Raw genomic sequence first — 109,929 nt, forward strand, 5'->3', positions numbered from 1 at the left:
GACTTCGCGGCGCTCGGGCAGGTCGGCCGGCACTGGCGCGGAATCGGCGTCACCCTCTTCATCAACTGGGCGGTTAAGCCCTTCTCGATGGCGGCGCTGGGCTGGTTCTTCATCGCCTGGCTGTTCCGGCCATGGCTGCCCGTCGACCAGATCGACAGCTACATCGCCGGTCTCATCATCCTGGCCGCAGCGCCCTGCACGGCGATGGTCTTCGTCTGGTCGAACCTGACCAAGGGTGAGCCGCATTTCACGCTCAGCCAGGTCGCGCTCAACGACACGATCATGGTCATCGCCTTCGCGCCGATCGTCGGTCTGCTGCTCGGCCTGTCGGCGATCACCGTGCCATGGGGAACGCTCGTCCTTTCGGTGGTGCTCTACATCGTCATTCCCGTGATCGTTGCGCAGCTCGTCCGCGGGCGCATTCTCGCAAAGGGCGGACCGGCCGCGCTCGATCGACTGCTCGGCCGGCTGGGACCGGTTTCGCTCGTATCCCTGCTCGCCACCCTCGTCCTGCTCTTCGGCTTCCAGGGCGAGCAGATCCTCGCCCAGCCGATGGTGATCGCGCTCTTGGCAGTGCCGATCCTGATCCAGGTCTACCTCAACGCCGGACTGGCCTACCTGCTGAACCGGGTCGCCGGCGAGCAGCATTGCGTCGCGGGGCCGTCCGCCCTGATCGGCGCCTCGAACTTCTTCGAGCTCGCCGTCGCCGCTGCGATCAGCCTGTTCGGTTTCAACTCCGGCGCGGCGCTCGCCACGGTCGTCGGCGTCCTGATTGAGGTGCCGGTCATGCTCACCGTCGTCTGGATCGTGAACCGGTCGAAGGGTTGGTACGAGCGCGGCGGCAAGGCGGCCGCAATTCCGGTCGGAGAATAATTCGATATTCATGGAAATATAGCTTGACGCTGCCTTTGGCCGACCGCATTGTATTTCCATGAACGTCGAAGAAGCAGCGAAGCAGCTTGAGGCTCTCGGGAATCCAACCCGGTTGGAGCTCTACCGGATTCTCGTCCGGGCGGGTCACGGTGGCCTGCCCGTCAATCAGGTGCAGGAGCGCCTTGGGATCCCGGCCTCGACCTTGTCACACCACCTTCAGCGGCTGATCCGTAACGGCCTCGTCTCGCAGGAGCGTCAAGCCACCACGCTGATCTGCCGTGCTGTCTACCCAGCCATGGATGCCCTTCTCGGCTTCCTCGGCGACGAGTGTTGCATCGAGGAGGGCTGCTCTCGAGCGCCGGAAAAGGCCGCCTGAGAAGTTCTTTTTATTTGCCGCATAATTCTATCATTCTAGAAATAGTGGAGGACAGAATGACCGAGCTTCCCGTCGCCGTCATCGGAGCTGGGCCAGTCGGGCTCGCTGCGGCGGCAAACCTCATCGAACGCGGGATAGCGGTGAAGGTCTATGAGGCAGGCCGCGAGGCGGGGAAGAATATCCGCGCCTGGGGTCATGTCAGGCTGTTCTCGCCTTGGGGATTCAATATCGCTCCGGCCGCGCGAGGTCTGTTGGCTGAGGCTGGCTGGGAGGAACCGGACGGGCAGGCTTACCCGACCGGAGCCGAGCTGGTGGATGGCTATCTCGCCCCGCTGGCCGCGACGCCGTCGCTCGCCTCCGTGATCGAATACGGCGCCCGTATCACCGCGGTCGGCCGCCACGGCATCGACAAGGTGGTCAGCCGCGATCGGGAGCAGCGTCCTTTCGTGCTCACCGTCGTCGGGGACGACGGGGTGACGCGACGCGACCAGGCACGCGCCGTGATCGACGCATCGGGGACATGGACATCACCCAACCCCATCGGCGCTGGTGGACTCGCGGCGGATGGCGAGGAGGCGCTCAAGGATCGCATCGCCTACGGGATCCCCGATGTGTCGAGCCGCGATCGATCGACCTATGCCGGCCGGACGACGTTGGTCATCGGTGCGGGCCACTCGGCGGCAAATGTCCTGCTCGATCTCGATGAACTCTCGGCTGCCGAACCCGGCACGAAGGCGATCTGGGCCACGCGCGGACGCGATCTGTCCCGCGTGTTCGGCGGCGGGGGCGATGACCAGCTCGCGGCGCGGGGCGATCTCGGGCAGCGCCTGAGCCGTCTCGTCGCGGAAGGCCGCATCGAACTGGTCTCGGGCTTTGCCGTCACGGGCGTCCGCGAACAAGCCGGAATGCTGGTGGTGGACGGCGACGTCGGTGGCGCTGGTCGCATTATCGGGCCCGTCGATCGCATCGTGGCCTGCACCGGGCAGCGGCCCGATCTGTCTTTGACCCGGGAGCTTCGGATCGAGTTCGACCCCTGGCTCGAAAGTGCCAGGACGCTGGGGCCGATGATCGATCCGAACCTGCATTCCTGCGGCTCGGTTCCCCCGCATGGTCACCGCGAGCTCGCGCATCCGGAGCCGGGATTCTACATCGCGGGCATCAAGAGCTATGGGCGGGCGCCGACCTTCCTGATGCTGACCGGCTATGAGCAGGTTCGGTCGATCGCGGCCGCGCTCGCCGGCGATCTGGTTGCGGCCGATGACGTGAGGCTCGGTCTGCCGGAGACCGGCGTTTGCAAGGCGGCGCCTTCGGGCGATTGCTGTGGCGGGCCTGCTCCTGTCGAGGCCGATGCCTGCTGTGCGGCGGATGCCGAGGCGAAGGCTGAGGGGCAGCTCGGTTGCGGTTGCGGGCCGGCGAGGCAGCCCGAGCCGGCGACGTCCTCCTGCTGCGGCAAGGCAGCGTGACCGAGCGGCCGCTCTACCGGCTTTGGCCGAATGGCCGCCTTGATCGGATCATCGCCAGCGCGGCGAGCCCGAACGGCGTCGCCGTTTCGCGCCAAGGAACCCATGCCTTCCTGGCACTGAGCCGCTTGCCCGCGACCAACATGTTCCGTCGGAAAGCCTACGGAAATATCGCGCCAGGCGCGGACGTTGGCGCATCTCTTCAGGATGCCGCAAGAGAGCTGCGCGTCAGCGCGCGCTCGCTGCAGCGCCATCTCGCCGAAATGGGCACGAGCTGCAGCGAGATGGTCGCGCAGATGCGCCTCGACACGGCCTGTCACCTGTTGATCGAATCCAGCGAACGCATGTCGCAGATCGCTACGCGCCTCAAAAGGTGACCCACGCGCGGGCTTGGCGCGAAATGGCAAGATCCGAGGAGGCGGCGCAGCTAGCCTCGATGAAGTGTGCTCGGTTTCGCGTGCCGGCATGGTTTCCAGTTCGCTGCACATGGGCGATGGGGCGCATGTGACCGGGGCCGAGCCTGCCGCTTTCGCCGGGGACCACCCTGTTCTTCGACCCTCTCCTTTTTGCTGTCCAGGTGATGAATGGCTGCCGGAACATCTGAGAGAAAGACCATGATGCTGTCTGGAATGCTCCGGCCTGCCGCGCTGGCCGTTGCCGGGTTGCTTGCGACGACGCTGGCTGCGGCTGGTGAAGGGAAAACGCCAGGCTACAATCACAAGATCCCCGAAAAGATCATGACGCCGGATGCGGTCGAGACCCGCTTCGGCACCATGAAGTTCTTCGACGGCATGCCGGACAAGGCAACGGTCGAGCGGCTCTATGACAATCTCGACGTCCTGCGTGGCGTCGAGACGTTCCTCAACGGCGTCCCGGCCACATCGATCGAGGGCTTGCGTCTCGGCCATCTCGATCTGGGCGCGGACACGTCGAACAAGGTGATCCTTCTCGACCAGCTGATGGACTCGGCGCCGCTGTTCCTCACCGGCAATACCGATACCGTCTATGGCAGCGCTTTTCTTCACCTGGGAACGGACGGGCCGACGGTCGTCGAGATTCCCGCCAGGACCGGTCCCGGCACGGTCAATGACGCCTATTTCCGCTTCGTGACCGACATGTGCGCTCCGGGGCCCGATCGCGGCCGGGGAGGCAAGTATCTGATCCTCCCGCCCGACTATAAGGGAGATCTCAATCCGCCCGTCGGTGGCATGGAGGCAGAGGTCGACGGTGAAAAGTACTTCGTCTCGAAATCGACCAGCTACGTGAACTGGCTGATCCTGCGCGGCTTCCTGGTCGATGGAAAGCCCGACGCGGCCGTGGCTTCCTTCAAGAACGGGTTGAAAATCTATCCGCTCAGCAAGCGTGCCAATCCGCCGAAAATGGAGTTCATCAGCGGGTCGCGGAAGTCCTGGAACACGATTCACGCCAATAATTTCGAGTTCTACAAGGAACTCCATACCGTCATCGATCGTGAACCGACTTCGATGCTCGATCCCGAGCTGCTGGGACTGTTCGCTTCTATCGGCATCGAAAAGGGCAAACCCTTCGCTCCGGACGCCCGGATGAAGAAGCTGCTGACCGAGGCCGTCGCCGTCGGCAACGCGACCGCCCGCGCGATGATCTTCCGCCCGCGCCTCGAGGGCTTCCATCTCTATCCGAACAGCGCCTGGGGAGCGGCCTTTGTCGGCGGAAGCTATCAGTGGCTTCGCGACGGCGGAAAGGGCGGGCGTTACCTCGATGCGAGGACCCTGTTCTTCTACCAGGCGACGGTCAACACACCCGCCATGGTCGAGCAGATGATCGGGGCCGGTTCCCAGTACGCCTATGCCGCTACGGACCGGAGCGGCGACTATCTGGACGGCGCGAAGACATACAGGCTTCGCATTCCCGCCAATCCGCCGGCGAAGGATTTCTGGTCCGTGGTAGTCTACGATCCGCAGACCCGCTCGGAACTCCAGACCGGACAGACCTTCCCGAGCAAGAACAACAAGCGGGACAAGCTCATCGCGAATGCCGATGGCTCGATCGATCTCTATTTCGGTCCGAAGGCACCGGAAGGCAAGGAAGCCAACTGGATCCAAACCGTCGCCGGCAAGGGATGGTATACGATTCTTCGGCTCTATGGGCCGCTCGAACCTTGGTTCGACAAGAGCTGGCGGCCGGGCGAATTCGAGCCGATCAAGTAGAAGGCACCTCGAGGTTTGTTTGCTAAACCTCGCTTGGTTGACGGATCGAGAGCGCAGCGCTTTGGACCATGTCCGGCGCGCCGCCGGCGGCCAGGGCGCTCGGGCCGTGTTTGAAGTCCGCTCCCGCGACGTGCCGTTCATCATCGAGGACGGTCAGATTGTCGGTCGCCTCGTCTATGAGGCGATGGCGGCACGCCCGGAAGCGCTCTACGGCGCCGATCTCAAGTCGAACTGCCAGGGCCAGGCCCCGAAGCTCTCGAAGCACTTCAAGGGCTGAGCGAGCGCGGCGTTCACCCTCTCGCAATCGCCAGCGATTCCCGGATGACACTCGCGCCCGGACCCGCTATGAACGCGGGCCTGCCGCGCGTTGCTTCGCCAGCGTGAAGGGCATGCGGGCGTAGTTCAGTGGTAGAACGTCAGCTTCCCAAGCTGAATGTCGTCGGTTCGATCCCGATCGCCCGCTCCAAATTCTCTCGAACATTCAGCTTGTTGTCGTGCCGTGGCCTGTCGGTGACGGCGCGGTCGTGGCCGCCATCGCCTGCGCCGCTTTCGCGCCGTCGATCACGATCGGCGTCCAGCCGCGCTCCGGCGATTTCAGCCAGTCGGCGATATGCTCGAAGATGATGCGCTGGAAGGGCTGGATCGGCTGCCCGCTCTGCTCGGAGATGTCGATGATCCGGCCGAGCTCATCGGCGAAGTCGCGCTTGATCTCGCTGCCGAGCCGGTTCTCCAGATGCTTGAACAGGATGCCGAACAGGCTGATCTGGGCGCTGGCCAGCCCGGCGATGCAAGTGCTGAGGTCATCCTGCTTCATGGCATCGGTCTCGTCATGGCTGGGGACATGCCGCCGCTATCGTCGCAATGCGGCATGCCTCAGGTTGAAAGGTTGGGCGGTGTCGGCGGCGGGCGTCAGAATTCCGACCAGTCGCCGTGGCCGCCGTTCATCGCGCGCAGCACCTTGCGTTGCAGCCGGGCGGGAACGGTCGGCGCCGGTTCGGCATCCTCCGGGACTGGCCGCGCGAAGGCGACCGCACCGGCCTTGTCGCTCAGCCGGTCCAGCGGAATCTGGAACGAGGTGACGAGCGTCTGGAGCCGCTTGGCCGAATCCTCCAGCGTGCCGGCGATCCCGTGGCTCTGCTCGACCATCGTCGCGTTCTGCTGCGTCATCTCGTCGAGATGGGCGACGACCTTGGCGACCTCCTCGATCCCGTTGGCCTGCTCCTGCGAGGCGGTCGAGATGTCGGCCAGCGCGTCGGAGACCTGCCGCGACGACTGCACGATCTCGGTCAGCGCGGTGCCGGCTTCCTGGACCAGCTTCACGCCGGCCGAGACCTCCTCGGCCGAGTCCGTGATCAGCTTCTTGATATCGTTGGCCGAATCGCTGGAGCGCTGCGCCAGGGCGCGCACCTCCGAGGCCACGACGGCGAAGCCGCGGCCCGCCTCGCCGGCACGCGCCGCCTCGACGGCTGCGTTGAGCGCTAGCAGATTGGTCTGGAAGGCGATCGTGTCGATGACGTTGATGATCTCGGCGATATTGGCGGAGGCGCGCTCGATGCGCTCCATCGCTGCGATGGCCGCGGTCACGATGTCGCCGCCCTGATTGGCGATGGCATTGGCCTTCTCGCCGAGGGCCGTGGCATCCTGCGCCCGCGCCGCGCTCTGCTTCACGGAAGCCGCGAGTTCCTCGGTCGTCGCGGCCGTCTCTTCCAGGCTGCTCGCCTGTTCCTCGGTCCGCTGCGCGAGGTTGCGGCTGTCCCGGTTGATCGCGGATGAGCCTCTGGCGAGCGTGTCCGAGATGTCGGCTGTCGTCGTGACGACCTCGCACAGCGTCTCGATCAGGGCGTTGACGCCCTCGCAGAGATTGCGCAGGTCGCCGGCCTTGCCGGCCATCTCGATGCGCGGGTTGAGGTTCTTCTGCTTGGCAGCCGCGACGACCTGCTGCGTTTCCGCGACCGCGCGCTGGAGGGCTTCCTGCTCGCCGCGGCGGTCCGTGATGTCGGAGGCGAATTTCACGACCTTGTAGGGTCGTCCCGCTGCGTCGAGGATCGGGTTGTAGGTGGCCTGGATCCAGATTCGGCGCCCGCCCTTGCCGATCCGCAGATACTGGCCTTCATCGTATTCGCCGCGGCCGAGTTTCGCCCAGAAGCGCTTGTAGTCCTCCGAGGCGTGCTGTTCCGGCGCGATGAACAGCCGGTGGTGCTGGCCCTTGATCTCATCGAGCCGGTAGCCGACGGCGGCCAGGAAATTCTCGTTGGCATCGAGGATGGTGCCGTCGAGGCTGAATTCGATGACGGCCTGCGATTTCCGGATCGCGGCGATCTGTGCCTCGGAATTGGCGATCTCTGCCTTCTGTGCCGTGATGTCGGTGGCGAATTTCACGATCTTGACCGGCTTGCCGCCGCGCCCCAGCACCGGCGCGTAGATCGCCTGCAGCCAGAGCGGCGTGCCGTTCTTGCCGATGCGCAGAAACTGGCCTTCCTGCGGCTCCCCCTGGCGCAGCGCGTTCCAGAAGGCCGTGTAGTCAGGCGCTTCGACCATGTTCTGCGGCAGGAATATCGCGTGATGGCGTCCAGTGATCTCCGCCAGCTGGTAGCCGGTTGCCGCAAGGAAATTGGCGTTGGCGAAGAGGATCGTACCCTTGGTATCGAACTCGATTACTGCCTGGGATCGATGGATCGCATCGATCTGTGCTGAAGCATTGTCACTGCTGAAGAGGTTGAAAGCCATGGTCCGTCCCTGACGCGATGCGACGTGAGGCAGAAAAGCTCTGTTAAGTTAAATTACGAGCCGGCGCGCCAAATGAGGCGATCAATGGTTTCTTAACGAAGGTGAACGGCCGGGTTGAAATTAACGAACCATGGAACGAATTCGTGGATTCCAGGCGGTCATCTCAGAGATTTTCGAACGGATGGTGGGAAAGCGCTGCGGTGTCGGATTAACGCGTTAAGATGTGTAAACGCCACGTTAACGAGCTGGAGATAGGTTTGTTGTCGTTTGATAACTATAAGATACTACCGATCGTTCTCATCAGGAGCATCTATTCTGCCGGATAAGGTGAAATGCTGAGCGCAGCGCTCTGGGAAGACGAAGATTTCACGCAACTGAAGGTTGAGATTTCAACTTTGAGCGGCAATGTTCCGGCGCCGGTGCGCGCTATGGTAGCAAGCACAGTCAGGCATTTCGCCGTAGAGTTGGTCGATGAGCTCTGGCTGGATCTCGCCCGCCATGCGCGGGTCCAGGCCCTGTTCGACGACGAGGTCATCGCCGGGCGGTTTCGGGGAGCCCTGTCGCAATGGCTCGTCGACGTCTTTCCGAAGGAAGCGATCGACGCGACGACCTTCCTGATGCGCCAGTCCGAGATCGGGTCGACCCATGCCCGCATCCAGATTCCGACGGCGCTGAGCATGCTCGCGGCGCGGGTGCTCAAGCGCGGCATCTATAACAGCCTCAAGCATACGCGGCTGTCCCGCGACGAGTTCGTCCAGGCAGCACTTTACGTGTCCGGGGTCATCGATGTCGCGGCTGCCGCGATCGCCGCCGCCCATATCAGCGGGCTCGATCGCAACCTGCGGGCGGAGGAGGCGCTGCGCCAGGTCTCGATCGATCATGACTTTCGCGCCGAGCGGGAGAAGCAGAAGGCGTCGCTCGCCGAATGGGCGCAGGCTGTCTTCTTCGGCTCCCATGTCGCTGGCGAAGCCGATGGCTCCTTGCCGTTGAGCCGGTCCGAATTCGGCCTCTGGTTCTCCCACCGGGCCAACCTGCTGTTCGGTCGCTCGGCCGAATATGCGTCGATCGCCCGGCTCGTCGCCGAGGCGGACGAGCATGTCCGGCAATTGCGCGACAGCGGCGAGACGGCCCGCAGCCAGGGCCATCTCCGGGAGATCAGGCAGATCGTCAGCCAGATCAATAATCTCCTGAGCATCCTGTTCAGCCATTCTTTCGACGTCGGCAGCGCCCGGGATCCATTGTCGCGTCTGCTGAACCGGCGCTATCTCCGGGCTGCGATCTCCCGCGAGGTCGCCCTGCGGCGGCGGACGAGCCGGCCCTTCTCGATGATCATGCTCGAGATCTCGCAATTCGACGGCTTGCGAGCGCGCCTCGGCGAGGGTGGTGCCGACACGGTCGTCCAGCAGACGGCGGCCATGCTGCTCAATGCAGTGCGGTCGAGCGATACGGTCTTCAGCATGGGTCGTGAGACCTTCCTGATCATTCGCGTCGGGACCGATGCGAGGGAGGCGGCGGTGTTCGCCCGCGGCATCGTCGAGAGCTACGCGGCGACCCATTTCTCGATCGATGGCCAGACTGTGCTCCAGAACAGCCTGAATATCGGCGTCATCGAGTATGATGGTCATCCGGACCCGCGCCGCCTCGTCGACCAGGTCGCCAACGCCCTGCGCAACGAGAAGGGCGGCAACTGATCGGCCCTACGCCCCGCCTCGCAGGCAGCGGGGACATAGGCATCCTGCAATTCGGCTCACGGCGCGGGATCGAATCCGCGTTTCGCGTGTTGATCCCGCGACGCCGCCGGTTCGGCGCAAGGAGCAGGATATGATCACGATCAGGCAGACAGCCACCACCATCGCCGCCGTACTGATGCTGGCTTCGCCGGCCATGGCGCAGCAGCGCTCGCTCGGCCCCTCGACGGGGACCGTGCGCCTCGAGCAGGTCCAGGCCGGCTTCATCGCGTCCGGCGAGGCTGGTGGTGGGACCTTGCGCTACCAGGGCCGCTCCTACCCGATCACGGTCGGCGGGCTCGGCATCGGCTCGATCGGTGCTTCGCGTTCCGTCGCCTCGGGCACGGTCTATGGGCTGCGCCGCGTCTCCGATTTCGCCGGACCTTATGTCCAGCTCAAGGAAGGCTGGGCCGTGGGTGCCGCCGGCCGCGGCACGACATGGTTGCGCAACGACAAGGGCGTGACGCTCCAGCTGTCCACCCGTCGCCAGGGTCTGCAACTCCAGCTGGGCGCCGATGGCGTGCTGATCGGCTTCCGGCAGTAGTCGCGCGCGCTTGGCGTCAATTGAGCTCGGTTGGCCTCTAGGCTTTTGCATCGCCTCGACTATGGTGCGGGCACTTTGGAAAACGTGCTCAACCCCCTGATGATCTGTGCCGCCGCCGCCGTTCTGGCGGCGGTGCTCTGCGTGGCTCTGCGTCCGCTTCTCCTGCGCTATGCCTTGGCGCGCCCGAATGCCCGGTCCAGCCACAGGATTCCGACACCGCAGGGCGGCGGCATCGCGGTTCTCGCCGGCGCTTTCATCGCGCTGGGCGCGACGCTCTGGCTTGTGCCGGTCGAAGGCGAAGCGGCCCGTGCCGTGCTGGTACTGGCGCTGGCCGTGACGGCGCTCGGCATCGTCGGCGCCTGGGACGACATCCGGCCGCTGCCGGCGAGCGTCAGGTTGGTGCTGCAGGCGGCCTGCGTCGGCTTCGTGCTGTTCCGCGTCGCGCCGGAATTGCGTCTCTTCCCGGAATTCTTGCCCTTGGCTGTGGAGCGCGGGCTCGCGCTTCTGGCGGGCGTGTGGTTTGTCAACCTCGTCAATTTCATGGACGGGCTCGACTGGATCACCGTCGCCGGCATCGTGCCGTTGACGGCTGTGCTGGCGCTCGCCGGCATGTCCGGTGCGATCGATCCGGTGACGGGCTGGCTCGCTGCCGCGCTCTGCGGCGGCCTGCTCGGCTTCGCGCCCTTCAACCGGCCGGTTGCGCGGCTCTTCCTCGGTGACGTCGGCTCGCTGCCGATCGGCCTCCTGACCGCCTATCTGCTCTATCGGCTCGCCGGCACGGGCGCCTTCGCCGCCGCCCTGATCCTGCCGCTCTACCACATCGCCGACGCGACGATCACGCTGCTGCGCCGCCTCGCGCGTGGCGAGAAGGTCTGGGAGGCGCATCGCTCGCATTTCTACCAGCAGGCGACGACGAACGGCTTCAGCGTGATCGCGGTGGTCGGCCGCGTCGCCCTGCTCAATCTTGCGCTGGCCGCGATCGCCGGAGTTTCATTGGCTTGGCCGGCACTCCCGGTCCAGTTCGCTTGCCTGGGAATGGCCGCCCTACTGACCGGCCTGCTGCTGCGCCGCTTTGCGACCGGCCCGCACCATGGCTGAGGAACGCATCCTCGTCACCGGTGCCAGCGGCTTCGTCGGACCGCATGTCGTCGCGGCGCTGATTCGGGCGGGCTATCGTCCGCGCCTCGCCCTGCGCAGTCCTCAACCTGTCCCTGCTGGCGCGGAGGCGGTTGTGACCGGCGATCTGTCGATGCCGGTCGACTGGCGCGCCGCGCTGGAGGGCATCGACCATGTCGTGCACATGGCTGGCCTCGCCCATGCCGGGCCGGGGCTCGACGAGGTGCTCTATCGCCGTATCAACACCGAGGCGACGCTGGAACTCGCCCGTGCCGCCGAAAAGGCCGGGGTGCAGCGGTTCGTCTATCTCTCCTCGATCAAGGCGTTGACCGACGCCTTCGACGGCCCGCCCCTGCGCGAGGATATGGAGCCCGCGCCCGGCGACGCCTATGGCCGCTCGAAGCTGGCGGCGGAACAGGGCCTTGCCGCCCGCGATCTCGACTGGGTCGCGCTCCGCCCGGTCCTGATCTATGGGCCGGGCGTGAAGGCCAATATGGCGGCTTTGCTCAAGCTGGCACGCTTGCCAGTGACGCTGCCTCTGGGTGGGTTGAACGCGCCGCGCTCGCTGCTCGCGATCGAGAATCTCGCCGGCGCCATCCTGTTCGCGCTGACCCCGGCCTGCCCGGGCCGGCAGAGCTACGCATTGTCCGACCCGGAGCCGATCAGCGTCGCCGACATGCTCGCGGCGATGCGCTCGGGGCTGGGTCGCAGTCCCGGCCTGTTGCCCGTCCCCGAGGGCTGGCTGCACCGGCTGGCGCGCCTCGCCGGCCGCGAGGAGACATTCCTCAAGCTGGCAGGAAGCCTCGTCGCCCGGCCGGAGCGCCTGCTCAGTGCTGGCTGGCGGCCGCAGGCTGAGACGAAGACGGCGCTGGCGCAGCTGGCTGCCGCGAGTCGCGCCGGCTGAAATCCGGGATCGCCTCGTCGAGCACGGCATTGGCCGCACCTTGGTCATTGGCCTTCACGGCGGCCTGGAGCTGCGTCAGCCAGATTTCGATCCGATCACGCCCGGCGAAGATCGGCTTGGCCGCCATGACGCCGTCGAGCCCGGTTTCCGCCATTGGCTCGTCGCGCGCGAACAGGATCTCATTCAGCCGCTCGCCCGGCCGGACACCGGAGACGATGATCTCGATATCCTCGCCCGGCTCGAAGCCGGCGAGACGGATCATCCGCTCGGCCAGGTCCATGATCCGCATCGGCTGGCCCATCTTGAGCACATAGACGGCGGCGCGCTCCGCCTCCCCATCGCTCGCGCGAGCATGGGAGGCGGCGGTCAGCACGAGATCGCAGGCCTCGCGGATCGTCATGAAATAGCGGATCATCTCCGGGCTGGTCACCGTGACCGGGCCGCCACGGGCGATCTGCGCCTTGAACTTCGGCACCACCGAGCCGGCCGAGCCCAGCACGTTGCCGAAGCGGACCGCGACGAGGCGGATGCCGGAATCGGCGGCGACGAGCTCGGCATCGCGCGACTGCGCATAGATCTCGGCGAAGCGCTTGGTCGCGCCCAGCATCGAGACGGGCTCGATCGCCTTGTCGGTCGAGATCATCACGAAGGTGTGGGCACCGGCCGCGACGGCGGCGTCGATGACGTTCACCGAGCCGAAGATATTGGTCTTGATGCCCTCGCTCCAGTCGGCTTCGAGATAGGGCACATGTTTCAGCGCCGCCGCATGGACGACGATGTCGGGTTTGAAGCCGGCGAAGAGCGGCATGATCCGCTCGCGGTCGCGCACATCGGCCAGCACGCCGGAGACCGCGGTCTCCGGCGCTTGAACCGAGAGCTGCTCGCTGATCTGGAACAGGGCCGGTTCTGAACTCTCGACGACGAGCAGCTCGGCCGCGCCGAAGGCGGCGCAGCGCAGGCAGATCTCGGAGCCGATCGAGCCGCCGCCGCCGGTGACGATGACGCGCTTGCCCTTCAGGAAGGAGCCGAGCCGCTCGCGATCGATCGCGACGGTCGAGCGCACCAGCAGGTCCTCGATTTCGAGCGGCGCGACTTCCGTGTCGCGCACGCCCTCGCCCAGGCTGTCGATGCGCGAGATCGGCAGGGCGAGCTTGCGCGTGCGGGCCAGCCATTTCTCGGGTTGCGCCTCAGGCAGCAGCGCGGAAGGCGTGGCGACGATGCGGCGGAAGGCTTCGCCGCGCTCGATCGCCTCGCCGGCGATCCGCTCGATATCCCCGAGCAGTCCGAGTACAGGCACGCCGCGGATCGACTGGCCGAGATCGTCAGCGCGCGGCGACAGGATGCCGGCGGGCCGCAGGCGCCGCATCGTGCCGGCTTCCATGGCGCGGATCACCATTTCGATTTCGACGCCGCGCCCGAGCAGCAGCGCCGGCAGGTTCGCTTCGCGGACCGCGCTGGTGCGCGAGCGCGCATATTTGAAGTAGCGATAGGCCAGCCGCGGCCCGCCGAGCAGGGCGATCTGCACCAGCCAGTAGAGCGCGATCGAGATCTTGCCGAAATAGAAGGCGCCGTAGAAATTCGGCGCGACCAGCACGTAATCGACCGCGAGCAGCGACACCGTCAGGACGGACACCGCCTTGACGATATTCGAGAGGTCCGGCAGCGAGGCGAAGCGCCATTTCGAGCGGTAGAGCGAGAACAGCCAGTAAACCAGCCCGGCATAGGCCACGAAGAAGGGCAGGAAGCGTGGCAGGTAGCGCAGGTGCTCGACGAGCTGCGCCCCTTCGAAGCGAACGACGAAGACGAGCCAGATCGCCAGCGCCGTGACCGCGAGGTCATGCAGGACGACGGCGAGCTTCTTGAGATTCTGTTTGGGCAGGAAGGCCATGTCCGGGCGGTATCCCGCTCCCTCGGCGGCTTGTCAACGCGTTGGAGCATCGGCCCGAAAGGTGGAACGCGGTTTTCGGGAAAGCCGATGCCAAATCAAAAATCTGGAGGATCGCTCACTGGGCCTGGGGCCTGGCTTCCAGCGCGCTGAGGACGAAAGCGATCATCTCGTCCGGCGTCGGGCCGGGAATGCACTCGCATTGCGTGATCAGCAGCGGGTGCATGAAGCGGATCATCGCCGTGCGGATGCAGCCGGTGGCATGGGCCGGCTCCATCGCGCGGAACTCGCCACGCGCGATGCCGTCGGCGACGACGCGGCGCAGCACGATGTCGAAGCGCTCGATATGGGCGATGATCGCGTCCCAGCTTTCTTCCATCGCCGCGCAGACCATTTCCTGCATCCGCGCGTGGCCGGCGAACCGGGCGGCGTTCAGGCGATAGCAGGTGGCGAGGATGTCGCGCAGCCGCTCGGCAGCGGGCCGATCCTCGTCGGCGATCACGGCGATCGCCTCTTCCTGCTCGCGCTTGTAGCGCTCGAGCACGGCCTCGTTGATCGACTTCTTCGAATCGAAGAAGCGATAGACGTTGGCGGGGCTCATCCGCAGGGATTTGGCGATGTCCGCCACGGTCGTCTTCTGGTACCCGATGTCGCGGAAGAAGCGCTCGGCGGTGTCGACGATGATCTGCCTGGTATCGCGTTCGGGGTTACTCACGGCGTCGCCGGCTGGGTTGTTTCAAACGAAAGCGGTGAAGAATTGATCGTTATGACGAATTTCGTCATTCGTCAACATAATGGCGAATAAAGACTTTTGCCTTGATGTGCATCAATCTCTGGGTGGGACTCTGCTGAAGGAACAGATCAGGGCGCTCGATGTTCCCGACCGGCTCAGGCCGCGGAATTGCGGTTCTTCGCGAGATTGAACAGGGTTTCCGTATCGAAATGATCATTCAAATGCATGGCGAGCCGATCCAGGGTTGCCTCGACCGCATCGTCATAATGCAGGCCTGACGGCTTTCGGTGCTGGTCACCGATCGCGGCGAGCCAGGACCCGCGCACCGCGTCCGAAGCAAAGATGCCATGCAGATAGCTGCCGGCGACCCGTCCGTCCGGGCTTGCTGCACCTTCCAGCCGGCCCTCGACGCGGAACGGCGCGCGGGTCGTATCGGCGCCTTCCGTCCGGCCGAGATGGATTTCATAGGCCCGGCCTTGGGCCGTGCTGCGGGCATCGATGAAATCGACTTCGCGAACGGTCTTGTCGGCGTCGAGCGTGGTCTCGACATCGAGCAGGCCGAGACCCGGCGCCTCTCCGGGCGGGCCTTCCAGTCCGAGCGGATCGCGCACCACCCGCCCGAGCATCTGGTAACCGCCGCAGAGCCCGAGCACGCGCCCGCCCCTGCGGCGATGGGCAAGGATATCGATGTCCCAGCCTTCCCGCCGTAGCGCCGCGAGATCGCGCAGCGTCGTCTTGGAGCCGGGCAGGATGACGAGGTCGGCATCGCCCGGCAGCGCCTGCCCCGGCCCGATCATGGCGAGGTCGACATCCGCCTCGAGCTTGAGGGGATCGAGATCGTCGAAATTGGCGATGCCTGGCAGCACCGGGACGGCAACCCTGATGCGGGCACCCGCTTTCCGCCCCGAGCGGATATCGAGCCCGTCCTCCGCCGGCAGCCGGGCGGCATCGGCAAACCAGGGCACGACGCCGAGGCAGGGCCATCCGGTCGCCTCCGCGATCGTCGCGACGCCGGGCGCGAACAGTTCGACATGGCCCCGGAAGCGGTTGATCGCGAAGGCGCGGATCATCGCCCTGTCTTCCGCATCGAGCACCGCGTGGCTGCCGACCAGGCTCGCGATCACGCCGCCGCGGTCGATATCGCCGATCAGCACGGCCGGAACATTCGCCGCCCGCGCGAAGCCGAGATTGGCGATGTCGCGGGCGCGCAGGTTGGTCTCGGCCGGCGATCCCGCGCCCTCGACGATGACGAGATCGGCGCTCTCGCCCAGGCGCGTGAAGCTGTCGAGAACCTGCGGCATAAAATCTCCACGCCGGGCGAAGTCGCGCGAGGCGAGGCGACCGACGACGCGGCCCTGCAGGATGATCTGGCTACCCTGCTCGCCCTCGGGCTTGAGCAGCACCGGGTTCATGTCGGGATGCGGTTCGACGCGGGCGGCGCGGGCCTGAAGCGCCTGTGCCCGGCCGATCTCGCCAGCCTCGGTCGCCGCGGCATTGTTCGACATGTTCTGCGGCTTGAACGGGCGCACCTTCAGGCCGCGATTCGCGAAGAGCCGGCACAGGCCCGCGACGATCAGCGACTTCCCGACATTGGAGCCGGTGCCGAGGATCATGATCGCGGGGACGGGGGAGCGGGCCATGCGCCTGCTTAGCGCGGTTTCCACGGGCACGGAAACCGGCCGCGGCAATCTTCAGGCAAGGGCGCTGGTAGAGTTTGGCGCGGAGTTCGCGCGCCGGGAGATGGCTTGCACCATCCTGACAAGGTTCGCCGGCCTTCTGCGGCATCCTGCTGCGCCAAAGGGGCGAAGTCGCAACAGGCGTCCGCCGAAGGCCGGCTGAACTGAATAAACACTGAACGCTGACGAATGTCAACATTCATCATTCGCTATTTTCTATCCCTCAGACAGATCGCTTTTCCATCGGGTGCGCCGGCCGGTCCGGCATGCTAAAGCCACGGCTCCCGCCTTTGCCGAGCCGATCCGACCGCGATGAATCCGATCCTCTCCGCCCTCCCCACCACCGTCTTCGAGGTGATGTCGCAGCTCGCCCGCGAGACCGGTGCGGTCAACCTTGGGCAGGGCTTTCCGGATGATCCCGGCCCGCTCGACGTTCGCCGGAAGGCGGCGGAGGCGGTGGTCGATGGCTGGAACCAGTATCCGCCGATGATGGGCCTGCCCGAGCTGCGCGAGGCCGCGGCCAAGCACTACAAGCATTGGCAGGGGCTCGATCTCGACCCGACGACAGAGATAATGGTGACCTCGGGCGCGACCGAGGCGATCGCGGGCGCATTGATGGCGCTGATCACGCCGGGCGACGAGGTCGTGCTGTTCGAGCCGATGTACGACGCCTACTTGCCGCTGGTGCGGCGCGCCGGCGGCATCCCGAAATTCGTGACGCTGACCCCGCCGCATTTCGGCCTGACCGAGGACGCGCTGGCCAAGGCTTTCTCGCCAAAGACGAAGGTCGTGCTGTTCAACAACCCGCTGAACCCGACGGCGACGATCTTCGGCAAGGCCGATCTCGACCTGCTTGCCGATTTCTGCGTCCGCCACGACGCGATCGCGATCTGCGACGAGGTCTGGGAGCATGTCGTCTTCGACGGGCACCGCCATGCCTCGGTGCTCGGGCGGCCCGACATGCGCGAGCGCACCGTCAAGATTTCCTCGGCCGGCAAGATCTTCTCGCTGACCGGCTGGAAGGTCGGGCTCGTCATGGCGGCGCCGGCGATCATGCGCGTGCTGTCCAAGGCGCACCAGTTCCTCACCTTCACGACGCCGCCGAACCTGCAGGCCGCGGTGGCCTATGGTCTCGGCAAGGATGACGGCTACTACGAGGGCATGCGCGCCGATTTCCAGCGCTCGCGTGATCGCTTCGCGGCTGGATTGCGCGATCTCGGCTTCGCGGTGCTGCCGAGCGCCGGCACCTATTTCCTCAATGTCGACATCGCCCCGCTCGGCGAGAGCGACGATGTCGATTTCTGCCGCAGGCTGGTGACCGAGAACGGCGTCGCCGCGATTCCCGTCAGCGCCTTCTATGCCGAAGGGGCGGTCAGAAACGTCGTCCGCTTCTGCTTCGCCAAGCGCGATGCGACGCTGGATGCGGCCTTGGAACGGCTGGCGGCACGCCGCCCGCGCTGAGGTCTTCAGCCGGCGATCAGCTTGGCGGCTGTCGTGCCGGCGGCTCCGAGCCGCTTCTGCAGGTCGGTGGCGACAGCGCCGCCATTCGGCGCCTGCTTGGCGGATTCGGTTGCCGCCATCAATTGGGCGAGCGCCTGTTGCGCCAGCGTCTTGTCCTTGTTGCGGCGGGCGAGCTGGAGCATGGCTTCGGCCTGGCTGGCTGAAGTCTGCGCCCAGAGCAGCGGTGCGCGCTCCCGCCGATACTCCTCAAGCGCCGCGCCAAACGCGGCGATCGCCTCCTCGATCACGACCGGCTCGCTGTAGCGCTCGCCCATGGCGGCAAGGACGCCGCCCATCTGATCCTGCAATTCGGCCCAGCGCAGGGGATCGCGGCTGCGATCGGTCGCCTGCGAGACGCGGTTGAGCCCGTTGAAGGCGCGCTCCAGCAGGGATAGGTCGCTGCGGCGCCGGCCGAGCGTGGCGCGGGCGCGGGAGATCATGTGCTCGGCTTCGAGCCAGCGGGCCTCGTCGTCGCTGCGCTTCCAGACGGCGAGCGCGGTGGCATAGGTCGCGACCGCCTCTTCGAGCAGGTTGTCGTCCTTCTGCGAGACGCCGAGATTGACCGCGAGCCGGCCCAGCCGCAGCTTCAGGGCGCGCCAGAGCGCCGGTGCCTCGTCATGGCGCAGGTCCTCGATGCCGGCTCGGCAATGGACGAGGGCCTCGTCGAGCAGCTTGGCGTCGCCGGTGAGTGCGGCGAGCTTTTCGAGTGCCGAAGCCATGGCTTCCTGGACTCCGGCGAAGGCAATGGTATCGGCGAGGCTGTCTAGGCCTTCGAGCAGCCGGCGCAGGGCGGCGATCGAGCCGTCATAGCCTTCGCGGCCGCCGAAATCCTCGCTGATCCGCGCCAGCACCTTCGCCTGATCGAGCGCTGCCTCCCGGCTGCGGTCGATAGCTGCGAGGCCGATCAGGGCGGAGGCCTCGCCATAGCGGGCAGCCGCTTCGCGATAGCCTTCGGAGGTCGTGCGCAGGAAGCTGAGCGCCGCGCGATCCGCGCGGTTCTCGCCGATCAGCAGCCGGCGTTCGAGCGGAAGGGCGGATAGATCGGTGGAGCCGCCGATGGCATGCAGTTCGGCCTGGGCGAGGCTCTTGTCGGCCTCGGCGAAACGGCCTTCGACGGTGGCAGTGGAGGCTTCGCCGCGCAGGCGCTTGATCTCAGCATCGCCGAGCGGTGTCGCGAGGCGGTTCGACAGCGCGAGAAAATCGCTGGCCTTGCGGTCGAGCAGGCGTTCTCCCGGAAGTGTGGCGCCGGCGCGCCGGAGCCAATCCGCCATCATGGCCGCCATCGCCATCGGCGACAGGCCGCGGCGTCCGGCGACGCTTGCCAGGAGCGGAGCGATCTGGTCGGCTTGGCTGATGGTGGCCTCCCGCTCCGGTCCGGCGTGATCACAGGGATCGCCGCGCACCCATCCGGGCGCGCGGCGATCGAAATGGGCTTACTTCGCGGCGATGACCGCGATCTCGACCGTGAACTGCGGCGCGGCCAGCTTCGCCTCGACCGTGGCGCGGCCCGGCGTGGCCCCGGCGACGACCCACTTGTCCCAGACGGCGTTCATCTCGGCGAAGGTCGACATGTCGGAGAGCCAGATGTTGACCATCAGCAGCTTGGTCTTGTCGGTGCCGGCCTCGGCCAGCAGGCCGTCGATGATGCCGAGGATGTCGGCGGTCTGCTCGCCGACGCTCTTGCCGGCAGCCTTGTCCGCGACCTGGCCGGCCAGATAGACGGTGTTGCCGTGCACGACGGCCTTGGACATGCGCGGGCCGACGCCGATACGCTGAATGCTCATAGTCTGATCTCCTTGAACGGACGCTTCGCTGGTAGCCCGGCCCGGCCGGTTTCGCAAACGATATGCGGATGACCTAAGGGTAGATTCTGCGAGATGGCCCCGGACGAAGCCCGGATGGTCAGGCGAAACTCGCCCAGCCTGCCCAGAGCGCCGCATAGCGCCCGGCCTTGCCGACGAGGACGAGGATCGTGAACCGCCAGAACGGGTAGTTCAGCGTCCCCGCCGCGAAGGTCAGGGGATCGCCGACGAGCGGCAGCCAGGCCAGCAGCAGGGAGGGCCAGCCAAATCGGGCGAACAGACCTTGCGCCTGAACGAAACGCTGGGGATCAGGCCGCAGGCGGGCCGGCAGCTTGTCGATGCCATGACGGGCGATCATCAGGCCGAGCCACCAGTTGAGGATCGAGCCGGCGGTGTTGGCGAGGCTCGCGGTCAGGAAGAGTGCGAGCGGATCGACGCTCTTCGCGGCGAGCAGCCCGACGAAGACCGCTTCCGACTGCGCCGGCAGCAGGGTCGCGGCGACGAAGGCCGCGAGCGCCATCGCGCCGAGAGAGGACAGGCCGGTCATCACGCGAGCATGGCCGCCAGCGCCTTGACCGTATTCGCGTTGCGCAGCGTGCCGATGCCGAGCTTCTTGGTCGTCAGATGCGAGAGCAGCCGCGCCTCGCTCGGCTCGCCCGCGAAATCGATCCAGAGATCGCCGTCCCGCAGCGCGAGTCCCATGCCGGGCGCAGCAATCGTCTCCAGCTTGGCGAGGGTATCCGGGCCGAGAGGCGCACGCATGACGCGGATACCGACTCGGGCGCCGTTGCCATCCGGGAAGGGGTTCTGCGCGGCCAGCCGCAGCCAGGCCGGCGCCGTGCGCAGGATGATGTCGACAGGCTTGCCGAACCGGGCACGGAAACCCGCCTCCAGCCGGCTTTCGACCGCGGCAATCGGTGCATCCTCGCCCTCGAAGATCAGGTTGCCGGTGGCGACCCAGGTCCGTGGATTGGCGAAGCCGAGCTCCGACGCCATCGCCTTGAGATCGGCCATGACCAATCGCTTGCCGGGGCCGAGCAGGATCGAATGCAGCAGGGCGACATAGGTCGTCATCGCGATCCCGGAACCCGCGTTACAGCCGGCGCAGGGCGACCTGCTGGATACGGTGGCTCGCGCCCTTGGTCAGGATCAGGCTGGCGCGCTGGCGCGTCGGCAGGATGTTCTCCTGCAGGTTCGGCAGGTTGATCCCGGTCCAGAGCTTCTCGGCGATGGCGAGCGCCTCTTCCTCGCCGATCTCCGCATATTTGCGGAAGAACGAGCGCGGATCGCGGAAGGCCGTCTGGCGCAGCGTCATGAAGCGATTGACGTACCAGCGATGCAGATCGTTCTCGTCGGCATCGAGATAGACCGAGAAGTCGAAATAATCGGAGACGAAGGGGATGGCCGTGCCATCCCTGGGCATCCGGCCCGGCTGCAGGACATTGAGCCCTTCGAGGATCAGGATGTCCGGCCGCTCGACGGTCACCGTCTCGCCGGGCACGACGTCGTAGACGAGATGCGAGTACACCGGCGCGGTCACCTGCGGCTTGCCGGCCTTGACGTCGGAAAGGAAGCGCAGGATCGCGCTGCCGTCATAGCTCTCGGGAAAGCCCTTGCGCCCCATCAGGCCGCGCCGCTCCAGCTCGGCATTGGGCAGCAGGAAGCCGTCGGTGGTGACGAGCTCGACCTTCGGCGTGTTCGGCCAGCGCGAGAGCAGGGCCTTCAGTACGCGCGCCGTGGTCGACTTGCCGACCGCGACCGAGCCGGCGACCCCGATGACATAGGGCACCTTGGGTTCGGATTCAGCCAGCAGGAAGCGCTGCGTCGCCTTGAACAGCCCCTGCGTCGCCGCGACATAGAGCGACAGCAGGCGCGACAGCGGCAGGTAGATCGCGACGATCTCGTCGAGCGAGATCGGATCGTTGAGCGATTGCAGCTTGGCGAGGTCGTCGACCGAGAGCGTCAGCGGCGCATCGGCGCGCAGATGCGCCCATTCATCCCGCGAGAAGGCGCGATAGGGCGAGACCAGGTCGCGTTCCGGGGGAGTGGTGATCAGGCGCTGGTCCATGACGCGACCCGCAATCCAGGCTTCGAGATTCAAGGGAGGGTCATCCTGCCGGGTCCATCCTCACGCAACTGAACCGGCTGGCTACCGGGGTCTGGCCGCCTTTTCCGCCAGTCCGGAGCGGGCCGTGCGGGCCTCAAGCTGGCTCAAGACGTCCTGCAATGCAACATCGCGCGCCCGAAGCACAACCAAAAGATGATAGAGCACATCGGCGCTCTCGGCGATCAGCTCGGCCCGGTCGCCCTTGACGGCGGCGATGACGGCCTCGACCGCCTCCTCGCCGAACTTCTTGGCGGCCCGTTCCGGTCCGGCGGCGAGGAGCTTCGCCGTCCAGGATTCCTCGGGCGACGCGGCGGCGCGCTCGGCGACACGGGCTTCGAGATCGGAGAGAGTGAAGCCCGCCATCTCAATCCAGCCTCATCCTGAGTCCGGCTTCCGCCATATGCGCCTTGGCCTGGCCGATCGTGTAGGTGCCGAAATGGAAGATCGAGGCGGCGAGCACAGCCGAGGCATGGCCTTGCGCGACGCCGGCGACGAGATCGTCGAGGTCGCCGACGCCGCCCGAGGCGATGACCGGAACGGAGACCGCGTCCGCGATCGCCCGCGTCAGGCCGAGATCATAGCCGACTTTGGTGCCGTCGCGGTCCATCGAGGTGACCAGCAACTCGCCGGCGCCGAGCGAGACGACCTCGCGCGCGAAGGCGACGGCCTCGATGCCGGTGGCGTTGCGCCCGCCATGGGTGAAGATCTCCCAGCGGCCGGGCGTGACCTGCTTGGCGTCGATCGCGACGGTGATGCACTGCGCGCCGAACTTCTCTGCCGCTTCCTTGACGAACTGGCGGTTGGTCACGGCGGCCGTGTTGATCGAGACCTTGTCGGCGCCGGCAAGCAGCAGCGCCCGGATATCCTCGACCTTGCGCACGCCGCCGCCGACGGTGAGCGGCATGAAGCAGGCTTCGGCCGTGCGTGTGATCACGTCGAACAGGATGCCGCGATCCTCATGGCTCGCGGTGATGTCGAGGAAGCAGAGCTCGTCGGCGCCGGCCGCGTCATAGGCCTTGGCGGCCTCGACCGGGTCGCCGGCATCGACGAGGTCGACGAATTTCACGCCCTTGACGACGCGGCCGTCCTTGACATCGAGGCAGGGGATGATGCGGGTCTTGAGCGTCATGCCGCCGCTCCCGTGCCGGCTGCGGCCAGCCGCTTCAGCGCCGCCGCCGGATCGATCCGCCCGTCATAGAGCGCGCGGCCCGTGATCGCGCCTTCGAGGATCGCAGCCTCGGGCGCGCAGAGCCGCTCGATATCGGCCATCGAGGCAAGGCCGCCCGAGGCGATCACCGGGATCGACACGGCCTGCGCCAGCGCGATCGTGCCCTCCCAGTTGATACCCTCCAGCATGCCGTCGCGGGCGATGTCGGTGTAGATGATCGCCGCAACGCCGGCATCCTCGAAGCGCTTGCCGAGATCGGCCGCTGCCAGCGAGGAGGTTTCAGCCCAGCCCTCGACCGCGACGAACCCGTCGCGCGCGTCGATGCCGACCGCGACCTGTCCCGGAAAGGCCTTCGCCGCCTCGCGCACGAAGCCGGGATCGCGCACCGCAGCCGTGCCGATGATGACACGCCGAATGCCCTTTTCGAGCCAGCCGGCGACCGTCTTCATGTCGCGGATGCCGCCGCCGAGCTGCACCGGGAACGCGACGCGCTTCAGGATCGCCTCGACCGCGGCCGCGTTCATCGGCTTGCCGGCGAAGGCGCCGTCGAGATCGACGACATGCAGCCACTGGAAGCCCTGGGCCTCGAAATCGGCGGCCTGCGCGGCCGGGTCGTCATTGAAGATCGTGGCCTGCGCCATGTCTCCCTGCTTCAGCCGGACGCAGCGGCCTTCCTTCAGGTCGATCGCGGGAAAGAGGATCATGGTGCCCAGCTCAGGAAATTCGTGATGAGCTTCAGCCCCAGCTTCTGGCTCTTCTCGGGGTGGAATTGCGTGCCGGCGACATTGCCATGCGCGACCATCGCGGTCACCGGTCCGCCATGCTCGGTGAGCGCCAGCACGTCCTGCGGCCGCGACGCCGCCAGCGCATAGGAATGCACGAAATAGGCGTGCAAGCCCTGCGGGCCGGTCTCGATGCCGTCCAGCAGCGGATGTTCATCCTGCTTGTGCAGGGTGTTCCAGCCCATATGCGGGATCTTGAGGGCGTCGTCTTTCGGCTGGATCAGCGTGACATCGCCGGGAATCCAGCCGAGGCCCTGTGTCACCGTATATTCCAGCCCGCGCGAGGCGAGGAGCTGCATGCCGACGCAGATGCCGAGGAAGGGTCGGCCCTTGCCCCGCACGACCTCCTCCAGCGTCTCGACCATGCCGGGCACGGCATCGAGCCCGCGCCGGCAATCGGCGAAGGCGCCGACACCCGGCAGCACGATGCGATCGGCCGCGCGCACGACATGGGTGTCGCTGGTGACATGGATGGTCGACGGGATGCCGGCCTCGGCCGCCGCACGCTCGAAGGCTTTCGCGGCCGAATGCAGGTTGCCCGAGCCGTAATCGATGATCGCGACGGACTGGCTCATCGTCCCTGGGCCTCCGGAAACAGCCCGATGATCGGCAGCGGGCCGCTTGGGCGAGCTGCGGGCGCGGCCGGCGCCGTCTCGACGCGCGGCAGCGCCGCTTCGCCAGCGAGCGCCCGCTCGAAATAGCGGCGCTCGGCTTCCGCCAGGTTGCGGGCTTCGACGACATCGGACGCGCGCCAGCCCTTGCGGGCCAGCTTGCTGGCAACGAGGTTGTTGCCCTCGACGCCGAGGAACAGCGCGATCAACCAGTGAATCAGCCCGAGCGCCGTCGCATGCAGCCCGAAGCGGCTGTTCAGATAGATCACGACGGCCCAGACCAGCACGACGAGCAGCGTCGCCAGCCAGAGCCGCTTGCCCAGCAGCCAGAGGCCCGGGATCAGGAAAGCGCCCCAGGCGAAGCTTTCGGGGATCAGCCGCGCCTGCTCGATCTCCTCGCGCCGGTCGCCTTCCGGCGGCGGCGTCATCACGGTGTAGAACGCCATCGAGACCTCCTACAGGGCGCCCTTGGTCGAGGGGATGCGGTCGCCCTCGCGCGGATCGACGTCCAGCGCCTGCCGTAGCGCCCGCGCCAGCCCCTTGAAGCAGCTTTCGGCGATGTGGTGGGCGTTGTCGCCGTAGAGCGTCTCGACATGCAGCGTGATGCCGGCATTGATCGCGAAGGCCTGGAAGAACTCGCGCACCAGCTCGGTGTCGAAGGTGCCGATCTTCTGTGCCGTGAACGCGGTGCGGAAGACCAGGAACGGCCGGCCGGAGACGTCGACGGCGACGCGCGTCAGCGTCTCGTCCATGGGCAGGTGGACGTCGGCATAGCGGCGGATGCCCTTCTTGGTGCCGAGCGCCTGCTTCAGCGCCTCGCCCATGGCGATGCCGGCATCCTCGACCGAATGGTGGTCGTCGATATGGGTGTCGCCCTTCACCTTGACCGTGAGATCGATCAGCGAATGGCGGGCGAAGAGGTCGAGCATATGGTCGAAGAAGCCGACGCCGGTGGCGATATCGGCCTTGCCGGTGCCGTCGATCAGGAGCGAGACCGCGATATCGGTCTCGTTGGTGCGGCGCTTCACTTCGCCCGAACGCATGCTGGCCTCTCAAGCCTTTAGCGGGAAACGGCCCCGCTTTAGCAGGGGCGGGCGGCGATGGCCACTGGCCGATGGCAAAGGGCGCGGGGAACCCCTCTCCTGTAAGGAGAGGGGCAGGGGTGAGGTGTAGGCCCCTGGACCGGCCCAGTGAACACCCAACGGCGCGGCGGTCAGGTCGTAGCTACGGTATCCAACGGCCTACCCCTCACCCTGCCCTCTCCCTCCGGGAGAGGGTTCCCCGCGCTATCCGAGTCTACTTCCGTAGCAACCTCAAACCTTCGCCAGCGCCTGCTCCAGATCGGCGATCAGGTCGTCATGGTGCTCGAGACCGATCGAGAGGCGGACGAGTCCGTCGCTGACGCCCATCGCGGCGCGCACCTCCGGCGTGAAGCGCTGATGCGTCGTCGTCGCGGGATGGACGATCAGGCTCTTGGCGTCGCCGAGATTGTTGGAGATCCGGATCAGCTTGCAGGCGTCGAGCAGGCGATAGGCGCCGTCCTTGCCGCCGGGAACCTCGAAGGCGATCATGGTCGAGGGGCCGCTCATCTGGCGCTTGATGATCTCGGCCTGCGGATGGTTCTTGTGGCCGGGGAAGATCACCTTGGTCGGCTTGCTCTGCGCCGCCAGCCAGTCGGCCACGGCCGTCGCGTTCTGCGCCTGCTTGGCGACGCGTAGCGGCAGCGTCTCCAGCGCCTTCAGCATCACCCAGGCGTTGAAGGGCGACAGGATCGGCCCGGTCTGACGCAGGTAGTTCTGGATATCGGCCTCGATCAGCTCCTTCGAGCCGAGGATCAGTCCGCCCAGGCAGCGGCCCTGGCCGTCGATATGCTTGGTCGCGGAATAGACGACGATGTCGGCGCCGAGCTCGAGCGGGCGCTGGTAGAGCGGCGTGGCGAAGACATTGTCGACGACGAGCTTGGCGCCGGCTTCCTTGGCGATCTCCGCGATGGCGGCGATGTCGAGCACTTCGAGCGTCGGGTTCGACGGCGATTCCAGGAAGAACAGCTTGGTGTTGGGGCGAACCGCCTTGCGCCAGGCGTCGAGATCGGTGCCCTCGACCAGCGTCGTCTCGACGCCGTAGCGCGGCAGATGGTCCTCGATGATGTAGCGACAGGAACCGAACAGCGCGCTCGCCGCGACGACATGGTCGCCGGCGCGCACCGGCGCCATCATCGCCGCTGTGACCGCCGCCATGCCGGTCGCGGTGGCGCGACAGGTCTCGGCGCCCTCGAACGAGGCCATGCGGGCCTCCAGCATCGCCGTCGTCGGGTTGCCAAGCCGGCCGTACTGGAAGCCGGGATCGGTGTTCAGGAAGCGGCCTTCGGCCTGCGCCGCGTTGTCGTAGACATGGCCCTGCGTCAGGTAGAGCGCCTCGGAGGTCTCGCCGAACTGCGAACGCTGGATGCCGTCATGGACGAGGCGGGTCTCGGGGTGCAGCTTGGCTGCGGCTTTGTCCGGTGACGGCATGGAACTCTCGATCCGTTCTTTATAACGGACAGGAGCAGTATCAGCTCCCAAGGAGTTCGTAAAGAAGAACGGAATTTCCTTTTTTAGGGAACCTCGGCGGGAGGAAACGCCTCCCGCTCAGCCTTGCTGTTCGTTCGAGCGCCCAAGCGGTTTGAGGAAGCCGGTGAGGTCCGCCGTGACATGATGGACATGACCCGCCTCGATCGCGACCTGTTCCCAGGCTTCGCGGAAGGGGTCGGGCGTCTGCGGCACGATCAGCACGGTCTTCATGCCCAGGTCGCTCGGCACGATCAGGTTCTTCTCGATATCCTCGAACATCGCGGCGCGGCCGGGATCAACTGAATGCTTGGCGAGGAAATTCTCGTAGGTCGCGCGCTCGGGCTTCGGCAGGAAGCCGGCATGGACGATGTCGAAGATGTCCTCGAACTGGTCGAGGATGCCGAGCTTGCCGGCGACGTTCTTGGCGTGGCCGACCGAGCCGTTGGTCAGGATCAGCTTGCGGCCGGGCAGCGCCGCGAGCGCCGCGCCGAGCTCCGGATTGGGCTCGAGCAGCGTCAGGTCGATGTCATGGGCGAAGTCGAGGAACTGGTCCGGATCGATCCGGTGCTCCTCCATCAGTCCCTTCAGCGTCGTGCCGTAGCGGTGATAGTAATATTGCCGCAGCGCATGCGAGGACAGGCCGTCCAGCCCGAACAATTCCTGCAGGAACAGCGTGATGCGCTCGTTGACCTGCGGCCAGACGCGGCTCTCATGCGAGTAGAGCGTGTTGTCGAGATCGAAGATCCAGTGGTCGACATGCGCGAAGCCTTCCGCCGTCAGGGGCGGGGTCGCGGCGGGTGTATCTGCGAGTATTGTCATTGGACTCCGAGATGTGGCGAGCCGGAGTCTGCGCCGCAAGTCCTTGGCGGGGGCTTAATCGCGGCGCTGCTTCACGCCGTCATGGTCGGGCTTGACCCGACCATCTCGGAAACCAGCGCCTACTGGTCATGAGATTCCCGGGTCGGAGCTTCGCTCCGCCCGAGAATGACGGCCGATCAACGTCGGATGATCGTGCCGGCGCCGGTATCGGTGAAGAGCTCGATCAGCGCCGCATGCGGCACCTTGCCGTCGAGGATGACGACGGCTTCCACGCCCTTTTCCAGCGCGTAGATGCAGGTCTCGATCTTCGGGATCATGCCGCCGGAGATCGTGCCATCCGCGATCAGGTGGCGACATTCCTCGATCGTCAGCTCGGAGATGAGCTGCTTGTCCTTGTTCAGGACGCCCGGCACGTCGGTGAGCAGCAGCAGGCGCTTGGCGTTGAGCGCGCCAGCGATGGCGCCGGCGAAGGTGTCGGCATTGACATTGTAGGTCTGGCCGTCGGCGGCGGCGCAGACCGGCGCCAGGACCGGGATCAGCTCGGCCTTCAGCACCGCGTCGAGCACGGTCGTGTTGACCTTCTCGGGCTCGCCGACGAAGCCGAGATCGAGCACTTCCTCGATCTTGGAATCAGGATCGACGATGGTCCGCGTCACCTTGCGGGCGGTGACCATGTTGCCGTCCTTGCCGCAGAGCCCGATGGCGCGGCCGCCCTCGCGGGTGATGTAGCCGACGATCTCCTTGTTGACCGAACCGGCCAGAACCATCTCGACGACCTCGACGGTCGCCTCGTCGGTGACGCGCAGGCCCTGCTTGAACTCGGACTGGATGCCGAGCTTCTTCAGCATCGCCGCGATCTGCGGGCCGCCGCCATGGCAGACCACCGGCTTCAGGCCGGACTGCTCGAGCAGCACGATATCCTCGGCGAAATCCTCGGCGGTGGCCGCGTCGCCCATGGCGTTGCCGCCATACTTGATGACGATGATCTCCTGGTCGTAGCGCTGCATATGCGGCAGCGCCTGGACCAGCAGCTCGGCGGATTGCGACGGCGTCAGATGGGGATGGTCGGTCATTCGGGCAGGCTCCGCGCGGCCGCAAGGACAGATGCGGGGCGCTTCTAGCCGAACTTACGCGGCGGTGGAAGAACGCCGCGCGCCGCTCAGCTGCGCTTCGCGGTCACGGCGGCGACGGCCAGACCGAGCCAGCCGCCGAGCATGAACCAGCCGCCGATCGGCGCGGCGCGCGGAAACAGCCCCTCATTGGCGAAGCCGCGCCGGGCGAGGTCGGCCGCGAACAGCGTTGCGCCGAGGATGATCGCCGAGAGCGCGACCCGCGCCAGCAGATCCTGGAGATGCCCGCCCCGGCGCGCCGCAGTGGCGCCGATGATCACCGAGGCATGGAACAGCAGCATCTGCCCGGCTGTCTGGACATTGGCCGTGCCGGTGATGTGGGCGGCCGCCGCCAGCAAGGCGACGCCGGCGAAGCCCATCAGGGCGGCGAGGGCAAGATGCAGGCGCGTCGCCGTCATCGGGCTTCAGCCGTGCTCGGCCAGCACGCGGCCGATCGCGGCGCGGAATTCCGGCAAGCCGGCGCCCGTCTCGCTAGAGGTCAGCAGCACCTCCGGGAAAGCCGCCGGGCGGCGCTTGATCTCGTCATAGGTCGCCTCGGTCATGAAGGTCTGGTCGGCCTTCTTCAGCGCGTCGCCCTTGGTCAGCACGACCTGATAGGACACGGCGGCCTTGTCGAGCGTCTCCAGCACGGCGCCGTCGACATCCTTGATGCCATGGCGGGCATCGATCAGCACATAGACGCGCATCAGGTTCGAGCGGCCACGCAGGTAATCGTGGATCAGCCGGGTCCAGGCCGCGACCTTCTCCTTGCCGACGGCGGCATAGCCGTAGCCCGGCATGTCGACGATGGTCGGCGCATGGGGCGAATAAACCGGAACCGGCTTTTCGCGCGAGCGCTTGCTGCCTTGAGATACTGCCCCGGTGGGCTCCTCGTGCGCGACCTGCCGGAAGAAATTGAGCTGCTGCGTCCGGCCGGGCGTATGCGAGGTCCGCGCCAGCGCGTTGCGCCGCGTCAGCGCGTTGATCAGGCTCGACTTGCCGACATTGGAGCGACCGGCGAAGGCGATCTCCTGGCCGATCATCGGTGGCAGGTCGTCGATCTTGGTCGAGGCCCAGACGAAATCCCACGGGCCCTCGAAGAGCTTGCGGGCGGCCTCGATCTCCTCGGCGTCATAGGGCTTGGTCGTCGATGTGGTCATGGGCTCCTGCCTACACGGCCCGGCGCAGCGCGTCGATATCGGCGCCCTGGATCGCGTCGACATGGCGCGCGATCCTGTCGGCCTCCCAGTCCCACCAGCGGATCGCCAGCAGTTCGGCCACGATCTCGGGCGCAAAGCGCATCTTCACGACGCGGCCGGGATTGCCGGCGACGACCGCATAGGCAGGCACGTCCTTCGTCACTTGCGCCCGCGTGCCGATGATCGCGCCGTCGCCGATCGTGACGCCCGGCATGATCACCGCCTCGCGCCCGATCCAGACATCGTTGCCGATCACCATGTCGCCGCGATTGTTCGGGCCGGGGCGCTTCAAATCCGAGGGATCGCCGAGGCCGAACATCTGGAAGGGATACGTCGAGAACCCGCCGATCGGATGGTTGGCGCCGTTCATGATGAACTGCGCCGCCTGCGCGATCGCGACGAATTTCCCGATGATCAGGCGGTCGCCGATGAAGTCGAAATGATAGCGCACGCAGCGGGCGACGAAATGCTCCGGCCCGCGCGAGTCGTCATAGTAGCTGTAGTCGCCGACCGCGATCAGCGGGTGGTCGACCACCGCCTTCAGGAAGGCCGTGCCTTTCCAGCCGGGGATCGGGTGGCGCGTGCTCGGATCGGGTAGCGGCATCGTTTCGATGGTGTTGGCTTCAAAAGCGAAGGGCGGGAAACCCCGCCCTTCGATCACTCACTTCTTGTTGCTGTTGGCGGGGTTGGGTGCGCCGCCGGCTGCTGCCGGCTTCTTGCCGAACATGCCCTTGAGATTGTCGAACAGTTCGATCTTCACCCCGTGCTTGCGCATGATGTAGCCCTGCTGGATCACCGAGAGCAGGTTGTTCCAGCTCCAGTAGATCACCAGGCCGGCCGGGAACGAGCCGAGCAGGAAGGTGAAGAACACCGGCATCCAGGTGAACATCATCTTCTGCACCGGGTCCGGCGGCTCCGGGTTCATCTTCATCTGGATGAACATCGTGATGCCCATGATGATCGGCCACAGGCCCAGATGCAGGAAGGCCGGCGGGGTGAAGGGCAGCAGGCCGAACAGGTTGAACAGGTTCGTCGGGTCCGGCGCCGCGAGATCGTGGATCCAGCCGAAGAACGGCGCGTGCCGCATCTCGATGGTGATGAACAGGATCTTGTAGAGCGCGAAGAACACAGGAATCTGCAGCAGCACCGGCCAGCAGCCGGCGACCGGATTGATCTTCTGCGTCTTGTAAAGCTCCATCAGAGCCTGCTGCTGCTTCATCTTGTCGTCCGCGTAGCGTTCGCGGATCGCCGTCATTTCCGGCTGCAGCGCCTTCATCTTCGCCATCGAGGCGTAGGACTTGTTGGCGAGCGGGAAGAACAGGATCTTCAAGAGCACCGTGACCAGCAGGATCGCGACGCCGAAATTGCCGACATGCTTGTAGATCCAGTCGAGCACGAAGAAGAGCGGCTTGGTGATGAAATAGAACCAGCCCCAGTCGATCAGCAGCTCGAAGCGCTTGATGCCGAGATTCTTCTCGTAACCGTCGACGGCCGCGACTTCCTTGGCGCCGGCGAAGAGCCGGGCATTGGCGGAAGCGGTGGCGCCCGGCGCGACCGCGACGCTCTCGCCGAGGAAATCGGCCTGGTAGGTATGGCCGGTGCCGGTCTGGACCGCGGAATAGCGGCCGTCATACTTGCGCTGCTGGTCGGGGATGACCGCGGCCGCCCAGTACTTGTCGGTGATGCCCACGAAGCCGCCGACGGCGTCCTTCCAGACCTTGCCGGTGGTCCCCGGCGAGAGCAGCGGCTCCTTGTCGAGCTTGTCGTAGGTGTATTCCTGCAGGCCCTGCTCGCCGAGATTGCCGACGAGGCCCTCGTGCAGCACGTAATAGCCCAGCGTCACTGGCTTGCCCTGGCGGACGATCTGTCCGTAGGGGAACAGGTTCACGGCGGCGCTGCCCTTGTTCTCGACCTCGTCGCGGATCGTGAACATGGCGTTGTCATCGATGCTGATGACGCGCCGGAAGGTCAGGCCCTGGCCATTGTCCCAGCTCAGCGTCACCGGCTTGGCCGGGGTCAGCACCTGGCTGTCGGCGGTCCAGACCGTCGTCGCGTTCGGCAGTGGGATGTTGCTGCCCGGCGCCGCGACCCAGCCGAAATCGGAATAATAGGCGTTCGGGCCGCCGAGCGGCGAGAGCAGGACGATATTCGCGCTCTTCGGATCGACGGTTTCGCGATAGGCCTTGAGAGAGACGTCGTCGATGCGCGCGCCGGTCAGCGAGATCGAGCCGCTGATCTTGGGCGTATCGATCCGGAGGCGCGGGCTCGCGGCCAGCGCCTGTTCGCGGGTGCCGAGGGTTTGCGTCGCAGCGGTGCCGGGCGCGGCCGAGCCTGCGGGCTGGCCGGGAGCGGGGACGGAGCCGGGAGTAGCCGGCGCCTGCTGGCTCTGGGCCTGCTGTGCTTGCTGCGCGGCCTGCTTCTGCTTTTCCATCTGCGGCACGCCGTAGAAGAACTGCCAGCCGAGCAGCACGACCACGGACATGACGATCGCGAGAAGCAGATTGCGGTTGTCTTCTTTCATCATGGTCGGAAACGGATCTCGCTTGGTCCGGTAAAGGCGCGGCGGGTCAGGCTTGCGAAGGCGTGCCGCGCTTGGGGGGCGGGCGGCGCCTGTCGGCAAAGGCTGCTTCACGCGGCTTGTGAGGCTTTGCCCGGTCGATGGCAATCGAAAGATCGGCGACGAGCGTCTGAAATTTGGCGCCGAGCACGTCGGAGCGCGCGACGATCACGACGTCGCAGCGCCGTTCGGTCTGGCTGGCGAGCGCCTGCTTGGCCGCTTCGCGCAGGCGCCGGCGGATGCGGTTGCGCTTCACGGCATTGCCGGTCTTGCGCGAGGCGGTGAGGCCGAGCCGCAGGGCCACGGGTTCGCCGCCCTTGCGGGGCTCGTCGGGCGCGGCATCGCGCACCTGCGCCATGAAGGCGGACGAACGAAAACGGCGGCCGTGATCGGCCGCCGCCAGGAATTCTTTGCGTTGCGTCAGACGGGCGAGGCGCATGGCGATTGGCCTGTCTTCCGAAACCGGCGCGCTATCGTGACGCGCCAGGGCTCGTCAGGCCGACAGGCGCTTGCGGCCGTGGGCGCGGCGAGCGGCGATGACCTTGCGGCCACCCTTGGTCGCCATGCGAGCGCGATAGCCGTGGCGGCGCTTGCGAACCAGCTTGCTGGGTTGATAGGTTCTCTTCACGGTCCGTCTCCGGGGCCTTTATGAGCACGACGGCCGCGGCTTTCCGGGGAAAGCATGGCCAACCGAGCCTGTCATGCGATAAGGGTCGGCGCCGCCTTTCGGCTGCGCAGGTCGCGGGCTTATGACGGATGGACGACACCAAGTCAACGCCAAACTGGCAGATTTGACGCCGGCTGCGACGAAGCTTCGCGGCCTCGCGATGCCGGCTTGCGATTCTCCGAGACATCCCCGATATAGCGGGCGGGAGGTTGGCGAGGGACGTCTCACTCGCCAACCGGGTCAGGTCCGGAAGGAAGCAGCCCTAACGAGACCGAACGGGTCTTCGTCCAGCCTCCCACCTCATGCGCCCATCAAAGCGCCGGACCGGATTGCGGAACCGGCGCGGCGCCATTGACCCTCGCCTCCCGATTGGCGAAACCAGTTTCCATGACCGACCCAATCGACGCCGCCTCTGCTGACGAACCGGGATTCGCCGGTTTCGATCCGGCGCCCGCGCCGCAAGCCGCCGCTATGGGAGCGCCCGCGCCCTATCGCGTGCTCGCGCGGAAATATCGGCCGGCGCATTTCGGCGACCTGATCGGCCAGGAAGCGATGGTGCGCACGCTGACCAACGCCTTCGCGGCCGGGCGCATCCCGCAGGCCTGGATGTTGACCGGCGTGCGCGGCGTCGGCAAGACCACGACCGCCCGCATCCTGGCGCGCGCGCTGAACTTCCAGACCCCTGACGGGCAGGGCAGCCCGACCACGGACCTGCGCGAATTCGGCATCCATTGCCGCGAGATCATCGAGGGCCGCCATATCGACGTGATGGAGATCGACGCCGCCTCGAACAACAGCGTCGACAACATCCGCCAGATCAACGACGCTGTGCGCTATGCGCCCGTCTCCGCGCGCTACAAGGTCTATATCGTCGACGAGGTGCACATGCTCTCGACCGGCGCCTTCAACGCCTTCCTGAAGACGCTGGAGGAGCCGCCGCCGCATGCGAAGTTCATCTTTGCGACGACGGAAATCCGCAAGGTGCCGATCACGGTGCTGTCGCGCTGCCAGCGCTTCGACCTGCGCCGCGTCGAATCCGACGTGCTGGTCGATCATCTCGCCAATATCTGCCGGGCGGAGAGCGTCGATGCCGAGCAGGAGGCGCTCGCTGCCGTCGCCCGCGCCGCCGAGGGTTCGGTGCGCGATTCCCTCTCGATCCTCGACCAGGCGATCGCCCATGCGGCGGGCCGGATCACGCTCGACGATATCCGCTCGATGCTCGGCCTTGCCGACCGGGCCCGCGTGATCGATCTCTTCGAAGCCGTGATGAAGGGCGACATCGCCGCCGCGCTCGGCGAATTGCGCGCGCAATACGATGCCGGCGCCGATCCGGTCGTGGTGCTGAACGACCTCGCCGAGTTCACCCATCTCGTCACCCGCCTCAAGCTCGTGCCCGAGGCGGTCAAGGACAACAGCCTCGCCCAGGCCGAGCGCGTGCGCGGCGGCGATTTCGCCCAGCGCCTTTCGGTCCGCATCCTCGCCCGCACCTGGCAGATGCTGCTCAAGGGCATTGCGGAAGTGAAGCAGGCCGATCGGCCGGTCATGGCGGCCGAAATGGTCCTCGTGCGCCTCGCGCACGCCGCCGACCTGCCGACGCCGGATGAGGCGCTGAAGATGCTGCGCGATGGTACGGGCTCCGTCCCCGCCGGCAACAGCGGTGGCAATGGCATGGGCATGCCGCGCCCGCCCTCAGGCGGCGGCAACACCGCGCTCGCCGCCCGCCCGATCCTCGCCAGCGCCAATCCCGCCCCCACCCCGGTCGCGCGCACCGTTGCCGCGCCGATGGCGATCGTCGCCACGCTGGAGGATGTCGTCGCGCTGGCCTCCCAGCACCGCGACATCACGCTCAAGATCGCGTTGGAGCGCGATATCCGGCCCGTGCGCTTCGAGCCCGGCCGCATCGAGTTCTCGTTGGCCGAGGGCGCTTCGCGCACCCTCGCGCAGGACCTGTCGCGTCGGCTCAAGGAATGGACCGGCCAGACCTGGATGGTCGCGGTCGTCAATGACGAGGGCGGCGCCACGATGCGGGAGCAGGCGGCGGCCGCGAAGGACCAGCGCGAGAGCGATGCGGCGGCTCACCCGTCGGTCAAGGCGGTGCTGGAGCGCTTCCCCGGCGCGCGCATCGTCGATGTCCGCGATCCCCGCGCCATCGCCGCGGCCGAAATGGCCGCTTCGACGCCGACCGAAGACGAATACCTGCCCGATGCCGAGCCCCTGTTCGACGATTCCGAACCGGATTTCGACGGCATCGATTTCTGACGATTGCGAGGAGGATTTCCCGTGCGTGACATGATGGGCCTGATGAAGCAGGCGCAGCAGATGCAGCAGAAAATGGCCGACATGCAGGCCGAGCTCGACAATATCGAGGTCGAGGGCGGCGCCGGCGGCGGCATGGTCACGGTGACGATGTCGGCCAAGGGCGCGCTCAAGGGTGTGAAGATCGATCCCAGCCTGATGGTGCCGGACGAGCGCGAGATTCTCGAGGACCTGATCGTCGCCGCCGCCAACGATGCCCGCACCCGCGGCGAGCGCGTCATGCAGGAGCGCATGGCCGAGATCACCAAGGGCCTGCCGATCCCGCCGGGCATGAAGTTGTTTTGAGCATGGCGCGAGCCGCCCGGAATGACGGGGTAGCCTGATGTCCCGCGCCATTGCCGGTCCCGAGATCGAAAGGCTGATCCAGCTCCTGGCCAAGCTGCCGGGGCTCGGGCCGCGCTCGGCCCGGCGGGCCGCGCTGCATCTCGTCAAGAAGCGCGAGCAACTGCTCGGCCCGCTCTCCGAGGCGATGGCGGTGGCGCGCGAGCGCATCGTCGTCTGCGCCCGCTGCGGCAATGTCGATACCAGCGACCCCTGCGGCCTCTGCACCGATCCGCGCCGTGACGATTCTCTGATCGTCGTCGTCGCCGACATCTCCGATCTCTGGGCGCTGGAGCGTTCGGGCGCGGTGTCCGGCCGCTATCATGTGCTGGGCGGCGTGCTCTCGGCGCTTGACGGCGTCCGCCCCGAGCATCTGTCGCTCGACGCGCTGGTGGCGCGGGCTTCCGATCCGGCGGTGAAGGAGGTCATCCTCGCGCTCAACGCCACGGTCGACGGCCAGACAACGGCGCATTTCATCACCGACCTCATGGCGCATCTGCCGGTCAAGGTGACCAAGCTCGCCCATGGCGTCCCTGTCGGCGGCGAACTCGATTATCTCGACGACGGCACGCTGGCCGCCGCGATCCGCCAGCGCACGGGCTTCTGAGGCGACCTCAGAACTTGTAGGCGACGCTGGCGCGGGCGCTGTGGGTCGAGAGGTCCTGCGAGCCGGTCAGGCCCGGGAAGGCGCCGGAGCTGGCGAAGCGGTTCCGCCCGAAATCGGTGTAGCGGTATTCGGCGCCGAGGATCAGGTTGTCGGTGAAGGCGAAGTTGACGCCGGTACCGATAGTCCAGCCGGTCCGTGCGCTCGTCAGCCGCTCGCCGAAGCCGCCGCCGGGCGTGAAGACGCGCCGCTCGTATTCGGTGAAGGAGACGCCGCCGGTGCCGTAGACCATCCAACGGTCGAAGGCGAGGCCGAGGCGGGCGCGGGCCGAGCCCTGCCAGTCCTGGCTGACGCGGGCGGAGAGGCCGATCCCGTCGAAGCGGCTGCGGTTGTCGAGGGCTTCGACATCGCCCTCGATGCCGAGAACGATGCCGCCGAGCTGGTAGTTGAAGCCGGCATGCGCGCCGCCGAAGGCGGTATCCTCGCCGGCACGGAAGCTGACGGGGGCGAAACCGCCGCCCGGTGCACTGATCCGTACCCGGCTGTCGCCCCAGGCATAGCCGCCCTGAAGGCCGGCATAGAAGCCGCTCCAGGAATAGAGCGCCGGCAGGTCCGGAGCCGGCGGCAGGGCGATCTTGCGCAGGTCGGCCGCTCCGGCCGCGCCCGACAGCAGGATCGCGAGGCCCGTCAGGCCGGTTCTGAACAGCTTCGTCATCGGGCGTATCCGGAAGGACAGACAAGCGCCTGCCGCTCGCGGCTGCGCCCCGCCATAACGAAGCATTAAGGTTAACAACCGGCTAAGCCGTGCCTTCCCGGGTTCCGCATCGGAACGATTGCGGCCGGATGCGGTTGCTCGCATGCTTGCAGGCGTGAACTGGCTGCGGAGAAACGGGTCCGACATGGCTTTCCTGAAACGGATCACGGGCGCCGCCGGGATCGGGGTCGCGCTCGGCTATCTGTCGGGATTGCTGTCCGACAAGCTCGGGCGGCATCGGGAGGAAGCGGTGCGCGGCCGGCTGGCGAAGACGCCGCTGCAGATGACCTGGCTCGGCTGGAAGGACGTGCTGCTGCGCTTTGCCGGCAACGTCGCCGAGAACCGCCTCTCGTCGCTGGCGGGTGCGGTCGCCTTCTTCACCCTGCTCTCGCTCGTGCCGGCCTTGTCGCTGATGGTGACGCTCTATCGCTACTTCACCGATCCCGGGACCATTGCCGAGCAGCTCGACACGGTGACGACGATGTTCCCACAGGCAGCACGCGAGCTGATCCACGAGCAGGCGGTCAGGCTCTCGACCCAGTCCGGCTTCGTCCTGTCCACGACCTTCTATGTCAGCCTGCTCGTCGCGGCCTGGTCGGCCAATGCGGCGGTGAAGGCGATCTTCGACGCGCTCAACATCATCTATCGCGAGACCGAGAAGCGCAGCTTCCTCAAGCTCAATGCGATCTCGCTCTTCACCACGGTCAGCGGCGTCGTCCTGCTCACGGCCGCGCTGATCGCCATCGCCAGCCTTCCCGTCGTGACCGCGCTGTTTCCCTTCCATTCCGAGCTGGAGCGCCTGATCGGGCTGGTGCGCTGGCCGGCCTTCTTCGTCGTGGCGACCTTCTCGATCGCGATCCTCTACTGGATCGGCCCGAGCCGGGAGCGCATGCGCTTCATCTGGGTCATGCCCGGCGCCATTGCCGCCGCTCTGCTCTGGGGCGCGGCCTCCTATTGCTTCTCCTGGTATGTCTCGACGCTGGGCAATTACACGGCGGCCTATGGCTCGCTCGCGACCGTCGTGGTGTTCATGACATGGCTCTGGCTCTCGGCGATGATCGTGCTGGCCGGCGCCGAGCTCAATGCCGAGCTGGAGCACCAGACGGCACATGACACCACCACCGGCCGGCCGAAGCCGCTCGGCCAGCGCGGCGCCACGATGGCCGATCGGGTCGGCCCGCCCAGGGCGGAGTGATGCTCGACCCGCAGGGCACGCGTCAGGACGATCTGCGCACCGGCAAGGGGCCATGGCGCCCGGCCCTGGTGCGGCCCGCGGGACAAGAGATCAAGGCTGACACGCGTTGCGACATCGCCATCATCGGCGGCGGCATCACCGGGGCCCTCGTTGCCGAGCACCTGACGGCGATGGGCCGCGACGTCGTCCTGATCGACCGCGAGCGGGAAGGCTTCGGCAGCACGGCGGCTTCGACCGCGATGCTGCAATGGGAAATCGACCTCCGATTGTCGGAACTGGCGGCATTGCATGGCTTCGCCGCAGCCGCCGAGGTCTATCGGTTGAGCTTCCAGGCGGTTGCGGGCCTGCGCGGACTGGCCAGTGAACTCGCGCTCTCCTGCGGGTTTTCAGCCCGCCAGACCGTCTATCTCGCGGCGGGCGAAAGTGGCCCGCGCGAACTTCGGGAGGAAGCCGCCCTGCGCGAGCGCGCCGGGTTGCCCGGCAGTTTCGTCGAACACCCCGCACTCCGCGAGGCCTTCGGCTTCGACCGGGCGGCGGCCATCGTCTCGCCCGGTTCGGCTGAGGCCGACCCGCTCAGCCTGTGCCACGGTCTCCTCGGAGTATCCGTGCAACGCGGAGCGCGATTGATCCGCGACGAGGCCGTGGGCTTCGACGGGGCCGGTCGCTCGGCCGCCGTCACCCTCGCGAGCGGGCGGGTGGTCGAGGCCGGCAGCATCGTGCTCGCCACCGGCTATGTCATGCCCGACATCGTCAGGGACGATCTGCATCGTGTGGCGTCGAGCTGGGCGATCGCGACGGTTCCGCAGGTGCCGCAGGTGCTCTGGCCCGGACCCGCGCTCGTCTGGGAGGCGTCGGAGGATTACTGCTACTGCCGCACGACCACGGATGGCCGTATCGTCTTCGGTGGCGAGGATGAGGATTTCGACGATCCCGACCGGCGCGACGAGCTCGGCCCGTCGAAAACCAGGGCCTTGCAGGCGCGGCTGCACGCCCTGATCCCGCAGGCCAGCCTTGATCTCGATCATGCCTGGTCCGGCGCCTTCGGCCAGACCGGAGACGGCCTGCCATTGATCGGGCGCGTGCCCGGCCATCCGCGCCTGCTCGCGGCCTATGGCTATGGTGGCAACGGCATCACCTTCAGCTTCATGGCCTCGCGCCTGATCGGGGCTCTGGTCAGCGGGCGGGAGAAGCGCTGGTTCCGCCATTTCGCCATCGATCGGCCGCGCCCCGGCTGAAGCCCGTCATTGCAGCCATGCAATCGCAGTCTTGCCGGCCGGGTGGGCGACAAGATCGGGCGGAAGCGCCATCTTGAGGCTGCGGCCGGCAGGGTCGCCGCGAAAGGATTTGCCATGGTCGCAACGATCGAACGGACGGCCTCCGCCGCCATTCTCGAAGCTCACAAGGCGCCCATCTTCATCGGCGCTGTGACGCTGCGGGCGCATGATCTCACCGCGCTGACCGCCTATTATCGCGATGCGATCGGCCTTCGCGTCATCCGGCAGGATGCGGCAAGCGCCGATCTCGGCGTCGGCGGGCAGGTGCTCGTTCGGCTGGAAGCCGGCGCGGCGCGGCCGACCTCGACTGCCGGCCTGTTCCATCTCGCCATCCTGTTGCCGTCCAGGCAGGACCTCGCCAACTGGCTGAGGCATGCGGCGATCACGCGGATTCCCCTCGAAGGCGCCTCCGACCACCTCGTCAGCGAGGCGCTCTATCTCTCCGATCCCGAAGGCAACGGCATTGAGATCTATCGCGACCGCACGCGGGCGGAATGGCCGCGCAAGCCCGATGGCGGCATCGCCATGGCGACCGAGCGGCTCGATCTCGACAAGCTCTTGAGCGAAGCTGACGAGGCCGCCTATGCCGGCATGCCCGAGGGCGCCGGGATGGGCCATATCCATCTGCGCGTCGGGGACGCGGCGGCAGCCGAGGCCTTCTACCGCGACCTGCTCGGCTTCGACCTGATGGTGCACTATCCCGGCGCGAGCTTCCTCGCCAGCGGCGGCTATCATCACCATATCGCCGGCAACATTTGGGGCAGCCGCGGCGCAGGCCCGCGCCGGCCCGGCGAGGCCGGGCTCGACCGTTTCGAGCTAGTCGCCCGCGACGAAGCTGATTTCGCGGCGATGCGCCAGCGCATTCTGGCAGCCGGCGGGAACGAGTCCGATGGCGCGCCGACGGTCGCCGATCCCTGGAACAATCGATTGGTTCTGGTGCGCTGAGACGTCGCTAGCGCGTCAGCAGATGCGAGCGGCGCGTCCCGCTCGTATCGGGCGCAAAGCCGTTGGCTTCCCAGAAGGCGCTTGCGCGCGGATCGGCGGCGCGCAACGAGAGCCGCGGCGCCAGATCGAGCCCCTGCTGGATCAGTGCGGCAGCCAGCACGTGCCCGATGCCGGCGCCGCGATGCAGCGGCCGGACATAGACATGCCGGACGCGCAGCAGATCAGGCGCAGGGTCGTAAGGGTCGGGCGTCAGGGCGCCGATGCCGGCGAGCTCACCCTCATGGAAGGCGGCGAAGGTGACGAAGCGCTCGTCCCCACCACCATAATGGCCGGCGAGCCATTCCTCGCGCAGCCCCTCGATGAAGCGGTAGCTTTCCGCGCTCGCCTCATGGCGCAAGGCCTCGAAATCGTCCGGCAGGCTCTCCGCCAGCCGGACGATCTGGATGGCCGTTGCGGTCACAGCCCCTCGAACAGAGCGCTGGAGATGTAGCGCTCGGCGAAGGAGGGGATGATCACCACGATGGTCTTGCCGGCGTTCTCCGGCTTGGCGCCGACTTCGAGCGCCGCCGCGACGGCAGCACCCGACGAGATGCCGGCCGGGATGCCCTCGCTCCTGGCCAGCGCACGCGCCGTCTCGAACGCCGTCTGGTTGCCGACGGTGACGACCTCGTCGATGATGCCGCGATCGAGGATGCCCGGCACGAAGCCGGCACCGATTCCCTGGATCTTGTGCGGGCCGGCCTGGCCGCCCGACAGGACGGGAGAATCCTCCGGCTCGACCGCGACCATCTTCACGCTCGCCTTGCGCGCCTTCAGCACCTGGCCGACGCCGGTGATGGTGCCGCCGGTGCCGACGCCGGAGATGACGATGTCGACCGCGCCATTGGTGTCGTTCCAAATCTCTTCCGCCGTGGTCTTGCGGTGGATCTCGGGATTATGCGGGTTCTCGAACTGCTGCGGGATGATCGAGCCTGCGATCTCGGCCTTGAGCTCCTCGGCCTTGGCGACGGCGCCGCGCATGCCGCCGGGGCCGGGGGTCAGCACCAGCTCGGCGCCGAGCAGGGCGAGCATCTTGCGCCGCTCCAGCGACATCGTCTCCGGCATGACGAGGATCAGGCGATAGCCGCGGGCTGCCGCGACGAAGGCGAGCGCGATGCCGGTATTGCCCGAGGTCGGCTCGATCAGCGTGCCGCCGGGCTTGAGCGCGCCGGAAGCCTCCAGCGCATCGATCATGTTGACGCCGATGCGGTCCTTCACGCTTGAGATCGGATTGAAGAACTCAAGCTTGGCGAGGATCGTCGCCTTGACCCCGCGCTCGGCCGGCAGGCGGTTGAGCTTGACCAGCGGCGTATCGCCGATCGTGTCGGTGATCGAGTTGTAGATGCGTCCGCGTCCGGGCGCCTTCGTCGTCTTCTGTGCTTCGGCCATGACATGACTCCTCTGGACGAGAGAACGTTCGGTCGCGACGCTAGATCAATTCACAGAATCTGTCGAATAAAGAAATAAATCACATGACTAAATCGTGAAATCGGATTTCGCTCCGGGCTCGCCGAAGACGGCCTTGGCCTGCGCCCTGCGACACAGTTCCTCGACCGTCACGGTGTCCAGCGCCGCGAGGAACGCCGCCGAAGCGTGCGCGACCTCGGGTCCTATGACCTCGTCGACCAGTCGCGATTGCGGCTCCGGTCCGAGCGCTTCCTCGATCGCTTCCTGCATCGCGGCGCGCGCGATGTCGCCGGCCGTGATCTTGCGGCGCTCGCGGGCGAGCTCGTAGCCGCCGCGCGGGCCGCGTACGCCCTTGAGGATGCCGACGCGCACCAGCGTCTGCAGCAGGGTTTCGAGATGGCGCGGCGGCAGGGCATGGCGCGCGGCGAGCAGCTTGGCGGCGACCGGCTGCGGCCTTGCATGCAGGGCGATATCGACCACGGCGGCGATGGCGAGCAGGCTGCGGCGCGAGAGCAGGATCATGGCCGCTTCTCTCCGCTGACGCCCGTCGAGCCGAAGCCGCCCGTGCCGCGCGCCGTGGCGTCGAGCCCTGCAACCTCGGTCAGGACGGCTCGCGTCACCGGTGCGATCACCATCTGCGCGATCCGGTCGCCGCGTGCGATGGCGAAGGGCTCCTGCCCGAGATTGATCAGCGGCACCTTGACCTCGCCGCGATAGTCGCTGTCGATCGTGCCGGGCGCGTTCAGGACTGTGACACCATGCTTGACAGCCAGCCCCGAGCGCGGACGCACCTGCCCCTCGAACCCCTCGGGTAGCTGCATGGAGAGCCCGGTTGGCACGAGCGCGCGTTCGCCCGGGGCGAGCGAAAAACCTTCGGCAATGGCGGCGCGCAGGTCGAGCCCGGCCGCGCCTTCCGTCTCATAGGCTGGCAAGGGCAGGTCGGCGCCGTGCGGGAGGCGTTGCAGCAGGACCGAGACCATCGCTCAATCCGTCTGCCGGGCCGGCGCGAGCCCCGCGATATGGGCGATCAGCCGCGCGGCGACCTCGCCCTTCGGCAGGGTCGGCCAGGTCTCGACGCCGGTCGCGGTAACCAGATGCACGGTATTGGCATCGCCGCCCATCACGCCGGTGCCGCCGACATCGTTCGCGACGATCAAGTCGCAGCCCTTCCTGCCCAGCTTGGCGCGGGCATAGTCGATCACGTTCTGCGTTTCCGCCGCGAAACCGACGACCAGCGGCGGGCGCCCGCTCTTGCGATGCGCGATCGTTGCGAGGATGTCGGGGTTCTCGACCAGCGAGAGCGGCGGCAGCGCCTTGCCATCCTTCTTCAGCTTGTCGGAGGCCGCATCGGCGACGCGCCAATCGGCGACGGCGGCGGCGAAGACCGCGATATCGGCCGGCAGCGCCGTCTCGACGGCGGCGAGCATCTCGCGGGCCGATTCGACATGGATGGTCTCGACCCCGGCCGGATCCGGCAAATTTACCGGCCCACTGACCAGCGTCACGCGCGCGCCAGCAGCCGCGGCCGCCGCCGCGATGGCATGACCCTGCTTTCCGGAGGAGCGGTTGGCGATGTAGCGCACGGGGTCGATCGGCTCATGCGTCGGCCCCGAGGTGATCAGCACATGCCGGCCTGCCAGAGAGCCTGTCGCAAGGTCACCGCCCGGCAGCCGGCCAAGGAAGCCGATGGCACGCTGGGCATTGGGCTTCTCGCCGGCGAGCGCGAGCTCGATCGCGGCGAGGATTTCCGGCGGCTCGGCCATGCGGCCCGGCCCACTCTCGCCACGCTCGGCCATGGCGCCGACATTGGGGCCGACGACGAGCACGCCGTCCTTTTCGAGTTGCGCCATGTTCCGGCGCGTCGCCGGGTGCTGCCACATGCGCGGGTTCATCGCCGGTGCGATCAGCACGCGCTTGTCGGTGGCGAGCAGCGCGGTCGAGGCGAGGTCGTCGGCATGCCCGTTCGCCATCTTGGCGATCAGGTCGGCGGTGGCGGGCGCGACGACGACGAGATCGGTCGAGCGCGAGAGCTGGATATGGCCGATGTCGGCCTCGTCGGTCAGCGAGAACAGGTCGGTGAAGCAGCGCTCGCCCGCCAGCGAGGACACGGTCAGCGGCGTGACGAACTGTTCGCCGGCCTTGGTCACGATACAGCGCGAGGCGATGCCGCGATCCTTCAGCCGGCGGATGACCTCCAGCATCTTGTAGGCGGCGATGCCGCCGCCGATGATCAGGAGAACGGAGCGGGAAGCAGACAAGGCGGCTCCTCGGGCAGCGCGAATGGCGAACTGTCCGTTACGTAGCATCAGCCGCGCCGCGCTGTCATGCGCGGCGCGTTGCCCCGCCTTCCTCAGTTGCGGGGCAGATCGGGCACCTTGTAGGCCGTCGTCGCCTTGATCCGCTCCATCGCGAAGCGCGACGTGACGTTCTTGAGCGGAATCGTCTCGATCAGCTTCTTGTAGAAGCCGTCATAGGCGGCCATGTCGGCGACGACGACGCGCAGCATGTAGTCGACATCGCCCGCCATCCGGTAGAACTCCATCACCTCCGGCATCGCCGCGACCATCTGCGCGAATTTCTCCAGCCACGGGCCGGAATGGTCCGCCGTCTCGATCTGGACGAAGACGGTGAGGCCGAGCCCGATCTTTTCGGGCGCGACCAGCGCGACCCTTTTCAGGATCACGCCGGCCTGTTCCAGCTTCTGGATGCGCTTCCAGCAAGGGGTCTGCGAGAGCCCGACGCGGTCGGCGAGCTCCGCGATCGAGATATTCGCGTCCGCCTGGAGCACGGTCAGAATCTTGCGGTCGATGGCGTCCATTCTTTCAAGCTCGCTATCTGGAGAAATTCGTTTCGCAGATTTCGCACGAAAGAGAAGAATTATCTTTTTCTAGCTCATCTATTGCATCCAGATAGAAAATCCTTTTCTCAATCTGTCAATGGGGGCTCGTTTGGGCCTGCTTTTGAAAGGGATTTGAACGATGGATCGCCGCCAGTTCCTCATCGCCGGGTCGAGCCTCGCGGCGGCCATGTCCTTCGCCGCTCCGGCCCGCGCCCAGAGTGTCGCCGCGCGTGTCGGCTATATCCCGATCGTCGGCACGGCGCCGTTCTTCGTCGCCAATGGCGAAGGCTGGCTGAAGCAGGGCGGCATCGATGTTGCCGTTACCGTCTTCGAATCCGGCCCGAACATGATCCAGGCGCTGGCTTCGGGTACAATCGACGTCTATGTCGCCGGCGTCGCGCCGCTCGCTGTCGCCCGCTCGCGCGGCATCGATATCCGCGTCGTCGCCTCGACCGCGATCGGCGAGAACGTCGTGGTCAGTGCGCCGTCGCTGACCAAGTTCTTCACGGCGGGCACCAATGCCGCCGCCGCCTTCAAGGCCTTCCGGGCCGCCAACGGCAAGGCCGCGCGCCTCGCCACCCAGCCGGCCGGCTCGGTGCCCAACACGACGCTGCAATACTGGCTCTGGGAGGTCGCGAAGGTCGACAAGGCCGATGTCGAGATCGTGCCGATGGGCATCGACGCGACCCAGCAGGCGATCCTCGCAGGCGCGGTCGATGGCGGCTCCGTCCGCGAGCCGGCGCTGACCATCCTCCAGACCCGCAACCCGCAGATCAAGCTCGTCGCCGGTGGTGAGGAGGTTTTTCCGGGCCAGCCCGGCACGGTCGTCGCCGTCTCCGGCGCCTTCGCCACCAAAAATCCCCAGGCCGTGCAGAACCTCGTCTCTGGCCTCGTCAGGGCAGCCGCTCTGATCAAGGCCGATCCGAACAAGGCCGCGCCCCATGTCGGCGCCGCCCTCGGCAAGGGCATCGTCGATCCCGAACTGATCCAGAAGGCGCTGGTCTCGCCGGCCAGCAAGTTCGAGATCGACCCGCGCAAGATCATCGAGCCGTCCCGTGCGATGCAGGCCTACCAGGTCAAGCTCGGCTCGCTGGAGAAGGAACTCCCCTTCGACGGACTGTTCGAGACCCAGTATTACGAGCGCGCGGTCAAGGTGGGCGGCTGATATCGTGACCACGCTTCGGGCTCCGGCCCTCGCCCTTCTGGGCCTCGTCGCCTTCCTCCTGCTCTGGGAGGCGATGCCCTTCTTCGGACTGGTGAATCCGGCTTTCCTGCCGGGGCCGAGCGCCCTGCCGAAAGCCTTCATGCGGGAGCTCTCCTCCGGCGCCTGGTTCGCGGCCATACTGGGTTCGCTCTGGCACTACTTCGTCGGTTTGTTCGTCGGCGCCGGCCTCGGCATCGCCTTCGGCGTGCTGATCGGTATGTCCCGGATCGCCGAGGAGGCGACGGCCTGGGTCGTTCGGGTATTACGGCCGATCCCCGGCCTCGCCTGGGTGCCCTTCGCCATCATCTGGTTCGGCGTCACGCCGGGCGCAGCGGTCTTCATCATCGCCATCGGCGTGTTCTGGATCGTCTTCTTCGCGGCGCAAGGCGCGATCCGCGGCGTCGACCGCGATCTCATCGAGGTCGCCGACGCCTTCGGCTTTCGCTCCCCCTGGCAGCGCCTGTTCAAGATCCTGCTGCCGGCGGCCCTGCCGGGCATCCTCGTCGGCATCAGGACGGCGCTCGGCCAGGCCTGGATGGCGGTGGTCGCGGCCGAGATCTTCGGCGTCGCCGGTGTCGGCCAGCGCATGATGCAGGCATCCAGCCTGCTCGCGACCGATATCGTCGTGGTCTACATGCTGACGATGGCGGCGCTCTACGGCCTGCTCGACACCGGCTTCGTCGCCTTCCAGAAATGGGTGCTGCGTTGGAAAGCGTGATCGATATCAGGGGTCTGTCGCTGACCTTCACCCGCGACGGCGAAGAGACCGAGGTCCTGCGCAAGCTCGATCTCTCGGTCGGCCGCGGCGAGTTTTTGGCCATCGTCGGCCCGTCCGGCGTCGGCAAATCGACCCTGCTGCGCGTCATCGCTGGCCTCGCCAAGCCGAGCGGCGGGGAGGTGGTCATCGACGCGAAAGACCGGACGCGCCGGCCGGTCGCGCTGGTCTTCCAGGATTCGCGCCTGCTGCCCTGGCGCAAGGTCGTCGCCAATGTCGGCTTCGGGCTCGAAGACCGCGCCCCCCGTGCCGAGCGTCTCGCCAAGGCGACCGCGATGCTCGATCTCGTCGGCCTCGCGCCGCTGGCCCAGCGCTGGCCGCATCAGCTCTCCGGCGGGCAGCGTCAGCGTGTTTCGCTCGCCCGCGCACTCGCCGTCGAGCCGGAAATCCTGCTGATGGACGAGCCTTTCTCGGCGCTGGATGCCCTGACGCGCGAGAACCTGCAGGACGAGCTGATCCGCGTCTGGCAGCGCACCGGCAAGACCGTGCTCTTCGTCACCCATGATATCGACGAAGCCGCCTATCTCGCGGATCGCGTCGTCGTCCTGTCGGGCGCGCCCGGCCAGATCATCGCCGAGCACCGCATCGACGCACCCCGCCCGCGCCGGCGTGGCGCGGCGGCGGAGGCCGAGATCGTGCGAGCGGTCCGCCAGGGCCTCGGCGCCGACATCGTCACCGACGGCGCCGCGATCTGACCAACTGCGCCGCTCCGCATAGGGGCGGCGACATCATGGCACGCTGCCTCCAGACGCCCGATCGCCCAGAATACTCCTGACCCCGCCTCACTGCCTTGTCATTGGCACGAAAGGGCGGATTGAGGCATGGGGTCGGGATGATCGGGGATTGCGACGGCATCATGCGGCTTCATTTCGGCAAGCGTTTCCTGCGCGGGGCAGTGCTGGCATTCGGGCTGGCGATTCCGGGCTTTGCGCTCGCCGCCGAATCCGCCGCCGTCACCTCGCCGCGCGTCACCGCGACCCTGTTGTCGAGCCGGGACGCGGTCGCGCCGGGCGAGCGCTTCAAGGTCGCGCTCGTCCAGAAGCTGGCGCCGCACTGGCATACCTATTGGCTGAATCCCGGCGATTCCGGCGAGCCGACCCAGATCAAATGGGATCTGCCGGCCGGCGCGACCGCCGGCGATATCCAGTGGCCGGCGCCCAAGGCGATCCGGGTCGAGCCCCTCGTCAATTTCGGCTTCGAGGGCACGGTCCTGCTGCCGCTCGAGATCACCGTCCCGGCCGATGCCAAGCCGGGCGAGAATTTTGCGCTGAAGGCCGAGGCGACCTGGCTCGTCTGCGAGAAGATCTGCATTCCCGAGGAAGGCTCCTTCACGCTCGATCTGCCCGTCGCCGCTGCAAGCACGATCGATCAGGCTGCCGAGGCGCGGATCGATGCCGCCATCGCGGCGCTGCCGAAGCCGGCGCCCTTCCGCGGCAAGCTGCGTGATGATGCCGGCAAGCTCGTCCTCGACCTGCCGGGATTGCCGGCAGGTGTCGCCGATCTGCGCTTCTTCCCGATCTCCGACACGCTGATCGAGCATGCGGCCGACCAGCCCTTTGTGGCCGGCGACAAGCCCGTCCTGACGCTGACCCGTTCGAGCGCCTTCAAGCTGGAGAAGCCCGAAATCTCCGGCGTCCTGACCTTCACGGAGGCGGGTGCGCCGAGGGCCTTGACCCTCCTCGCCGATGCCGATCCCGCCCTGATGGCGGCCGGCGCGACGGCTGCGCCTGAAACCCGCCCGACCGTCATACGCATTCCGATGCCGGCCGAGGGCGCCGATCTCACGCTCTGGGCGGCGCTTGCCTTTGCCTTCGCCGGCGGCCTGATCCTCAACCTGATGCCTTGCGTGCTGCCGGTGCTGTTCATCAAGGCGCTCGGCTTCGCGCAGCTCGCGCATCGCAATCGCTCCGAGGTCCGCGAGCAGGGCCTGCTCTTCCTCGGCGGCGTGCTCATCACATTCATGGTGCTGGCCGGCGCTGTGATCGCGCTGGGCAGCCTCGGCAGCAGCGTCGGCTGGGGCTTCCAGCTCCAGTCCCCGCCGCTGGTGATCGGGCTCGCCGTGGTCATGATCCTGATCGGCCTCAACCTGCTCGGCGCCTTCGAGATCGGTACCTCCGTGACCGGTCTCGGCGATGGCCTCGCCAGCCGGGGCGGGCGGCTCGGCGCCTTCATGACCGGCGTGCTTGCGGTCGTCGTCGCGACGCCCTGCACGGCGCCCTTCATGGGCGCGGCGATGGGCTATGCGGTGACGCAACCTCCGGCGGTGGCGCTGTCCGTCTTCATGGCGCTGGCGCTGGGCTTCGCCCTGCCTGTGGTCGCGCTCTCCTTCGCTCCGGGCCTGTTGCGCCTGCTGCCCAAGCCCGGCCGCTGGATGCTGGTGCTGAAACAGGCCTTCGCCTTCCCGATGTTCGCGACCGCGATCTGGCTGATCTGGGTCGCCTCGGTGCAGAGCGGCCCGCAGGGCGTGCTCGCGGCGCTCGTGGCCGTGCTGGCGGCGGGCTTCGCCGTCTGGCTCGTCGGCGTCACGCGCGGCTCTTTCGCGCGGCGTGCTTTCGGTTCGGTGCTGGCGGCGCTGGTCGTGCTCGGCGCCGGCTGGTTCACCGTTCAGAACGCCATTCCCGGCGCGGCGACCGAGGCGCGGGCCGGCGATATCGAGGCCTGGTCGCCCGAGCGCGTCGCAGCCCTGCAGGCGCAGGGCAAGCCGGTTTTCGTCAATTTCACCGCCGCCTGGTGCATCACCTGCATCGCCAACGAGCGCGTCGCGCTCTCCCGACAGGAGGTGAAGGACGCCTTTGCGAAGCTCGGCGTCGTCTATCTCAAGGCCGACTGGACCAATCGCGACAGCCGCATCGCCAAGGCGCTGGCCGAGCAGGGCCGCGCCGGCGTGCCGCTCTATCTGTTCTACCCCGCCCGCAGGGAGGCGCAGGCCGAGATCCTGCCGCAGCTCCTCACCGTGGACGGATTGATCGCCGCGGCCGAGCGTGCGGCCGGGCGCACCACGAAGACGGCAGCTCTGCCATAGGTTTTCGACATCAACCCAGGGAGACAGACATGCAAAGCCTGACCAGACAGACTTTCATCGCCGGCCTTGCCCTCGCGGGCCTCGCCTTCCCGGCAGCCGGTCTCGCGCAAGGCGCGGCCAAGGTGGGCGCCCCCGCTCCCGCCTTCCAGGCGGTCGATGTCGAAGGCAAGACGCGCAACCTCTCGGAGTTCGCCGGCAAGACGGTGATCCTCGAATGGACCAACCATGACTGCCCCTATGTCCGGAAGCACTATAACAGCGCGACCATGCAGAATCTGCAGAAGGACATGGCGAAGGAGGGCGTGGTCTGGCTCTCGGTGATCTCCTCGCCGCAGGGCGAGCAGGGGCATGTCGATGCCGCCAAGGCAAAGGAATTGACGGTCCAGCGCAACGCCGCCCCGGCCGGCATCCTGCTCGACCCGAACAGCAAGGTGGCGCGCGCCTATGGCGCGCAGACCACGCCGCACATGTACATCATCGATCCCAAGGGCACGCTCGCCTATATGGGCGCGATCGACGACAAGCCGACCTCGTCGGCGGCGAGCCTCGAAGGCGCCAAGAGCTATGTCCGCCAGGCCGTCGCCGAGCTCAAGGCCGGCAAGCCGGTCTCGGAAGCCAGCACCAAGGCCTATGGCTGCGTGGTGAAATATGCGCCGCTGAGCTGAGGCACGTAACCCAACGCGATCAGGAAGCGGCCGGGCTTTGCCCGGCCGTTGTCGTTTGGGCGCCTATTGCGACCTCGGCCCGAGATCGCGCGGCGCGGCGTTGATCGTGACGATCTGGCCGTTGCGCAGCTCGAGTACGGCGAGCCCGCGCTCGACCTGTCCGTCCGGACGGAAGCGGAAGACGCCGTCCGCCCCGGCGAAGCCCGAGCCGTTGGTCAGCACGGCCTCGGAGAAGCGCTGCGAGCCTTGCGTGCGCGCCAGCGCCGCCGCCAGCGAGACCGCGTCATAGGCCAGCGTCGCGGTGCGGGTCGGCGCGCTGTTGAAGCGCTGCTGGTAGCGCCCTGCGAAAGCGTTGAACCCGGCCGTGTCGGGCGAGGCGAACCAGCCGCCCTGGATCGCCGGCACGCGCGCGATGCTGGCGTCGTTCCACACGCCGGTGCCGAGCGGCTTGACCTTGGCCGGGTTGTAGCCGGCCTCCTGCAGGAGCTGGCCCACGGTCGGCATCGTGTCGGCGGCGGCCGGCACGAACAGGGCATCGGCTTGGGCGAGCGAGGGCATCAGGCGCTGGATCGCGGATTTCATCGCGGCCGGGTCCGAGCTGAAGCGCTCGATCGCGGCGACGCGGACACCGCGATTGGCGGCGGCCTGCTGGAACGCGGCTTCCACAACCTTGCCATAGGCGGTGTCCGGCACGAGCGCTGCGAAGGACTTGCGGCCCTGCTGGGCGGCATAGCCGATCACGCGGTTGACGTCGTTCTCGGGCGGGAAGGAGAGCAGGTAGACGCCGCGCGAGGCGACGTTGGAATCGCTGGAGAAGGCGATGACCGGCTTATTGGCGGCGCGCGCCACCTGCCCGACCGCCTGGACGGAGGGCGCGAAGAGCGGGCCGACGATCAGTTCTGCCCCTTCCGACAGGGCCTCCTGCGCCGCGGCGCGAGCGCCTTCCGGCGTGCCGCGATCGTCCTTGACCAGCAGCATCAGGTCGGCGTTCGGGAATTCGGCGAGCGCCATTTCTGCGGCGTTCTTCAGGGAATTGCCGACGACGGCGCCCTGGCCTTCGGCCGTCAACGGCAGGATGAGCCCGACCTTGACCTTGCCGGTGCCGATGGTCTGGCCGGTCGGCGCGCCGCCGCCGGCCGCGGGCGTGCCCGAATCGAAGCCCGGCAGGCCGGAGGTGCCGCCGCCGCAGGCCGCCAGCGCAAGCGGCAGCATCACGGCGAAGGCCCGTGCCTTGAACCGCAGGATCGGTGCGATATGCCGATGGTGGAACACGGGCGATCTCCAGTCGTGACCGGGCCGGCGAAACGCGGCCCGGCGATAGGTCCTGCGGAACTGTTCTACCCCCGGACCTCTCGTGCCAGTGCGGAAGCCTATTTTCAAGTTGTTAACTATAGGTTGCAGCGGTCGGCGCGCGCCTTGCCATGGCGCGGGCGCAGCCGCTGTGGCAGCGTGGCGCCATGTCGACCGATACCGCCGCCCGCCCCCCCAGCTACACCGCCTTCGGCCTGAAGGCCGAGGCCGAGCCGCTGGCGCCGGGCCTGCATATCGTCGCGACGCCGATCGGCAATCTCCGCGACATCTCGTTCCGGGCGCTGGCGACGCTCGCCGCCGCCGATGCGATCCTGGCCGAGGACACCCGGACGTCGAAGACGCTGCTGGCGCATTACGGGATATCGACGCCGCTCCTGCCCTATCACGAGCACAATGCCGCGCAGATGCGGCCCAAGGTGCTGGCGAAGCTGCGCGAGGGCGGCAAGCTCGCTTTGATCTCCGATGCCGGTACGCCGCTCGTCTCCGATCCCGGCTACAAGCTTGTCGCCGAACTGGTGGCGGAAGGCCTGCCCGTCACCGGCATTCCCGGCCCTTCCGCCGTGCTGGCCGCCTTGGTTCTGGCCGGCCTGCCGACCGACCGCTTCTTCTTCGAGGGCTTCCTCCCGCCGAAATCGGGAGGGCGCCGCACGCGCCTGACCGAGCTCGCCGCCATTCCCGGCACGCTGGTCTTCTTCGAATCGCCGCGCCGCCTCGCCGAGATGCTGACGGACGCCGCCGCCGTGCTCGGTGCACGTTCCGGCGCCGTCGCGCGCGAACTCACCAAGTTCTACGAGACGGTCCGGCGCGGCACCCTTCCGGAACTCGCCGCCCATTACGAGAGCGAGGAGGAGGCACGCGGCGAGATCGTCGTGATCATCGGCCCGCCCGGCGCCGCCGATCTCGTCACCAGCGACGAGGCGATCGACGAGCGCCTGCGCGCGGCCATGGCCAAGGTGTCGCTGAAGGAAGCGGTGGCGCAGGTCGCGGCCGAAACCGGCCAGCCGCGCCGCAAGGTCTATGCCCGCGCGCTCGAACTCACCCGCGACGATCCGTGAGCAGGGCCGGCGCCGATCCGGGCGGGCGCAGCCATAAGGCAAAGCGCTCGGGCCTGACCGGGCGCCGCGCCGAATGGCTCGCCATCCTCTGGCTCAGCGCCAAGGGCTATCGCCTGCTGGAACGGCGCTTCGGCGGCAAGGGCGGCGAGATCGATCTCGTGATGAAGCGCGGCCGCACCATCGCCTTCGTCGAGGTCAAGGCGCGCGGTCGGCTAGACGACGCCATGATCGCGATAACTCCGGAAAAGCAGCGCCTCGTCGAGCGGCGCATCCGGCACTGGCTCTCGCGCAATGCCTGGGCCATCGATCATCATTTGCGGGCCGATGCGGTCTTCCTGGCGCCCTGGCGCCGGCCGCGCCATGTCCCCGCCGCCTTCGCGCTTGTCCTCTGACGCAAGGCCACCCACTTGCAGGAACCCGGTCTGCGGTCCGATAAGAACCGCCTGCCTGCAACAGGAAGCCTGTCATGAGCCTCAACGTCGCCATCCAGATGGACCCGATCGAGCGCATCCGGATTGCCGGGGATACCGGCTTCGCGTTGATGCTGGAAGCGCAGGCGCGCGGCCACTCGCTCTACACCTACACGCCCGACAAGCTCTCGATGCGCGACGGCAAGGTCACCGCGCCGATGCGCCCGGTCAACGTGCGCGATGTCGATGGCGATTATTTCACCGCCGGCGCCGAGGAGAAGGTCGATCTCTCGACGCTGGACGTCGTGCTGCTGCGGCAGGACCCGCCCTTCGACATGGCCTATGTCACCACCACCCATATGCTGGAGCGCATCCACCCGAAGACGCTGGTGGTCAACGACCCGACCTCCGTGCGCAATGCGCCCGAAAAGATTCTCGTCACCCATTTCCCCGAATTGATGCCGCCGACATTGATTACCCGCGACAAGGCGGAGATCGAGGCCTTCCGCGACGAGCATGGCGAGATCGTCATGAAGCCGCTCTACGGCCATGGCGGCGCGACCGTCTTCAAGACCGGCAAGGGCGATCCGAATTTTGGTTCGCTCTTCGACCTGTTCAGCAACCTCTTCCGCGAGCCCTGGGTGGTGCAGGGCTTCATCAAGGAGGTCACCGAGGGCGACAAGCGCATCATCCTGATCGATGGCAAGGCGGCCGGCGCTGTCAACCGCGTCCCGGCGGTGGGTGATCTGCGCGCCAACATGGTGCGCGGCGGAGCGGCGCGCCCGACCGACCTGTCGAAGCAGGAACTCGCGATATGCGAGGCGATCGGCCCGACCTTGCGCGAGCGCGGCCTGCTGCTCGTCGGCATCGACGTGATCCACGGCAAGCTCACCGAGATCAACGTCACTGCGCCGACCGGCGTGCGTGCGATCAAGAAGCTCGGCGGCCCGGACCTCGCGGCGCAGCTCTTTGACGTGATCGAGGCGAAGCGCGGGCGCTAACTCGCCCTGATATAGCCCTTCCAGCAGCGCCCGAGCGCGATCTCCCGCCGGCCCTCCAGGACCGGCTCGTAGATCCGGCGCAGGGCCTCGTTCGCGACCGTGACCGGACAGAGCGGATACAGTACGAGGTCGGCCTCGCGGGCGAGCGTGATCTCCGTATCGTCCGGCTTCGGCACGGCGCGGAACGGGTCCGCGCCGATGGCGATGCCGCGCGGCGCGCTGCGGCCCATCACGGCGGGGAACGGGTTGACGAAGTTGAGGCTCATGATCGTCTCGAAGCGGCGCCCGCTCGCCTGCTCATGCGCCAGGATCGCCGAGACGCCCTCATCGACCGCCATCAGCCAGGACGCCTGGAAGTCCAGTTCCGAATAGAGCTGCGGTGACGGCAGCATCTCGCGGGCGGCAAAATCCCGGAAGGTGGCGGGATGGGCGGCGTAGAGGTCGAGCATCGTGCTGGCACGGGTGATGACATTGGCATGCTGCGAGACCTGGCCGAGGCGGCCGAGATGCTGGTTAGGCAGCGCGGCATAGCCGGCCTGGGCCATCAGCGCCCGCGCGCCGCGCTGGAGCACGGTTTCGGCCGGCGGGATCGCGGTGGCGGCGACGAGGCCGCAGATCACGAGCGCGCCGCGCCGCCCGCTGCCGAGCCAGCGCGACAGGATCACCAGCAGGACCGGCCAGATGAAGATGAAGGCTTGCCCGCCGGTGTTCTGGGTCTCGAAGAACAACCCTGCGGCGAGGACGACCGCGAGCCATGCGACCTCGCGGTCGAGCAGGCGGGCGAGATTGGCCATCGACGGCCGGTGGCGGAGCGCAAGCGCGGCCTCCGCGATATCGCGCCGGTCCAGCCAGAGCAGCGCGAGGCCGAGCGCCGTTCCGGCGCCGACGATGTCGAGATGCAGCGAGGCGGCCTGGACGAAGCGCGGCAGGATGCCGCCGGCATTGATCGCGATCAGCGCGAGGATGCTGTCGAGATAGGCGCTGACGAGCCCGGTCGCGAGTTCCAGGCCGAGCATTCCCAGTCCGGCCGCAGCGGCGATCACGAGACTCTGGCGCCAGCCGATCCGCCCGGCCGCGAGCGCGAAAGCCGTGACGAGGCCGCCGGCGAGGAAGCCGGTGATCTTGATCAGGAACAGGGCGGTCAGCGTCCAGCCGATGACGGCGCCGAGCGCGGGGCCGCGCAGGAAGACCAGACCTGAAACCAGCACGTAGAGCACGATGCTGACATGCCGGTTGTAGATGCCAAACCCGTCCGTGCCGGGGAAGAAGGAGTAATGCTCGACATTTACCGGCAGGATCTGGAAGGCGAGGTAGGGCAGGAGCAGTGCCATTGCCGTGGCGCGCGATTGCCGGCCGATGGCATGCAGGACCACGGCCATGGCCGGGGCCGTCACGGCGAACAGGCACCATTGCGCCAGCAGGAGCGGATGCGCGCGGGGAAACAGCGCGTCGAACCCGGCGAAGAGCCAGTAGCCGAGCGGCCCGACCGGGGCGATGAAATCGATCAGCGGCACCTGACCGTCGCCGATCCGGTTGGCGGCGTCGAGATAGAGGACGAGGTCCCAATACATCGGCCCGAGCGGCAATGTCAGGGGCAACGTCAAGAGCAACGCGCAGGCGAGGATGGCGGCGCCGAGCAGGGCAAGCGGCAGGTTCGGGAGCCGTCGCGCTCCTGTCGAAACACGCGCCTCGATCGTGCCACCGGCCTGCATGGCGCTCTTCCTCGTCCCTGTCGACGAGGCTTGCTAGCAGGGGCGGGTTAAGATCGGCCTTCCGGCGGCATGTTGCCGTTGAGCGGATTGGCCTCGTCCCAGCCATAGCGCAGCGTCTCGAAGCGCATCGCCAGCGAATCGAGCAGCAGGAGCTTGCCGACGAGCGGCTCGCCGAAGCCGGTGATGGCGCGCACCACCTCCAGCGCCATCAGCGAGCCGATGATGCCGGGCAGGGCGCCGAGCACGCCGGCTTCCGCGCAGGTCGGGATCGCGCCGGGCGGCGGCGCCTCCGGGAACAGGCAGCGCCAGGTTGGGTTCGGCTTTCCGTCAGCCCCGGTCTCATGGGCGCGGATCGTGGTGAGCGAGCCGTCGAAACGGCCGAGCGCGCCCATCACCACCGGCTTGCGCTCATGGAAACAGGCATCGGAGACGGCATAGCGCGTCGCGAAATTGTCGGAGCCTTCGGCGACCACGTCGTAGAAGGCGATCATCGCGCGGGCATTGTGCGGGTCGATGCGGGTGACATGCTCCTCGACCACGACATTCGGGTTGAGGTTGCGCACGAAGCGGGCAGCGGCCACCGCCTTGTGCGCGCCGATATCCTCGGTCGAGAAGATGGTCTGGCGCTGCAGGTTCGAGAGCGAGACGATATCGTCGTCGACGATGCCGATCTTCCCGACACCGGCCGCCGCCAGGTACTGGATCAGGGGCGCACCGAGTCCGCCGGCGCCGATGACGAGGACGCGGGCGTTCTTCAGCCGCTGCTGGCCGGGCCCGCCGATCTCCGGCAGGACGATATGGCGCGCATAGCGCTCGATCTCGTCGTCGTTCAGCATCATGGGTGACAGCCTAAGGCCGCTGGCGGGCGTTCGGCAATCGCCGCGCCGGTCTTGCCGGGCCTTTGCACGGGACATGACCTTTCGCCAGCTTGGCCGCGCGCTCGGGCCATGCCATCGTGCCGCCATCGAGGGCCGGACAACGGCGCCCGGCTGCAACAGGGGATCGGTTCGATGCGTTTGGGTTCTTTCGCGGCGGCGCTTGCCGGCGTTGCGCTTTCCAGTGTGGCCGCTCTGGCGCAGCCGCAGACGATCAAGCCCGCGATCGTCTATGACAAGGGCGGCAAGTTCGACAAATCCTTCAACGAGGGCGTCTTCATCGGCGCGGAGAAGTTCAAGAAGGAGACCAATGTCGACTTCCGCGATTTCGAACCGACCAACGACGCCCAGATCGAGCAGGCGCTCCGCCGCTTCGCCCGCGACGGCCATTCGCCGATCATCGCGGTCGGCTTCTCGCAGGCGACGGCGCTGCAGAAGGTCGCGGCCGAGTTCCCGAACCTGAAATTCACGATCATCGACATGGTCGTCGAACTGCCGAACGTGCAGTCGGTCGTCTTCAAGGAGCATGAGGGCTCCTATCTCGTCGGCCTGCTGGCGGCGATGGCCTCGAAATCCGGCAAGGTCGGCTTCGTCGGCGGCATGGATATCCCGCTCATCCGCAAGTTCGCCTGCGGCTATGTCCAGGGCGTCAAGGCCGGCAAGGCCGGCGCGGAGATCTTCCAGAACATGACCGGCTCGACGCCGGCCGCCTGGAACGACCCGGTCAAGGGCGGCGAGCTCGCGAAGTCCCAGATCGATCGCGGAGCGGACGTGGTCTATCACGCGGCGGGCGGCACCGGCATCGGCGTGCTGCGCGCCGTGGCGGATGCCGGCAAGCTCGGCATCGGCGTCGATTCCAACCAGAACGCCCTGCATCCCGGCAAGGTGCTCACCTCGATGCTCAAGCGCGTCGATGTCGCCGCCTATAATTCCTTCAAGGCGGCGCAGGACGGCTCCTGGAAGCCGGGCGTCTCCGTGCTCGGCCTGAAGGAAGAGGGCATCGACTGGGCGCTGGACGACGCCAACAAGGCCCTGATCACGCCGGAGATGAAGGCCGCCGCCGACAAGGCCAAGGCCGATATCATCGCCGGCACGGTCAAGGTCCACGACTACATGTCCGACCAGAAATGCACGATGTGAGGCGCGGTCGGCTCCCTTGAGTTCCGCGCCCGCCATCGCGCTGATCGGCATCTCCAAGCGTTTCGGCCCGGTCGCCGCCAACAGGGACGTGTCCCTGTCGGTTGCGGCTGGCTCGATCCATGGCATCGTCGGCGAGAACGGCGCCGGCAAGTCGACGCTGATGTCGATCCTCTACGGCTTCTACGAGGCCGATGCCGGCGAGATCAGGATCGCCGGTGAGCCGCGCCGCATTCGCTCCTCGGCCGATGCGATCGCGGCCGGGATCGGCATGGTCCACCAGCATTTCATGCTGGTGGAGACGCTGAGCGTCGTCGAGAACGTCGTGCTCGGCGCCGAGGGCGGGGCTTTTCTGAAAGGCGGTGTCGGCAAGGCGCGGGCCGCCCTCGCGAAGCTTTCGCAGGACTACGGCCTTGCGATCGATCCCGACGCCATCGTCGGCGAGCTCTCCGTCGGCCTGCAGCAGCGCGTCGAGATACTCAAGGCGCTCTATCGCGGCGCCGAAATCCTGATTCTGGACGAACCCACGGCGGTGCTGACCCCGGCCGAGGCCGACCAGCTCTTCGCCTTGCTGCGGGCGCTGAAGGCGCAGGGCAAGACGGTGATCCTGATCACCCACAAGCTGCGCGAGATCATGGACGTGACCGACCGCGTCTCGGTGATGCGCCGTGGCGAGATGGTCGCCCATGTCGCCACCGCGGAAACCTCGCCGCCGGCTTTGGCCGAGGCGATGGTCGGCCGGCGCGTGCTGCTGCGCGTCGAGAAACAGCCGCGCGCGCGTGGCGCGCCGGTGCTGGAGGCGGTCGGCCTGTCCTGCCGCGACGGGCGCGGCACCGAGACCTTGAAGGACGTCAATCTCACGCTCCATGCCGGTGAGATCGTCGGCATCGCCGGTGTCGCCGGCAATGGCCAGAGCGAATTGCTGGAGGTGCTGGCGGGCCTGATCCAGCCGAGCCGCGGCGTGATCAGGCTGGGCGGGCAGATATTGGCTGCCGCCGATCGCCATCCGGCGCGCATGCGCGATCTCGGCCTGATGCATATTCCCGAGGATCGCCACCGCAGCGGCCTCGTCACCGCCTTCTCCGCCGCCGAGAACGCCATTCTAGGCTATCAGCACGATCCCGCCTTCGGTTCCGGCCCGTTGCTCTCGCCGGCCCGCATCGAGGCCCATGCCCGCGAGGCCTTCGCGGCCTACGATGTGCGCCCGCCCGATCCGGCGCTGAAGACGGCGAAATTCTCCGGCGGCAACCAGCAGAAGATCGTGCTCGCCCGCGAGATCGAGCGCGGCCCAAAAGTCCTGCTCGTCGGCCAGCCGACGCGCGGCGTCGATATCGGCGCGATCGAGTTCATCCATCGCCGGCTGGTGGCACTGCGTGATGCCGGCGTCGCGATCCTGCTCGTCTCGGTCGAGCTGGAGGAGGTGATGGCGCTCTCCGACCGGATCATTGCCATGTGCGGCGGCCGGATCACCGGCGAGCGGGCCGCGGAGAAGGCCGACGAACGCGATCTCGGCTTGTTGATGGCCGGCGTGACGGACGAGGCCGCATGAGCGCCGCCCCTGTCGAACTGCCGCGCTGGGCCGATATCGCGCTGGTGCCGCTGGTTTCGGTCGCAGCAGCCCTGCTCGTCGCCGGGCTCGTCGTCATCGGCATCGGCGAGAATCCGCTCGAGGCGACGGCCCTGTTGCTGCGCGGTGCGCTCGGCAGTACCGAGGGCATCGGCTTCACGCTCTACTACGCCACGAATTTCATCTTCACCGGGCTTGCGGTCGCCGTCGCCTTCCATGCCGGCCTGTTCAATATCGGTGGCGAGGGGCAGGCGACGGTTGCCGGCATCGCCATGGCGATCGTCTGCCTTGCGCTGCCCACGCTGCCCGGCTTCCTCGCCGCGCCCTTCGCGATCCTGGGAGCGGCGGCGGGCGGCGCGCTCTGGGCCTTCATTCCCGGCTGGCTCCAGGCCAAGCGCGGCAGCCATGTCGTCATCACCACGATCATGCTGAACTTCGTCGCGGCGACGCTGATCGTCTATCTCTTGCGTGAGGTCATCGGCAAACCCGGCTCGATGCAGCCGGAGACCCCGGATTTCCCGGCCGGCGCCATCCTGACGCCGATGCATCAATTGCTCGCGCCGCTCGGCCTGAAGCTGCCTTCGACCCCACTGAACAGCGCCTTCTTCCTCGCCCTGATGGCGCTCGTCGCCGTCTGGCTGCTGATCTGGCGCACGCGATTGGGCTACGCGATCCGCACCGTTGGCGCCAATCCGCGCGCCGCTGCCTATGCCGGCATATCGCCCGCCACTGTGACCATGATCGCGATGGCGATCTCGGGCGCGCTCGCCGGCGGGCTCGCGGTCAACGAGGCGCTCGGCGTCCAGCATCGGCTGGTGCTCGATTTCACCGCCGGCTACGGCTTCGTCGGCATCGCGGTCGCCCTGATGGGGCGTGGCCACCCGGTCGGCGTCGGCCTCGCCGCCCTGCTCTTCGGCGTGCTCTACCAGGGCGGCGCCGAACTCTCCTTCGACAAGCCCGCCATCACCCGCGACATGGTCGTGGTCATCGGCGGCGTGCTCGTGCTTTTCGCGGGGGCGCTCGACGGGCTGTTCCGGCGGCTTGTCGCGAGCGTCCTGCGAACCGGGCGGGGGGCGGCCTGATGGACCTGCTCCAGCTCATCGCCGTCATCCTCGATTCGACGATCCGGCTGTCGATCCCGCTGATCTGCGCGGCGATGGCGGGCTTGTGGTCGGAGCGGGCCGGCGTCGTCGATATCGGCCTGGAGGGCAAGATGCTGATCGCCGCCTTCGCCTCGGCGGTCGCGGCCTTCGTCACCGGCTCGGCCTGGATCGGGCTCGGCGCCGGCATCCTCGCTGCCCTGGCGCTGGCGCTGGTTCATGGCTTCGCCGCCATCACCTGGCGCGGCAACCAGATCGTCTCCGGCGTCGCCATCAACATGCTGGCGGCTGGGCTCACCGTGATCCTCGGCAATGCCTGGTACGGGCAGGGCGGGCGCACGCCTTCGCTGGAGGGCGCCGCCCGCTTCGGCGAGATCAGCCTGCCCTTCGCCCGCTGGGCCCGCGAAAACGTGCCCGGGCTCGGCCTGATCTATGACGAGGTCGTCTCGGGCCACGGTGCGCCGGCCTATCTCGCCTTGCTCTGCGTCATCGTCACGGCCTTCGTCCTGAAGCGTACCCGCTTCGGCCTGCGCATTCGCGCCGTCGGCGAGAACCCCGCGGCGGTCGACACGGCCGGCATCTCGGTCGCCGGCCTGCGCTATGGCGCGGTTGCGATCTGCGGCGTGCTCTGCGGCATTGGCGGCACCTATCTCGCGGTGGCGCAATCGGCCGGCTTCCTCCCGCACATGACGGCGGGGCGCGGCTTCATTGCGCTCGCCGCCGTGATCTTCGCCAATTGGCGGCCCTGGCCGGCGCTGGGCGCCTGCCTGCTCTTCGGCCTGCTCGACGCGGTCGCGATCCGGCTTCAGGGTGTGACATTGCCCGGCATCGGCCTCGTGCCGGTGGAAGCGATCCAGGCCTTGCCCTATCTGATGACCATCGTCCTGCTCGCCGGCTTCATCGGCAAGGCGACGCCGCCCAAGGCCTCCGGCCTGCCCTATGTCAAGGAACGCTGATTTGCCGGCCGAACCCGATTTCGAGGCCCTGTTCGCGGCTGCCGCCGCGATCCAGCCGCGCGCCTATGCGCCCTATTCGCGCTTCAAGGTCGGCGCCGCGCTGCTCGCCGATGACGGCGCCGTCCATGCCGGCTGCAATGTCGAGAACGCCGCCTATCCTGTCGGCTCCTGCGCCGAGGCCGGGGCGATCGCGGCGATGATCGCGGCCGGCGGGAAGGCGATCCGCGCCGTGCTCGTCTTCGGCGAGGGCGCCGAGCTGGTCACGCCTTGCGGCGCCTGTCGCCAGCGCATCCGCGAATTCGCCACGCCGGAGACGCCGGTCGCGATCGCCGGGCCCGAGGGCATCCGCGCGCGCTTCACGCTGGAGGAGCTGTTGCCAGCCTCCTTCGGACCGGCCAATTTGCCGCGCTGATGCGGGGCCGCTTCGGCGGCTGGGAGGGAGTGAGCGATGGCGGCTGATCCGGCCTTCGACAAGGTGGCGTCGATCCTGGCGGAACGTGGCGTCGATGCCATCGATTGCGCGATCGTGCTCGGCACCGGCCTCGGCGCCGTCGCCGAGGATATCGAGAATGCCGTGCGCATTCCCTATGCCGATCTGCCGGGTTTCCCGCGCGGCGAGGTTTCCGGCCACGCCCGCCAACTCTGCTATGGCACGCTGCATGGCCGCAAGGTACTGATCTACGAAGGCCGCGCCCATTATTACGAGGGCGGTGATTCCGCGGTGATGCGCGTGCCCCTCGGCGTGCTCACCGCCTTCGGCTCGCCGCCGCTGATCCTGACTAATGCTGCAGGCTCGCTCTCGCCGGAGATGCGTCCGGGCAGCCTTGCCCTCATCACCGACCATATCAACCTGAACGGCCCCAACCCGCTGATCGGCGACAAGGGCGACGGGCGCTTCGTGCCCATGGTCGATGCCTATGACCCGCATCTGCGCGGCCGCTTCAAGCGCGCGGCCCAGCGGGCGGCGATCCCGCTCGGCGAGGGCGTCTACATGTGGTTCACCGGGCCGAGCTTCGAGACGCCGGCCGAGATCCGCATGGCGAAGGTTTTGGGCGCCGATCTCGTGGGCATGTCGACCGTGCCGGAAGTGATCCTGGCGCGTCGCCACGGCCTGCGCGTCGCCGGCCTGTCCATCGTCACCAATATGGGCGCAGGGCTCCATGGCGGCACGCCGCACCATACCGAGACGCGCGATGTCGCGGGCCTCGCGGCGGGTGCGCTCAAGCGCCTGATGCGCGCCTTCCTGTCGGAGCTGTAAGCCATGTCCGATGCCGATCTCGCCCGGCGCGCGCTCGCGCTGCTCGACCTCACCGATCTCGCCGACGATGCCACGGAAGCAGGCACGCGCGATCTCTGCCATCGCGCCGTCTCCGGCCCGGTGCCGGTCGCGGCGATCTGCCTGTGGCCGCGCTTCGTCGCGACGGCGCGGGCCGAGCTCGGCGATGGCCCCGTCCGCATCGCGACCGTCGTGAACTTTCCCGATGGCGACACGCCGATCGCCCCGGCCATGCGCGAGACCGAAGAGGCTCTCGCCGCCGGCGCCGACGAGATCGACCTCGTGCTGCCCTGGCGGGCTGTTCTCGCGGGCCACACGACATCGGCTGCGGCCATGGTCCGCAACGTCAAGATGCTCTGCGGCGAGCGTCGCCTGAAGGTGATCCTGGAAACCGGCGAATATCCCAATCTCGACAAGGTCAGGACGACGGCCGAGCTTGCCATCGCGGCCGGCGCCGATTTCATCAAGACCTCGACCGGCAAGACCGCGAATTCTGCCAGCATTCCGGCCGCCCGCGTGATGCTCAGCGTCATCGCGGAGGCGGGTCGTTCCGTCGGATTGAAGCCGTCGGGTGGCATCCGGACATTGGCCGATGCCACGCGCTATCTCGACCTTGCCGATGCGATCATGGGGGAAGACTGGGTTTCGCCGACAACCTTCCGCTTCGGCGCCAGCGGCCTTTATGGCGCGCTCGTCGCGGCTATTGATGGCGCCGCGCCCGATGCCGCGCCGCGTGGGAGCTATTGATGCGCCTGACCCAGGAGATCATCGCCGCCAAGCGCGACGGTGCGGAATTGCCCGAAGCCGATATCCGCCAGCTCATCGCCGGTTTGCCTGACGGCTCGGTCAGCGAGGGCCAGGCCGCTGCCTTCGCCATGGCGGTCTATTTCAACGGCATGAACGAGCGCGAGCGCGTGGCGCTGACGCTGGCCATGCGCGATTCCGGCACGGTGCTGCGCTGGGACGACCTGCCCGGCCCCGCCCTCGACAAGCATTCCACTGGTGGCGTCGGCGATACCGTGAGCTTGCCGCTGGCGGCGGCGGTCGCGGCCTGTGGCGGCCATGTCCCGATGATCTCCGGCCGTGGCCTCGGCCATACCGGCGGCACGCTCGACAAGCTCGATGCGGTGCCGGGTTATGTCACGCAGCCCGGCATCGATCTCTTCCGCAAGGTGGTGCGGGAGGCCGGCTGCGCCATCATCGGCCAGACCGCCGATCTCGCCCCCGCCGACAAGCGCCTCTATGCCATCCGCGACGTCACCGCGACGGTGGAATCGCTGCCCCTGATCACGGCCTCGATCCTGTCGAAGAAGCTCGCCGCCGGCCTGCACGGCCTCGCGATGGACGTGAAATTCGGCTCCGGCGCCTTCCTGCCGGATTACGGCAAGGCGCAGGCTTTGGCGCAGGCGCTGGTCGGCGTCGCCAATGGCGCGGGCATGCCGACGACCGCCCTGCTTACCGACATGAACGAGCCGCTCGCCTCCGCCGCCGGCAATGCGCTCGAGGTCGCCTATGCGCTCGACCATCTCACGGGCCGCCACCGCGAGCCGCGCTTCCACGAGGTCACGGTGGCGCTCGCCGCCGAGATGCTGCTGCTCGGCAAGCTCGCTCCGGATATCGAGACGGCCCGCGCGAAGATCGAGCAGGCTTTCGCCTCAGGCGCCGCGGCCGAGCGCTTCGCCCGCATGGTCGTGGCGCTCGGGGGCCCGGCCGATCTGCTGGAAGCGCCGCAGAAGCATCTCGCCGCAGCCCCGGTCGTGAAGCCGGTCTATCCCGAAACGGCCGGCCCGGTCGCTTCGGTCGACACCCGCGCCGTCGGACTTGCTGTCGTCGCGCTCGGCGGTGGCCGGGTACGCCCGCAGGACCCGATCGACCATGCCGTCGGCATCGTCGCGCTGGCCGGGATCGGCGATGCGGTCGGGCGCGACCGGCCGCTCGGCATCGTTCATGCCCGCGATGAGGCCGGTTACCAAGCGGCAAGCGAGCGCTTGCGCAAGGCTTATCGGATCGGGGAGGGTGCGACGCGCGGCCCGCTGGTCGCCGAACGGATTACGGAGAGGGTGTCGGGATGAGTCTGCTTCTGGCCATGACGGGCTGGCATGTCGAGGATTGGCGCGCGCGCTTCCAGGCGCTGCTGCCGGATATGCCGATCGTCGTCCTCGGCGAGCCCTTCGACCGTCGCGCCGTCCACTATGTCGCGAGTTGGAAGCACCCGCCCGGCAGCCTGACCGGCCTGCCCAATCTCGCCGCGATCTTCTCGCTGGGCGCGGGCGTCGATTTCCTCTTCGCCGATGACAAGCTGCCGGCGGCGCCGATCGCCCGCATCGTCGATCCCGACCTGACGACGCGGATGAGCGAATACATCGTCCTGCACTGCCTGAGTTACCTGCGCCAGCAGCGCCGCTACGATAGCCAGCAGCGCGAAAAGCTCTGGGATGACGACCGCAACCAGCCGGCCGCCCGCTCGGTCCGCGTCGGCATCATGGGGCTGGGCGAACTCGGCCAGGACGCCGCCCGCAAGCTAGCCGTGATGGGTTTCGACGTCGCGGGCTGGAGCCGCTCGCCCAAGACCATCGCGGGCTTGCAGACCTTCTCCGGCGAGGACGGGATGAAGGCCTTCCTTGCGCGCACCGATATCCTCGTCAGCCTGCTGCCGCTGACTCCGGATACACGCGGCATCATCAATGCCGGGATGCTCTCGGGCCTCGCGCAGGGCGGGCGGCTCGGCGGGCCGTTCCTGATCAATGCAGGTCGCGGCGGCCTGCAGGTCGCGGACGACATCCTCGCTGCGCTCGATGCCGGCACGCTCAAGGGCGCGACGCTCGACGTCTTCGAGGTTGAGCCGTTGCCGGCGGAGTCGCGGCTCTGGAGCCATCCGGGGGTGACGGTGACGCCGCATAACTCGGCGATGTCGGAGCCGGAGGCGATCGCGACCGCCGTCGCCACGCAGATCGGGCGGCTGGAAGCGGGCGAGCCATTGCTCAACGTGGTCGATCCGGCAAGAGGCTACTGAGCCTCGCCGGACGGCTGTCACGGAACGGTCGCGGCGCTGTCGTCGCGGCGCAATCCGGCCGGGCGAAGCGAAGGCTTCGCCCTATTCCGGAGCCAATCCATGCGCCTGCCGCTCATCGCCGCCCTGTTGCTATCCTCGACCATGCTCGCCGGAGCGCAGGACACGCAGAAGGAATTCCCTGCCAAGCTCGTCGGTCATGCCCTGCTGCCGGCGAACACCATCATCCCCGCGCCCGCCGATGCGCCGGCCGATCTCAAGGTCTCCGGCAAGTTCGTGACGCCGGGCAAGCGCGTCGAGGCGGTCGGCACCGTCATGGGCACCTCGGGCGGGCGCCCGACCGGGCTCTCCACCCCCTTCGCCGGCCAGCCGGTGCAGGGCTTCTCGGGTATCCGCTCGCTGGGGAACGGCGAGTTCCTCGTGCTGACCGATAACGGCTTCGGCGCCAAGGCGAACTCGCCCGACGCGATGCTGTTCTTCCACCGCCTCAAGGCCGATTTCGGCAAGGGCGCGGTCGAGCGCCTCTCGACCACTTTCCTGCACGATCCCGACAAGAAGGTGCCGTTCCGCATCGTCCAGGAAGGCACGGAGAAGCGCTATCTGACCGGCGCGGATTTCGACCCCGAATCGATTCAGCCGATCGGCGGCAAGTTCTGGGTTGGCGAGGAATTCGGCCCCTACCTCATCCGCGTCGATGCCAGCGGTAAGGTCGAGGCCGTGTTCGAGACGCTGGTCGACGGCAAGCCCGCCCGCTCGCCGGATCACTACGCCATCACCACGCCCGGTGCGCCGGACCAGAGCGTCGCCTTCAACGTGCGCCGCTCCAAGGGCTATGAGGGCATGGCGCAGTCGCCGGATGGCCGCTTCCTCTACCCGCTGCTCGAAGGCCCGCTCTGGAACGCCGAGACCAAGGGCAACGAGGAGGTCGACGGCAAGGAAGTGCTGCGCATCCTCGAATTCGATGTCGCCAACGAGAAATGGACCGGTCGCTCCTGGTTCTACCCCCTTGAGCAGAAGGGCAACGCCATCGGCGACTTCAACATGATCGACGCTACCACCGCGCTGATCATCGAGCGCGATAACGGCGAAGGCACCGCCGACAAGGCCTGTGCCGCCGGTCAGAAAGGCCCGGACTGCTTCCACGACCTCGCCAAGTTCAAGCGTGTCGTGAAGATCGAGATGACCGAGGCCAATCTCGGCAAGCCCGTGCGCAAGGTCGGCTTCATCGATCTTCTGAAGATCGCCGATCCCGACGGCAAGGCAAAGCAGGGTGCCATCGACGGCGTGCTGCCCTTCCCGTTCTTCACCATCGAGAATGTCGATGTGGTCGATCGCGCGGCTGGCGTCATCGTCGTCGGCAACGACAACAACCTGCCCTTCTCCTCCTCGCGCGACCCGAGGAAGGCCGACGACAACGAGCTGGTGCTCCTGTCGGTGAAGGACCTGCTCGACGCGAAATGAGGCGCGGCGCCCGCTTCTATCCCCGCAAAGCCCCCGGCCCCGCCACCGCGGCCGGCGGGCATTTGCCCGAGATGATCATGCCCAGCACCTCGTCCTGCGTGACGTCCGCGGTGCGGGCAGTGCCGACGACCTTGCCGTTCTTCATCACCGTGACGCGGTCGGCGAGGTCGAAGACATCGTGCAGGTCATGGCTGATCAGGAAGATGCCGATGCCCTGCTTCTTGAGCTGCAGGATAAGCTCCGCGACCTGCTTGGTTTCGGCGGGCCCGAGCGCGGCCGTGGGCTCGTCCATGATCAGCACGCGGGCGTTGAAATAGATCGCTCGCGCGATCGCGACCGACTGGCGCTGGCCGCCGGAGAGCGCCTTCACCGGCTCCTTGAAGCGGCGGAAATGCGGGTTGAGCCGGCCCATCACCTTGCGGGTCTCGGCTTCCATCGTCGCATCGTCGAGCGTGCCCCAGCCGGTCAGCAATTCGCGGCCGAGGAAGATATTGGCGGCGGCATCGACATTGTCGGCCAGAGCCAGCGTCTGGTAGATCGTCTCGATGCCATGGCGCTTGGCATCGAGCGGGCTTGAGACCGTGACCTCCTCGCCATCGACCCGGATCGTGCCGGCATCGGCCTTGTAGGCGCCGGACAGGATCTTGATCAGCGTCGACTTGCCAGCGCCGTTATGGCCGAGCAGGCCGACGACCTCACCCGGCATCAGGTCGACACTCGCGCCATCGACCGCCTTGATGCCGCCGAAGGCGATCGAGATGTCGCGCATCTCGACCAGGGGCGTGCCCTGGCCGGGATGGGTGTCGGCGATGTCTGCCGGTTCCGCGATGCTCATGGAACCTCCTCAGCTCAGCCGCTTGCGGTAGAGCCCGTCGAGCCAGACCGCGAGGACGAGGACGATGCCGACGACGATGTTCTGCAAGGGCGCATCGACGCCGATCAGCACCATGCCGGATTGCAGCGACTGCATCACCAGCGCGCCCAGCATGGCGCCGGCGATGGTGCCGACGCCGCCGGCAAGCGAGGTGCCGCCGATCACCGCCGCGGCGATGACATAGAGCTCGTCCAGCGTGCCGGCGGCATTTGTCGCTGCGTTGAGCCGGGCCGTGGAAATGCAGGCGGATATGCCGACGAGCACGCCCATCAGCCCGAAGACCAGCATCAGCACCTTGCGTGTGTTGACGCCGGAAAGCTGCGCGGCCTCGGGGTTGCCGCCGATGGCGAAGACATAGCGGCCGAAACGCAAACGATTGGCGAGGAAGGTGATGACCACGCCGACGCCCAGCGCCATCAGCACGGGCACCGCCAAGCCATGGCCGATGGTGAGGCCGCCTTCCGGCCAGACGCCACCCTTCGCCTCGGTGAGGCGCCGCGCGATGCCGGCCGGCAGCGCATAGGCGTTCGCGACCATCACCATGGCAAGCACGGCCGCGCAGCCGAGCCCGGCGATCGCGATCTCGGCCCAGAGCGGCCGCAGCGCGAAGCCGAAGCGCTTGCGCCGGCGCCGGATCAGCGCGGCACCGAGGCAGATCACGACACAAAGGCCGATGCCGATCGCCCAGGAGGCACTGGTGCCGATCGCGCCCTCGACGCCGCCGCCGAGAGGCCGGAAGCGCGAATCCATCGGCGCGATCGTCTGGCCCTGCGTGACCCACCAGGCCGCGCCGCGCCAGACCAGCAGGCCGCCCAGCGTGACGATGAAGGAGGGGATGGCGAGATAGGCGATCAGCGCGCCCTGCAGCAGGCCGACGAACCCACCCAGCGTCATCGCGAGCAGCAGGCTGGCGATCCAGGTCAGCGGGTGTTCCAGGCCCCAGAGCTCCGGCAGCAGCCGGACCTGCACCAGCCCGACCACCATGCCGACGAAGCCGAGCATCGAGCCGACCGAGAGGTCGATATTGCGGGTGACGATGACCAGCACCATGCCGCAGGCCATGATCGCGATCGAGGCGGTCTGGACCAGCAGGTTCCACAGGTTGCGCGGCGTCAGGAAGGCGCCGTCCGACAGCCAGTCGAAGCCGAGCCAGATCACCGCGAGCGCGGCGACCATGCCGATCATGCGCGGATCGAACTCGATCTCGCGCAGACGATCGGCAAGGCCGCGCGCCTCCTGCACCGGGCTGGCCGGTGCCGGCGCGGCTTCAGTCACAGGCCTTGACCTTGCCGGCCGCGACGCCCTGGCAGACCGCCGCTTTCGGCGCCCAGCCGGCATCGATCACGACATTGAGATTGTCCTTCGTCACCGGAACCGGCGTCAGGAACAAGGCCGTCATCTTCTGCTTGGACGGACCCTGATCCCAGCTCACCGATTTCGGGATCTCGTTGAGCTTGGCGCCGCCGGCAAGCCTGAGTGCGATCTCCGCGGCGTTGCGCCCGAGTTCGCGCGCATCCTTCCAGATCGTCACGGTCTGGGTGCCCAATGCGACGCGGTTGAGCGCCGCGCGGTCGGCATCCTGGCCGGAGACTGGCACCGAGCCGGAAAGCCCCTGCGCGGTCAGCGCGGCGATGGAGCCGCCCGCTGTGCCGTCATTGGCGGCGATCACGGCATCGACCTTGTTCTGGTTGCGCGTCAGGATCTGCTCCATGTTGCGCTGGGCATTGGCCGGCAGCCATTGGTCGGTGAAGGCTTCGCCGACATTCTTGATCTTGCCGCCGTCGATTGCGGGCTTCAGCACCTCGATCGAGCCCTGATAAAGGAAGCCGGCATTGGGGTCCTGGCTCGAGCCCTTGATGAAGACGTAGTTGCCTTCCGGCTTCGCCTTCTGGATTTCACGCGCCATCATCCGGCCGACCTCGATATTGTCGAAGGTCAGGTAGAAGGCCTGCGGGATCTCGATCAGCCGGTCGTAACCGACGACGGCGATGCCCTCGTTCACAGCCTTCTCGACAGCGGGGCGGATGGCCTGCGCATCCTGCGCCAGCACGATGATCGCCTTGGCGCCGCGCGCGATCAGGCTCTCGACGTCGGTGAGCTGCTTGGCCGGCGAGGACTGCGCGTCGGCCGAGAGATAGGTGCCGCCGGCCTTCTCGACCGCCGCCTTGATCGCGGCCTCATCGGTCTTCCAGCGCTCTTCCTGGAAATTCGACCAGCTGACCCCGACGACCGGTCCCTTGGACTGGGCGAAGGCGCCGGCATGAATGGATAGGGCGGCAACGGCGATGCTCGCCGCGAGGACGAAACGCTTCATCTCGATGACCTCCTGAGCTTCCTCTGCCGCTGGCTCTCAGGCTTCTCCGAGCCTCGAAGGCGGTCCGGCGCGCGAAGCTCAGCCCAGCGCCGAAAGCCTGTCAAGCAGACGAAGGGAGGGCTCACGCAAGGTCATGCGAGAGGTTCAGGCGATGCGCTTGTCGGCGGAGTCGCAGAGGTCGTTCTGGATGCAGCGAACGCATTCGGGACGCAGCGCCTTGCAGGTATAGCGCCCGTGCAGGATCAGCCAGTGATGGGCGTGCCGGCCGAATTCGGGCGGCACGGCCTTTTCCAGCCCAAGCTCGACCTGCAGCACGTTCTTGCCCGGCGCGATGCGCAGGCGGTTGGCAATGCGGAAGACATGGGTGTCGACCGCATGGGTGATCTCGCCGAAGGCGATGTTGAGCACGACATTTGCCGTCTTGCGGCCGACGCCCGGCAGGCTTTCCAGCGCCTCGCGCGTCGTCGGGACCTCGCCGCCGAACTCCGCGATCAGCCTCTCGCAGAGCGTGATCACGTTCTTCGCCTTGGTGCGGAAGAGTCCGATCGTCTTGACGTATTCGCGGACGGTTTCCTCGCCGAGCGCGAGCATCTTCTCAGGCGTGTCGGCAATGGCGAAGAGCGGGCGGGTGGCCTTGTTGACGCCTGCATCGGTCGCCTGCGCAGAGAGCACGACGGCGACCAGCAGCGTGAAGGCGTTGGTGTGGTCGAGCTCGCCCCTGGGCTCGGGATTGGCGGCCTGGAAGCGGCGGAATATCTCGTGAATCTCCGCCGGCTTGCGGGCGCGCGGCAACGTGATGCGCTTTGCCGGCGCCACGGCGCGAGGGGGCCTGTTCCGCTGATCCATGACGGCGTTATAGTCGCCGGATGATCACCGGCAATAGCCCTGGCAGCGAGATCGCGGACGCGTCGCAGCGGCCGGTCTTCGACGCGACGATCACGCCGCATCGCTCGCTCGGCCAGAACGGCTTCCGCATCGTGATGACGCTGGTCTGCCTGGCGAGCGTGATCTCCTCGATACCCTTCGTCGTGCTCGGCGCCTGGCCGGTAGCCGGTTTCTTCGGCATCGACGTGATCGCGCTCTTCGTCGCCTTCCACGTCAATTTCCGGCATGCGCGTGCCTTCGAGCGTATCGTGGTGACGCCGCTGGAGGTCTTCCTGCGCAAGGTCTCGCATCACGGCCGCGAGACGATCTGGCGTTTCAATCCGATCTGGACCCGGTTGGAGCGCCAGACGGACGAGGATTACGGCCTGCTCGGCCTGAAGCTGGTCTCACGCGGGCAGAGCGTCGCGATCGCTTCCGCGCTGTCGCCGCATGAGCGTTCCGGCTTTGCCGATGCGCTGGGTTCCGCCCTGTCGAGCGCCCGTCGCGGCCCGGACTACAACGCGCCCGGAGCCGGTCCGGCCTGAGCAAGCCAGATCGTATGCCCGCCGCAGCTCGGGTCCTCGACGACATGGTCGATCTCGGCAAAGCCGTTCTCCGCCAGCAGAGTCCGGTACTCCCCGGGAGCGAGGCTGCCATGGTAGAGCGCCTCGCCCTCGAAAGTGCCGATCGCCTCGCCATGGGCCGGTCCGCTGGTGAAGAGCAGGGCGGCGCCCGGAGCGGCATGCGCCGCGAAGATCTTGAACATCCCGCATTGGTCTTCGGGCGTCAGGTGGAAGAAGGAATCCCAGGCGATCAATCCGCCGAAGCGGCGCCCGAGCGCGAGCTTGCGCATGTCGGCGACCTGCCAGTCGCCTTCGGGAAAGCGCGCCCGGCACAGGGCGATCATCGCCGGGGCGGAATCGACGCCGGTGACGACATGGCCCTGTTCGCGGAGATGCCGGGCGATCGGTTGGCCGGTGCCGCAGCCGATATCGAGGACCGTCGCGCCCGGCGCGAGCAAGGCCCGGAAACGTGCGAGCCAGGGGCCTTCCATCAGCAGCTTGCCGCGCAAGCCGTCATAGGTGGCGGCATGGCGCTGGTAGAGATCGATGATGGCGTCGGCGGGAGAGGTCATAGCCCTATGAGCCGCCATCCTACGGGGTCCTGCAACCCCGCCCTTGCCAGCTTTCGGGTGGGAACGGCATGGTGGGCGTCCTAGATTCGCATCATGACGAATGATGCGAGGCTCCCATGAACGCTCATGCTTCCATGAAAACGGCGATGACCCCGACGCGCTTCTCCAATGCGGTGCTGGCGCGCGCCACCGATGCGATGCCGAGCGAGGCCGATTTCCCGGCCGTCGCGCCCGGCTCGGACTACGATACCGTCCGGCGCATCCTGTCCTTCATCACCCATAACTGGCGCGAGCAGCCGACGATCGAGGCGATCGCGGAGGCCGCCGGCGCGACCCCGACCGATGTCCATCATCTCTTCCGGCGCTGGTGCGGGCTGACGCCGAAGGCCTTCCTCCAGGCGATCACGCTCGACCACGCCAAGGGGTTGCTCTCCGCCTCGGCCAGCATCCTCGACACGGCGCTGGAAGTCGGCCTCTCCGGCCCCGGCCGCCTGCACGATCTCTTCGTGACGCATGAGGCGATGTCGCCCGGCGAATGGAAGACCGGCGGCGAGGGCCTGAAGCTCTCCTATGGCTTTCACGCCTCGCCTTTCGGCGAGGCGCTGGTGGTGATCACCGAGCGCGGCCTTGCCGGGCTCGGCTGGGTCTCGAACAGCGCCGATGGCGGCAAGGTCGTCGGCGGAAGGGCCGAGGCGCTGGCCGACATGATGCGGCGCTGGCCCCATGCCGATTACCACTACGACCCGGTCCTGACCGCGCCCTATGCCGGCCGCATCTTCGAACCCAAGGCCTGGTCGCCGGAGACGCCTTTGCGTGTCGTCCTGATCGGTACCGATTTCGAGGTTCGGGTCTGGGAGACGCTGCTGCGCATCCCCGTCGGCTGCGCCACCACCTATGGCGAGGTCGCCAACCATATCGGCAAGCCCAGCGCGGCGCGGGCCGTCGGCACGGCGGTCGGCAAGAACCCGATCTCCTTCGTGGTGCCCTGCCACCGCGTCATCGGCAAGTCCGGCGCGCTGACCGGCTATCACTGGGGCCTGACGCGCAAGCGCGCCATCCTCGGCTGGGAGGCCGGGCAGACGGCGGCCGGCTGATCTCGGCCGGTCACTTCCGAAGATACATGTCCCAGCAGGGCGCGAGCGCGGTCCGCTCGCGCCCTTCGAGCGCGGCGGCGAAATGGCTGCGGATCATTTCGCGCGGCGTCGTCACCGGGCATTTCGGCATCAGCAGCGCGTCGGTCTGCCTGAGGGCCTCGATGGTGCCCGGCTGCAGGTCCGGCGTGCTGCGGCCGGGGTCCACGCCGACAGGGACCACACGCGGCGGCGAGCGTTCCAGCAGGCGGTTCAGGGGATCGACGAAATCGAAGGTGAAGAAGCCGTTGAGCTCGCGCTTGTTGGCGGCTTCCCAGGCCTTGATCGCCGTGATCGCCTGCTGGATCTCGAGCATCCAGGTCGCCTGGTAGTCGATCTCCGAATAGAGGATGTAGGACGGCAGGATGTCGCGCCGGATCAGGTCGCGGTAGCCCTCGGGCTGTGTCGCGTAATGATCGAGCATCGCGGCGGCGCGCGCGGCGATGTCGCGTTTCACGCTGATCCGGCCGAGCGGCCCGAGATCGGGCAGGTCGAGGGCGACATAGGTCGGCGCGCTCATCACCGCGCGCATGCTGCGCTCGATGCAGATGACGGCGCTCGGCAGCGCGACCGCGAGCACGAGCACGAGAACGACGGGCCGCAGCCGGTCGTCGCGCCGCTGCCACCAGTCGGCGACGAGCGGCAGCAGGATCGGCCACAGGCCGATGAATTCGAGCGATCCGGTGTTCTGGGTCTCGAACAGCGCGAGCGCGAACAGCCCGGCCGTGAACCAGCCGATCGGCGCGTCGATCAGCGCCCGCCAGCCGGCGAGCATCCTCGGCAAACCGTCGCGCCAGGCGGCATAGGCGAGCGCGGCAAGCAGGACGAGCGACGGCCCGATCACGTTGAACTTGACCGAGGCCACGGTCAGGAAGCGCGGCAGCAGCGTGTCGGTGTTGAGGCCGAGCAGGGTCAGGATGTCCGTGACATAGGCGGAGCTCAGCCCGGTCGCGATTTCCAGCACGCCGAGCGCGAGGATCACGAAACCGGCGGCGATGAGCGCGTCGCGGAAGCGCATCCGGCCGCTGAGCGTGGCATAGCCGACGAGCAGCGTGCCGGAGACCGCGCCGGTGATCTTCGTCAGGAACAGCGCCAGCATCAGCACGGCGACGAGCGCGATCCTGAAACCGCGCCGCTCGGCGAAGATCAGCGTCGCGATCAGCAGGTAGAGCAGCAGCGCGACATGGCGGTTGTAGAAGCCGTAGCCGTCGAAGCCGGGCGACGGATAGAGCGCATGCAGGTTGATCGGGAAGGCCGCGAACAGCAGGAAGGGCAGCACCAGCGCCAGGGCCTGCGGGCGCGAGCGCCGCGAGACCTCGCGGGCGAGCAGGGCGAGCACCGGCAGCATGACCGGCAGCAGCGCCCAGTTGATCAGCAGCATCGGCTGGGCGTTGGGGAAGGTGACGTCGAGAGCCGCGGCCAGATAGAAGCCGAGCGGGCCGATCGGCGCGAAGAAGTCGATGGTCGGGACCTGGCCGAGCTCGATGCGCTGGATCGCGTCGAGATAGACGACGGTGTCCCAGGCGTTCGGCCCGAGCGGCAGGCGCAGCGGCAGGATCAGGCCGGCGATGGCTGCCAGCGCGAACGCCACGATCCAGGCGAAGGGTGAACCGGCCATCCTTGCCATCGCGCCCTTGCCGCCCAAATTCTTGGTGCCGACCTGGGAGTTCTGCCTCCCGATCTCGCTCATCGCCACGCCGAACCCTCCTGGTCCAGCCCGCTCTCTGGCAGAAAATTCTTACCATCCGCCTGACGAAACCGCTGCTTCTCGCGGCTTTCGGTCAAGAATGGCGTAGCGTCCCGCGTCGGCTATCGCCTCACAGCAGCCCGCGCCTTGCGAGATGGCGCATCAGGTGCGAGGCGCCGTAGGTCCAGGGCGCACACGCGTCGGTGCGCTTCATCCGGTTGACGAGGCTGCCGAGCTCGGGCGCGGCGATGGTGACGATGTCCCCGTACTTATGGGTGAAGCCGCCGCCCGGCGCATCGCGATCCTTGATCGGCGCGAACATGGTGCCGAGATAGAGCGCCGCCCCGTCCGGGTACTGATGGTGCGGGCCGATCATCTGCGCGGCGAGATCGGCCGGATCGCGGCTGATCCTCGCGATCGAGGAGGAGCCTTCCAGCCGGAAGCCGTCCTCGCCCTCGACCGTCAGCGTCACCGTCGTCTGGCGGACATGGTCGAGCGTGAAGCCGGCATCGAACAGGCGGATGAAGGGGCCGACGGCCGCCGCCGCATTGTTGTCCTTCGCCTTACCGAGCAGCAGGGCCGAGCGGCCCTCGACATCGCGCAGGTTGACGTCGTTACCGAGCGTGGCGCCGACGATCCGTCCGTCCGAGGCGACGATCAGCACGATCTCGGGCTCCGGATTGTTCCAGCTCGACGCCGGATGCAGGCCCGCATCCGCCCCGGTGCCGACTGTCGACATCGGCGGGGCCTTGGTGAAAATCTCGGCATCCGGCCCAATTCCGACTTCGAGATACTGGCTCCAGGCCCCCTGCTTGATCAGGACGTCCTTGAGATGCATCGCCTCGGGCGAGCCGGGCTTGAGCTTGGAGAGGTCGTCGCCGATGAGCTTGCCGATCTCTCCGCGGATCGTCGCGGCGGCGGCCGGGTTGCCGCGCGCCTTCTCCTCGATCACGCGCTCCAGCATCGAGACCGCGAAGGTGACACCCGCGGCCTTCACCGCCTGCAGGTCGAGCGGCGAGAGCAGCCAAGGGCGCTTGGGATCGCGGCGATCCACAGGCGTATTGGCGAGGATATCAGTGAGCGAACCGATCGCCTCCCCATCGGCAGCGCGCAGCGCGGCAGCCGGATCGGCGTTCTCGCAGAGATCGCGACTGGTCGGGAAGCTGCGGGTCACGTCGATGACCTGCCCGTCGCGGAGCGTCACGACGGCCGGCCCGCCGAGATCGGGCCGCCAGACACGGCCTGCAAGCGTGGCGGCATCGGCGTCCTTGGGCAAGGTCGCGGTCACGGCAAGATCGAGGCTGGGCATGGCGGCATCCACGGGCGGATTCGGATCGGGGAGCGCAGATCAGCCGGTTATGCACAATTGCGCAAGCGAGGAGCCGTCATGCGCCAGCGTCGCCGCTTGACCGCGACCATAGGCGGATTGCACTGACCGTCATCGATTTGTCATTGAAATGTCGCCTGCGCTTCATGCTAGCTTGCGCACCAACGACAAGAACCGCGGCGGCGCTCGCCCGCGGAAGGGAGATGTTCCATGACCATCAAATCGCGCATCCTGATGTCGGTCGCGGCCTTTGCGCTCGTTGGGGCCTCGCCGGCTCTCGCGCAGACCGAGATCCAGTGGTGGCACGCGCTGACCGGCGCCAATAACGACGTCGTCGTCAAGCTGTCCGAGGACTTCAACGCCTCGCAGAAGGACTACAAGGTCGTGCCCGTCTACAAGGGCTCCTATCCCGACACGCTGAACGCCGGCATCGCCGCCTTCCGCGCCGGCCAGGCCCCGCACATCCTGCAGGTCTTCGAAGTCGGCACCGGCACGATGATGTCGGCCAAGGGGGCGATCAAGCCGGTCCACGAGGTCATGAAGGAAGCCGGCGAGAAGTTCGACCCGAGCGCCTATCTGCCCGCGATCACCGGCTACTATTCGACGGCCAAGGGCGACATGCTCTCGATGCCGTTCAACTCCTCGTCGATGGTGATGTGGTACAACAAGGACGCCTTCAAGAAGGCGGGCCTCGACCCCGAGAAGCCGCCGAAGACCTGGCCCGAGACCTTCGAGGCCGCCAAGAAGCTGAAGGCCGCCGGCTATGACAAGTGCGGTGTCTCGAACGCCTGGGCGACCTGGGCCAATATCGAGCAGTTCGGCGCCTGGCATAACGTGCCGCTCTCGACCAAGGTCAACGGCATGGCCGGCTTCGACGCCGTCATGAACTTCAACAAGAGCCCGGCCTTCCTGAAGCACTGGACCAATCTGGTCGAGCTGCAGAAGGACAAGACCTACGATTATTCCGGCCGCACCAATAACGGCGAAGGCCGCTTCACCTCGGGCGAATGCCCGATCTTCCTGACCTCGTCGGGCTTCTTCGGTAATGTCAGGGCGAACGCCAAGTTCGACTGGGGCAATGCCGCGATGCCGTATTATCCCGACGTGCAGGGCGCCCCGCAGAACTCGATCATCGGCGGCGCTTCGCTCTGGGTGATGGGCGGCAAGAAGGCTGACGAGTACAAGGGCGTCGCCAAGTTCTTCACCTTCCTGTCGAATGTCGATCGCCAGGTAAAGCTGCACACCGAGTCAGGCTATCTGCCGATCACCAAGGCGGCCTACGACAAGGTCAAGGCGTCCGGCTTCTACAAGGACAAGCCCTATCTCGAGACCCCGATCCTCGAGCTGACCAACAAGGCTCCGACCGACAACTCGAAGGGCCTGCGTTACGGCAGCCTCGTCCAGATTCGCGATATCTGGTCGGAGGAGCTGGAAGCGGCGCTGAACGGCCAGAAGTCGCCGCAGGCGGCGCTGGATGCGGCAGCTGAGCGCGGTAACCAGATGCTGCGCCAGTTCGAGCGCACCGCGGCCCGCTAAGCGCTTAGCTCTTGCCTATCCAAGGTCATCCCGGACACTCTTCGTCCGGGATGACCGTCTCGTTCCAGGGAAGCCGATGCAGAAGAACGCATACTTCAAGGGGCTCACGATCCCCTTTCTGCTGCTTCTGCCGCAGCTCGCCATCACCATCATTTTCTTCTACTGGCCGGCGACCCAGGCGGTCTGGCAGAGCTTCCTGCTCGAGGATGCCTTCGGCACCTCGACGGAATTCGTCTGGTTCGAGAACTACCAGATGCTCTTCGCCGATCCCGGCTATCTCAAGGCCTTCATCAACACGATCATCTTCTCCACCTTCGTCTGCGTGTTCTCGCTCTCGATCGCGCTGCTCTTCGCGGTGATGGCGGACCGGCAGCTGCGCGGCGGCGAAATCTACAAGACCCTGCTGATCTGGCCCTATGCGGTGGCCCCCGCCATTGCCGGCGTGCTCTGGATCTTCATGTTCGATCCCTCGCTCGGCATGCTCGCGCGCGGCCTGCAATCCCTCGGCATTCCGTGGAATCCGCGCCTCAATGGCAACCACGCCATGCTGCTGGTCATCCTGGCGGCGACCTGGAAGCAGATCAGCTACAATTTCCTGTTCTTCCTGGCCGGCCTGCAATCGATCCCGAAGAGCGTGATCGAGGCGGCGGTGATCGACGGCGCCCGGCCGATGCGCCGGTTCTGGACCATCGTCTTCCCGCTGCTCTCGCCGACGACCTTCTTTCTGCTCGTCGTCAACATCGTCTACGTCTTCTTCGACACTTTCGGCATCATCGACACCGTCACCGGCGGCGGCCCCTCGGGTGCGACCGAGACGCTGGTCTACAAGGTCTTCTCCGATGGCAAGGGCGGCTCGAACCTCGGCGGCTCGGCGGCGCAGTCGGTGCTGCTGCTGATCATGGTGATCGGGCTCACCGCGGTGCAGTTCCGCTTCATCGAGCGCAAGGTGAGCTACTGATGGCGTGGCCGGCCGGTGCCTTTGCCGTCGCGCTTCTCGGCCTCATGTTGCTGCCGGCGACGGCTGCCGCGCAGGGGCGCCGGATCGACGCCTGGTCCGGCATCGTGCTGAATTGCGGGCCGGCCACGACGCTGGCCTGGGCCGAGCGCATCTGCAGCCAGCTGATCGGCGAAATGCGCAGGCAGGCCGAGCAGGCCAAGGTCCCCTTCGTCGCCGTCCCCGTCTTCGCCGACGACGCGGCGCTGGATCGGCGGGCCTCGGACGAGGGGCTGGACATGTTCCGGCTCCTGCATGTCCGCTTCGACATCTCGCCGCCGACCGGCAGCCTGAAGAGCCGTGATCTCACGCTCGTGCTGCGCTCGTTGACCGAGGGCTCGCTCGCCGAGCGCCGCAAGGACGGTCTCTACAAGGTGCTCAACCATACGCCGATGATCATCGTCAACGAGGGCGAGGCGGCGAGGCGCGCGCCCTTCCTGGCGAAGACATTGACCGAAGCCTTCTTCTTGCCGCTGCTGAGGCCCGCGCCGTGACCCGTTCCTCTTCCGTGCTCTGGATGGACCTCACCGCCGAGGAACTGCGCGCCAAGGCCGCGACGGACACGATCGTCGTCCTGCCTGTCGCCTCGATCGAGCAGCATGGCCCGCATCTGCCTGTCGGCGTCGACACCATCCTGTGCAGCGGCGTCTGCAAGGCGGCGGCCGAGCGTGCCGGCGACGTAGACGTCGTCGTGGCGCCGACGCTCTGGTGCGGCATGGCCGAGCATCACATGGCCTTCGGCGGCACCTTCACTTTCGACATCCCGACCTATCGCGCCGTGCTGCTCTCCTTCCTGAAGAGCATCGAGCGCCACGGCTTCCACCGCGTGCTGATCGTCAACGGCCATGGCGGCAACATCGCCGCGCTCTCCGCCTTCCTGCCCGATTTCGCTCGCGAAACCCGGCTGCATGTCGAGGCGACGACCTATTTCATGCTGGCGCAGGACGCGTTCCCGCCGCTGCTCCAGGACCAGAAGGGCGTCCAGCACGCCTGCGAGGTCGAGACCTCGATGATGATGGTGCTGGCGCCGGGCTCGGTGCGTGAGCCGCGCTTGGCCGAGGCCTTTGGCGCGCGCGACGGCCTGCCGGGACGCGCCACGGTCTCGCGCCACCGCTCCTTCCGGGAGATGACCGAAACCGGCGTGGTCGGCGATGCGCGCCGTGCCACGCCCGAGAAGGGGCAGGCCTGCCTCGATGCCTGTGCGGATGCGCTGGCCGGATTGCTGCGCGAGATGGGGAGGGCCGCCTGATGGTCGAGGACCGCCGCCTGGGCGATGCGATCGCCTATATAATCCTGACGATCGGCGTGCTGATCGTCGCCTTTCCGGTCTGGCTGACCTTCGTCGCCTCGACCTGGGACGCCGCGACCGTGATCAACGGCCAGATGCCGCTCTATCCCGGCCCGTATTTCCTGGAGAACTACAAGCGCATTCTCTTCGTCGGCACGTCGAGCACGACGCGCGAGCCGGTGATCGGCATGATGCTGAACTCCTTCATCATGGCGATCACGATCGCGCTCGGAAAGATCTTCATCTCCGTGCTCTCGGCCTATGCGGTGGTCTATTATCGCTTCCCGTTCCGCATGGCGGCGTTCTGGATCATCTTCGTCACGCTGATGCTTCCGGTCGAGGTCCGCATCTTCCCGACCTTCAAGATCGTCTCCGACCTCAACATGCTCGACACCTATCAGGGCCTCGCCATCCCGCTGATCGCCTCGGCGACGGGCACGCTGCTGTTCCGGCAGTTCTTCATGACGATCCCCGACGAACTGCTCGAAGCCTCGAAGATCGATGGCGCCGGCCCGTTCAAGTTCTTCAAGGACACGCTGATCCCGCTCTCGATGACGACGATCGCCGCGCTCTTCGTCATCCAGTTCATCTATGGCTGGAACCAGTATCTCTGGCCGCTTCTGGTGACGACGAAGGACTCGATGCAGACCATCGTCATCGCCATCAAGAAGATGATCGTCACCGCCGACGCCCTGACGGAATGGCAGCTCGCCATGGCCACCGCCATGCTGGCGATGCTGCCGCCCGTCTTCGTCGTCATTGCCATGCAGAGGCTCTTCGTGAAGGGCCTGGTCGAAACCGAGAAGTAATCCGCGAATGGCCCAGGTCACTCTCAGCAACGTCAAGAAGGTCTATGCCGGCGGCGTCGAGGCCGTCAAAGGCGTCTCCTTCGACATCCCCGATGGCGGCTTCTGCGTCCTCGTCGGTCCCTCCGGCTGCGGCAAGTCCACGCTCCTGCGCATGGTCGCCGGACTGGAGACGATCTCGTCTGGCGAGGTCGCGATCGGCGAGCGCGTCGTCAACCAGGTCGAGCCCGCCGACCGCGACATCGCGATGGTGTTCCAGAACTATGCGCTCTATCCGCATATGAACATCTACGACAACATGGCCTATGGCCTGCGCAACCGCGGCACGCCGAAGGACGAGATCGACAAGCGCGTCAAGGAAGCGGCCCGCATCCTCGCGATCGAGCCCTTCCTGGAGCGCCGGCCGCGCCAGCTCTCCGGCGGTCAGCGCCAGCGCGTCGCCATGGGCCGCGCCATCGTGCGCAAGCCGCAGGTCTTCCTCTTCGACGAGCCGCTCTCCAACCTCGACGCGAAACTCCGCGTCCAGATGCGCGTCGAGATCAAGAAGCTGCAGCGCGCGCTCGGCGTCACCGCGATCTACGTCACGCACGACCAGGTCGAGGCGATGACGCTCTCCGACAAGCTGGTCGTGATGAATGCCGGGCAGGTCGAGCAGATCGGCCTGCCGGCCGAGGTCTACCGGAAGCCCGCGAGCAAGTTCGTCGCGACCTTCATCGGCTCGCCGCCGATGAACATCCTGCCCGGCGCCGTCGACGGCCCCGGCATCGTCGCGCTCGGCGACGCCATCATCGAGGTCCGTGACCTGCGCGAGGATCTGGCGGCGCAGGCACCGGTCGAAGTGGGCTTAAGGCCGGAGGATGTCGAGATCGCCTCGGAAGGGCAGGCTGGTTCGCTGCCCTTCGATGTCGAGTTCATCGAGGAGCTCGGCGCGACCCAGCTCTTTCACGGCAAGCTCGCCGGCCAGCCCTTCGTGATGCAGGCGGCGACCGGCGAGATCGCGGCGCAGGAAGGCCGGCTCTGGATCACCGTCGATCCCGACAAGGTCCATGTCTTCGACCCGAAGACGGGCGCGCGGCTGGGGAAGGGCTGAGCGGCGCTACCAGAGGCGTTTGACGGCGAAGCCGTCGAACAGGGCTTCGTTCGAAACCAGCGTCATGTCCTCGGCCTGAGCCTGTGCGATCAGCAGGCGGTCGAACGGGTCCTTGTGCGTGATGTTCATCTCGCCGGCGCGCACCGCATGGCGGATGGCAATCGGCAGTTCGACGAAGCCCTGATCGGCGATGATCGTCTCGAAATCCTGCGCAAGCAATGCCGCGTCGGGGAGCTTGCCGATGCGGAATTTGGTGGCGACCTCCATGGCCGAGGCGGCGCTGACGGCGACGCTGTTGGCTTCGTCTGCGATAGCCTCGCGGGCCCGGTTGCTCAGCGCGTCGTCACCCGCAAGCCACCAGATCAGGGCATGAGTGTCGAGCAGCAATCTCACGTGAGATTCCAGCCGCCGAGCTCGGTCTCGGGCAGTGGTTCGTCGAAGCGCGCGTCGATCGCGATCCTGCCCTTGAGGGCTCCAAAGCGCCGTTTACCGCGTGGCGCGACGGGCACGAGGCGCACCACCGGCACATTGCCGCGGGCAATGACCACGTCGCCGCCGTCGAGGGCATCCGCGATCAGCTTTGATAGGTTGGTCTTGGCGTCGTGAACCGAAAACTGGGTCATGAAAGCCTCCTTAGCTAAGAAGATAGCTAGGGGCCGCCGCGCCAGCAAGAGCTCTGCTCAAGCCGCCAGATCGGCCACCAGCGCATCGAGCAGCAGCGCGCCGTCCGGCGTTGCCGCGAGCCGGCCGCCCGCGCGCTCCATCAGCAGCTTCTGCTCGATCAGGCTTGAAACGCGCTTGGCGTTGAGCGGGCGCCCGGCCAGCGCCTTGAACACCTGGGGATCGATGCCCTCGACGAGGCGAAGCCCCATCAGCAGGTATTCATCGCCCTGCGCTTCCTCGGATAGCCGCTCGTCCTCGACCAGGGCGTGGCCCTCGGCCTCGACGCGCTCCAGCCAGACCTCTGGTCGCTTCTCGGTCGAATGCGCCATGCGGCCCTGCGCCGTCACCAGCCGGCCATGGGCGCCGGGGCCGACGCCGGCATACTCGCCATAATGCCAATAGACGAGGTTGTGCCGGCACTCTGCCCCCGGCCGGGCATGGTTCGAGATCTCGTAGACCGGCAGGCCGTGCCTGGCGGTGATCTCCTGCGTCGTCTCGTAGAGCGCCGCGCCGGCATCATGATCGGGAATGGCGAGCTTGCCGGAACGGAACAATCGCTCGAAGGCGGTGCCCGGCTCGATCGTGAGCTGGTAGAGTGAGAGATGCTCGGCCGCATGGCTGATCGCCAGCTCCAGCTCGGCGCGCCACAAGGCGGGCGTCTGCAAGGGCGAGCGGGCATAGATCAGGTCGAAGGAGTAGCGCTCGAAATATTGCCGGGCGATCGCGACGGCGGCGAGTGCCTCCTCGGCCGAATGCATCCGGCCGAGCGCCTTGAGATCGGTATCGTTCAGCGCCTGCACGCCGAGCGAGACGCGATTGACCCCGGCCGCCCGGAAGTCGCGGAAGCGCCCGGCCTCGACGCTGGTCGGGTTGGCCTCCAGCGAGACCTCGCAATGGGGGTCGACCGCCCAGTATTCACCGATCGCATCGAGGATCGCGCCGACCGTGCGGCCTTCCATCAGTGAGGGCGTGCCGCCGCCGAAGAAGATCGAGGAGACCGTGCGGCCCGGCACCAGCGCGGCGCGATGCGCGATCTCGCGGCGGAAGGCGGCAATGTAGCGCTGCTGGTCCGGCGGCTGCAGCCGGACATGGGAGTTGAAGTCGCAATAGGGGCATTTGGCCAGGCAAAACGGCCAATGCACGTAGACGGCGAAGCCCGCATCCGCGGTCGGATGCAGGATGGAAGGCCGCTCGGACAAGGCGGCCGGGGCGCTCACGCCGGCTTCCTCAGGCAGGCCGCAGCCAGCACATGGAAGGCGCGCGCGCGATGCGACAGGCCGGGCGAGCCGTCGGCCGGGATGCCGTGCTTCTCTTCCGCGGTCATCTCGCCGAAGGTCTTCTCATGGCCTTCCGGCAGGAAGATCGGATCATAGCCGAAGCCGCCCAGGCCGCGCGCCTGCTCGGTCACGATGCCGAAGACACGGCCCTCGAACAATTCCTGATGTCCGTCCGGCCAGGCGATCACCAGCGCCGAGACGAAATGCGCCTTGCGCCTCTCCGGCGTGGTCGCGCCGCGCTTGGCGAGCTCCATCTGCACGCGCCCGATTGCCGGGGCGAAATCCTTGCCCGGCCCCGCCCAATTGGCCGAAAACAGGCCGGGCGCGCCGTCGAGCGCGTCGATGCAGATGCCTGAGTCGTCGGACAGCGCCGGCAAACCGCTGGCGGTCGCCGCGGCAACCGCCTTGATCGCCGCGTTCTCCGAGAACATGGTGCCATCCTCGACCGGCTCGGGCAGGCCGAGCTCCCCGGCCGAGACGAGCTCGATACCATAGGGCGCCAGCAAGTCGCGCATCTCGCGCAACTTGCCCTGGTTATGGGTCGCGATCACGACCTTGCCAGTGAGGAGGCGGTGTTGGCTCATGCTCAGGCCACCGCGGCCTTCTGCAGCGTGACGAGCTTGGCGACGCCGCCCTTGGCGAGCTTCAGCAGCGACAGAAGCTCTTCCTCGGAGAAGGGCGCGCCCTCGGCCGTGCCCTGCACCTCGACGATGCCGCCGGAGCCGGTGATGACGAAATTCGCGTCGGTCTGGGCGCCGGAATCCTCGACATAGTCGAGATCGATCACCGGGTTGCCGGCGACGATGCCGCAGGAGATCGCGGCGACATGGTCCTTGAGCGGGTTCGTGCCCTTGAGCAGGCCGCGCCCTTCCATCCATTTCAGCGCATCGTGCAGCGCGACCCAGGCGCCGGTGATCGAGGCGGTGCGGGTGCCACCGTCGGCCTGCAGCACGTCGCAATCGACGACGATCTGGCGCTCGCCGATCGCGGTGAGGTCGACGACGGCGCGAAGCGAGCGGCCGATCAGGCGCTGGATTTCCTGCGTGCGCCCGGAGGGCTTGCCGGAGGTGACCTCGCGGCGCGTGCGCTCATGCGTGGCGCGCGGAAGCATCGAATATTCGGCGGTGACCCAGCCCTTGCCGGTGCCGCGCAGCCACGGCGGGCCCTTTTCCTCGACGGTCGCGGCGCAGAGCACCCTGGTCTCGCCGAACGTCACCATGCAGGAACCCTCGGCATAGCGCACCACGCCGCGTTCGAGCGTGACCTTGCGCATCTCGTCGGCGGCGCGTTTGGAGGGTCGCATGAAATATTCCTGTCTTGCGGGGAAGTGGCGGCTTGTAGGCGTTTGCGCCGCGCGCGGCAAGGTACGGAGCCGTTCTGCCCCTTGATCCGCATGCTCCGCATGACGACAATAGGACGAGAACGACGGTTCGCCTGAAAAAGGTTCATGAGCGCCCATACGCCCCGCCCCGAGACGATGAGCAGCCTGGTCGAGACCGATCAGCGCTCGCGCGAGATTTTCCGCCAGATCGTCGACGGCTACCTGACGACGGGCGAGCCGGTCGGCTCGCGCAACATCGCCCGCCTGCTGCCGATGGCGCTCTCGCCCGCGACGGTGCGTAATGTCATGACCGACCTCGAAATGGCCGGGCTGATCTACGCGCCGCACACCTCTGCGGGGCGCTTGCCCACGGAAAGAGGCCTGCGCTTCTTCGTCGATGCGATGATGGAGGTCGGCAATCTCACGGCCGACGAGCGCTCGCGCATCGAGGCGCAGATCAGGGTCGCCGCCAGCAACCGCAATCTCGACCAGACCCTGACGGAAGCTTCGGCGCTGCTGTCCGGGCTGTCGCGCGGCGCCGGCGTCGTCGTCACCACCAAGGCCGATGTCCGGCTGAAGCATATCGAATTCGTCCGGCTCGATCCCGCCCGCGCGCTGGTCGTTCTCGTCTCGGAGGACGGCACGGTCGAGAACCGCCTGCTGGCGCTGCCGCCCGGCCTGCCAGCCTCGGCGCTGAGCGAGGCCGCGAATTTCCTCAACGCCCGTATCCTCGGCAAGACGCTGGCCGAACTGCGCAGCGAGATCGGCGGGCAGCGCGCCCTGATGGAGCGCGAGCTTGACGCCCTGACCGCCCGCCTCGTCGAAAGCGGGATCGCGACCCAGGCCGGCCCCGGCAGCGACCGGCATCTCATCGTGCGTGGCCAGGCCAATCTGCTCGATGATCTCCGGGCGCAGGAGGATCTCGAACGCATCCGCATGCTCTTCGGCGATCTGGAGACGCAGACCGACGTCATCGACCTCCTCACGCGGGCCGAGGATGGCGATGGCGTGCGCATCTTCATCGGTTCGGAGAACAAGCTGTTCTCGATGTCGGGTTCCTCGATGGTCGCCGCGCCCTTCCGCGACGCCGAGCAGCGCATCGTTGGCGTCGTCGGCATCATCGGCCCGACGCGCCTGAACTATGCCCGCATCGTCCCGATGGTCGATTATACCGCCAAGGTCGTGGGCCGCCTGCTGGACGGCAGCCGCTGAGGCGTCGGCCGAGGCCCTGAGTTGGCTTTGCCGGCGGAAGCGGTTATCGAGCGGGCAAAGCAACATTGTCCCAATTCAGGTGCGACCCATGTCCGAGCAGCTCCCCGACCGTCTTTCCGTCAACCCGGACAGCCCTTTCTACAATGAAGAGGTGCTCGCGCGTGACATCGGCATCCGCTTCAAGGGTGTCGAGAAGACCAATGTCGAGGAATATTGCGTCTCCGAGGGCTGGGTGAAGGTCTCCGCCGGTAACGCCAAGGACCGTTTCGGCCGCCCGATGACCATCACGCTCAAGGGCCCGGTCGAGCCTTACATCCGCGGCAAGGTCGAAGGCTGAGCCTTCTTTGTCATTCCGGGGCTTCGCGCAACGAAGAGCCCGGAAACCACGACTGGGCGAGCCGCTAGTCGTGGGATGTCAAATGCCTCACCCAGTCGTGGGTTCCGGGTTCACGCCTGCGGCGTGCCCCGGAATGACAACGGTGGCTCAAGCCAGGCTCTTATAGAAAAACGTCGAGCCGCAATCGGCGCCATCCGGCATCAGCGCATAGCGCGGGATGGTGCCGGCCTCGGTCCAGCCCAGCCGGTTGTAGAGCCGCCGTGCGGCGCCATGCTCGTCGGTATCGAGCACCAGCAGGTCGCGGCCCTTCTCGCGCGCGATCGCCTCGGCGCGCTGCATCAGCGCCTCGCCGATGCCCTGCCGGCGCGCGCGCGAATGCACCAGCACCTTGGCGATCTCGGCTCGGTGCGGCTGGTTCGGCTTTCCGATCAGGTGGAGCTGCGCCGTGCCGACGATGCCGTCATCGGTCCGCGCGGCCAGAAGAATAACCTGACTGCTCCCGACACCCGCCGCGACATCGCGCCAGAAGCGTTCGTAATCGGCCGCCGTGTTCCAGCTCATGAAGCCGACCGAGGCGCCGTTGGCGACGCTGTCGCGCAGGATCTCCGCAAGTGCCGGAACGGCCGCCTCGGCAGCCTTGGCATCAAGCATTTCGATGGAGACGGCGAGGCTGGCTGCGTTCATGCGACATGTCCCGGAAAGGCGCCGCTTCTCGCAGCGAGGATGACGGCGTAGCGCACAGGTGCATCGCCCGGATTGCGGTAGATGATCGGGCCGCGCAGATGCATCTGCAGGCAGTCGCCCTCGGCGAGTTCGTGGCGGATACCCTCGACGGTCAGGTCGAGCCGGCCATGCAGCACCCAGATCTGCTGGTCGAGCGGGGCGGCGCCCGTCGCATTGTCGAGCCGGACTTCGGCGCCGGGCGGCAGCTCCACCTCGACGATCTCGAAGCCCGAGCCTGTCCCACGCGGCGAGACGTTGCGGCGCAGGTAGCCGCTCGCCGGATCGCGCCAGACTGGCTGGGCGTCGCGGCGCGCCAGCGGCCCGCTTCCTGCATTCTCTTCCAGCAGGGCCGAGAGCGAGAGGCCGAGCCCGGAGCCGAGCCGGACCAGCAGCGCCGCCGTCGGGCTCGATTCGCCGCGCTCGACGCGGGAGATCATCGCCCGGCTGACGCCGCTGCGTTCGGCAAGGGCGTCGAGCGTCAGCCCATGGCGCTGGCGGGCCGCCTTGAGGCGCTGCCCAAGCATGCGGTCGATCTCGGTGTCGTGTTCGAACTTCATGAATGGAGAATAATTCTCAGATATTGGAATTTGCAAGCTGCATTTGCTACCGGCGTGACCAACTCGTCATCCCGGGCTTGCCCCGGGACCCATCAAAGGGCGTCGCGCTCTACGATGGATCCCGGATCTCCGCTTCGCTCCGTCCGGGATGACGTGGCAGCCTCGGGAAAAACACGCCTTAGCGGCCTTCGAACAGGCCAGCCGCTTGGCGCCGCGCGCCTTCACTGCTATGGCGCGCGCATGAGCACCCGTTCCATCGACAATATCCGCAACTTCTCGATCGTTGCCCATATCGACCACGGCAAGTCGACGCTGGCCGACCGTCTGATTCAGCAGACCGGCACCGTCGCCGCCCGCGACATGAGCGACCAGATCCTCGACTCGATGGATATCGAGAAGGAGCGCGGCATCACCATCAAGGCGCAGACGGTGCGGCTCGACTATCGTGCCAAGGACGGCAAGGACTATGTCCTGAACCTGATGGACACCCCCGGCCATGTCGACTTCGCCTATGAGGTCTCGCGTTCGCTCGCGGCCTGCGAGGGCTCGCTGCTGGTGGTCGACGCCTCGCAGGGCGTCGAGGCGCAGACGCTCGCCAACGTCTACCAGGCGCTCGACGCCAACCACGAGATCGTCACCGTCCTCAACAAGATCGACCTGCCGGCCGCCGAGCCGGAGCGCATCAAGCAGCAGATCGAGGACGTGATCGGGCTCGATGCCTCCGAGGCCGTGCCGATCTCGGCCAAGACCGGCCTCAACATCGAGGGCGTGCTGGAGGCGATCGTCGAGAAGCTGCCGGCGCCGAAGGGCGATCCCGATGCGCCGCTCAAGTGCTTGCTGGTCGACAGCTGGTATGACGCCTATCTCGGCGTCGTCGTGCTCGTGCGCGTCATCGATGGCGTGCTGAAGAAGGGCATGACCATTCGCATGATGCGGGCCAACGCCTCCTATGGCGTCGATCGCGTCGGCGTGTTCAAGCCCAAGATGACCGAGGTCAAGCAGCTCGGCCCCGGCGAGGTCGGCTTCTTCACCGCCTCGATCAAGGAGGTCGCGGATACCGCCGTCGGCGACACCATCACCGATGAGAAGAAGCCGATCGCCGAACCGCTGCCGGGCTTCAAGCCGGTGCAGCCGGTGGTGTTCTGCGGCATATTCCCGGTCGATGCCGCCGATTTCGAAGTGCTGCGCGCCGCGATGAGCCGGCTGCGGCTCAACGACGCCTCGTTCTCCTACGAGATGGAGACCTCGGCTGCGCTCGGCTTCGGCTTCCGCTGCGGCTTCCTCGGGCTGCTGCATCTGGAGATCATCCAGGAGCGGCTGGAGCGCGAGTTCAACCTCAACCTGATCTCGACCGCGCCGTCGGTGGTCTATCGCCTCAAGCTGCGCGACGGCACGACGCTGGAGCTGCACAACCCGGCCGACATGCCGGACGTGATGAAGATCGAGTTCATCGAGGAGCCCTGGATCAAGGCGACGATCTTCACGCCGGACGAATATCTCGGTTCCGTCCTGAAGCTCTGCCAGGATCGCCGCGGCATCCAGACCGATCTGTCCTATGTCGGCTCGCGCGCCAAGGTCGTTTACGACCTGCCGCTGAACGAGGTCGTGTTCGACTTCTATGACCGGCTGAAGTCGATCTCGAAGGGCTATGCCTCCTTCGACTACGCGATCACCGATTATCGCGAGGGCGATCTCGTCCGGATGTCGATCCTGGTCAATGCCGAGCCGGTCGATGCGCTCTCGATGCTGGTCCATCGCTCGCGCGCCGATGCCCGCGGCCGCGCCATGTGCGAGAAGCTCAAGGAGCTGATCCCGCCGCACATGTTCCAGATCCCGGTCCAGGCGGCGATCGGCGGCAAGATCATCGCTCGCGAGACCATCCGGGCGCTGCGCAAGGACGTGACCGCCAAGTGCTATGGCGGCGACGCGACCCGCAAGCGCAAGCTTCTGGAGAAGCAGAAGGAAGGCAAGAAGAAGATGCGGCAGTTCGGCAAGGTCGAAATCCCGCAGGAAGCCTTCATCGCCGCCCTCAAGATGGACGATTGAGCGGCGCGCCAACGCCGCTCCAGTCCGCTGCCTAGAGCGCCTCGGCGCCGAGCTTCGCCTGCCAATGTGCGAGGCGCTCCTTCAGCACGCGATCAAGCACGTAGGAGATATCCTCGTCTTCCAGCCTTTCGAGCGCCTCGAAGCGGAAGGCCTCAGGGCCGTGCGCGTTCCATGCCGCCTGCATCAAGCGCTGGCGATGGCTGCCATGGCGCAAGGTGAAGCGCAGGCGATTCTCGATCGTCGCGAGATCGGGTGCGCGCCCGACCCATGCCAATCCGGCGACCTCGCAGTGGAAGGCGAAGATGCCCGCCACCGACTTCCGTTCCTTATAGGCGGCCGTTGCCGCCTTCCTGTCCGCGGTCTGCATCGGTGCAACCCATCCTCTTCGAAGGGACTTAATAATACCCGGATTTTAATAAGGCAAGATTTTATCCGGGTATTTTATGCCCAGTGGCATTCTCGATGAACAATCGCGCCGCTGATGCGTTCTTTATGGGAATCCACTCTCACACGAGGAGGTCCCGATGGACTGGAACCGCGTCGAAGGAAACTGGAAGCAGCTCAAGGGCAAGGTGAAGGAGCAATGGGGTAAGCTGACTGATGACGATCTCGACGTCATCGCCGGCAAGCGCGACCAGCTGGAAGGCAAGATTCAGGAGCGCTACGGACTCGCCAAGGATAAGGCCCGCAGCGATGTCGATGCCTGGTATGGCCGCCAGACCTGGCAGTGATCAGGGCGGCCTTCAGAGGCTGTAACGGATTTGAGAGCCCCGGCGTCCCGCGCCGGGGCTCTTCGACGTTTGGGCGCCTTGATCCCGAAGCGCGGCCGGCCGAGACTTGGCAGGTTCGAAGCGAGATGCCTGATGTTCGACGATCTCTCAGGAAAGAGCGCGCTGGTCACGGGCGCGTCTAGCGGGCTGGGGCTGCATTTCGCCAGGCTGCTCGCGCATCACGGCGTCGACGTCACGCTCGCGGCCCGCCGGCAATCCGCGTTGGATCAGGCCGGCGCAGAGATCGCTGCAGCCGGCGGTAACGCAAAGCATCTGGTGCTGGACGTGGCTGACGCCGCCTCGATCGCGGAAGCTCTCGACGGCCGGCATTTCGACATCCTGATCAACAATGCGGGCGTCAGCGGCGCTGGCCCGGCGGCCGATCTGTCCGATGCGGACTGGGATGCGGTGCTCGACACTAATCTGAAGGGCGTCTTCCTCGTCGCGCAGGCCGTCGCACGCAGCATGCGCGAGGCCGGCCGGGGCGGCGCCATCGTCAATATCGCCTCGATCCTCGGCCATCGCGTTGCCGGCGGCGTCAGTGCCTATGCGGCCTCGAAGGCGGGTGTGATCCAGCTGACCAAGGCGCTCGCGCTCGAATGGGCCCGTGACGGCATCCGCCTCAACGCGCTCTGCCCCGGCTATATCGAGACCGATATCAACCGCGATTTCTTCGCGACCGAGGCCGGCTTGAACCTGATCAAGCGCATCCCGCAGCGAAGGCTCGGCCAACCGGAAGAGCTCGACGGCGCCTTGCTGCTGCTTGCCTCGTCTGCCGGCAGCTACATCACCGGCTCCACCATCGAGGTCGATGGCGGCCATCTCGTTTCCTCCCTGTGAGCATCGCCATGGATTTCGAGATTTCTCCCCGGATCGAGGATTACCGCGCGCGGATCGCCGCCTTCGTCGAGCGTGAGATCCTGCCGCTCGAAGCCGACCGGGCCTCCTACGACGCCCATGGCAATATCGCTCTGCCCCTGCTCGACACCATGCGGGCCAAGGCGCGCGCCGAGGGGCTCTGGTGCCTGCAGCTCAAGCCGGAAACCGGTGGTGCCGGGCTCGGCAAGATGGGCATGGCGGTTTGCTACGAGGAGATGAACCGCTCGATCTTCGGCCCGGTCATCTTCAACTCGGCGGCGCCCGACGACGGCAACATGATGGTGCTGGAGGCGCTCGGCACGCCCGCACAGAAGGAACGCTGGCTGAAGCCGATCGTCGAGGGCAAGCTCCGCTCCGCCTTCGCCATGACCGAGCCGCATCCGGGCGGCGGCTCCGACCCCTCGATGATCCAGACCAGGGCCGAGCGGCGCGGAGACAATTACATCGTCAGCGGCCGGAAATGGTTCATCACCGGCGCCGAGGAGGCCAAGCACTTCATCCTGGTCGCCCGCACCTCGGACGATCCGCGCAACGGCCTCACAGCCTTCCTCTTCCATGCCGACCAGCCGGGCTGGCGCATCCTGCGCCGCATCGAGATCATGGGGCCGGAGGAGCATGGCGGCCATTGCGAGCTGGAATTCGACGGGCTTGAAATCCCCGTCGAGAACGTGCTGGCCGGCGAGGGCAAGGGCATGAAGGTGACGCAGGTTCGGCTGGGCCCGGCGCGCCTCACCCATTGCATGCGCTGGCTCGGCCTCTCCAAGCGCTGCATCGAGATCGCCCAGGCCTATGCCGCCGAGCGCTATGGCTTCGGCCAGCGCCTCGCCGATCGCGAGAGCATCCAGCTCAAGCTCGGCGACCTCGCCATGCGCATCGAAATCGGCCGGCTGCTGGTGATAAAGGCGGCCTGGGAACTCGATCGCGGCGGCTTCGCCCGCAAGGAGGTCTCGATGGCCAAGGTCCAGGTCGCCAACGTCCTGCACGATGCCGCCGATGTCGCGATCCAGGTGAATGGTGCGCGCGGCTATTCCCGGGACACCGTGCTCGAATGGATCTACCGCTATGCCCGGCAGGCGCGATTGGTTGATGGCGCCGATGAAGTCCACAAGATGGTGTTGAACCGCTTCCTCACCGAGGAAGGCCGAGATTTCTGGCGCTGGCCGGTCGCAGGTCAGGCGCGGGGCTGAGGCGATGGCAGCGCCCGCGCCCGCCGCCATCGATTTCGAGCCGGCCGCCCTGGCTGATATCCTGCGCGCTGAGTTTGGCGCCGGCGAACTCGCGCTCGAACGGATCGGTGGCGGGCAGTCCAACCCGACCTATTTCGTCGATTGGGGGGCACGCCGCCTCGTGCTGCGCAAGCAGCCGACAGGGCCGATCCTGCGAGGCGCCCATGCGATCGACCGGGAATTCCGTGTGCTCGAAGCATTGTCGAAGACCAATGTGCCGGTGCCGCGTGCCGTCCTGTTCCACGCCGATCCCGAAGCGCTCGGCACGCCCTTCTATCTGATGGAGCGGCTGGAAGGCCGCGTCTTCCATGACGCCGCCTTGCCCGGTCTCGCGTCCGAGGAGCGACGCGGGCTCTATCTCGGCATGGCCGAGGCGCTGGCGAAGCTCCATGCGGTGCGGCCAGACGATGTCGGCCTCGGCGATTTCGGCCGTCCCGGCAATTACTTCGAGCGCCAGATCGCGCGCTGGACGAAGCAGCTCCGGGAATCGCCGGGCGAACCCATCCCCGAACTGGAAGTGGTCGCCGACTGGCTGCCGGCGCATCTGCCTGACGATGACGGCCGTGTCTCGATCGCCCATGGCGATTTCCGGCTCGGCAATCTGCTCTTTCACCCCGAGAAGCCCGAAGTGATCGGCATCCTCGACTGGGAACTCTCGACGCTCGGCCATCCGCTCGCCGATCTCGGCTATTGCGCCATGCCCTGGCATACGGCACCGGACGAATATGGCGGCATCCTCGGGCTCGACCGCGCCGCGCTCGGCATTCCCACGGAGGCCGCGTTCCTCGCCCATTATTATGCCCATGCCGTGCCGACGGCGCCGCTGCTGCGCTTCCATCTCGTCTTCGCGTTGTTCCGCTTCGCCGTGATCTTCGTCGGTATCGCCGACCGGGTCCGTGCCGGCACGGCTGCCGCGGCCAATGCGGCCGAGGTCGCGCCGCTCGCCCGACGCTTCGCCATCCGGGCGCGGGAGGCGATGGAAGGCCCCGGTCGTCTGAGCTGACCGCAAGACGACGGCAGGATTCGAATGCAGGTTGTTGTCGAAGACTGGCGTAGGCTGGCGGAATTCTAGAATAGATCTAATTTAGATCGATTCAAAACAGATAGAATTGCTTTGCCGTCCCAAGACGGGCTGTGATAGCGCGAGGGCATCTTTCCCGGCAGGATGCTCTCCGATGCCCGCTCCCCTTTGGCTTGCCCGTCTTTCCTCCGCTGTTCTGGTCGGTGCGTCGTTTCTGTTTGCCGGCGCCGCCGCCGCCGAGACGATCGAGGTCACCGATCTTGCCGGCCGCGTCGTCAATGTCACCCGCGATCCCCAGAAGATCGTCCTCAGCGAGGGCCGCCAGCTCTATACGCTCGCGATGCTCGACCGCGAGGACCCGTTCAAGCGCGTCGTCGGCTGGGGCAACGACCTGATCCAGAACGATCCGGGCGCCTGGCAGAAATACCTCGCCAAGTTCCCGAAGGCCAAGGATGTCGCGGACATGGGCAATCCCTATGCCGCCGATGTCAGCATGGAGAAGATCGCCTCGCTCGGCACCGAGGTCTACATCCTCGACCTGTCCAACTACTTCAAGGCGCAGGAGACCGGCTTGCTCGCCAAGCTCGAGAAGGCCGGCATCACTACGATCTTCGTCGATTTCCGCCAGGACCCGACCCAGAACGTGCTGCCGAGCGTGCAGTTGCTCGGCCGCATCCTCGGCCGCGAGAAGGAGGCGAACGCTTTCGCCGACTACTACATGCGCCAGACCCGCAGCATCTATGCCCGTGTCGGCGCGATCCCCGACAAGCAGAAGCCGCTGGTCTTCGTCGAGCGCGCCGCCGGCCTGCTGCCCTGCTGCGCCACGTTCGGCCCGTTCAATTTCGGCCGCTTCATCGAGGAATCCGGCGGGCGCAACTGGGGCAGCCAGTTCTTCTCCGCCTTCCAGGCGCAGGCCGCGCAGGAGAAGGTGCTCGCCGACAATCCGGACGTCTATTTCCTCACAGGCGCCAACTGGTACGGCAGCAATCCCGGCAGCAGCGCGGTCAGCCTCGGCTATGACGCGACGCCCGAGAAGGTGCAGAAGGAACTGGCGGCGCTGATGAACCGCCCGGGCTTCCAGCAGCTCAAGGCCGTGCAGGCCAGGAAGGTGATGGCCTTCTACCACCAGTTCTACGACGCGCCCTATTACTTCATCGCCGAGCTCGCCATGGCGAAGGAGTTTTATCCGGACCGCTTCAAGGACATCGACCCGGAGGCGGTCTTCAAGGAGTTCCACGAGAAATTCCTGCCGATCCCCTATTCCGGCGTGTTCTGGGCCAAACTCCAGTAAGGATGGCCCGAGCGACGATGGCCGCGACCCTGCCCATGACGGCAAATGCCACCGGGGACTATCGCCGGCGCAATGCGCGCCGGCTGAAGCTCGTCCTGCTCGGCGTTGTCGCGCTTGCCGTCGCGCTGGCGCTCGATGTCTCGATCGGACCCGGCAACCTGCCGCTCGCTGACGTCCTGCGCACGCTGATCGACCCGCAATCGGCCACACCGCGTCTCTCCGTCATCGTCTGGGACCTGCGCCTGCCGATCGCGCTGATGGCGATGGCCGTCGGCGCCATGCTGGGCTTGAGCGGCGCCGGGATGCAGACCATCCTCGCCAACCCGCTGGCCGATCCCTTCACGCTCGGCGTCTCCGCCGCCGCAACGGTCGGCGCCTCCGTCGCGATCGTCTTCGGCTGGAGCGTCATTCCCGGCGCCGGGCCCTATATCGTCACGGCCAATGCCTTCGTCTTCGCGCTGGCGGCCTCGCTCGTGCTGTTCTTCATGACCAAGCTGCGCGGCGTCAGCGCCGAGACGATGATCCTCGTCGGCATCGCCCTGCTCTTCACCTGCAACGCCATCACCGCGCTGCTGCAGTACCGTTCCAACGAGGTGCAGCTCACCCAGATCGTGTTCTGGACGCTGGGCAGCCTCGCCCGCGCCAGCTGGGAGAAGGTCGGCGTCGCCGCGCTGCTGATAGCGCTTGCCCTGCCGTTCTTCCTGATGCGCGGCTGGGCGCTGACGGCTCTGCGCCTCGGCGACGAGCGCGCCGAGAGCCTCGGCGTCCGCGTCGACCGCCTGCGCCTGGAAATCCTCGTCGCGACCTCGCTGCTCGCGGCCGTCTCGGTCTCCTTTGTCGGCGGCATCGGCTTCATCGGCCTCGTCGGCCCGCATATCGCACGGCTGCTCGTCGGCGAGGACCAGCGCTTCTTCCTGCCGACCGCGACGATCGCGAGTGCGGTTCTGCTCTCGCTCGCCTCGACCGTCTCGAAGGTGATCACGCCAGGCGTGATCTATCCGATCGGCATCATCACGGCGCTGATCGGCGTGCCCTTCTTCATCAGCCTGGTGATGTCGATCCGTGGGCGGGGAGTCTGAGCCATGGCGCTGCTGATCCGCGATCTTGATTTCCGCTATGGCATGACGCCGGTCCTGCAGGGGCTGGGCACCGAGGCGCTGCCGCGCGGCGAATTGGCCGCCTTGGTCGGCCCCAACGGCTCCGGCAAGTCGACGCTGTTCCGCTGCGCCGCCGGCCTTTTGCGGCCGGAGCGCGGCACGGTCGCGCTCGATGGCGACGATCTCTCGTCGCTCTCGCAGCGGGAGCGCGCCCGCAAGGTCTTCTATCTCGCGCAGGATACCGGGGCGCGCGTGGCGCTTTCGGTCTTCGACATCATCCTGCTCGCCCGCAAGAGCCTGCACCGCGGCTATGCGCTCGCGGCCTCGCCCGAGGATACCCGCGCCGTCGAAGCGGTGATCGAGGAACTCGGCCTTAGCGCTTTCGCCTCGCGCGATATCGCGACGCTCTCCGGCGGCCAGCGCCAGCTCGCCGCGATTGGCCAGGCGCTGGTGCGCGAGCCCGACGTGCTTCTGCTCGACGAGCCGACCAGCGCGCTCGACGTGCGCCGCCAGCTCGACGTCATGGCGACGATCCGCGAGGCGACGCGCCGGCGCGACATCGTCACGGTGGTGGCGATCCACGATCTCTCGCTCGCGGCGCGCTTCGCCGACCGGGTTCTGGTGATGAATTCAGGGCGCATCGCGCAAGCGGGCGCACCTGCGGATGTGCTTGCGCATTCGGCGGTATCGGAGACATATGCGGTCGGCGTGCATCTGGAGCGTTCGGCTCGAGGCACGCTTCTGGTCGAGCCCTATATCCACGGTCACTGAAGCATTTTCGAGCGAAGTGGGTCCCGGTTCGCGTGAAGAAAATGCGAGAAAGCTTCTAAAGCCATGTCCGCGCCCGCCTCGCATGACAATTTCACCCTGAAGGAAGAGATCCGCGCCTATTGGTCGGCGCGGGCCGAGAGCTTCGATCTCTCCTTTGGCCACGCGATCAAGTCCGATCGCGAACTGAAGGCCTTCCAGCGCCTGATCGGCGACTCGTTCGGGCCCCAGCCGCTGGATGTGCTCGATCTCGCCTGCGGCACCGGCGAGATCACCCGCGCCCTGCTCTCGCTGAACCACCGCGTCACCGCGCTCGATTTTTCGGAGGCGATGCTGGAGCGCGCCCGCGCCAAGCATGGCAACGCCGCCCGCTTCCGGCTGGGCGATGCCGAGCGCCTGCTCGACGAAGACGCGAGCTACGACGCGGCGATCACCCGCCATCTCGTCTGGACGTTGACCGATCCGGAAGCGGCCCTCAGCGAATGGTTCCGCGTCCTGCGCCCCGGCGGCCGCATGCTGATCATCGACGGCGACTGGATCAACCGCACGCGATGGCAGGCACTGGTCAACCGCTTCGGCAACTGGCTGCGCGAGAAGCGCGGCGCGGCCGTCCACCAGATCGATGCCGACACCCATGCCTCGATCACCAGCCGCTTCTATTTCAAGGATGGCCTCAGCCGGCAGCGTCTCGAAGACATGCTGACCGCCGCCGGCTTCATCGACATCGTCTCGGCCGATTACCATCAGGTCGTGCGCGAGCAGCAGCGCGCCGCCCCCTTGCATGATGCGATTCGACTGGGGTCCTCGACCCGTTTCGCCCTTCTCGCGCGCAAGCCTGCGGACGCCGCTGTTTCGCGCTAAAAGAGCCGGATAGCGCTGCTTCGCATGGCGACGCTGCGGGACAGGAGCGAGCGATGAATGCCAAGCCGGACTGGGACGCCGCGCAATATCTGCGCTTCGAGGACGAGCGGACGCGCCCGCCTGCCGATCTCCTCGCCCGCGTGCCGCTGAGCGATCCCAGGCGCTGCATCGATCTCGGCTGCGGCCCCGGCAACAGCACCGAACTGGTCGCGGCCCGTTTCCCCGGTGCCGTCACCGAGGGCCTCGATTCCTCGCCGGACATGCTGGAGAAGGCGAGGAAGCGCTTGCCCAACCTCTCCTTCATCCTCGGCGACGTGAACAGCTGGTCCGACGCGGCTGGCTACGACCTGATCTTCGCCAATGCTGTGCTGCAATGGCTGCCGGACCATGAGGGCCTTTTCCCGCGTCTGGCACGCTCGCTGACATCAGGCGGCTGCCTCGCCGTGCAGATGCCGAACAATCTCGACGAGCGCTCGCATGTCGCGATGCGCGAGGTCGCGGCGGAGGGGCCCTGGGCGGAAAAGCTTGCCACTGCGAAGGCTGAGCGCTCGGTGATCGGGGCGTTCGGCGATTACCGGCGCTGGCTGATCGACGCGGGCTGCCGCGTCGATATCTGGCAGACCACCTATGTCCACGCGCTCGCCAATCTCGAAGCCATTGCCGAATGGTTCAAGAGCACCGGGCTGAAGCCCTATCTCGACCGGCTGACGGCCGAGGAGCAGAAGGACTTCCTCGCCCGTTATCTCGAGCGCATCGCGCCGCACTACCCGGTCGAGAGCGACGGGAAGGTGCTGCTGCGTTTCCCGCGTCTGTTCGTGGTTGCGGTACGCGAGGGCTGATCAGGCCTTCGCGGCTTCGGCCTTCTTCGCGGCGACATGCTCCTCGTCGGAGGCTCCGGCGCGCCAGTAGCTCACGACGAGATTCTGGTCGCGCTCCGGCCTGAGCTTGCCGCGCGAGGCCGCCCGGATCGCCTTGAACGCGGCATGTTCCGACGCCGACCAGAGATAGGTTGAAGGACCGTCCGCTGGCCAGTCGAGCGTCGCGAAGGCGTCCTGCAGCAGCGGCAGGCTGCCCGGCGCAGCGTCCCCGCGATGCAACCAGGTCAGCACCATCCCGGTCGGGTGGCGCAGGGGCTGTTCCTCGCCGGCGTCGGCGACCTCGATGAAGACCTGTCCAACGGCCTCGGCCGGCAGGTTCTCCAGCATCCGCGCCACGGCGGGCAAACCGGTCTCGTCGGCGAGGAAGACATAGCGTTCGGCCGATCTAAGCCCGCGCCCGCCGGGACCTGCCATGCCGATCCGGTCGCCCGCCTTGGCTCGGAAGGCGAAAGCCGAGCCGGGGCCGGCATCCTCATGCAGCACGAAATCGAGCGCGAGCGTGCCCGCAGTGACGTCGATCTCGCGGATCGTGTACTTGCGCACCAGCGGCTTGGTTTCGGCTGGCGAGGGCAGCAGCAAGCCGTCATCGCCGACCATGGGCCAGCTCGGCTCGGTCACGCCCTCGGGCGGGATGAACAGGCGCACATGCAGCGCGTCGATATGGTCATAGCGGGCGAGGTTCTCGCCGGTAAAGCGGATGCGGGCCATATGCGGCGTGATCCGCTCGACGCCGGTGACCGTCAGGATACGGAACTCGGGCGGCAGGGCGGGGCCGGTGCCATCGCCGCTCCAGCGCATCTCGGGTGCTGCGTCCTTCGGGGCGAACTCGATGACATGGCTGGCGATGGCCCGCTTCATGCCGAGCAGGGTGGACAGATCCGGCGCCTCGACATGGACATCGAGCGCGGCTGTCGTGAGCTCGATCCGGGCCAGGCTGCCGTCGAGGGCGATCATTGTCGTGCCGTCCTGCTCGGTGATGACGGCCTCGTGCTCGACGAGATGCTCGCAGAGCGGCTTCAGGACGCCCGCCGGGTTGGCGAGCGCGATCCGGGTCGAGGTAGCGAGCATGCTGGTCTCCGTTAGGCTTTCGGCGGTGCCGCGATCCATAGCGTCCCGTCGAGCGGGATCGCCGAGAAGCGGGCGCCCTCCGCGAGCGTCGCGGCCGGGTCGATATCGGCGAAGCGCTCCGGGTGGAGCCATTTCGCCAGGGCCTCGATCGCGACGACATGCAGCGGGGTATCGTTGAACAGGTGCCAGAAGCCGAAGGCGCGCCGCTTCTCGATGGCGCTGAGCATCTTGAGCGAGGGCGTGGCCAGAAGCTTGGCGAAGCTGGCAGTGGCATCCGTCTCGCTGACGCCGAGACCGAGCACGAGCCCGCCGAGCTTGGCGAGATGCGTGCCGCCGGTCGCGATATAAACGTCCGGGTCGGCGCCGATCAGCTGTTCGAGACCGATCTGCCCGGTCGCGCCCGGCAGCATCGCGGCGGCGATATTGTGCCCGCCCGCGGCCTGGATGAACTCGTTGAACGTGCCCTGCCCGGCCGTCATGCAGCAATCATAGCCGCCGGCATGGGCGTGGATGAAGACGGAAGGGCGCTTCGCGTCCCTGACCCGGCTCGCGATCCGTTTCATCCGCCCCTCGTAGAAGGCGATCAGCCGCTCGGCCTGTTCCTGTTGACCGATGAGGATGCCGAGCGCCCTGAGGCTCGGCACGGTGTCGCGCAGCGGCTCCAGGTAGAAATCGACGACCGCGACGGGAATGCCGGCTGCCTCCAGCTTCTCGACGAGATCGCCGGGGCCGCGGCGCGTGCCGGCGAGCGATTTGCTGAGCACGACGAGATCGGGGCCGAGCGCGATCGCACGTTCCAGCGAGAAGCCGGTGGCGGTTCCGCCGTCGCCGACGAGGGGGAGTGCATTGATCACCGGGAAGCGCGCGCGATAGCGGGCGAGCCCGTCCGGGTTCTGCCGTTCGAGATCGCTGCCCCAGCCGGCGAGGATGCTGACCGGGTCGGGATGGATCAGGCCGAGCGCATTGAGCTGGCGGCCCTGCGCCAGCACGATGCGCTTGGCCGGGGCGGCAAGCTTGACGGTTCGGCCGAGGACATCGGTCGCGACGACCGGCGCGGCGGCCATGGCGGGCAGTGCCGGCAGGCTCAAGCCGGCCAGGATCAGTGAACGCCTGTCCAGCATCATGCTGCTGCCGCCTCGTCCTGCGCCGTGCCGGCGAGCGTGAAGGCCACGGCACGTGCGAGCATCGCTGGGATCACCGAGACATGGTTCTCGCCGGGGAATTCGGTGAAGCTGCAGTCGAGCCGGCCGGAGGCGGACAGGCGCTGCGCCATCTCGGCGGCATTGTCGCACATCCGCGCCCGCGTGAGGCGTTCGGCCCGTTGCTGGGTGACGGCGAGCACCGGCTCCTGCTCATGGCCGCCGACCGTGATCAGCAATCGCCCGGCGGCAGCGGAGCCGGCGCGCCGGAACGCTTCCTCGCTCGCGAGAATGGCGCGGTCCTGCCACCAGATCGACGGGCTGCCGGCGACGAGGGACGTAAACAGGCCGGGCCGGGTGAACAGCGTGTGCAGCACGAACAGCCCGCCATAGGAGTGGCCGGCCAGCCCGCGCCGTGCCGGGTCGAGCGGAGCGATCCGCGCAACCGCCGGCAGGATCTCGTCGACGATCATGTCGAGGAAGCGGTCGGCTCCGTCAGGCGCGGGCAGGAGGTCGCGCTGGCGCCGCTCGGCATCGAAGGGCCGCTCGCCGGGATAGCCGATTCCGATCACGACGGCGGGGCCGACGCCGGTCGCCTCGGGGCGTTGCGCCTGCAGGCGGGCGGCGGTGGCCGCGACCGGAAACAGCGCGTGGCCGTCGACCAGGACGAGGCTGGGAAAGCCGCGTGCCGGAGCGGGGCCCTCCGGCACGGAGATCAGCAGCCGGTAGCGCGAACCGTCCCGCGCCTCGAAATCACGCTGCCAGGCCTGCGGCAGCGTGACGGGGGCGAATGCGGGATCGGCAGGGCTGCCTGGCTGCATCGGCGCTCTCACCAGCGGTAGGACAAGGTCGCGAGCACGGTGCGGCGCAGGCCGAAGGAGCACTGCGTCGTGCCGTAGCAGCCGGAGATATACTCCTTGTCGAACAGGTTCTGGGCGTTGACCTGCACTCTCCAGCCCTTGAGCGCCGGGCTGGCCGCGGCGAGGTCGTAGCTGATCGCGGCATCGACCAGCGTGTAGTCCGAGGTCGAGAAGGTATTGCCGGGATCGCCCGCGCCGCCGCCGACATAGCGCACGCCGGCACCGAGCCCGAGGCCGGAGAGCATGCCCGTCCGGAACGTGTAATGCGCCCACAGCGCCGCCGTATGGCGCGGCACGACCGGTGGGCGCTTGCCGAGATCGACGCCGTTGCTCTTGGTCACCTCCGCATCGGTATAGGTATAGGCCGCGACGAGATCGAGATTCTCGAAGACGCTGGCGCGCGCCTCGATCTCGACGCCGCGGGCGCGGATCTCGCCGGTCTGGATCTGGAAGGTCGGGTGGGCGAGGTCGGTCGTCGTGACGTTGGTCTGGGTCAGCTGGTAGACCGAGGCCTGCAGGAAGGCGTTGGTGCCCGGCAGTTCGTATTTGAAGCCGGCCTCGTATTGCTCGCCCTCGGTCGGCTTGAACGGCGTGCCGCCGAAGGCCGTGCCGGCCACCGGCTCGAACGAGGTCGAGTAGCTGACATAGGGCGCGAAGCCATTGTCGAAATTGTACATCAGCGCGACGCGGCCGGTCCGCGCCGTGTCGTCCTGCTTGGTCAGCACGCCGGTGGACAGCGCGCGGGTGCGGGCCTCGGCCCGGTCGAAGCGGCCGCCGACCAGCAGCGAGAGCCGGTCGAGCTTGATCTGGTCCTGCAGGTAGATGCCGTACTGGGCCGTCGTCTGAGTGGTGCTCGGCACGGTCGGCAGGACGAAGGGCAGGCGCCCGTAGATCGGGTTGGTGAAGTCGAGCGACTGCACCGTGCCGCCTGCGCCGGTGGCGGCCTTGGCATCGGTCCAGTAGCCGTCGACGCCGAACAGCACCTTATGCGTCAGGGGCCCCGTGCGGAAATCGGCCTGGAGCTGGTTGTCGATGCCGGCGGTGCGGGCGCGTTCGTTCGAGATCGTGGCGCGGCGCGTCAGCGTCTTCTGATCGGCCGCGATGCCGCCGACCGCGACAGTGCGGTTGCGCGATTCGAGATCGGAGATGCGGACGTTCTGGCGGAAGGTGAAGACGTCGTTGAAGCGATGCTCGAAGGCGTAGCCGAGATTGGCCTGGTTGCGGCTATAGCCTTCGAAATTCGGCTCGCCCGGGAAGAAATTGCTGCGGATGCGGCCGGCGCGGCTCGGCAGGACGGTGCCGACCGCCGGGATGAAGCCGTAGAAGCCGGTTTCCGGATCGCGCTGGAACGAGGCCAGCAGGGTGAGGCTCGTCGCACCGTTCGGCCGGTAGGTCAGCGAGGGCGCAATGAAGATGCGCTCCTCGCGGGTATAGTCGACCTGCGTGTCTGCCGCCCGGCCGAGGCCGACGACGCGGTAGAGCCAGGTCTTCTGCTGGTCGATCGGCCCGCCGAAATCGAAGGCCATCTGGGCGCGGTCATGGCTGCCGAACTGGAGCTGGACCTCGCCGTGCCGCTCCTCGCGCGGGCGCTTGCTGACCATGTTGACGATGCCGCCGGGCTTCACCTGCCCGAACACCACCGAGGACGGGCCGCGCAGCACCTCGACCCGCTCCAGGCCCCAGGATTCATAGGTCGGGACGAGGAAGTTGATGCCGCGCTGGTAGCGCAGCCCGTCGAGATTGTTGACGAAGCCGGCCGTGCCGCCCGAGCCGCCGAAGCCGCGGATGAAGACGCTGTCATAGCGACCCATCGAGAGACGGGTCTCGCCGAGCACGCCGGCGGTGTAGCGCAGCGCCTGGCTGACATTCTGCGCGCCCTGGGCGTCCATCTGGTCGCGCGTGACGACGGTGATCGACTGCGGCGTCTCCATGATCGGCGTGTCGGTCTTGGTCGCGGTGTCGCTGCGGCGCGCGACATAGCCGTTGACCGGCCCGCCGGCGCGCTCGCCCTGGACGTCGATCGTATCGAGGCCGATCGCCGTGCCGGCCGGCTGCGGCTGGGCGCCCTGCGCCAGCGCCGCGCCGGCGCCACCGACGAGAAGCGCGGCCAGTGCCACGCCGGCCCGCCCCATCGCGCGATTGCTGCTGTTGATCCCGGTCATGCCTGCATTCCTGCCCCTGGCGCCTGCGCGCCCTCGTCCCCGGGGTTCTTTCAGGAAGGCCATGCAGCCGGCAACGCGCTTGGCTTTCGATCGCGGCAGTATTTCTTTCGGTCGCGTTTCGAACGCGTCCAAGCAAGAGCGGGAGGGCACAGACATGGTCTGAATCAGCGCAGCGAGCTCGGAGCGACGCCGAAACGCTTGCGGAACAGCCCCGAGAAATGCGCCGGGCTGTAGCCGACCTGGAAGGCGGCGACGGCGACGCTGGCCTCTCCGCTCGCGATCATCGCATAGGCCCGCTGCAGGCGCTGCTCCTGCAGGTACTCGAAGACGCTGGCGCCGAACTCGCTTCGGAAGGCGGAGGTCAGCTTGGTCGGATTGAGCCCGCTCTCGCGCGCCAGCTCCGCCAGGCTGAGGGGTTCCTGCAAGGTTTCGAGCAGGCGGTCGCGCGCCGCATGAACCTGCTCGCGCAGGCGTGGGTTGAGCCTTCCCGGGCGGACGGGCCGCTCGCCGAGCATCCGGTCGAGCACCAGTGCGCCGAGTTCCAGCGCCTTGCCGGCGAGATAGAGTGGGCGCAGCGCTTCGCCGACCGGGCATTCCGCCATCTGGAGCGCCAGCGAGCGGATCGGGGCATCGGCCGGGCGCACCCATAAGCCGGCATCGTCGGAGCAGGCGAGGCGGGCGGCCCTGGCGACATCCGGCCCGAACTCGCGCGCGACGAAATCGAAATCGAACTGCATCAGCGCGCAGCGCAGCGCGCCGTCGGCGAGACCGGTCCGCTGCTGCGTATGCTCGCCGCCATTGGCCGCGACGAGGACCGTAGGCCCGTCGAGAACGACGGCCGGGCGATCGTCCAGCTCCAGCGCCTGCCGGCCTTCGAGCATGACCGCGACCTTGAGCCCCGGCCGCATCGGACCGACGATCCGCTCGCCTTCCTGGATCAGGAAGGTGCCGGCGGAGAGCGAGAGATTGCGCGAGAACAGCTCCAGGCTCGTGGCAGATTTCCGTACGGGGCTGGAATTGGCGGGCATCGCGACCTCGGTGAGGAGGCGATGTTTATCTGATGTTGAAGTAAAAATCAAATAATATCAATAGTTTAAATGAATTCTAAGCTTTGTCGACGCAGCCGCCGCGTTTCCTCAAAGGTAGGGTGGCGTGCAGGCGCTGACCACGATGCATCGCTCGGTACCGATATTGCGGTAGCGATGCGGGATGCGACTGTCGAAGAGATAGGCGTCGCCCGGCTTCAGCACCTTGATCTGGTCGCCGACGGTGATCTCAAGCTCGCCGGCCAGCACCACCCCGCCCTCATGGGATTCGTGCTTGAGCATGGCGGCGCCGGTATCGGCACCGGGGTCATAGGACTCGTGCAGGATCTGCAGGTTATGGGCCTGCGCGTCCCCGACCTGGCGAAAGGACATCTGGCCCCGGCTCTCGCCGCCATTGACCTGATGCAGGCGCGAGGTCAGGTCGAGCAAGTCGGAGGCCTCGAAGAACACCTTGTCGCGCGGGGCCTTCGCCTCGTCAAAAAAATTCACCATGGTCATCGGGATGCCGTCGAGGATCTTGCGCAGCGACGCGACTGACGGACTGTTCCGGTTCTGCTCGATCAGCGAGATCAGGCTGTGGGTCACGCCTGAGCGCGCCGCGAGCTCGCGCTGCGAAAGCCCGGCCGCCAACCTGATTTCCTTCAGCCTTCCGCCGACGTCAAAGCTCATGGCCGTTCCGTTTCCCTCTTCCGCGCGCCTTGTCGTTCCTGCGCGTCATGCAGGGCGCGTTTGCTCGGCGGCCCTTGCCATGTTCAATATTCTGAGCAATGCTGCCGGAAAGCCAATAAGAAAATAGTGTCATGGGGAACCGGCGGAGTGGAATAGTTTTCGCGTTCAAAGCACACCGTCCAGACTAGATCCCCATTCGATACGATAGGGCTGCATGCTCGCGCATTGCCGCGTGCATGGCACGGGAGATGCTTGCCGAAGACTATCGCCTCGCCAATGCCTCGCGGCGAGAATTCAACAGGGAAAGCAGGGTAATCCGGGCCGATGACGCAAGCCGAGACCGTTTTGTTGAATGGCCGCATCTTTTGCGGCTTGGCGGAAGGCTTCGTGGAAGCCCTGGCGATCGGCGGGGGAAAGGTTCTGGCCGCCGGCTCGGCCGCCGAGATCGTCGCCTTGCAGGGGCCGGCCACCAAGGTCGTCGATCTCGCCGGTCGCGTCGCCATCCCCGGCTTGAATGACGCGCATATGCATCTGCTGCCGCTTGGCCTCGCCATGAGCGAGGTCAACCTGCGCCCCGAGGAGGGCGTCAACAGCATCGACGAGATTCTGCGCCGCATCGCCGTCGCCGTGAAAGGCAAGAAGCCCGGCGAATGGGTCACCGGCCGCGGCTATGATCATAACGAGCTGGCCGAGGCCCGCCATCCGACCGCCGAGGAGCTGGATCGCGTTGCGCCGGACAACCCCGTCTACATCAAGCGCACCTGCGGCCATGTCGGCGTCGTCAATGGCCGCGCCATGGCTGCGGCAGGCATCGGCCACAACACGCCGAGCCCCGATGGCGGCCTGATCGAGCGTCGCGACAACAAGCTGACCGGCCTGCTGGCCGAGAGCGCCATGCGCCTGATCGTCGACGCCATGCCGAAGCCGAGCGCCGCCGAGCTGAAGGCCGCGATCGAGAAGGCCGGGCACTACATGCTCGCGCAGGGCTTCACCAGCGTCATGGATGCCGGTGTCGGCATGGGCGCCGGCATGGCCGAGATCGAGGCCTATGAGGCGGTCGCGCGCGCCGGCACGCTGCCGGTCCGTACCTGGGTCTGCATCTACGGCAATGCCGACGGCATCGGCGACGAGGCCCATGCGGCGGGCTATCGCTTCGGCCGCGAGACCGGCCTCCTGCGCTACGGCGCGATGAAGGTCTTCGGCGACGGTAGTGCCGGCGGTCTGACCGCCGCGATGAGCGAGCCCTACCTTGTCGGCGATCCCGATAATCGCGGCATCTTTATCTATTCCGATGCCGACATGCATCGCTATCTCCGGCACTACCACGAACTCGGCTACCAGCTCGCGATCCACGCGATCGGCGATGCCGCGATCGAGCAGGTGCTCTCCGGCATGGAGAAGGCCGACAGCCCCGCGCATCCGATCAAGGGCCGCCGCCACCGCATCGAGCATTGCGGCTTCCTGACCGACGGACAGCTCGCCCGCATGGCGGCTGCCGGCATCGACCCGGTGCCGCAGCCGGCCTTCATCTACGAATTCGGCGATCTCTACGTGATCAATCTGGGCGAGGAGCGTGCCGGCGCCTCCTACCCGATGCGCAAATGGCTCGATGGCGGCCTGCATGCCGCGGCGAGTTCGGACGCCCCGGTCTGTGCCACCGACCCGTTCAAGAACCTCTTCACGATGGTCACCCGCCAGACCAAGCGCCATACCGAGATCGGCGGCGCCGAGAAGCTGAGCATGGAGGAGGCGGTTCACGCCTATACCCTGCTCGGCGCCTATACCCAGTTCGCCGAGGACAAGCTCGGCCGGCTGGTGCCTGGCCAGCTCGCCGATGTCGCCGTGCTTTCGCACGATATCTTCGCGATCCCCGTCGAGGAGGTCGAGAACGAGGTGCGCTGCGACCTGACCCTGCTCGGCGGCGAGGTCGTCTTCGACCGGCACGGCCAGCTTGCGGCTGCGGCGCAATAGGCCGGGACCTCCGCGATGCTCAAACATACGCTGCAAAGGCTGTTGCTGGTCCTGCCGGTCCTGCTCGGCGTGCTGCTGATCGGCTTCCTGCTGATGCAGGTCGTGCCGACCGATCCGGCCCAGGTCCGCGCCGGCCCGACCGCAACACAGGACGTCGTCCAGGCGATACGTCAGGAACTCGGGCTCGACCAGCCGCTCTGGAAGCAGTTCGCGATCTATATCGGGCGCTTGGCGCAAGGCGATCTCGGCGTCTCCATCATCAACAACGTCCCGGTGACGCAGGAGCTCGGCAGCACCATCGGCCCGACGCTGGAATTGATGCTGGCCTCGCTGGTCTGGGCGATCCCGCTCGGCATGTTCTTGGGCACGGTCGGCGCCTATTACCGCGGCTCGCTGATCGACCGCGCGATCATGGCTTTCTCGGTTGCCGGCGTTTCGCTGCCGGTCTTCTTCCTCGGCCTCGGGCTGATCTGGCTCTTCGGCTTCTACTATCCGATCCTGCCCTTCACCGGCCGCACCGGCCCGCTTTGGACCTGGGAGGGCATCCAGGGGATCATCCTCCCCGCGATCACGCTGGGCGGCGTCTTCGTCGGCCCGGTCGCCCGCATGACCAGGACCTCGGTGCTCGACGAACTCGGCGCCGACCATGTCCGCACTGCCCGTGCCAAGGGGCTTGGCGAGGCTACGGTCGTGCTGCGCCACACCCTGCGCAATGCGCTGGTCCCGGTCGTCACGCTGATCGGCCTGCAGATCGGCTTCCTGCTCGGCGGCGCCGTCGTCACCGAGACCGTGTTCTCCTGGCCCGGCATCGGCCGGCTCGCGGTCGGCGCCATCCTGTCGAGCGACCTGCCGATGGCGCAGGGCACGATCATCATGCTCTCGCTCGGCTTCATCCTGGTCAATCTCGCGGTGGACGTCCTCTATGCCGTGCTCGATCCGCGCGTGAGGGGCACCTGATGAACTCTCCCATGAATGCGCTCAAGCCCGGCGCCCAGACGATTGAAGCAGCCGTGAGCGTCGCCGCCGCCACGCCCGTTCGCCGCAAGACCGTGCTCCGGATGCTGATGTCCGATGTCGGCTCCTGCATCGCGCTGGCGCTCGTCGTCCTCGCCATCCTCGCCGCGGTCTTCGCGCACTGGCTCGCTCCGACCGATCCGTTCGGCAACGACCTCGCCAATACGCTGAAGCCGCCGGGCGAGGCCGGCCTGCTCGGCACGGACGGGCAGGGTCGCAACATGATCACGCGGCTGCTCTACGGCTTGCGCACGACCCTGCTCATGGGCTCGGCCTCCGTCGCCTTCGGCTGCGCGATCGGCGGCGTCATCGGCTTCGCCGCCGCCTACTATCCCAAGGTGTCCGGCGTGCTGATGCGATTCATGGACGTCCTTCTGTCCTTCCCCGCGATCTTGTTCGGCCTCGCCATCGCCGCGATCTTTGGCCCCGGCCTGCTCGCGGTCATCATCGCGCTCTCGATCGCGACCGTGCCCCTGATGGCGCGCGTCGTGCGCGGCTCGGCGCTGGTCGTGCTGCAGCAGGGCTATATCGAGGCGGCGCGCTCGCTGGGCTTGAGCGACCTGCGCATCATCCTGCGTTACGTCCTGCCGAACTGCCTCTCGGCGATCTTCGTCTTCGTCACCTTGCGCTTCGGCCAGGTCATCCTGCTCGGCGCGGCGCTGTCCTTCCTCGGCCTCGGCGCCCAGCCGCCGACGGCCGAGCTCGGCGCCATGGCGGCGG

The 109,929-nt window shown here is 67.1% G+C and carries 113 protein-coding genes, 1 tRNA gene, 1 other RNA gene and 1 pseudogene (2 of these 116 running past the window's edge); 60 read left to right on the forward strand and 56 right to left on the reverse strand.

Annotated elements, in window-relative coordinates; all coding sequences use genetic code 11:
• The 7 genes and pseudogenes from arsB to NUV79_RS10900 form a co-directional block, all read left to right on the forward strand.
• Nucleotides 1–873, forward strand: partial view of an ACR3 family arsenite efflux transporter gene (gene arsB, locus NUV79_RS10870; protein WP_257733104.1) — the 3' portion only. It extends 180 nt beyond the left edge of the window; only the last 873 of its 1,053 coding nucleotides appear in the window; the start codon falls outside the window, past its left edge; it ends in the stop codon at nt 871–873.
• A 58-nt stretch (nt 874–931) separates the two neighbouring features.
• Complete coding sequence (locus tag NUV79_RS10875) at nt 932–1,249, forward strand: ArsR/SmtB family transcription factor (RefSeq protein WP_257733105.1); 318 nt, start codon at nt 932–934, stop codon at nt 1,247–1,249.
• A 56-nt stretch (nt 1,250–1,305) separates the two neighbouring features.
• Nucleotides 1,306–2,712, forward strand: coding sequence for an NAD(P)-binding protein (locus tag NUV79_RS10880; protein ID WP_257733106.1), 1,407 nt, complete (start codon nt 1,306–1,308; stop codon nt 2,710–2,712).
• Nucleotides 2,709–3,086 carry a helix-turn-helix domain-containing protein gene (locus NUV79_RS10885; RefSeq protein WP_257733107.1) on the forward strand — a complete coding sequence of 126 codons (378 nt, stop codon included), beginning with the start codon at nt 2,709–2,711 and terminating at the stop codon, nt 3,084–3,086. The genes NUV79_RS10880 and NUV79_RS10885 overlap by 4 nt, the downstream gene beginning before the upstream one ends.
• A 237-nt stretch (nt 3,087–3,323) precedes the next feature.
• Nucleotides 3,324–4,895, forward strand: a complete 1,572-nt coding sequence (locus NUV79_RS10890) for a DUF1254 domain-containing protein (RefSeq protein ID WP_257733108.1) — start codon at nt 3,324–3,326, stop codon at nt 4,893–4,895.
• Between the two features lie 79 nt (nt 4,896–4,974).
• Nucleotides 4,975–5,172, forward strand: a pseudogene (locus NUV79_RS10895) (2'-deoxycytidine 5'-triphosphate deaminase); the annotation flags it as partial.
• Between the two features lie 114 nt (nt 5,173–5,286).
• Nucleotides 5,287–5,361: transfer RNA gene (locus NUV79_RS10900), tRNA-Gly, on the forward strand.
• Nucleotides 5,362–5,376: 15 nt separating this feature from the next.
• On the opposite strand, the gene NUV79_RS10905 is transcribed toward NUV79_RS10900, so the two are convergent.
• Nucleotides 5,377–5,709 (reverse strand): hypothetical protein, encoded by a 333-nt coding sequence (locus NUV79_RS10905; RefSeq protein WP_257733109.1) that lies wholly within the window; start codon nt 5,707–5,709, stop codon nt 5,377–5,379.
• A gap of 95 nt (nt 5,710–5,804) precedes the next feature.
• Nucleotides 5,805–7,622: a methyl-accepting chemotaxis protein gene (locus NUV79_RS10910; protein WP_257733110.1), complete on the reverse strand. Its 1,818-nt coding sequence runs from the start codon at nt 7,620–7,622 to the stop codon at nt 5,805–5,807.
• 428 nt (nt 7,623–8,050) lie between these two features.
• Here NUV79_RS10910 and NUV79_RS10915 point away from each other — a divergent pair, with 428 nt between their 5' ends.
• From NUV79_RS10915 to NUV79_RS10930, 4 genes are all read left to right on the forward strand, one after another.
• A complete protein-coding gene (locus NUV79_RS10915; protein ID WP_257733111.1) occupies nt 8,051–9,313 on the forward strand; it encodes a GGDEF domain-containing protein in 1,263 nt (420 codons plus the stop codon).
• A gap of 130 nt (nt 9,314–9,443) precedes the next feature.
• Entirely contained in the window at nt 9,444–9,893 is a 450-nt protein-coding gene (locus NUV79_RS10920) for a hypothetical protein (protein ID WP_257733112.1), read from the forward strand.
• Between the two features lie 99 nt (nt 9,894–9,992).
• The gene (locus tag NUV79_RS10925; protein ID WP_257733272.1) at nt 9,993–10,991 is read left to right on the forward strand and encodes an MraY family glycosyltransferase; all 999 of its coding nucleotides are present in this window, start codon (nt 9,993–9,995) and stop codon (nt 10,989–10,991) included.
• Complete coding sequence (locus NUV79_RS10930; protein ID WP_257733113.1) at nt 10,984–11,913, forward strand: NAD-dependent epimerase/dehydratase family protein; 930 nt, start codon at nt 10,984–10,986, stop codon at nt 11,911–11,913. The genes NUV79_RS10925 and NUV79_RS10930 overlap by 8 nt, the downstream gene beginning before the upstream one ends.
• Here the strand turns inward: NUV79_RS10930 and NUV79_RS10935 are convergent.
• The 3 genes from NUV79_RS10935 to NUV79_RS10945 all read right to left on the reverse strand — a co-directional run bounded on the left by NUV79_RS10935 (nt 11,837) and on the right by NUV79_RS10945 (nt 16,171).
• Nucleotides 11,837–13,792, reverse strand: a complete 1,956-nt coding sequence (locus tag NUV79_RS10935; RefSeq protein WP_257733273.1) for a nucleoside-diphosphate sugar epimerase/dehydratase — start codon at nt 13,790–13,792, stop codon at nt 11,837–11,839. The genes NUV79_RS10930 and NUV79_RS10935 overlap by 77 nt on opposite strands.
• A gap of 124 nt (nt 13,793–13,916) precedes the next feature.
• Entirely contained in the window at nt 13,917–14,513 is a 597-nt protein-coding gene (locus NUV79_RS10940) for a TetR/AcrR family transcriptional regulator (protein WP_257733114.1), read from the reverse strand.
• A gap of 173 nt (nt 14,514–14,686) precedes the next feature.
• Nucleotides 14,687–16,171 carry a cobyric acid synthase gene (locus tag NUV79_RS10945; protein WP_257733115.1) on the reverse strand — a complete coding sequence of 495 codons (1,485 nt, stop codon included), beginning with the start codon at nt 16,169–16,171 and terminating at the stop codon, nt 14,687–14,689.
• A gap of 348 nt (nt 16,172–16,519) precedes the next feature.
• Between NUV79_RS10945 and NUV79_RS10950 the strand changes: the two genes are divergently transcribed.
• Nucleotides 16,520–17,668 (forward strand): aminotransferase, encoded by a 1,149-nt coding sequence (locus tag NUV79_RS10950; RefSeq protein ID WP_257733116.1) that lies wholly within the window; start codon nt 16,520–16,522, stop codon nt 17,666–17,668.
• Nucleotides 17,669–17,673: 5 nt separating this feature from the next.
• Here NUV79_RS10950 and NUV79_RS10955 read toward each other — a convergent pair whose 3' ends face one another.
• The 20 genes from NUV79_RS10955 to rpmH form a co-directional block, all read right to left on the reverse strand.
• Nucleotides 17,674–18,981, reverse strand: a complete 1,308-nt coding sequence (locus NUV79_RS10955) for a hypothetical protein (protein ID WP_257733117.1) — start codon at nt 18,979–18,981, stop codon at nt 17,674–17,676.
• 159 nt (nt 18,982–19,140) lie between these two features.
• Nucleotides 19,141–19,491: a RidA family protein gene (locus NUV79_RS10960; RefSeq protein ID WP_257733118.1), complete on the reverse strand. Its 351-nt coding sequence runs from the start codon at nt 19,489–19,491 to the stop codon at nt 19,141–19,143.
• Nucleotides 19,492–19,609: 118 nt separating this feature from the next.
• Nucleotides 19,610–20,056: a YqaA family protein gene (locus tag NUV79_RS10965; protein ID WP_257733119.1), complete on the reverse strand. Its 447-nt coding sequence runs from the start codon at nt 20,054–20,056 to the stop codon at nt 19,610–19,612.
• Nucleotides 20,056–20,583 carry a DUF1697 domain-containing protein gene (locus tag NUV79_RS10970; RefSeq protein WP_257733120.1) on the reverse strand — a complete coding sequence of 176 codons (528 nt, stop codon included), beginning with the start codon at nt 20,581–20,583 and terminating at the stop codon, nt 20,056–20,058. The genes NUV79_RS10965 and NUV79_RS10970 overlap by 1 nt, the downstream gene beginning before the upstream one ends.
• A gap of 19 nt (nt 20,584–20,602) precedes the next feature.
• A complete protein-coding gene (gene coaA / locus NUV79_RS10975) occupies nt 20,603–21,577 on the reverse strand; it encodes a type I pantothenate kinase (RefSeq protein ID WP_257733274.1) in 975 nt (324 codons plus the stop codon).
• A gap of 81 nt (nt 21,578–21,658) precedes the next feature.
• Nucleotides 21,659–21,979, reverse strand: coding sequence for a phosphoribosyl-ATP diphosphatase (locus NUV79_RS10980; protein WP_257733121.1), 321 nt, complete (start codon nt 21,977–21,979; stop codon nt 21,659–21,661).
• Nucleotide 21,980: 1 nt separating this feature from the next.
• Nucleotides 21,981–22,745: an imidazole glycerol phosphate synthase subunit HisF gene (gene hisF, locus NUV79_RS10985; RefSeq protein WP_257733122.1), complete on the reverse strand. Its 765-nt coding sequence runs from the start codon at nt 22,743–22,745 to the stop codon at nt 21,981–21,983.
• The gene (gene hisA, locus NUV79_RS10990) at nt 22,742–23,488 is read right to left on the reverse strand and encodes a 1-(5-phosphoribosyl)-5-[(5-phosphoribosylamino)methylideneamino]imidazole-4-carboxamide isomerase (protein WP_374679173.1); all 747 of its coding nucleotides are present in this window, start codon (nt 23,486–23,488) and stop codon (nt 22,742–22,744) included. Before hisA ends, hisF begins: the two co-directional genes overlap by 4 nt.
• Nucleotides 23,485–24,141 (reverse strand): imidazole glycerol phosphate synthase subunit HisH, encoded by a 657-nt coding sequence (hisH, locus tag NUV79_RS10995; protein WP_257733123.1) that lies wholly within the window; start codon nt 24,139–24,141, stop codon nt 23,485–23,487. The genes hisA and hisH overlap by 4 nt, the downstream gene beginning before the upstream one ends.
• Nucleotides 24,138–24,623 (reverse strand): DUF2628 domain-containing protein, encoded by a 486-nt coding sequence (locus NUV79_RS11000; protein ID WP_257733124.1) that lies wholly within the window; start codon nt 24,621–24,623, stop codon nt 24,138–24,140. The genes hisH and NUV79_RS11000 overlap by 4 nt, the downstream gene beginning before the upstream one ends.
• 9 nt (nt 24,624–24,632) lie before the next feature.
• On the reverse strand, nt 24,633–25,220 hold the full coding sequence (gene hisB / locus NUV79_RS11005; RefSeq protein ID WP_257733125.1) for an imidazoleglycerol-phosphate dehydratase HisB: 588 nt from the start codon (nt 25,218–25,220) through the stop codon (nt 24,633–24,635).
• Nucleotides 25,221–25,490: 270 nt separating this feature from the next.
• Nucleotides 25,491–26,687, reverse strand: coding sequence for an O-succinylhomoserine sulfhydrylase (gene metZ / locus NUV79_RS11010; protein WP_257733126.1), 1,197 nt, complete (start codon nt 26,685–26,687; stop codon nt 25,491–25,493).
• Between the two features lie 117 nt (nt 26,688–26,804).
• A complete protein-coding gene (locus NUV79_RS11015; protein WP_257733127.1) occupies nt 26,805–27,545 on the reverse strand; it encodes a pyrimidine 5'-nucleotidase in 741 nt (246 codons plus the stop codon).
• A 176-nt stretch (nt 27,546–27,721) separates the two neighbouring features.
• The gene (gene argB / locus NUV79_RS11020) at nt 27,722–28,618 is read right to left on the reverse strand and encodes an acetylglutamate kinase (protein ID WP_257733128.1); all 897 of its coding nucleotides are present in this window, start codon (nt 28,616–28,618) and stop codon (nt 27,722–27,724) included.
• 86 nt (nt 28,619–28,704) lie between these two features.
• On the reverse strand, nt 28,705–29,073 hold the full coding sequence (locus tag NUV79_RS11025) for a DUF423 domain-containing protein (RefSeq protein ID WP_257733129.1): 369 nt from the start codon (nt 29,071–29,073) through the stop codon (nt 28,705–28,707).
• A gap of 6 nt (nt 29,074–29,079) precedes the next feature.
• Nucleotides 29,080–29,814, reverse strand: coding sequence for a GTP-binding protein (locus NUV79_RS11030; RefSeq protein ID WP_257733130.1), 735 nt, complete (start codon nt 29,812–29,814; stop codon nt 29,080–29,082).
• 10 nt (nt 29,815–29,824) lie between these two features.
• Entirely contained in the window at nt 29,825–30,466 is a 642-nt protein-coding gene (locus tag NUV79_RS11035; RefSeq protein ID WP_374679226.1) for a CatB-related O-acetyltransferase, read from the reverse strand.
• A 48-nt stretch (nt 30,467–30,514) separates the two neighbouring features.
• Nucleotides 30,515–32,374: a membrane protein insertase YidC gene (yidC, locus tag NUV79_RS11040; protein ID WP_257733277.1), complete on the reverse strand. Its 1,860-nt coding sequence runs from the start codon at nt 32,372–32,374 to the stop codon at nt 30,515–30,517.
• A gap of 46 nt (nt 32,375–32,420) precedes the next feature.
• The gene (gene rnpA, locus NUV79_RS11045) at nt 32,421–32,849 is read right to left on the reverse strand and encodes a ribonuclease P protein component (protein WP_257733131.1); all 429 of its coding nucleotides are present in this window, start codon (nt 32,847–32,849) and stop codon (nt 32,421–32,423) included.
• A gap of 54 nt (nt 32,850–32,903) precedes the next feature.
• A complete protein-coding gene (gene rpmH / locus NUV79_RS11050; protein WP_038364779.1) occupies nt 32,904–33,038 on the reverse strand; it encodes a 50S ribosomal protein L34 in 135 nt (44 codons plus the stop codon).
• 242 nt (nt 33,039–33,280) lie between these two features.
• Between rpmH and ffs the strand changes: the two genes are divergently transcribed.
• The 4 genes from ffs to recR all read left to right on the forward strand — a co-directional run bounded on the left by ffs (nt 33,281) and on the right by recR (nt 36,321).
• Nucleotides 33,281–33,377: signal recognition particle sRNA small type (ffs, locus tag NUV79_RS11055), an RNA gene on the forward strand.
• 87 nt (nt 33,378–33,464) lie between these two features.
• Nucleotides 33,465–35,336 carry a DNA polymerase III subunit gamma/tau gene (locus tag NUV79_RS11060; RefSeq protein WP_257733133.1) on the forward strand — a complete coding sequence of 624 codons (1,872 nt, stop codon included), beginning with the start codon at nt 33,465–33,467 and terminating at the stop codon, nt 35,334–35,336.
• Nucleotides 35,337–35,357: 21 nt separating this feature from the next.
• Nucleotides 35,358–35,678 (forward strand): YbaB/EbfC family nucleoid-associated protein, encoded by a 321-nt coding sequence (locus NUV79_RS11065; RefSeq protein WP_257733134.1) that lies wholly within the window; start codon nt 35,358–35,360, stop codon nt 35,676–35,678.
• A 37-nt stretch (nt 35,679–35,715) separates the two neighbouring features.
• Entirely contained in the window at nt 35,716–36,321 is a 606-nt protein-coding gene (recR, locus tag NUV79_RS11070; RefSeq protein WP_257733135.1) for a recombination mediator RecR, read from the forward strand.
• Between the two features lie 7 nt (nt 36,322–36,328).
• On the opposite strand, the gene NUV79_RS11075 is transcribed toward recR, so the two are convergent.
• Nucleotides 36,329–37,033, reverse strand: coding sequence for an outer membrane protein (locus tag NUV79_RS11075; protein WP_257733136.1), 705 nt, complete (start codon nt 37,031–37,033; stop codon nt 36,329–36,331).
• 184 nt (nt 37,034–37,217) lie between these two features.
• Between NUV79_RS11075 and NUV79_RS11080 the strand changes: the two genes are divergently transcribed.
• From NUV79_RS11080 to NUV79_RS11090, 3 genes are all read left to right on the forward strand, one after another.
• Nucleotides 37,218–38,267: a YihY/virulence factor BrkB family protein gene (locus NUV79_RS11080; protein ID WP_257733137.1), complete on the forward strand. Its 1,050-nt coding sequence runs from the start codon at nt 37,218–37,220 to the stop codon at nt 38,265–38,267.
• On the forward strand, nt 38,267–39,502 hold the full coding sequence (locus NUV79_RS11085) for an NAD(P)/FAD-dependent oxidoreductase (protein ID WP_257733138.1): 1,236 nt from the start codon (nt 38,267–38,269) through the stop codon (nt 39,500–39,502). Before NUV79_RS11080 ends, NUV79_RS11085 begins: the two co-directional genes overlap by 1 nt.
• Nucleotides 39,503–39,616: 114 nt before the next feature.
• Entirely contained in the window at nt 39,617–40,486 is an 870-nt protein-coding gene (locus NUV79_RS11090) for a VOC family protein (protein WP_257733139.1), read from the forward strand.
• Nucleotides 40,487–40,493: 7 nt separating this feature from the next.
• On the opposite strand, the gene NUV79_RS11095 is transcribed toward NUV79_RS11090, so the two are convergent.
• The 6 genes from NUV79_RS11095 to NUV79_RS11120 all read right to left on the reverse strand — a co-directional run bounded on the left by NUV79_RS11095 (nt 40,494) and on the right by NUV79_RS11120 (nt 44,750).
• Entirely contained in the window at nt 40,494–40,946 is a 453-nt protein-coding gene (locus tag NUV79_RS11095; RefSeq protein ID WP_257733140.1) for a GNAT family N-acetyltransferase, read from the reverse strand.
• Complete coding sequence (gene cysK, locus NUV79_RS11100) at nt 40,943–41,914, reverse strand: cysteine synthase A (RefSeq protein ID WP_257733141.1); 972 nt, start codon at nt 41,912–41,914, stop codon at nt 40,943–40,945. The genes NUV79_RS11095 and cysK overlap by 4 nt, the downstream gene beginning before the upstream one ends.
• Nucleotides 41,915–42,001: 87 nt before the next feature.
• The gene (locus NUV79_RS11105; protein ID WP_257733142.1) at nt 42,002–42,454 is read right to left on the reverse strand and encodes an RrF2 family transcriptional regulator; all 453 of its coding nucleotides are present in this window, start codon (nt 42,452–42,454) and stop codon (nt 42,002–42,004) included.
• Nucleotides 42,451–42,912 carry a dUTP diphosphatase gene (gene dut, locus NUV79_RS11110; protein WP_257733143.1) on the reverse strand — a complete coding sequence of 154 codons (462 nt, stop codon included), beginning with the start codon at nt 42,910–42,912 and terminating at the stop codon, nt 42,451–42,453. Before dut ends, NUV79_RS11105 begins: the two co-directional genes overlap by 4 nt.
• Nucleotides 42,913–42,915: 3 nt before the next feature.
• The gene (locus NUV79_RS11115) at nt 42,916–44,238 is read right to left on the reverse strand and encodes a phosphopantothenoylcysteine decarboxylase domain-containing protein (protein ID WP_374679181.1); all 1,323 of its coding nucleotides are present in this window, start codon (nt 44,236–44,238) and stop codon (nt 42,916–42,918) included.
• A gap of 44 nt (nt 44,239–44,282) precedes the next feature.
• Complete coding sequence (locus NUV79_RS11120; RefSeq protein WP_052232492.1) at nt 44,283–44,750, reverse strand: Lrp/AsnC family transcriptional regulator; 468 nt, start codon at nt 44,748–44,750, stop codon at nt 44,283–44,285.
• A gap of 160 nt (nt 44,751–44,910) precedes the next feature.
• On the opposite strand from NUV79_RS11120, the gene NUV79_RS11125 reads away from it, so the two are divergent.
• The 5 genes from NUV79_RS11125 (at nt 44,911) to NUV79_RS11145 (ending at nt 50,437) form a co-directional block, all read left to right on the forward strand.
• Nucleotides 44,911–45,936: an ABC transporter substrate-binding protein gene (locus tag NUV79_RS11125; RefSeq protein ID WP_257733145.1), complete on the forward strand. Its 1,026-nt coding sequence runs from the start codon at nt 44,911–44,913 to the stop codon at nt 45,934–45,936.
• 4 nt (nt 45,937–45,940) lie between these two features.
• On the forward strand, nt 45,941–46,693 hold the full coding sequence (locus NUV79_RS11130) for an ABC transporter permease (RefSeq protein ID WP_257733146.1): 753 nt from the start codon (nt 45,941–45,943) through the stop codon (nt 46,691–46,693).
• On the forward strand, nt 46,669–47,445 hold the full coding sequence (locus NUV79_RS11135) for an ABC transporter ATP-binding protein (protein WP_257733147.1): 777 nt from the start codon (nt 46,669–46,671) through the stop codon (nt 47,443–47,445). Before NUV79_RS11130 ends, NUV79_RS11135 begins: the two co-directional genes overlap by 25 nt.
• A gap of 161 nt (nt 47,446–47,606) precedes the next feature.
• Nucleotides 47,607–49,772: a protein-disulfide reductase DsbD family protein gene (locus tag NUV79_RS11140; protein ID WP_257733148.1), complete on the forward strand. Its 2,166-nt coding sequence runs from the start codon at nt 47,607–47,609 to the stop codon at nt 49,770–49,772.
• Between the two features lie 29 nt (nt 49,773–49,801).
• Nucleotides 49,802–50,437 (forward strand): thioredoxin family protein, encoded by a 636-nt coding sequence (locus NUV79_RS11145; protein WP_257733149.1) that lies wholly within the window; start codon nt 49,802–49,804, stop codon nt 50,435–50,437.
• 63 nt (nt 50,438–50,500) lie between these two features.
• Here the strand turns inward: NUV79_RS11145 and NUV79_RS11150 are convergent, their stop codons facing one another.
• A complete protein-coding gene (locus NUV79_RS11150) occupies nt 50,501–51,709 on the reverse strand; it encodes a penicillin-binding protein activator (RefSeq protein ID WP_257733150.1) in 1,209 nt (402 codons plus the stop codon).
• A 185-nt stretch (nt 51,710–51,894) separates the two neighbouring features.
• Between NUV79_RS11150 and rsmI the strand changes: the two genes are divergently transcribed.
• The 3 genes from rsmI (at nt 51,895) to gshB (ending at nt 54,214) form a co-directional block, all read left to right on the forward strand.
• Entirely contained in the window at nt 51,895–52,803 is a 909-nt protein-coding gene (rsmI, locus tag NUV79_RS11155; RefSeq protein WP_257733151.1) for a 16S rRNA (cytidine(1402)-2'-O)-methyltransferase, read from the forward strand.
• Nucleotides 52,800–53,195 carry a YraN family protein gene (locus tag NUV79_RS11160; RefSeq protein WP_257733152.1) on the forward strand — a complete coding sequence of 132 codons (396 nt, stop codon included), beginning with the start codon at nt 52,800–52,802 and terminating at the stop codon, nt 53,193–53,195. The genes rsmI and NUV79_RS11160 overlap by 4 nt, the downstream gene beginning before the upstream one ends.
• 74 nt (nt 53,196–53,269) lie before the next feature.
• Nucleotides 53,270–54,214 (forward strand): glutathione synthase, encoded by a 945-nt coding sequence (gshB, locus tag NUV79_RS11165; RefSeq protein WP_257733153.1) that lies wholly within the window; start codon nt 53,270–53,272, stop codon nt 54,212–54,214.
• On the opposite strand, the gene NUV79_RS11170 is transcribed toward gshB, so the two are convergent.
• Together NUV79_RS11170 and NUV79_RS11175 are read right to left on the reverse strand one after the other, a co-directional pair.
• Nucleotides 54,211–55,926 carry a TgpA N-terminal domain-containing protein gene (locus tag NUV79_RS11170; protein WP_257733154.1) on the reverse strand — a complete coding sequence of 572 codons (1,716 nt, stop codon included), beginning with the start codon at nt 55,924–55,926 and terminating at the stop codon, nt 54,211–54,213. The genes gshB and NUV79_RS11170 overlap by 4 nt on opposite strands.
• A 47-nt stretch (nt 55,927–55,973) precedes the next feature.
• Complete coding sequence (locus tag NUV79_RS11175) at nt 55,974–56,765, reverse strand: HesA/MoeB/ThiF family protein (protein WP_257733155.1); 792 nt, start codon at nt 56,763–56,765, stop codon at nt 55,974–55,976.
• A gap of 171 nt (nt 56,766–56,936) precedes the next feature.
• On the opposite strand from NUV79_RS11175, the gene NUV79_RS11180 reads away from it, so the two are divergent.
• From NUV79_RS11180 to NUV79_RS11225, 10 genes are all read left to right on the forward strand, one after another.
• Complete coding sequence (locus NUV79_RS11180; RefSeq protein ID WP_257733156.1) at nt 56,937–57,941, forward strand: BMP family lipoprotein; 1,005 nt, start codon at nt 56,937–56,939, stop codon at nt 57,939–57,941.
• 16 nt (nt 57,942–57,957) lie between these two features.
• Nucleotides 57,958–59,487 carry an ABC transporter ATP-binding protein gene (locus tag NUV79_RS11185; RefSeq protein ID WP_257733157.1) on the forward strand — a complete coding sequence of 510 codons (1,530 nt, stop codon included), beginning with the start codon at nt 57,958–57,960 and terminating at the stop codon, nt 59,485–59,487.
• Nucleotides 59,484–60,587, forward strand: a complete 1,104-nt coding sequence (locus tag NUV79_RS11190) for an ABC transporter permease (protein ID WP_257733158.1) — start codon at nt 59,484–59,486, stop codon at nt 60,585–60,587. The genes NUV79_RS11185 and NUV79_RS11190 overlap by 4 nt, the downstream gene beginning before the upstream one ends.
• Nucleotides 60,587–61,561, forward strand: a complete 975-nt coding sequence (locus tag NUV79_RS11195; RefSeq protein WP_257733159.1) for an ABC transporter permease — start codon at nt 60,587–60,589, stop codon at nt 61,559–61,561. Before NUV79_RS11190 ends, NUV79_RS11195 begins: the two co-directional genes overlap by 1 nt.
• 1 nt (nt 61,562) lies before the next feature.
• Nucleotides 61,563–61,973, forward strand: coding sequence for a cytidine deaminase (locus NUV79_RS11200; protein WP_257733160.1), 411 nt, complete (start codon nt 61,563–61,565; stop codon nt 61,971–61,973).
• Nucleotides 61,974–62,009: 36 nt separating this feature from the next.
• On the forward strand, nt 62,010–62,819 hold the full coding sequence (locus tag NUV79_RS11205; RefSeq protein WP_257733161.1) for a purine-nucleoside phosphorylase: 810 nt from the start codon (nt 62,010–62,012) through the stop codon (nt 62,817–62,819).
• 3 nt (nt 62,820–62,822) lie between these two features.
• Nucleotides 62,823–63,584 (forward strand): deoxyribose-phosphate aldolase, encoded by a 762-nt coding sequence (gene deoC / locus NUV79_RS11210; RefSeq protein ID WP_257733162.1) that lies wholly within the window; start codon nt 62,823–62,825, stop codon nt 63,582–63,584.
• Nucleotides 63,584–64,909 carry a thymidine phosphorylase gene (deoA, locus tag NUV79_RS11215; RefSeq protein ID WP_257733163.1) on the forward strand — a complete coding sequence of 442 codons (1,326 nt, stop codon included), beginning with the start codon at nt 63,584–63,586 and terminating at the stop codon, nt 64,907–64,909. Before deoC ends, deoA begins: the two co-directional genes overlap by 1 nt.
• A complete protein-coding gene (locus tag NUV79_RS11220; RefSeq protein ID WP_257733164.1) occupies nt 64,906–65,850 on the forward strand; it encodes a 2-hydroxyacid dehydrogenase in 945 nt (314 codons plus the stop codon). Before deoA ends, NUV79_RS11220 begins: the two co-directional genes overlap by 4 nt.
• Before the next feature lie 99 nt (nt 65,851–65,949).
• Nucleotides 65,950–67,308, forward strand: coding sequence for an esterase-like activity of phytase family protein (locus NUV79_RS11225; RefSeq protein ID WP_257733165.1), 1,359 nt, complete (start codon nt 65,950–65,952; stop codon nt 67,306–67,308).
• 16 nt (nt 67,309–67,324) lie between these two features.
• On the opposite strand, the gene NUV79_RS11230 is transcribed toward NUV79_RS11225, so the two are convergent.
• The 4 genes from NUV79_RS11230 to nth all read right to left on the reverse strand — a co-directional run bounded on the left by NUV79_RS11230 (nt 67,325) and on the right by nth (nt 71,342).
• Nucleotides 67,325–68,143 (reverse strand): ATP-binding cassette domain-containing protein, encoded by an 819-nt coding sequence (locus NUV79_RS11230; RefSeq protein ID WP_257733166.1) that lies wholly within the window; start codon nt 68,141–68,143, stop codon nt 67,325–67,327.
• A gap of 9 nt (nt 68,144–68,152) precedes the next feature.
• Entirely contained in the window at nt 68,153–69,457 is a 1,305-nt protein-coding gene (locus tag NUV79_RS11235) for a sugar ABC transporter permease (RefSeq protein WP_374679189.1), read from the reverse strand.
• Nucleotides 69,450–70,496 (reverse strand): D-xylose ABC transporter substrate-binding protein, encoded by a 1,047-nt coding sequence (gene xylF, locus NUV79_RS11240; RefSeq protein WP_257733167.1) that lies wholly within the window; start codon nt 70,494–70,496, stop codon nt 69,450–69,452. Before xylF ends, NUV79_RS11235 begins: the two co-directional genes overlap by 8 nt.
• 144 nt (nt 70,497–70,640) lie before the next feature.
• Nucleotides 70,641–71,342, reverse strand: coding sequence for an endonuclease III (gene nth, locus NUV79_RS11245; RefSeq protein WP_374679191.1), 702 nt, complete (start codon nt 71,340–71,342; stop codon nt 70,641–70,643).
• Between the two features lie 20 nt (nt 71,343–71,362).
• Here nth and NUV79_RS11250 point away from each other — a divergent pair, with 20 nt between their 5' ends.
• Nucleotides 71,363–71,905 carry a DUF2244 domain-containing protein gene (locus NUV79_RS11250; RefSeq protein ID WP_257733169.1) on the forward strand — a complete coding sequence of 181 codons (543 nt, stop codon included), beginning with the start codon at nt 71,363–71,365 and terminating at the stop codon, nt 71,903–71,905.
• On the opposite strand, the gene NUV79_RS11255 is transcribed toward NUV79_RS11250, so the two are convergent.
• Complete coding sequence (locus NUV79_RS11255) at nt 71,875–72,495, reverse strand: class I SAM-dependent DNA methyltransferase (protein WP_257733170.1); 621 nt, start codon at nt 72,493–72,495, stop codon at nt 71,875–71,877. The two genes, NUV79_RS11250 and NUV79_RS11255, sit on opposite strands and share 31 nt — an antisense overlap.
• A 197-nt stretch (nt 72,496–72,692) precedes the next feature.
• On the opposite strand from NUV79_RS11255, the gene NUV79_RS11260 reads away from it, so the two are divergent.
• Nucleotides 72,693–73,589 (forward strand): methylated-DNA--[protein]-cysteine S-methyltransferase, encoded by an 897-nt coding sequence (locus NUV79_RS11260; RefSeq protein WP_257733279.1) that lies wholly within the window; start codon nt 72,693–72,695, stop codon nt 73,587–73,589.
• Between the two features lie 10 nt (nt 73,590–73,599).
• Here the strand turns inward: NUV79_RS11260 and NUV79_RS11265 are convergent, their stop codons facing one another.
• Together NUV79_RS11265 and NUV79_RS11270 are read right to left on the reverse strand one after the other, a co-directional pair.
• Nucleotides 73,600–75,315: a hypothetical protein gene (locus NUV79_RS11265; RefSeq protein WP_257733171.1), complete on the reverse strand. Its 1,716-nt coding sequence runs from the start codon at nt 75,313–75,315 to the stop codon at nt 73,600–73,602.
• A gap of 127 nt (nt 75,316–75,442) precedes the next feature.
• Nucleotides 75,443–76,621 (reverse strand): fumarylacetoacetate hydrolase family protein, encoded by a 1,179-nt coding sequence (locus NUV79_RS11270; RefSeq protein WP_257733172.1) that lies wholly within the window; start codon nt 76,619–76,621, stop codon nt 75,443–75,445.
• 228 nt (nt 76,622–76,849) lie between these two features.
• Between NUV79_RS11270 and ugpB the strand changes: the two genes are divergently transcribed.
• The 6 genes from ugpB (at nt 76,850) to NUV79_RS11300 (ending at nt 82,353) form a co-directional block, all read left to right on the forward strand.
• On the forward strand, nt 76,850–78,175 hold the full coding sequence (gene ugpB / locus NUV79_RS11275; protein WP_257733173.1) for a sn-glycerol-3-phosphate ABC transporter substrate-binding protein UgpB: 1,326 nt from the start codon (nt 76,850–76,852) through the stop codon (nt 78,173–78,175).
• 76 nt (nt 78,176–78,251) lie between these two features.
• Entirely contained in the window at nt 78,252–79,133 is an 882-nt protein-coding gene (ugpA, locus tag NUV79_RS11280; RefSeq protein ID WP_257733174.1) for a sn-glycerol-3-phosphate ABC transporter permease UgpA, read from the forward strand.
• Nucleotides 79,133–79,663 (forward strand): hypothetical protein, encoded by a 531-nt coding sequence (locus NUV79_RS11285; protein WP_257733175.1) that lies wholly within the window; start codon nt 79,133–79,135, stop codon nt 79,661–79,663. The genes ugpA and NUV79_RS11285 overlap by 1 nt, the downstream gene beginning before the upstream one ends.
• A complete protein-coding gene (locus NUV79_RS11290) occupies nt 79,660–80,418 on the forward strand; it encodes a creatininase family protein (RefSeq protein ID WP_257733176.1) in 759 nt (252 codons plus the stop codon). Before NUV79_RS11285 ends, NUV79_RS11290 begins: the two co-directional genes overlap by 4 nt.
• Nucleotides 80,418–81,266: a sn-glycerol-3-phosphate ABC transporter permease UgpE gene (ugpE, locus tag NUV79_RS11295; RefSeq protein ID WP_257733177.1), complete on the forward strand. Its 849-nt coding sequence runs from the start codon at nt 80,418–80,420 to the stop codon at nt 81,264–81,266. The genes NUV79_RS11290 and ugpE overlap by 1 nt, the downstream gene beginning before the upstream one ends.
• A gap of 7 nt (nt 81,267–81,273) precedes the next feature.
• Nucleotides 81,274–82,353 (forward strand): sn-glycerol-3-phosphate import ATP-binding protein UgpC, encoded by a 1,080-nt coding sequence (locus tag NUV79_RS11300; RefSeq protein WP_257733178.1) that lies wholly within the window; start codon nt 81,274–81,276, stop codon nt 82,351–82,353.
• 6 nt (nt 82,354–82,359) lie between these two features.
• Here the strand turns inward: NUV79_RS11300 and NUV79_RS11305 are convergent, their stop codons facing one another.
• Genes NUV79_RS11305 through rph form a run of 5 tightly spaced genes read right to left on the reverse strand, consistent with a single transcriptional unit; the run spans nt 82,360 to nt 85,596 of the window.
• Complete coding sequence (locus tag NUV79_RS11305; protein WP_257733179.1) at nt 82,360–82,746, reverse strand: type II toxin-antitoxin system VapC family toxin; 387 nt, start codon at nt 82,744–82,746, stop codon at nt 82,360–82,362.
• Complete coding sequence (locus NUV79_RS11310; protein ID WP_257733180.1) at nt 82,743–82,976, reverse strand: type II toxin-antitoxin system Phd/YefM family antitoxin; 234 nt, start codon at nt 82,974–82,976, stop codon at nt 82,743–82,745. The genes NUV79_RS11305 and NUV79_RS11310 overlap by 4 nt, the downstream gene beginning before the upstream one ends.
• Before the next feature lie 57 nt (nt 82,977–83,033).
• Nucleotides 83,034–84,233, reverse strand: a complete 1,200-nt coding sequence (gene hemW / locus NUV79_RS11315; protein WP_257733181.1) for a radical SAM family heme chaperone HemW — start codon at nt 84,231–84,233, stop codon at nt 83,034–83,036.
• Nucleotides 84,230–84,877, reverse strand: coding sequence for an RdgB/HAM1 family non-canonical purine NTP pyrophosphatase (rdgB, locus tag NUV79_RS11320; RefSeq protein WP_257733182.1), 648 nt, complete (start codon nt 84,875–84,877; stop codon nt 84,230–84,232). Before rdgB ends, hemW begins: the two co-directional genes overlap by 4 nt.
• A 2-nt stretch (nt 84,878–84,879) precedes the next feature.
• Nucleotides 84,880–85,596, reverse strand: a complete 717-nt coding sequence (gene rph, locus NUV79_RS11325; RefSeq protein WP_257733183.1) for a ribonuclease PH — start codon at nt 85,594–85,596, stop codon at nt 84,880–84,882.
• A gap of 144 nt (nt 85,597–85,740) precedes the next feature.
• Here rph and hrcA point away from each other — a divergent pair, with 144 nt between their 5' ends.
• Together hrcA and NUV79_RS11335 are read left to right on the forward strand one after the other, a co-directional pair.
• Nucleotides 85,741–86,826, forward strand: a complete 1,086-nt coding sequence (hrcA, locus tag NUV79_RS11330; RefSeq protein ID WP_257733184.1) for a heat-inducible transcriptional repressor HrcA — start codon at nt 85,741–85,743, stop codon at nt 86,824–86,826.
• An 88-nt stretch (nt 86,827–86,914) separates the two neighbouring features.
• Nucleotides 86,915–87,163 (forward strand): DUF3297 family protein, encoded by a 249-nt coding sequence (locus NUV79_RS11335; RefSeq protein ID WP_257733185.1) that lies wholly within the window; start codon nt 86,915–86,917, stop codon nt 87,161–87,163.
• A gap of 147 nt (nt 87,164–87,310) precedes the next feature.
• On the opposite strand, the gene NUV79_RS11340 is transcribed toward NUV79_RS11335, so the two are convergent.
• Together NUV79_RS11340 and NUV79_RS11345 are read right to left on the reverse strand one after the other, a co-directional pair.
• On the reverse strand, nt 87,311–87,847 hold the full coding sequence (locus NUV79_RS11340; protein WP_257733186.1) for a GNAT family N-acetyltransferase: 537 nt from the start codon (nt 87,845–87,847) through the stop codon (nt 87,311–87,313).
• Entirely contained in the window at nt 87,844–88,443 is a 600-nt protein-coding gene (locus NUV79_RS11345) for a helix-turn-helix domain-containing protein (protein WP_257733187.1), read from the reverse strand. The genes NUV79_RS11340 and NUV79_RS11345 overlap by 4 nt, the downstream gene beginning before the upstream one ends.
• A gap of 240 nt (nt 88,444–88,683) precedes the next feature.
• On the opposite strand from NUV79_RS11345, the gene lepA reads away from it, so the two are divergent.
• Entirely contained in the window at nt 88,684–90,489 is a 1,806-nt protein-coding gene (gene lepA / locus NUV79_RS11350; protein WP_257733188.1) for a translation elongation factor 4, read from the forward strand.
• 31 nt (nt 90,490–90,520) lie between these two features.
• Here the strand turns inward: lepA and NUV79_RS11355 are convergent, their stop codons facing one another.
• Nucleotides 90,521–90,856: a GIY-YIG nuclease family protein gene (locus NUV79_RS11355; RefSeq protein WP_257733189.1), complete on the reverse strand. Its 336-nt coding sequence runs from the start codon at nt 90,854–90,856 to the stop codon at nt 90,521–90,523.
• Nucleotides 90,857–91,013: 157 nt separating this feature from the next.
• Here NUV79_RS11355 and NUV79_RS11360 point away from each other — a divergent pair, with 157 nt between their 5' ends.
• The 9 genes from NUV79_RS11360 (at nt 91,014) to tam (ending at nt 99,241) form a co-directional block, all read left to right on the forward strand.
• Nucleotides 91,014–91,220: a CsbD family protein gene (locus NUV79_RS11360; RefSeq protein ID WP_047573131.1), complete on the forward strand. Its 207-nt coding sequence runs from the start codon at nt 91,014–91,016 to the stop codon at nt 91,218–91,220.
• A gap of 132 nt (nt 91,221–91,352) precedes the next feature.
• Nucleotides 91,353–92,099 (forward strand): SDR family NAD(P)-dependent oxidoreductase, encoded by a 747-nt coding sequence (locus NUV79_RS11365; protein WP_257733190.1) that lies wholly within the window; start codon nt 91,353–91,355, stop codon nt 92,097–92,099.
• An 8-nt stretch (nt 92,100–92,107) separates the two neighbouring features.
• Nucleotides 92,108–93,325 carry an acyl-CoA dehydrogenase family protein gene (locus tag NUV79_RS11370; RefSeq protein ID WP_257733191.1) on the forward strand — a complete coding sequence of 406 codons (1,218 nt, stop codon included), beginning with the start codon at nt 92,108–92,110 and terminating at the stop codon, nt 93,323–93,325.
• A 4-nt stretch (nt 93,326–93,329) separates the two neighbouring features.
• The gene (locus NUV79_RS11375; protein WP_257733192.1) at nt 93,330–94,367 is read left to right on the forward strand and encodes a phosphotransferase family protein; all 1,038 of its coding nucleotides are present in this window, start codon (nt 93,330–93,332) and stop codon (nt 94,365–94,367) included.
• Between the two features lie 172 nt (nt 94,368–94,539).
• Nucleotides 94,540–95,676 (forward strand): ABC transporter substrate-binding protein, encoded by a 1,137-nt coding sequence (locus NUV79_RS11380; protein WP_257733193.1) that lies wholly within the window; start codon nt 94,540–94,542, stop codon nt 95,674–95,676.
• Between the two features lie 35 nt (nt 95,677–95,711).
• Complete coding sequence (locus tag NUV79_RS11385; RefSeq protein ID WP_257733194.1) at nt 95,712–96,755, forward strand: FecCD family ABC transporter permease; 1,044 nt, start codon at nt 95,712–95,714, stop codon at nt 96,753–96,755.
• Between the two features lie 3 nt (nt 96,756–96,758).
• Nucleotides 96,759–97,544 carry an ABC transporter ATP-binding protein gene (locus NUV79_RS11390; protein WP_257733195.1) on the forward strand — a complete coding sequence of 262 codons (786 nt, stop codon included), beginning with the start codon at nt 96,759–96,761 and terminating at the stop codon, nt 97,542–97,544.
• Between the two features lie 63 nt (nt 97,545–97,607).
• Nucleotides 97,608–98,402: a class I SAM-dependent methyltransferase gene (locus tag NUV79_RS11395; RefSeq protein WP_257733196.1), complete on the forward strand. Its 795-nt coding sequence runs from the start codon at nt 97,608–97,610 to the stop codon at nt 98,400–98,402.
• Between the two features lie 53 nt (nt 98,403–98,455).
• Nucleotides 98,456–99,241: a trans-aconitate 2-methyltransferase gene (tam, locus tag NUV79_RS11400; RefSeq protein WP_257733197.1), complete on the forward strand. Its 786-nt coding sequence runs from the start codon at nt 98,456–98,458 to the stop codon at nt 99,239–99,241.
• Here the strand turns inward: tam and NUV79_RS11405 are convergent, their stop codons facing one another.
• The 6 genes from NUV79_RS11405 to NUV79_RS11430 form a co-directional block, all read right to left on the reverse strand.
• Nucleotides 99,242–100,348, reverse strand: a complete 1,107-nt coding sequence (locus tag NUV79_RS11405; protein ID WP_257733198.1) for a siderophore-interacting protein — start codon at nt 100,346–100,348, stop codon at nt 99,242–99,244.
• Between the two features lie 11 nt (nt 100,349–100,359).
• On the reverse strand, nt 100,360–101,472 hold the full coding sequence (locus NUV79_RS11410; protein WP_257733199.1) for an ABC transporter substrate-binding protein: 1,113 nt from the start codon (nt 101,470–101,472) through the stop codon (nt 100,360–100,362).
• Nucleotides 101,469–102,308 carry an alpha/beta hydrolase gene (locus tag NUV79_RS11415; protein ID WP_257733200.1) on the reverse strand — a complete coding sequence of 280 codons (840 nt, stop codon included), beginning with the start codon at nt 102,306–102,308 and terminating at the stop codon, nt 101,469–101,471. Before NUV79_RS11415 ends, NUV79_RS11410 begins: the two co-directional genes overlap by 4 nt.
• Before the next feature lie 8 nt (nt 102,309–102,316).
• Complete coding sequence (locus NUV79_RS11420; protein WP_257733201.1) at nt 102,317–104,509, reverse strand: TonB-dependent siderophore receptor; 2,193 nt, start codon at nt 104,507–104,509, stop codon at nt 102,317–102,319.
• A 164-nt stretch (nt 104,510–104,673) separates the two neighbouring features.
• The gene (locus tag NUV79_RS11425) at nt 104,674–105,537 is read right to left on the reverse strand and encodes a helix-turn-helix transcriptional regulator (protein WP_257733202.1); all 864 of its coding nucleotides are present in this window, start codon (nt 105,535–105,537) and stop codon (nt 104,674–104,676) included.
• Between the two features lie 108 nt (nt 105,538–105,645).
• Nucleotides 105,646–106,224, reverse strand: coding sequence for a cupin domain-containing protein (locus tag NUV79_RS11430; RefSeq protein ID WP_257733203.1), 579 nt, complete (start codon nt 106,222–106,224; stop codon nt 105,646–105,648).
• Nucleotides 106,225–106,611: 387 nt separating this feature from the next.
• Between NUV79_RS11430 and NUV79_RS11435 the strand changes: the two genes are divergently transcribed.
• The 3 genes in view from NUV79_RS11435 to NUV79_RS11445 are tightly spaced (at most 15 nt apart) and all read left to right on the forward strand, a layout consistent with a single transcriptional unit that may run on beyond the window.
• On the forward strand, nt 106,612–108,195 hold the full coding sequence (locus NUV79_RS11435; RefSeq protein WP_257733204.1) for an amidohydrolase: 1,584 nt from the start codon (nt 106,612–106,614) through the stop codon (nt 108,193–108,195).
• 15 nt (nt 108,196–108,210) lie between these two features.
• On the forward strand, nt 108,211–109,152 hold the full coding sequence (locus tag NUV79_RS11440) for an ABC transporter permease (RefSeq protein WP_257733205.1): 942 nt from the start codon (nt 108,211–108,213) through the stop codon (nt 109,150–109,152).
• Nucleotides 109,152–109,929: the 5' portion of an ABC transporter permease gene (locus tag NUV79_RS11445; protein ID WP_257733206.1), read on the forward strand. 134 nt of this gene lie beyond the right edge of the window; the window shows 778 of its 912 coding nt (coding positions 1–778); it begins with the start codon at nt 109,152–109,154; its stop codon lies beyond the right edge, outside the window. The genes NUV79_RS11440 and NUV79_RS11445 overlap by 1 nt, the downstream gene beginning before the upstream one ends.

The organism is Allobosea sp. 47.2.35 (genome assembly GCF_024655635.1).
Lineage (GTDB): Bacteria > Pseudomonadota > Alphaproteobacteria > Rhizobiales > Beijerinckiaceae > Allobosea.

What these genes read in the sequence shown, in the direction of transcription:
- NUV79_RS10875 (WP_257733105.1), top strand. Translation starts at nt 932, where the DNA reads ATGAACGTCGAAGAAGCAGCGAAGCAGCTTGAGGCTCTCGGGAATCCA.
- NUV79_RS10880 (WP_257733106.1), top strand. Translation starts at nt 1,306, where the DNA reads ATGACCGAGCTTCCCGTCGCCGTCATCGGAGCTGGGCCAGTCGGGCTC.
- NUV79_RS10890 (WP_257733108.1), top strand. Translation starts at nt 3,324, where the DNA reads ATGATGCTGTCTGGAATGCTCCGGCCTGCCGCGCTGGCCGTTGCCGGG.
- NUV79_RS10905 (WP_257733109.1), bottom strand. Translation starts at nt 5,709, where the DNA reads ATGAAGCAGGATGACCTCAGCACTTGCATCGCCGGGCTGGCCAGCGCC.
- NUV79_RS10910 (WP_257733110.1), bottom strand. Translation starts at nt 7,622, where the DNA reads ATGGCTTTCAACCTCTTCAGCAGTGACAATGCTTCAGCACAGATCGAT.
- NUV79_RS10915 (WP_257733111.1), top strand. Translation starts at nt 8,051, where the DNA reads ATGGTAGCAAGCACAGTCAGGCATTTCGCCGTAGAGTTGGTCGATGAG.
- NUV79_RS10920 (WP_257733112.1), top strand. Translation starts at nt 9,444, where the DNA reads ATGATCACGATCAGGCAGACAGCCACCACCATCGCCGCCGTACTGATG.
- NUV79_RS10925 (WP_257733272.1), top strand. Translation starts at nt 9,993, where the DNA reads ATGATCTGTGCCGCCGCCGCCGTTCTGGCGGCGGTGCTCTGCGTGGCT.
- NUV79_RS10930 (WP_257733113.1), top strand. Translation starts at nt 10,984, where the DNA reads ATGGCTGAGGAACGCATCCTCGTCACCGGTGCCAGCGGCTTCGTCGGA.
- NUV79_RS10945 (WP_257733115.1), bottom strand. Translation starts at nt 16,171, where the DNA reads ATGGCCCGCTCCCCCGTCCCCGCGATCATGATCCTCGGCACCGGCTCC.
- NUV79_RS10950 (WP_257733116.1), top strand. Translation starts at nt 16,520, where the DNA reads ATGAATCCGATCCTCTCCGCCCTCCCCACCACCGTCTTCGAGGTGATG.
- NUV79_RS10955 (WP_257733117.1), bottom strand. Translation starts at nt 18,981, where the DNA reads ATGATGGCGGATTGGCTCCGGCGCGCCGGCGCCACACTTCCGGGAGAA.
- NUV79_RS10960 (WP_257733118.1), bottom strand. Translation starts at nt 19,491, where the DNA reads ATGAGCATTCAGCGTATCGGCGTCGGCCCGCGCATGTCCAAGGCCGTC.
- NUV79_RS10965 (WP_257733119.1), bottom strand. Translation starts at nt 20,056, where the DNA reads ATGACCGGCCTGTCCTCTCTCGGCGCGATGGCGCTCGCGGCCTTCGTC.
- NUV79_RS10970 (WP_257733120.1), bottom strand. Translation starts at nt 20,583, where the DNA reads ATGACGACCTATGTCGCCCTGCTGCATTCGATCCTGCTCGGCCCCGGC.
- coaA (WP_257733274.1), bottom strand. Translation starts at nt 21,577, where the DNA reads ATGGACCAGCGCCTGATCACCACTCCCCCGGAACGCGACCTGGTCTCG.
- NUV79_RS10980 (WP_257733121.1), bottom strand. Translation starts at nt 21,979, where the DNA reads ATGGCGGGCTTCACTCTCTCCGATCTCGAAGCCCGTGTCGCCGAGCGC.
- hisF (WP_257733122.1), bottom strand. Translation starts at nt 22,745, where the DNA reads ATGACGCTCAAGACCCGCATCATCCCCTGCCTCGATGTCAAGGACGGC.
- hisA (WP_374679173.1), bottom strand. Translation starts at nt 23,488, where the DNA reads ATGATCCTCTTTCCCGCGATCGACCTGAAGGAAGGCCGCTGCGTCCGG.
- hisH (WP_257733123.1), bottom strand. Translation starts at nt 24,141, where the DNA reads ATGAGCCAGTCCGTCGCGATCATCGATTACGGCTCGGGCAACCTGCAT.
- NUV79_RS11000 (WP_257733124.1), bottom strand. Translation starts at nt 24,623, where the DNA reads ATGGCGTTCTACACCGTGATGACGCCGCCGCCGGAAGGCGACCGGCGC.
- hisB (WP_257733125.1), bottom strand. Translation starts at nt 25,220, where the DNA reads ATGCGTTCGGGCGAAGTGAAGCGCCGCACCAACGAGACCGATATCGCG.
- metZ (WP_257733126.1), bottom strand. Translation starts at nt 26,687, where the DNA reads ATGCCGTCACCGGACAAAGCCGCAGCCAAGCTGCACCCCGAGACCCGC.
- NUV79_RS11015 (WP_257733127.1), bottom strand. Translation starts at nt 27,545, where the DNA reads ATGACAATACTCGCAGATACACCCGCCGCGACCCCGCCCCTGACGGCG.
- argB (WP_257733128.1), bottom strand. Translation starts at nt 28,618, where the DNA reads ATGACCGACCATCCCCATCTGACGCCGTCGCAATCCGCCGAGCTGCTG.
- NUV79_RS11025 (WP_257733129.1), bottom strand. Translation starts at nt 29,073, where the DNA reads ATGACGGCGACGCGCCTGCATCTTGCCCTCGCCGCCCTGATGGGCTTC.
- NUV79_RS11030 (WP_257733130.1), bottom strand. Translation starts at nt 29,814, where the DNA reads ATGACCACATCGACGACCAAGCCCTATGACGCCGAGGAGATCGAGGCC.
- yidC (WP_257733277.1), bottom strand. Translation starts at nt 32,374, where the DNA reads ATGAAAGAAGACAACCGCAATCTGCTTCTCGCGATCGTCATGTCCGTG.
- rnpA (WP_257733131.1), bottom strand. Translation starts at nt 32,849, where the DNA reads ATGCGCCTCGCCCGTCTGACGCAACGCAAAGAATTCCTGGCGGCGGCC.
- NUV79_RS11060 (WP_257733133.1), top strand. Translation starts at nt 33,465, where the DNA reads ATGACCGACCCAATCGACGCCGCCTCTGCTGACGAACCGGGATTCGCC.
- recR (WP_257733135.1), top strand. Translation starts at nt 35,716, where the DNA reads ATGTCCCGCGCCATTGCCGGTCCCGAGATCGAAAGGCTGATCCAGCTC.
- NUV79_RS11075 (WP_257733136.1), bottom strand. Translation starts at nt 37,033, where the DNA reads ATGACGAAGCTGTTCAGAACCGGCCTGACGGGCCTCGCGATCCTGCTG.
- NUV79_RS11080 (WP_257733137.1), top strand. Translation starts at nt 37,218, where the DNA reads ATGGCTTTCCTGAAACGGATCACGGGCGCCGCCGGGATCGGGGTCGCG.
- NUV79_RS11085 (WP_257733138.1), top strand. Translation starts at nt 38,267, where the DNA reads ATGCTCGACCCGCAGGGCACGCGTCAGGACGATCTGCGCACCGGCAAG.
- NUV79_RS11090 (WP_257733139.1), top strand. Translation starts at nt 39,617, where the DNA reads ATGGTCGCAACGATCGAACGGACGGCCTCCGCCGCCATTCTCGAAGCT.
- cysK (WP_257733141.1), bottom strand. Translation starts at nt 41,914, where the DNA reads ATGGCCGAAGCACAGAAGACGACGAAGGCGCCCGGACGCGGACGCATC.
- NUV79_RS11105 (WP_257733142.1), bottom strand. Translation starts at nt 42,454, where the DNA reads ATGATCCTGCTCTCGCGCCGCAGCCTGCTCGCCATCGCCGCCGTGGTC.
- dut (WP_257733143.1), bottom strand. Translation starts at nt 42,912, where the DNA reads ATGGTCTCGGTCCTGCTGCAACGCCTCCCGCACGGCGCCGACCTGCCC.
- NUV79_RS11115 (WP_374679181.1), bottom strand. Translation starts at nt 44,238, where the DNA reads ATGCTACGTAACGGACAGTTCGCCATTCGCGCTGCCCGAGGAGCCGCC.
- NUV79_RS11120 (WP_052232492.1), bottom strand. Translation starts at nt 44,750, where the DNA reads ATGGACGCCATCGACCGCAAGATTCTGACCGTGCTCCAGGCGGACGCG.
- NUV79_RS11125 (WP_257733145.1), top strand. Translation starts at nt 44,911, where the DNA reads ATGGATCGCCGCCAGTTCCTCATCGCCGGGTCGAGCCTCGCGGCGGCC.
- NUV79_RS11135 (WP_257733147.1), top strand. Translation starts at nt 46,669, where the DNA reads ATGGGTGCTGCGTTGGAAAGCGTGATCGATATCAGGGGTCTGTCGCTG.
- NUV79_RS11140 (WP_257733148.1), top strand. Translation starts at nt 47,607, where the DNA reads ATGCGGCTTCATTTCGGCAAGCGTTTCCTGCGCGGGGCAGTGCTGGCA.
- NUV79_RS11145 (WP_257733149.1), top strand. Translation starts at nt 49,802, where the DNA reads ATGCAAAGCCTGACCAGACAGACTTTCATCGCCGGCCTTGCCCTCGCG.
- rsmI (WP_257733151.1), top strand. Translation starts at nt 51,895, where the DNA reads ATGTCGACCGATACCGCCGCCCGCCCCCCCAGCTACACCGCCTTCGGC.
- gshB (WP_257733153.1), top strand. Translation starts at nt 53,270, where the DNA reads ATGAGCCTCAACGTCGCCATCCAGATGGACCCGATCGAGCGCATCCGG.
- NUV79_RS11170 (WP_257733154.1), bottom strand. Translation starts at nt 55,926, where the DNA reads ATGCAGGCCGGTGGCACGATCGAGGCGCGTGTTTCGACAGGAGCGCGA.
- NUV79_RS11175 (WP_257733155.1), bottom strand. Translation starts at nt 56,765, where the DNA reads ATGATGCTGAACGACGACGAGATCGAGCGCTATGCGCGCCATATCGTC.
- NUV79_RS11180 (WP_257733156.1), top strand. Translation starts at nt 56,937, where the DNA reads ATGCGTTTGGGTTCTTTCGCGGCGGCGCTTGCCGGCGTTGCGCTTTCC.
- NUV79_RS11190 (WP_257733158.1), top strand. Translation starts at nt 59,484, where the DNA reads ATGAGCGCCGCCCCTGTCGAACTGCCGCGCTGGGCCGATATCGCGCTG.
- NUV79_RS11195 (WP_257733159.1), top strand. Translation starts at nt 60,587, where the DNA reads ATGGACCTGCTCCAGCTCATCGCCGTCATCCTCGATTCGACGATCCGG.
- NUV79_RS11205 (WP_257733161.1), top strand. Translation starts at nt 62,010, where the DNA reads ATGGCGGCTGATCCGGCCTTCGACAAGGTGGCGTCGATCCTGGCGGAA.
- deoC (WP_257733162.1), top strand. Translation starts at nt 62,823, where the DNA reads ATGTCCGATGCCGATCTCGCCCGGCGCGCGCTCGCGCTGCTCGACCTC.
- deoA (WP_257733163.1), top strand. Translation starts at nt 63,584, where the DNA reads ATGCGCCTGACCCAGGAGATCATCGCCGCCAAGCGCGACGGTGCGGAA.
- NUV79_RS11220 (WP_257733164.1), top strand. Translation starts at nt 64,906, where the DNA reads ATGAGTCTGCTTCTGGCCATGACGGGCTGGCATGTCGAGGATTGGCGC.
- NUV79_RS11225 (WP_257733165.1), top strand. Translation starts at nt 65,950, where the DNA reads ATGCGCCTGCCGCTCATCGCCGCCCTGTTGCTATCCTCGACCATGCTC.
- NUV79_RS11230 (WP_257733166.1), bottom strand. Translation starts at nt 68,143, where the DNA reads ATGAGCATCGCGGAACCGGCAGACATCGCCGACACCCATCCCGGCCAG.
- xylF (WP_257733167.1), bottom strand. Translation starts at nt 70,496, where the DNA reads ATGAAGCGTTTCGTCCTCGCGGCGAGCATCGCCGTTGCCGCCCTATCC.
- nth (WP_374679191.1), bottom strand. Translation starts at nt 71,342, where the DNA reads ATGGATCAGCGGAACAGGCCCCCTCGCGCCGTGGCGCCGGCAAAGCGC.
- NUV79_RS11250 (WP_257733169.1), top strand. Translation starts at nt 71,363, where the DNA reads ATGATCACCGGCAATAGCCCTGGCAGCGAGATCGCGGACGCGTCGCAG.
- NUV79_RS11255 (WP_257733170.1), bottom strand. Translation starts at nt 72,495, where the DNA reads ATGACCTCTCCCGCCGACGCCATCATCGATCTCTACCAGCGCCATGCC.
- NUV79_RS11260 (WP_257733279.1), top strand. Translation starts at nt 72,693, where the DNA reads ATGCCGAGCGAGGCCGATTTCCCGGCCGTCGCGCCCGGCTCGGACTAC.
- NUV79_RS11265 (WP_257733171.1), bottom strand. Translation starts at nt 75,315, where the DNA reads ATGAGCGAGATCGGGAGGCAGAACTCCCAGGTCGGCACCAAGAATTTG.
- NUV79_RS11270 (WP_257733172.1), bottom strand. Translation starts at nt 76,621, where the DNA reads ATGCCCAGCCTCGATCTTGCCGTGACCGCGACCTTGCCCAAGGACGCC.
- ugpB (WP_257733173.1), top strand. Translation starts at nt 76,850, where the DNA reads ATGACCATCAAATCGCGCATCCTGATGTCGGTCGCGGCCTTTGCGCTC.
- ugpA (WP_257733174.1), top strand. Translation starts at nt 78,252, where the DNA reads ATGCAGAAGAACGCATACTTCAAGGGGCTCACGATCCCCTTTCTGCTG.
- NUV79_RS11285 (WP_257733175.1), top strand. Translation starts at nt 79,133, where the DNA reads ATGGCGTGGCCGGCCGGTGCCTTTGCCGTCGCGCTTCTCGGCCTCATG.
- ugpE (WP_257733177.1), top strand. Translation starts at nt 80,418, where the DNA reads ATGGTCGAGGACCGCCGCCTGGGCGATGCGATCGCCTATATAATCCTG.
- NUV79_RS11300 (WP_257733178.1), top strand. Translation starts at nt 81,274, where the DNA reads ATGGCCCAGGTCACTCTCAGCAACGTCAAGAAGGTCTATGCCGGCGGC.
- NUV79_RS11310 (WP_257733180.1), bottom strand. Translation starts at nt 82,976, where the DNA reads ATGACCCAGTTTTCGGTTCACGACGCCAAGACCAACCTATCAAAGCTG.
- rdgB (WP_257733182.1), bottom strand. Translation starts at nt 84,877, where the DNA reads ATGAGCCAACACCGCCTCCTCACTGGCAAGGTCGTGATCGCGACCCAT.
- rph (WP_257733183.1), bottom strand. Translation starts at nt 85,596, where the DNA reads ATGCGACCCTCCAAACGCGCCGCCGACGAGATGCGCAAGGTCACGCTC.
- hrcA (WP_257733184.1), top strand. Translation starts at nt 85,741, where the DNA reads ATGAGCGCCCATACGCCCCGCCCCGAGACGATGAGCAGCCTGGTCGAG.
- NUV79_RS11335 (WP_257733185.1), top strand. Translation starts at nt 86,915, where the DNA reads ATGTCCGAGCAGCTCCCCGACCGTCTTTCCGTCAACCCGGACAGCCCT.
- NUV79_RS11340 (WP_257733186.1), bottom strand. Translation starts at nt 87,847, where the DNA reads ATGAACGCAGCCAGCCTCGCCGTCTCCATCGAAATGCTTGATGCCAAG.
- NUV79_RS11345 (WP_257733187.1), bottom strand. Translation starts at nt 88,443, where the DNA reads ATGAAGTTCGAACACGACACCGAGATCGACCGCATGCTTGGGCAGCGC.
- lepA (WP_257733188.1), top strand. Translation starts at nt 88,684, where the DNA reads ATGAGCACCCGTTCCATCGACAATATCCGCAACTTCTCGATCGTTGCC.
- NUV79_RS11355 (WP_257733189.1), bottom strand. Translation starts at nt 90,856, where the DNA reads ATGCAGACCGCGGACAGGAAGGCGGCAACGGCCGCCTATAAGGAACGG.
- NUV79_RS11360 (WP_047573131.1), top strand. Translation starts at nt 91,014, where the DNA reads ATGGACTGGAACCGCGTCGAAGGAAACTGGAAGCAGCTCAAGGGCAAG.
- NUV79_RS11365 (WP_257733190.1), top strand. Translation starts at nt 91,353, where the DNA reads ATGTTCGACGATCTCTCAGGAAAGAGCGCGCTGGTCACGGGCGCGTCT.
- NUV79_RS11370 (WP_257733191.1), top strand. Translation starts at nt 92,108, where the DNA reads ATGGATTTCGAGATTTCTCCCCGGATCGAGGATTACCGCGCGCGGATC.
- NUV79_RS11375 (WP_257733192.1), top strand. Translation starts at nt 93,330, where the DNA reads ATGGCAGCGCCCGCGCCCGCCGCCATCGATTTCGAGCCGGCCGCCCTG.
- NUV79_RS11380 (WP_257733193.1), top strand. Translation starts at nt 94,540, where the DNA reads ATGCCCGCTCCCCTTTGGCTTGCCCGTCTTTCCTCCGCTGTTCTGGTC.
- NUV79_RS11385 (WP_257733194.1), top strand. Translation starts at nt 95,712, where the DNA reads ATGACGGCAAATGCCACCGGGGACTATCGCCGGCGCAATGCGCGCCGG.
- NUV79_RS11390 (WP_257733195.1), top strand. Translation starts at nt 96,759, where the DNA reads ATGGCGCTGCTGATCCGCGATCTTGATTTCCGCTATGGCATGACGCCG.
- NUV79_RS11395 (WP_257733196.1), top strand. Translation starts at nt 97,608, where the DNA reads ATGTCCGCGCCCGCCTCGCATGACAATTTCACCCTGAAGGAAGAGATC.
- tam (WP_257733197.1), top strand. Translation starts at nt 98,456, where the DNA reads ATGAATGCCAAGCCGGACTGGGACGCCGCGCAATATCTGCGCTTCGAG.
- NUV79_RS11405 (WP_257733198.1), bottom strand. Translation starts at nt 100,348, where the DNA reads ATGCTCGCTACCTCGACCCGGATCGCGCTCGCCAACCCGGCGGGCGTC.
- NUV79_RS11410 (WP_257733199.1), bottom strand. Translation starts at nt 101,472, where the DNA reads ATGATGCTGGACAGGCGTTCACTGATCCTGGCCGGCTTGAGCCTGCCG.
- NUV79_RS11415 (WP_257733200.1), bottom strand. Translation starts at nt 102,308, where the DNA reads ATGCAGCCAGGCAGCCCTGCCGATCCCGCATTCGCCCCCGTCACGCTG.
- NUV79_RS11420 (WP_257733201.1), bottom strand. Translation starts at nt 104,509, where the DNA reads ATGACCGGGATCAACAGCAGCAATCGCGCGATGGGGCGGGCCGGCGTG.
- NUV79_RS11425 (WP_257733202.1), bottom strand. Translation starts at nt 105,537, where the DNA reads ATGCCCGCCAATTCCAGCCCCGTACGGAAATCTGCCACGAGCCTGGAG.
- NUV79_RS11430 (WP_257733203.1), bottom strand. Translation starts at nt 106,224, where the DNA reads ATGAGCTTTGACGTCGGCGGAAGGCTGAAGGAAATCAGGTTGGCGGCC.
- NUV79_RS11440 (WP_257733205.1), top strand. Translation starts at nt 108,211, where the DNA reads ATGCTCAAACATACGCTGCAAAGGCTGTTGCTGGTCCTGCCGGTCCTG.